This window comes from Marinimicrobium sp. LS-A18 (assembly GCF_000463525.1).
GTDB classification, from domain to species: Bacteria; Pseudomonadota; Gammaproteobacteria; order Pseudomonadales; family Cellvibrionaceae; genus Marinimicrobium; species Marinimicrobium koreense.
Genome location: NZ_AWEP01000002.1, coordinates 229,120 through 344,462 on the forward strand (window position 1 = coordinate 229,120; position 115,343 = coordinate 344,462).

Here is a 115,343-nt window from a genome sequence, read left to right on the forward strand (position 1 = left end):
AAGCCCGGCGGTGCCGGCCCGGTCAGGACGGGGGCGGCGCGCAATGAATCACAGATTGTCATAAAAATGTCATTTTTACGACATAAAATGTTCACGTAACGGACATTGAACCGACACCAAAGTGACATATTTGAGCCGATTTTCGGTAGAATAGCCCGGTTTTCAAATGACGTGGTAGTGACTCTGGTTGTCTTTGCAACCCATTTAAACACCCGACTGTGAGTTAGGAGTATTCATGAAAAAGATTGTGATGCCAATGGCTTTGGCATTGAGCCTTCCGGGCCTGGCGATGGCGGATTTCCGCGTTTATGGCAAGGCCAACGTCTCTCTGCAGCATGCGGATGAGTCAGGCGACAGTAAAATGGAGCTGGTCAGTAGCGCTTCACGCATTGGCGTTAAGGGCTCGGAAACGCTGACCGACGAGCTGGAAGCCATTTTCCAGTTCGAATACGAAACCCAGGTGGACGATGGCGACAAGGGCGGTCAGACCTTCAGTCAGCGGGATATCTATGTGGGCGTGCGCGGCAAGGCCGGCACCCTGATGGTGGGTAAGGTGAACACCCCACTGAAAAGTGCGCAAGACAAGGTCGATCTGTTCAACGACCTCGAAGGGGACATCAACTACCTGTTCGCCGGTGAAGTGCGCGCCAACAACGTGGTGCAGTACAAAAGTCCGGTGTTTGGCGAGTACTTTGCCGGGTCGGTAGCGTACATCGCCAGTGAAGAAGACGGCGTTGATCCGGGTGTTTCCGCGACGATCAGCTATCGCAATGCGGGTCTGTACCTGGCCGTGGCTCAGGATACCGACGTGCAGGTAGAAGGCGCGGACCTGACCCGCCTGGTGGCGCGTTATTCCATTGACAATATCCATGTGGGCGCCCTGTTCGAAACCTATGAAGACGCCACCACCGATGAAGATGGTGCCTTCGTCTCCGTTCTGTGGGAGGCCACCGATGTCTGGTCTTTCAAAGCGCAGGCCGGGAGCTCCGACATCAATGAAAGTGGCGGTGAGGCCATCAGCCTGGGTGCGGACTACAAACTGACCGACAACACCAAGCTGTACGGCTACTACACCAACGAGACCAGTGACTTGCTCGTGAATGGTGCCGACCGTGACGATCAGTATCTGGGCGTTGGCATGAGCCTGTCGTTCTGATCATTTTGTATGACCAGGCCCCGGCGCTACCGCGCGCTGGGGCTAACACTTTTTTACAGATCAATGTTAGCATCTACCGTTACACTGACGTCTTGGAGGCGTTGACCGCTGCCGTATAAGGAACATGCATCCGGCCCTCCCGCACGACACCACATCCCAGCCTTCGATGCGTTCGAAGCAGCCGACAGAGGTAGCTTGTAGTGATTGACCCCCGCCGTGTGGCCCTGAGATGGATCAAGGTTCCCGCCGTGCTTTTGTTGTTCAGCCTGTCCGGGCTGGCCCTGGCCGACGACGAGTTTGAGGACCCCTGGGAGGACTTCAACCGCCGTATTCACGCCTTCAATATGACCGCCGACCGCTTTGTGCTCAAGCCGGTCACCCGTGGCTATCGCTTCATTACCCCGAAATTTGTCCAGGCCGGGGTCCGCAATGTCTTCAATAATGTGCTGGAAGTGCCCAGTGCGCTCAACGGTGTGCTCCAGGGCAAGCCCGGGTCGGCATTTCACGACTCGGGCCGCTTTCTGATCAACAGCACCGTGGGTGTGGGCGGGCTGTTTGACGTGGCCAAGCACGTGGGGCTGGAAAATGGTGACCATGAGGACTTCGGGCAGACCCTGGCGGTCTGGGGCTTTGACCGGGGGCCTTACCTGGTGTTGCCGATTCTGGGGTCAAGCACCGTTCGCGATACCCTGGCCCTGCCGGTCGACTGGCTATCCGACCCGCTGTTTTATGTGGATCACACGCGCACCCGGAACAGCACAGTCGCACTGTATTACATCAATAAGCGCTCGGAGCTGATGGAGCTCGAGAAGCACCTCACCGGTGACCATTACATTTTCATTCGCGATGCCTATCTGCAGCGTCGTGACTTCCTGGTCAACGACGGCGAAGTCGAGGATGACTTTGGCTCGGATATGGATATGTCCGAATACGGTGATTTTGACGAAGAGGGCGGCGACCCCTTCTAAAGAAAGGTCGTCACCCGGTGTCGGCCGTCCGGGGTGGGTCAGTGGAGGATTTCCAGAATTTCCAATCCGACCCGGTGTACCTTGCCGTCGGTCTCCGTCCGGACCACATGGGTTTTGGCCTTCAGGGTAGGGGCCTGGCCGTGTTCGGAGGAAATGGTCACTTCCAGCTCGGTACCGGGCTCCAGATAGTGCTCGGTGGCCAGTTGCATGCCGCCACCGCTCAGTTCATGGCAGAGCCCTTCTGCCGCTACCCCCTCGCCACTGATCTGCGCCCTGAGTGGGGTATCGATTTTCATGCGGATGAAATCCCGCTTCTCCTGATGCGCTCTGTCGACGGTCATCTCTGGCCCTCCGGATGGGTTTGACGTCAGTGGGAGAACCGCTCGGCGGTCGGTTTCCCCGGTTAAACTTAGTCTATAAAACGCCGTTTGAACAGCTTGCGCCGACCCGGAGAAGGGAGTAGTGTATTGCGCCTTATGCAACCCATGACTTTTCCGGCACCCGGACCGACAACGAGATGACCGACGCGAGCAGAAAACTGCTGATCATCGACGACGACGCGCCGGTCCGCCAGAGTATCGTGGCCTATCTCGAAGACAGCGGGTTTGAGGTGCTGGAGGCGACCGATGGCCCGTCCGGGCTGGCGGTGTTTCGCGAGCACAAGCCGGAATTGGTCATTACCGACCTCAGAATGCCCGGCCTGGACGGTCTTCAGGTGCTCCAGGCACTGCACGAAGACGCGCCGGATCTGCCGGTAATCGTGGTCTCCGGGGCTGGAGTGATGGGCGATGTGGTCTCCGCCCTGCGGCTCGGTGCCAGCGACTATCTGATCAAACCCATTGTCGACATGGAAATGCTGGTGCACTCGGTGCGCCGGGCGTTGGAGCGGTGCGACCTGCTGGTCCAGAATCAACGCTACCGGGACAAGCTGGAGTTCGCCAACCGGGGCCTGCGGGAGAATCTTCGGGTGCTCGAACGCGACCAACAGGCGGGGCGCCAGGTTCAGCAGCGGTTGTTGCCGGTTCCCCTGGATACCCCGGAGGGCTATCACGTCGCCCACCACATAGCGCCATCGCTGTACCTCAGCGGGGACTTTGTGGACTATGCCTACCTAAAACATCGGTATCTGGCGTTTTATCTGGCCGATGTGTCCGGCCACGGCGCCTCCTCGGCATTTGTGACCATCTGGCTGAAACACCTGGTCAGCCGTATGGTGCGAGAAGAGGGGTTGTTCTGCGATGCCCAGTCGTTTGAGGATGGTGCGAACACCATGTTGCAGCAGATCAACCGCGAACTGAATGAAACCCGGCTGAACCACCATTTGACCTTTTTTGTCGGAGTCATTGATACTCAGACACGGGAAATGCGTTATGTTGTAGCGGGCCACCTGCCGATGCCCATTCTGATCACCCCGGAAGGGGCCGGGTTTCTGACCGGGAACGGCAAGCCGGTGGGTATCTTTGCCCATCCTGACTGGGAAATTTACCAGACACAGCTGCCGGAGCAGTTTTCTCTGGTGTGTTTTTCGGATGGAGTGCTGGAAGTATTGCCGCCGAAAGTGCTCAAAGACAAGGAGGACAGGTTGCTGGAGATCGTGCGAGATCACGGCGACAGCCTGGAATCTGTGTGTTCGGCGCTGGGTATTGAGGATGTCAGTGAAACGCCTGACGACATCGCGATTATGACGGTTATCAAGAGGTAATTACGCATGCGTCCCGGTCAGATTTTGGTTGCGGATCACGCGGGAGTCTACGTCATCAAAATGGTTGGTGATGTGAGGCTGACGCTGTGCATTTCGTTCGACCAGTTTATTGATACCATGTTCAGCCGGGACGATTTCTGTGATGTGATGTTCGATCTGTCCGAGGCGGAAGCCATCGACAGCACCACCTTGGGGCTGATGGCCAAGATTGCCCTGCAGGGGCGCGAGGAGAAAGGCATTACGCCGGTCATTTTCTCCAATAATGACAGTATCAACCGGCTGCTGCAGACCATGGGATTCCAGGAAATCTTCACCATCGTGAGTGACCTGGAAGCACCGGTGCAGCCTGAGCAGCCCCTGGCGATGGATGCCACCGAGGAGCAGCAGGTAAAGGAAAAGGTGATTGAAGCCCACAAGATATTGATGGGGCTGAACCAGGACAATCGCGAAACCTTCCGGAATCTGGTAAAAATGCTCGAAGAGCGCTGACTGCCGCGCGAGGTTATCGCCTCCCGGGCAGCAGAAAATCAACCGAGTCCGGTCCCGGCACCCTTGGCAACGCATGCAGATACCCGGCTATAAAATCATCGACACCCTGGGCGAAGGCGGTATGGCCCGGGTGTATCTGGCGATCCAGGAAAGTTTCGAGCGCGAAGTGGCGCTCAAGGTTCTGGACCCCCACCTCTCCCGCGACCCGACCTTCGGCGAACGATTCCTGCACGAAGCCCGTATAGTCAGCCGTCTGGTTCACCCGAATATTGTCACGGTCTACGATGTCGGTGTGCATCGGGGCAACCACTTTCTGTCCATGGAGTACGTTCCGGGCCGGGACCTGAAGCACCGCCGCTTTGAGCTGAGCCTCTATGAGTGCATCGGCGTGATCAAGGATGTCGCCCGGGCGCTGGATTATGCGGGTCGCAAGGGCTGTGTGCACCGGGACGTAAAACCCGACAACATCATGCTGCATGCCGAGGACGGGCGCGCGGTGTTGATGGATTTCGGTATCGCCCGCATCGTGGATCAGACCTCCGCCATGACCCAGACCGGAACCACGGTGGGCACGCCGCACTACATGAGCCCCGAGCACGCCCGGGGCGCGGCCGTGGACAGTCGTTCCGACCTGTACAGTCTCGGGGTGGTTCTCTTCCTCCTGTTGACCGGACACCTCCCCTACGACTCGGACTCCGCGGTCGCCATAGGCGTGATGCACATTTCTGACAGCATCCCGCGCTTGCCGGAGCATCTGGCGGCGCTTCAGCCCCTGATAGACCGGATTCTGGCCAAAGCGCCGGAGGATCGCTTCCAGACGGGGGATGAGCTGGTGGAGGCCCTGGAGGCTTTCGATCGGGACACGCTGGACGCCCTCGAACGGGCGGGAGAGCGGTCCCTGCTGCACGAAGCCGACGGTGAATCGCCCACGCTGGTTCAGCCTCAGGCGGTCATGGCCGAGTCCTCGAGTGGCGGTGAGGCGGGGGCTGATGCGGACCTCGGCGTTTCCGGTGATTACCTGGCAGTTCACGATGAGGACCGTATTGACCGGGAGAATAATGCGGGCGAACCCCGCCAGGGGGTGTGGGGCTGGGTCCTCCTGTTTGGGCTGCTGGTCGGTATCGGGGTTTATGTCTGGCAAGAGCCTTTGCGCGCCGAGTGGGAGCGCCGAGTGGCTCCACGGCTGTCAGAGGGAGAAACTCCCGGCCTAGTGGCTGAAGAACCGGAGCCGGTGTCCAGGGCGGCGGGTGACTCCAATGCTGGTCAGACGGTGGCACAGACCGATGATAGGTCGTCGCCCGAGCTTGACGTCGCTGAGGGGCAGCAGGAAACCGCCCCCAACGATCCGGAGACGGCGCTTGCCGAGGAAATGACCGCTGAGCGCTCAGTGGGTGACGCATCTGAAGAGCCTCAGGTCCCTGAAGAAGACGCGGCGTCCGGGACGGACAGAGACGAGCCCCCGTCGGATCCGGTCACGGTGAATCTGCCGCAATCCGATGAGCCTGTAGCGCAGCCGAGTCGGGATGAACGAATTGCGGCGGTGAGCGACGCGGCGGAGGCATTGGCCGGGCAGGGCGATTTGGCAGCCGCGCTGCTGGAAATCGATCGGGCCATGACCGAATTCCCGGACAGTGAGAAGCTGGCCCTGCAGCGTGAGCGACTGGAGGCACAACAGTCCCGCCTTCAGGAGGCGGAAGCCGAACGCCGGGCCCGGGCGGCTCGAGAGGCGCGGTTACAGGAGTGGATCAGCGCGATCGAAACCCGGCTGGCCAATGACGACCTGGAGGGCGCGGGTGAGCAGTTGCGCGAAGCGCGCAACGAATTTGCCAACAGCAGCGCCCTGCTCGCGTTGGAGGTCGAGTGGAGTGAGCGTCGGGACCTTGCCCAGCAGCCGACCATTGAGCAGGCACAAGTCAGCTCTGAGCCCATGGACAACCTGCAGGGAGAGCAGCAGGGAACGCTGGCGCCAGCCCGAGTGCTCTATGCGGGGTTCGCCTACCGGAATTTCGGTGAGACAAGCTCGGTCATACAGGCTATTCTGTATGACGGCTCCCGCCAACTGCAGATTGCACTGGTACCGGTGATCGTCCAGGGGGATGAGGGAGCCCGGTTTTTTCGACTTGAGCGCCCGGTGACCGGTTTTGTCGAGGGCGGCTATCATCTGGACCTGGTCTCGGATGGAGAGGCGCTGTCCAGCGTGTCATTTCAGATCGGCGGCTGATCAGGGAAAACCATCCCAACACGGCCGTAACGACCCAAAAGAGAGAACAGCATGAAATCAGCGGTGATCGCCAGACGAATCTCGCCTTTGATCGTGACCCTGAGCCTGACGGCCTGCCTCACTCAGCCCAATGTGAAGGCGCTGAGGGATGAAAATAACCAGTTGCAGAGGCAGTTGGATCAGGCCAGCGATGAAATCACCGACATGCGGGTACGCGAAGAGCAACTGCGTGCCGAGCTGGAGGAGCGCAACCGGGTGATCGATGTGTTGTCCACGGAAAAGAGCTCGCGCGCCCAGGAGTCGTCCCAGCTTCGTGGCCTGGTACGGGACTTTGTACAGTCCCAGATCGACAGTTACCGGGATTTTCTGTTGCAGTCCGACCTGCTCGACTACGTTGGCGGGGAGCTGGTCAGTCGCGCTCACCGGGGGGAGGAATCCCGCACGCTGGTTGATCTGGCCAACCCGATTCCCAGGTCAGGCACCCTGACGGGGGTGGCGGGCTACTTCGAGTCGCCGGGCCAACTGGTGGTGAAAGTACTGCGCCCGGTGGATGACAGTCTGGTTGTGGTCTGGGAGAGTCTGCCGGTCGAGGCGGAGCAGTCCGGGGTGGTCCGTCTGAGTTTCCCGGTGAGCGTCGGTGTGGATGAAGGCGATATCATCGCCTATCAGTTCGACGGCGTGGTGCCGGTGAGCTTTGATCGGGGGACTGGCGATACCCGCTTTCAGCGCGAAGGGCTCACGCTGGGCAGCCTCGTGGAGCCCGAAGAGCTGGCCGGCGCTGAAGAGCGCCGGGCCTACTCCATCGGTGTGCTGGGGTTGTTGAACTGACCAATCAGCCGTCGCTGTCCATTTTGGACTGCAGGTAATTCTGGATGCCCACCTTGTCGATCAGTGACAGTTGGGTTTCCAGCCAGTCCACATGCTCTTCTTCCGAGGTCAGGATGTTCTTCAGAAGGTCCCGGCTGCCGTAGTCCTGTACCGACTCGCAGTAGGCGATCCCGGCACGCAGGTCGGGAATGGCCTTCAGTTCGAGCTTCAGGTCGGATGCCAGCATTTCCTGGGTGTTCTCACCGATCAGCAGCTTGCCCAGATCCTGCAGGTTCGGGAGCCCCTCCAGAAACAGAATCCGCTCAATCAGCATGTCGGCGTGCTTCATCTCGTCGATGGACTCTTCGTATTCGTGATCGGCCAGCTCTTTCAGCCCCCAGTCCTTGTACATGCGAGCGTGAAGAAAGTACTGGTTGATGGCTACCAGTTCATTGCCGAGGCAGGTGTTGAGAATTTCGATGACTTTAGCGTCGCCTTTCATAGCCGTCTCCGTCGATAGGTGGGCGAATGGGATATTCAACCTTCGAGTCTGGGCTGAGACGGTGACGCTGTCAAGTAATGACTAACCCCTAAGTGCTTGATGTGCAAGGGAAAAGTGAATCTGAATAAGACTGATTTTCAGTGCGCTTGAAGGGCCCGGAGTTACGCCACCGCGTAGTGCAGCGGTTGGGCTTCGACGTATTCGGCCTGGGGCAGGGTTTCGTCGATCAGCTCACGGGTCAGGCAGGTGCACTTGCCGCACTGGGAGGCGACGCCCAACGCTTTGCGCAGCTTGCCCAAGGTGGTGGCACCTGCGTAGATTGCATCTTTGATCTGATGGTCGGTAATGCCTTTGCAGACGCAGACATACATAGCCAAATACCCCGGAGCACGATTGACGAACATTTGCATGTTAATGCTAATGAGAATTTGTGTCAATAATGCGTGAGAATAATTAACATTTGTGTTGCTATCTGTGAGGCTCGGGTGATAGTCAGATTTTATATAGTTCAGGCCTTTCACGGTCATTTATAAAATCAATAGAACACAAACCTTTCGGTCTGTATGATGTCGGCCTGCGATCTCATGCGAATCAGCGGTGACCACAACCCGAGCTGGTGGCCGCTAAATCATTGTTTTGTCGAGTATTTGTGATCTGGCATCTCACCTCGAGCCAATGCCGGAGCCACAGATACGGGCGTTTTTCACCCTTAATGTCAACTTAATCAGGAGATTAAATATGGGCGTATTAGTTGGTAAACCCGCACCGGATTTCACAGCCGCCGCCGTTCTGGGTAACGGAGAAATTGTTGACGAGTTCAACCTGGCTTCTGCCATCAAGGGCAAGAAAGCGGTCGTTTTCTTCTACCCGCTGGACTTCACCTTCGTGTGCCCGTCCGAGCTGATTGCCTTTGACCACCGCGTCGAGGAGTTCCAGAAGCGCAACGTGGAAGTGATCGGTGTCTCCATTGACTCCCAGTTCACCCACAACGCCTGGCGCAACACCCCGGTGGATCAGGGCGGCATCGGCCCGGTCAAGTACACCCTGGCCGCCGACGTGAAGCACGAAATCTGCAAGGCCTACGACGTTGAATCCGAAGGCGGCGTGGCTTTCCGCGGCTCCTTCCTGATCGACGAGGACGGCGTGGTTCGTCACCAGGTAGTGAACGATCTGCCCCTGGGCCGCAACGTTGACGAGATGCTGCGTATGGTTGACGCGCTGGCGTTCCACCAGGAGCACGGCGAAGTATGCCCGGCAGGCTGGAACCAGGGCGACAAGGGTATGGACGCCTCTCCGGAAGGTGTGGCCAAGTACCTGGGCGAGAACAGCGGCAAGCTGTAAGCATCGCTCGGCGATCCCGAAAAACCCGGCTCTGAGAGCCGGGTTTTTTTTGCCCGAAATTCACGTAAACCCTTGTGGTTCCTGACTTTGCGGGCGGTTGGGCGGAGCGGTGAACTTGCTTTGAGCTCTAAAGGTTTGTAAACTATGCAATTCTTTTCAGGCGGATTTGCTGCCCGGTGCAGTGGATCTCGTCCGCTGGCGAGGTCGTTTTTTGCCCGGATGAAGCCATTCACCCAGTGATGATAATGAGGATTATTCGATGAGAATTTTTGAAGAGATGGAGTCTGAGGTTCGTGGTTATGTACGTTCCTTCCCCGTCGTATTTGACAAGGCCGAAGGGTCGGAACTGTTCGACGAAAACGGCAATCGCTTCATCGACTTCTTCGCCGGCGCCGGTACCCTGAACTACGGGCACAACAACCCGAAAATCACCGAAGCGCTGATCGAGTATCTGCAGCACAAGGGCATCGTGCACGGTCTGGACAAGGCGACCATGGCCAAGCGCGAGTTCATGACCAAGTTCCGCGACACCATCCTGGCGCCCCGCGGTCTGCAGTACAAAATGCAGTTCACCGGCCCCACCGGCACCAATGCCGTGGAAACCGCGCTGAAACTGGCCCGTATGATCAAGCGTCGCTCCAACGTGATTGCCTTCACCAACGGCTACCATGGCCTGACCATGGGTGCGCTGGGCGTCACCGGTAACTATTTCTATAAAGACGAATCCTACGGTTCGCGCGCCAATACGGCCTTTATGCCGTTCGACGGTTTCCTGGGCGAGGGCGTGGATTCCATCGAATACATGCGCAAGTTCCTGTCCGACCCCAGCAGTGGTGTTGACCTGCCGGCGGCGGTGATTGTGGAAACCGTACAGGGCGAGGGTGGCATCAATGTCGCCAGCGTCGAATGGCTCAAGCGTCTGGAAGAGCTGTGTCGCGAATTCGATATCCTGCTGATCATCGATGATATTCAGGTGGGTAACGGTCGCACCGGTACCTTCTTCAGCTTTGAACGTGCCGGAATCCACCCGGACATGGTCACTCTGTCCAAGTCCATCGGTGGTGGTCTGCCCATGGCTCTGCTGCTGATGCGTCCGGAGCTGGACCAGTGGTCTCCCGGTGAGCACACCGGTACCTTCCGCGGTAACAACCTGGCCTTTGTGGCCTCTACCCAGGCGCTGAGCTACTGGGACAACGACGACATGGGCAAAGTGGTCGAGTACAAAGGCAATATCATCGAGGAAGAGCTGAAGAAGATGGCAGCGGACTTCCCCGAGCTCGAGCCGCAGGTTCGCGGTGTCGGTATGGTCTGGGGTTTGGAGCTGGCCGCCGGTATGGCCAATGAAGCCTCCCAGGAAGCTTTCACCCGTGGCCTGGTGATGGAAACCGCCGGCGCCGATGACCAGGTGCTGAAGTTCCTGCCGTCGCTGTTGATTGAAGAAGACATTCTGCGCGAAGGCCTGCAGATTGTGCGCGACTCCCTGACCGCTCTGGTCGAGAAGCAGCGCAAAATGATCACCGGCGAAGAGAGCTAAATTTCGTCCGAGATCACGGCCCGCGCGGGTTTTCCCGCGGGCCGACTCCCTTCCTGAACCCTTTCTGCAGAATCCCGCCCCAGGGTCTAAAATAGTGCTTGCCAAGTGGCGAAAACGTGTATTAAATCGCCGCCCGCGATCCCCGGCGCGCCTTGCCGGATGACGCTATTTTCGACGCCCAGGGGGTGCCATGACCGATTCGCACATTCAGCTGCAGGACTACTACAGCCCGGAAACCTTTGCTCGCCTGAAAAGTTTTGCGGATACCAAAGACACGCCGTTTGTCGTGATCGACACCGCGACCATTGATGCGGCCTATCAGGAACTGGAAGACAACTTTCCCTACGCCAATATCTACTATGCGGTGAAAGCCAATCCGGCACCGGCCATCCTCAAGCTGTTGACCGAGCGTGGCGCAAACTTCGACATCGCCTCCATCTACGAGCTGGACAAGGTCCTGAGCTTTGGTGTCGGACCGGAGCGGATCAGTTACGGCAACACCATCAAGAAAAGCCGCGATATTCGCTACTTCTACGAGAAAGGTGTACGCCTGTTTGCCACGGATTCCGAGGCGGACCTGCGCAATATTGCCCGGGCGGCCCCGGGTGCCCGTATTTACGTACGCATTCTGACCGAGGGTACCCTGACCGCCGACTGGCCCCTGTCGCGCAAGTTCGGCTGTGAAATCGACATGGCCATGGACCTGTTGATTCTCGCCCGTGATCTCGGGCTGGAGCCCTATGGTGTGTCCTTCCACGTGGGTTCCCAGCAGCGCGAGATCAGCAGTTGGGACGCTGCGCTGGGCAAGGTGAAAGTGATCTTCGAGCGCCTGAAGGAAGAGGATGGCATTGAGCTGAAGATGATCAACATGGGCGGCGGCTTCCCGGCCAACTACATGACCCGCACCAATGATCTGCAGACCTACGCTCAGGAAATCACCCGTTTTCTGGAGGAAGACTTTGGCAAGGACTTCCCGGAGATCATCATCGAGCCGGGCCGGTCACTGATTGCCAACGCCGGTATTCTGGTCAGTGAAGTGGTGCTGATTTCCCGCAAATCGCGCACGGCGCTGCACCGCTGGGTGTTCACGGATGTGGGCAAGTTCAATGGCCTGATCGAAACGCTGGATGAGGCGATCAAGTTTCCGATTTATGTGGAGAAGAAGGGCGAGCTGGAAGATGCGGTGATCGCCGGCCCGACCTGCGACAGCGCGGACATCATGTACGAGCACCACAAGTACCCGCTGCCGCTGAACCTGGCCATCGGCGACCGCCTCTACTGGCTCTCCACCGGCGCGTACACGACCTCCTACAGCGCCGTAGAATTCAACGGCTTCCCGCCCCTGAAAGAATACTGCATCTAGGCTATCTCACTCGCTACCGCCCCTATGCTCTGCGTAGGGCGCGGTAAGCGCAGCGCACCCGCCGTCTGTGCGCTTGATGCTGGGGCGGTTTTCTCGGTAGGGGATCAATGCTAAATTGATGCGCTGACAAAACAGCTTGGGAAACGTTATGGCGGACGCGCAAAAGAAAATCGATCTTGAACCCAGTTGGTTGAGCCACCTGGAACCCGAATTTCAGCAGCCCTACATGCAACAACTCAAGCAGTTTCTGCGCGGCGAAAAACAACAGGGCAAAGTCATCTATCCGCCCTCCAGACACATCTTCAACGCCTTCAATAGCACGCCCCTTGAGCAGGTCAAAGTCGTCATCCTCGGGCAGGACCCCTACCACGGCCCCAACCAGGCCCATGGCCTCTGCTTCTCCGTGCAACCCGGCATCGCGCCACCGCCGTCGCTCAAAAACATCTTCAAAGAACTCGAACGCGACCTCGGCTGCCCCGCACCCAACCACGGCTGCCTGCAACACTGGGCCGAGCAGGGCGTCCTGCTCCTCAACGCCACCCTGACCGTCGAGCAGGGCAGGGCGGGTTCGCACCAGCGCCAGGGCTGGGAAGCGTTCACCGACCGGGCGATTGATCTGGTCAATCGGGAGCGCGAGGGCGTGGTATTTCTATTGTGGGGCAGCTACGCCCAGAAAAAAGCGGCCTTTGTGGATCGCAATAAACACCTGGTTCTGAAGTCGGTCCACCCCTCACCCTTGTCCGCTCACCGAGGCTTTATTGGTTGCGGGCATTTTTCGCAGGCGAATCGGTATCTCGTTGAGCGAGGTGAGACGGAGATTGATTGGTGTTTGCCTCAGGTTTGATGCCTTTTGTCCCTTGGTCTTGAGCTATGAGGTCTCGAGGTTGAGTTGCATCGCGTGTATTTACGGCGGGTGCGCTGCGCTTACCGCGCCCTACGCGGACTTGGCAGGAAATTGTCGGATTACGGCTAAGGCCTAATCCGACCTACTGATTACCAGTTGTGGCACAGAGTCGGATGCGGGGAAGGCTGACTGCAGACTCTCGGAGGCAGGGAGCCGACGAGAAGCCCCCAGGGATGGGTTCACGGCGGGTCTGCAGTCAGCCTTCCCCGTAGCCGACGGGCGTTCTACAAGGTGCCCAAGTCAAGTACACTACATGGATGCTCTAGGCTTTTTTGAACCAGCGGCGTTTGGGTTGGGTGAAGTGTTCCAGATGCGCCTCGCGCTGTTCGTCCGAGACGTAAAAGTAGAAATCGTGCTTCGGCTTGCGGGTCAGCAGAGGGTGAACCGTCGCAATATGCTCCACCGACAGTTTCGGTAATCCCGCCTTACGGTCCGCATTAAAACTCTGATTCCACTGCACCAGAATATCGCGCTTGACCGTTGCAATCGCCAGCTTCTCCGAATCCGCTTTCAACAGACGGCAAGTGACAAAGCCCATCACCGGTTCCGGGCTGCCATAGTGGTCCACCAAAATGCCGCTGCCCGTCAGGACAATCTTGTAATGCATCATAATCTGAAAACGTCAATCCAATTCGGCGTCGCGCTTGCCGTTGTTCAAGCCCGGATACAGCGGGGCAGTGGCCGGTAATTGCTCAAAAAGCTTGCTGAAATGCTGCTGCACCCGTGCGATGTTCATCAGCGACAGACTGCTCGAAAAACCGAACCAGACATAAAGCCCATTCAGATCGCGGAACATCGGCGGCAAATGCCGGGGGGCGGAGATTACACCTTCCAGGTAGCGTTCGTACAGTAGCGGCAGATCATCCAGGGTCACTTTACCCACAAACAACATCGGAATGATCTCCGGAACCCCGGACTGAATGGCGCTGCGGATAAAGTTTACATTTTCCACAAAACCTTTCACATAAGAAATATCCTTGGTGAAAACCGCGCCCCGATCGCCACTGACCTGGCCGCCGCGAAACACCCGTTGGGTGACCCGATAGCTGTCGTGCTCACTGACCCCGCGCTCCAGAAAATAGCGATACACCTCGCAGAAATCCGCCCCCTGTTCTGCCAGGTCCACCGCCACCACCCGGTCGCTGACCCGTCGGGCCCGCTGCGGGAAAGAGCTGAAGGTCAGGGTTTCCATCAGGACCGCCATGCCCTCCTGGATGCCGGTTATCCGGGGCGAGCCCACGCTCAGCCAGGTGGCCCAGGGCTGCTCACGGCCGTTGAGAGTCGTGCCAATATGCACCCAGCCCTCATGGACTTCCAGCACCTGAATGTCCAGCTCGGAGAATGAAGCGCGTCGATTGACCTTGATGGTATCGCCCCCGGCGGCGGCATCGGAGACAATGTCATCGCTGATGCTGACCTTCACCTGGCCCGGGCCAAAGTAGCGGTCCATCCGTTGGCGCAGCATGGCGACGGCGGTTTCCGCGCCAATATCCCGGGGGTAGGGCCGGTTCAGGTGCTCCACGGCGGGCAGAGAGAAAATGTCGCACAGTCGTTCGCCCAGGGTGCGCAGGGTCTTCCGGTCACCCCGGATGCGGTCACTGGCGGAGCCGTAGAGCTGACGGCTGTAGTCCCCGAACTCGGCACGCCCGCGGTGGCGCAGCAGCTGTACCACCAACTGATACTGCTCCACCGTGGATTTGAGAATCTTGCCCAGGGCATCGCCCCGGCCCAACTGGCGCTTGATGTCCCGATCCAGGGCCAACAGTTCGCGGTCCAGGCGCTCGGGGTCAAACCCCAGGGCCTGGCGCTGGTAATACTCCGGGCCTACCTTGGGCAGGGCCTTGCCGCCACTGGCGTGGAAGGCCTGTTCGATCTCGGGCGTCCACTTGATGGCATCGAGGATACGGATCGGCTTCTGCAGTGCCACCAGCCGGTTGGACAGGGTTTTGAGCTGTTCCAGGTATTGCTGGGAGGGCATGGCGAGGCTCGCGTCGGTCGGGTGGTTCAACAGTTTGGCGTACGGGGTGTGCTAGTCTAGCGGAATTGATGGCTCTCGGGGGCAAAATCATGGCGTATCAGGCATTGGAAACTCTGCACCAGCTCTACGATGGCTACCGCCGGGTCTTTCGGCTCGCGGGGCAGGAGCTTCTGTTGTTGCAGGAGGAGGGGCGGACCTACCTGCTGGTCAACCGCTGCCCGCACATGGAGGCGCCGCTGCATAAGGCCAGCGTCCAGGGCGAGGTGTTGCGCTGCCCGGTCCATGGGATCGAATTTGACCTGCTCTCTGGACGGGCGCTCAACGGCCCCGAGGGGTGTGTGGGCCCCCTGGCTTTTGTCCCCATCGTCTACGAGGGCAATACCCTGGGCGTAGACCTTTAAAACCGCCGCGCCGTCCCTATTTATATCTGGCTTTGCACCGAGTCGCCGCGCGGCCCATTCCGGGCGGCCACGGCGCAGTGTAAAACAGCTTACCCGGTTCTCGCTGGCGCCCCATTGGGTTATAATCGCGCGTTTTTTGGCCCCTGTGGGCATTGCTGGCGATGGTTGCTCTTGCAGAGCATTTGATTGAGGAACACGACAATGCCCATCTACGAATACCAGTGTCAATCCTGTAACCACAATATGGAAGCACTGCAGAAGCTCAGCGACGAGCCTCTGGTAGACTGCCCGGCCTGTGGTCAGACGAGCCTGAAAAAGAAAATCTCAGCGGCGGGCTTTCGCCTGAAAGGCAGCGGCTGGTACGAGACGGACTTCAAAAAGTCCAACCAGAAAAACCTGGCGGGCGAGCGCGGCGGCAGCAAAAGCGCCGAGAACAGCTCCGGAGGTGACAAGGCCTCCAAACCCGCCAACTCCAGCGCAGCGTCGGCCTGACAGACAGACGGCGCCGCGACGACTTTGAACCGAGACGGCAAATAACGGGAAAGCACTATGCGCAGTGATTACTGTGGCACACTGACAGCCAAAGACATTGATCGGGAAGTGACCCTGTGTGGGTGGGTTGATCGCCGCCGTGACCACGGTGGTGTCATCTTTATCGACCTGCGCGATCGCGAGGGTATTGTACAGGTGGTGTTCGATCCGGATACCGGCGATCATTTCAATCTGGCTGACCGGGTCCGCGGCGAGTACGTGCTGCAGGTGACCGGTAAGGTGCGCGCTCGGGATGCCGCCACGGTCAATCCCAACATGGCCACCGGTGAGGTGGAAGTCTACGGCACCGGCCTGACCATCCTGAACGAGGCGGAAACCACCCCCTTCCCGCTGGACTCCCACGCGTCCGTGGGCGAGGACGTCCGCCTCAAGTTCCGCTACCTGGACCTGCGCCGGGCGGAAATGCAGAAAGGCCTGAAATTCCGCTCTAAGGTCACCAATCTGGTGCGTAACTACCTGGACGACCAGGGCTTCCTGGACATCGAAACCCCGATTCTGACCCGCGCGACCCCCGAGGGTGCCCGGGATTATCTGGTGCCGTCGCGCACCCACGAGAACAAGTTCTTTGCACTGCCCCAGTCGCCCCAGCTGTTCAAGCAGCTGCTGATGGTCTCCGGGTTCGATCGCTACTATCAGATCGCCAAGTGCTTCCGCGATGAAGACCTGCGCGCCGATCGCCAGCCGGAATTCACCCAGATCGATATTGAAACCTCCTTTATGGACGAAGAGGGCATCATGTCGGTCACCGAGGGCATGATCCGCACCATCTTCCAGACACTGAAAGAGGTGGACCTGGGCGACTTCCCGCGCATGACCTATGCCGATGCGATGCAGAAGTACGGCTCCGACAAGCCGGACCTGCGTATCCCGCTGGAGCTGGTGGATGTAAAGGATCTGATGGGCGAGGTGGACTTCAAGGTCTTCTCCGGCCCGGCCAAAGACCCCAAAGGCCGCGTCACCGCCCTGAAAGTGCCCGGCGGCAACGAGAAGCTGACCCGCAAGCAGATCGACGACTACACCAAGTTTGTTGGCATCTACGGTGCCAAGGGCTTGGCCTACATCAAGGTCAATGACAAAAATGATCTGGAAGAGGGCCTGCAGTCGCCGATCGTGAAGTTCCTGCCCACCGACGTGCGCAAAGCCATTCTGGAGCGGGTAGAAGCCGACAATGGCGACCTGATCTTCTTCGGTGCCGATAAGGCCACCGTGGTAAGCGAAGCCTTGGGCGCGCTGCGCTGCAAGCTGGGTGAGGATCTGGACCTGTACACCTGCGAGTGGGCTCCCCTGTGGGTGGTCGACTTCCCGATGTTCGAGGAAGAAGACGACGGTTCTCTGAACAGTCTGCACCACCCGTTCACCGCGCCTTCCTGTTCCCCGGAGGAGCTGGAGAAGAGCCCTGAGACGGCCCTGTCCCGCGCCTACGATATGGTGCTCAACGGCACCGAACTGGGTGGTGGCTCTATCCGTATTCACAACCAGACCATGCAGCAGGCGGTATTCCGCGCGCTGGGGATTGGTGAAGAGGAGCAGCGCGAGAAGTTCGGCTTCCTGCTGGATGCCCTCAAGTACGGTGCACCGCCCCACGGTGGCCTGGCCTTCGGTCTGGACCGTCTGATCATGCTGATGATCGGCGCCGGTTCGATCCGCGATGTGATCGCCTTCCCGAAAACCCAGAGCGCCGCCTGCGTCATGACCGACGCTCCGGGTGCGGTAGACGAACAGCAGCTCAAAGACCTGCACATCCGTCTGCGTAAAAAAGAGAAGCCCGCGAGCGAGTAGTTTTTAGAGCGTGAGGCAGTGAATTGACGCCTGGGTTCGGGGCAATACTTCCGGGACACGCCGTGAACCCGGTCCTACGCGCTCCCGGCGCTTACGGACACTTCCCACATCCATGTGGGTTGTCCACGGGGGCTCGGATCGCGGGTCCCCCGCTCTACGGTCCCGGAAGTATTGCCCCGAACCCAGGCTCGCTTGGTCACTCTGTAAGCAGTCTGAGTAGCGAGTAGGTCGGATTAGCGCGCAGCGCGTAATCCGACACACAAACACACAAGAAAATTCGGTGCCTCAATTGTCGGATTACGGCCAAGGCCTAATCCGACCTACGGGACGACTGAACTATGTAGCAGAATGGACAAGACGTGCTACGAAGTACAGAGGGCCGGTGTGGGGTCCCAGCGAAGCGGTATTACGCCGTGGAGCGGGGGACCCGCGATCCGAGCCCCCGTGGACAACCCACATGGATGTGGGAAGTGTCCGTAAGCGCCGGGAGCGCGTAGGACCGGGTTCACGGCGTGTCCGGGAACCCTTTGCCCCACATCGGACCGGACGTGACAAAAACGACATACTCCGATCAAAAAGCAACTAAACCCGACTTATAACAGACCAGTAAGTGGAGAATATTCATGGCTGGCCACAGTAAATGGGCTAACATCAAACACCGCAAAGCCGCCCAGGATGCCAAACGCGGTAAAGTATTCACCAAAATCATTCGCGAACTCACCGTCGCTGCCAAAGGCGGCGCCGCGCCTGAAGACAACCCCCGCCTGCGCACCGCCATGGACAAAGCCCTTGGCGCCAACATGAAAAAAGACACCATCGACAAGGCCATTGCCCGTGGTGCCGGGGCCGGTGAGGGCGACAACTATGAAGAAGTCACCTACGAGGGTTATGGCGCCAATGGTATCGCCGTGCTGGTCGAATGCATGACCGACAACAAAAACCGCACCGTGTCCGAAGTACGCCACGCCTTCAGCAAACGCGGCGGCAACCTTGGCACGGACGGCTCGGTAGCCTACCTGTTCACCCGCATGGGCCAGATCAGCTTCGAGGGCATCACCGAAGAAGACATCATGGAAGCCGCACTGGAAGCTGGGGCCGAGGACATCGTCACCAATAGTGACGGCACCATCGACGTACGCACGCCCTTCGAGGAGTACTTCGCCGTGAAAGAGGCGCTGGTGGCCGCTGGCTTCGAGCCGACCAACAGCGAGATCATCATGCTCCCGTCCACCACCATTGAGGTGGACAAAGAAGGCGCTGAAAAGCTGTTGGCGCTGATTGACATGCTCGAAGACCTGGACGATGTCCAGAACGTCTATACCAACGGCGACATCCCCGATGAGGTGATGGAGCAACTGAACGCATAAAGGGGCGTCAAGCCCCAGAGGTGGCCATGACCCGCATACTGGGTATCGACCCGGGTTCGCGCAAGACCGGCTTTGGTGTGATCGAGCGCATCGGCGGCAAAGTGGCCTATATCACCAGCGGCGTGATCCGGGTGCCCGAGGGCAGTCTGCCGGAGCGTCTCAAGGTGATTTTTGACGCCATCACCCAGATCGTCCAGCAACAGAGCCCGGATGTGGTGGCCATCGAGCAGATTTTCATGGCCAAAAACGCCAGCTCGGCCCTCAAGCTGGGCCAGGCCCGCGGCGCGGCGATCACCGCCGCGGTGGTGCAGGATCTTCCGGTCTACGAGTACGAAGCGCGCAAGGTCAAGCAGTCGGTGGTAGGCACCGGCGCGGCGGACAAGGCGCAGGTACAACACATGGTCAAGGCCTTGCTGCGCCTACCAGGCACCCCCCAGGAAGACGCCGCCGACGCCCTGGCGGTAGCCCTTTGCCACGCCAACACCCAAGACCAATTGATCGCTCTGGCAGGCAAACGCAGTTTCCGTCGGGGTAGGGTGGTGTAGTTGTTTCAGGAGACCTCTCAAATAGTGCAGAGGTTTCAGAAAGCCCGGCCTGGTTGGTGGTAGGGGGTTCCCAGACACGCCGTGAACCCATCCCTGGGGGCTCGCATCGCGGGTCCCCCGCTCCACGGTCTGGGAACCCCCTACCACCAACCAGGCCTCCGAGCGCTGTAGAGATTTTTGGTGATCTAGACCGCTTGATAGCAAGGCGTAGGTCGGATTAGCGAAGCGTAATCCGACATTGGGCACGGAATCCCAGAAAACGTCGGGTTACGCTTCGCTAACCCGACCTACGGCTGTAGGTATTTAGGTGTGGGGTGAAAGAACGTGAGGCTTGAATTTGGCACTGAGGACCGCTGCCGGGTAGAGCCTTCGGGGACTCTCGGAGACATGGATGTCGACGAGAAGCCTCCAGGGATGGATTCACGGCGGGTCCCCGAAGGCTCTACCCGGCAGCGGGCCGGGCTGAATGGAGCTTTCGGAAGTTAGTTCCACGGCCAGCTCACGAAGGGGTTACCCCGTAGCGGGCCGGACTAGACGCTGCCTCCACCGTTCGATGAGCGGAACGACCAAAAACGACGAATTTATTAGGAAAAATACAATGATCGGACGCTTACGCGGCACATTGCTCGAAAAACAACCGCCTCACCTGCTGATAGATGTGCAGGGCGTGGGGTACGAAGTTCAGGCACCCATGACCACCTTCTATCGGCTGCCCGAACTGGGAGCCGACGTCACGCTCCACACCCACCTGGCCATCAGCGAAAGCGCCCACCAACTGTTCGCCTTTGCCGACCAGCGGGACCGGAGTCTGTTTCGCACCCTGATCAAAGTCAACGGCGTCGGTCCCAAAATGGCCATCGCCATCCTCTCGGGCATGGAAGCCGACGACATTGCCCGCTGCGTGCGGGAAGACAAAGTCTCCGCCCTGACCAAAGTGCCGGGAGTCGGCAAAAAAACCGCCGAGCGGCTGGTCATCGAGCTGCGCGACCGCCTCAAAGGCTGGGAGCTGCCCCGGGAAGACCTGGCCGGCGACCTGCTGCCCGAACCGGAGACCTCCAGAGACGATCACCAGGAAGAGGCCGAGAGCGCGCTGATTGCCCTGGGTTACAAGCCTGCCGAAGCCGCCCGTATGATCAGCGCCGCTGCCAAACAGGACCCGACCGCCGGCAGCCAGGAACTGATCCGCCTGGCGTTAAGAGCCCTCAGCGTATAGATAAAGAGCCCTCAGCGTATAGAAAATAGCCCTCAGCATCTAGGACGAACACGTCACTGGCACTTGGCCACAAATTAAGCCTCAATAGAGCCCCTCCCGTCCGGTCTGATAGACTGTGCTCCGGATTGTGACCACTGAGTAGTTCCCATGATTGAAACCGATCGCCTGATTGATGCGGCACCTCGCGAGCGCGAAGACGTTATCGACCGCGCCGTGCGCCCCAAGGCGCTGGCCGACTACATTGGCCAGCCTGCCGTGCGCGAGCAGATGGAAATATTTATCGGCGCGGCCCAGAAACGGGGTGAAGCGCTGGATCACACCCTGGTGTTCGGCCCGCCGGGCCTGGGTAAGACCACCCTCGCCAATATCATCGCCACCGAGATGGGGGTCTCCCTGAAAAGCACCTCCGGCCCGGTGTTGGAAAAAGCCGGTGATCTGGCCGCGCTGATGACCAACCTGGAGCCCGGCGATGTGCTCTTTATCGACGAAATTCACCGCCTGAGCCCGGTAGTGGAGGAAATTCTCTATCCGGCCATGGAGGACTTTCAGCTCGATATCATGATCGGTGAAGGGCCTGCGGCCCGCTCCATCAAGCTGGATCTGCCGCCGTTTACCCTGGTGGGGGCAACCACCCGGGCCGGTCTGCTGACCTCGCCGCTGCGGGACCGATTTGGCATTGTCCAGCGCCTGGAGTTTTACTCGGTGGCGGACCTGACCCGCATTGTGCTGCGCGCGGCGGAGCTGATCGGGGTCAATATGGAGGAGTCCGGCGCGGTCGAGGTGGCCAAACGGGCGCGGGGCACCCCCCGGGTGGCTAACCGCCTGTTGCGTCGGGTGCGCGATTACGCGGAGATGCGCGGCGACGGCGTGGTGACCTCGGAAATGGCCGACCTGGCCCTGAACATGCTCAAAGTGGATGAGCGGGGCTTCGATCATATGGACCGGCGCCTGCTGCTGGCGCTGATGGACAACTTTGATGGTGGCCCGGTGGGTATTGAAAGCCTGGCTGCCGCCATCAGTGAGGAGCGGGGCACCATCGAGGATGTGATTGAGCCCTACCTGATCCAACAGGGGTTCATGGCACGCACGCCTCGCGGCCGTATTCTCACTGCCAATGCCTATCTACACTTCGGAGTGGATTTACCAAAGCGCCTCAGGGAGAGTGACTGAGATTATGAGTCTGATTTCGAGTCGGAGTGAGACGGAGGTCTCAGAGTCAGCAGTGGCGGGTGAATTTTCCTTGCCGGTCAGGGTCTACATCGAAGACACCGATGCCGGCGGGATTGTCTACTACGTGAACTATTTAAAGTTCATGGAGCGTTGTCGAACCGAATTTCTGCGCCAGTTAGGGTATGATAAACCGGCCATTCTGGATGACGGCCTGTTATTGGTCGTACACAAGGCCGAGGTGCAGTACCATCGTTCCGCCCGGCTCGATGACGCGTTGCGCGTGACCGCGCGGATCGAGAAACTGGCGCGCACCAATGTCGTTTTTCACCAGTCCGTCTGGCGAGGGAACGAACTGTTGTGCGACGGTCTAATCCGGATTGCCTGCGTGTGCGGTGAGAGTTTCCGCCCGCGCCCGATTCCAACGGAAATGCAGAAAAAAATCGCATCCACTACTGAGAGCTGATGATCTTATGCCTCAAGAAAATAACATGTCCATCTGGAGCCTGGTGGCTGAAGCCAGTCTGTTGGTTCAGTTTGTCATGCTGCTCCTGTTTCTTGCCTCTGTCATCTCCTGGGTCATGATCGTCCAGCGGGGGCTGTACCTGCGCAAGGCTCGCGGTCTGTTTCACGGGTTTGAACGGCAGTTCTGGTCCGGCATTGACCTCAATCAGTTGTACCGTCAGGGCAACGGCAAATCCGCTGAGGGGGCCGAGAATATTTTCCGGGCCGGCTTCAAGGAGTTCACTCGCCTGCGTCAGCAGAGCGGAGCCAGCTCCGAAGCGGTGATGGAAGGCAGCCAGCGGGCCATGCGCGTGGCGCTGTCGCGCGAGGAAGAGAAGCTGGAGCTGCACCTGCCGTTTCTGGCCAGCGTCGCTTCGGTCAGTCCCTATGTCGGGCTGTTCGGTACCGTGTGGGGCATCATGAATTCGTTCCGGGGCCTGGCCAACGTCCATCAGGCGACCCTCGCCACGGTCGCGCCGGGCATTGCCGAAGCACTGGTCGCCACCGCCATGGGCCTGTTTGCAGCGATTCCGGCGGTTCTGGCCTATAACCGCTATTCGGCGCGGGCCGAGGCCATGCTCAACTATTACCACACCTTCGCGGAAGAGTTTTCGGCCATCCTGCATCGGCAGGTCCACAGCAAACAGGTTTCATCCTGATCAAGCGAGGTTGCCGACATGTCTCCGTTTGGGCGTAAACCCAAAAAGAAGCCCCTGGCTGAAATCAACGTGGTGCCCTACATCGATGTGATGTTGGTGCTGCTCATTGTGTTTATGGTGACCGCGCCGCTGCTGATGCAGGGCGTCCAGGTCGAATTGCCTCAGGCGCCCTCCGAGCCGCTGGAAGACGACGACGTCGAGCCGTTGATCGTGTCCATCAAAAAGGACGGCACCTACTACATCAACTTGGGCGGGGATCAGGAGCAGGCGCGCCCGCTCGCGGAGATCAAGGAAACGGTCGGAAAGGTGCTGCGCCAGAAACCCGAAACTCCCGTGCTGGTATGGGGCGATCAGGAAGTGGGCTACGGCTTGGTCGTGCAACTGATGACCGAGCTGCAAAGTGCCGGAGCTCCCTCGGTGGGGCTTGTCACCGAACCGCCACAGTGATCACAGATTTATGACCCTGAAGGCCTATACACTGCCCCTGTTGATCAGCCTCTCGCTGCACGCTCTGGTGTTTGCCCTGGTATTTTCCACCTGGGACGCGCGCCCCGAGCCGCGGGAAGTGCAGAGGCCCCGTGTGGTGCAGGCCAAGGTGGTTGAGTATACGCCCAAGAGTCAGCGCCAGGCCGAGCAGCAGGCGGCGCAACAGAAAGTGATTGATATGCGCCAGCGCCAACAGGAGCGGGAGCGGCAGGAAGCGGAGCGGCGCCGCCAGCAGGAGGAAGCCCGACGGGCGCAGGCTCAGCGTGAGCGGGAGCAGAGGGCGAAGGCGGAGCGGGAACGCCAGGAGGCCGAGCAGCGCCGTCGTGAGCGGGAAGCCGCCGAGCAACGGCGCCGGGAGCAGGAGTTGCAGGCTGAACGCGAGCGGCTGGAACGGCAGCAGCAGCTCGATCGCGCGCTGGCGGAAGAGGCCGAATTTTTTGAAGAACAGCAGGCCCAGGAAGTGGCCCAAAGCTACGTCGATGTCATGGCACAGCGCATTGAGAACAACTGGAGCCGTCCGCCGTCCGCCCGCACGGGTATGCAGTGTGTTCTGGAGATTCAACTGGTGCCCACCGGGCAGGTGGTCAACGTCACCGTGGTGGAGAGCAGCGGCAACAGTGCGTTCGACCGCTCGGCGGAGCAGGCGGTCAAGCGTATCGATCGCTTTGAGGAAATTCAGGGGATGCCCTCCCACGTATTTGAAAGTCAATTTCGCCAGTTGCGGCTGGTGTTTAAACCAGAGGATTTGAGATTGTGAGACAGTGTCTGGCATTGGTTTTTTTGTGGGCGCTGTGTCTGGGAGCCCAGGCGCAGTTGACGATTGAAATCACCCGCGGGGTGGACAACCCGACCCGGATTGCGGTGGCGCCTCTGGAAATGGTCGGTGGTCCCGGCCTGCCGGAGGACATCAGCCGGATCATTGAAGATAACCTGCGCCGTAGCGGGCAGTTTTCCCCCATTGCCCGGGAAGACATGCTGTCCTTCCCGCACCGGGAGCAGGATGTGCACTTTCGCGACTGGCGGGTGCTGGACGCTGAATATCTGATTGTCGGGCGGGTTGAGAACGTCTCCGGCCTCTATCAGGTGCATTATGACCTCTACGATGTGCTCAACGAGCGCAAAATTCTCAGCAAGCAGATTGTCGAGGGCTCTGAACGACAGTTGCGGGATATTGCCCATGCGATCAGTGATCGTGTCTATGAGTCCCTGACCGGGATTCCCGGGGCCTTCTCCACCGAAATCATTTATGTCGAGGTTCTGCGCAATCGTACTCAGAGTGGAGAGATCAACGATACCTTCCGCCTGATGCGCGCCGATGCCGATGGTGCCCGTCCGACCATGTTGCTCGAGTCCGACCAGCCCATTCTGTCGCCGGTATGGTCCCCCGATGGACGCCGGGTGGCCTATGTGTCGTTTGAAACCACTCGTCCGGCCATCTTTGTGCAAAACCTCGCTACTGGGGAAAGAGAGCAACTGACGGACTTCCAGGGGCTCAACGGTGCGCCGGCCTGGTCGCCGGACGGCAAGAAACTGGCGCTGACCCTGTCGAAGGACGGTAACCCGGAAATCTACACTCTGGATATTGACTCGGGAAATTTCACTCGCATGACCCAGCATTTCGCCATCGATACCGAACCGAGCTGGACGGCTGATGGAAAAGGCATTATTTTTACCTCTAATCGGGGTGGAGAACCCCAGATTTACCAGGTAACGCTTGCCAATGGCCGTGTGGAACGCTTAACCTTTGAAGGTGATTACAACGCCAGAGGGCGTATCTCCCGGGATGGTCGCACCATGGTTATGGTGCACCAGCGCAATGATGTATTCCATATCGCTGCACAGGATCTGGAGACCGGAACGCTGCGTATCCTGACAGAGACGTATCTGGATGAATCGCCCAGCATTGCGCCAAATGGTGCTATGCTGATTTACGCGACGAACCGCAACGATAAAGGTGTCTTGGCGGTAGTGTCGCTGGACGCCGGAACACGCTATTTTCTGCCTTCTGAACAAGGGGATGTGCGGGAACCCGCCTGGTCGCCCTATTTCGACTAGGATGCAGGAGTCGTAAACTGGTTTGTAAACCGCCCATCGGGCGGACTTGAGAAGATCAACAACTGATGATGGAGTCACACATGATGACCAACGTAAAAAAGCAGGGTTTGAGTCTGGCATTTGTACTGGCGTTTCTGGCCGGTTGTTCGAGCACCGACACCACCGAGGACAGCGATGGCGCCATGGGCGCTGATGGCCAGACCGGCAGCGGTGTGACCACCGGTACCGCCGATCGCGACGGCGTCAGCTCACGTTCTGGTGCTGATGATGACGCTATGGAAGAACTGGATACAATCATTTACTTCGACTTCGACCAGGCCACCCTCAAGCCGGAAGCCCGCGCCTTGTTGCTGGCCCACGCTGAGCGTCTGAAAGAGTCTCCGGCAGACGTTCGTCTGGAAGGACATGCCGATGAGCGCGGTTCGCGCGAGTACAACATGGCCCTGGGCGAGCGTCGCGCCAACGCCGTGCGTGACTTCCTGGTGCTTCAAGGCGTGCGTCGTAGCGATCTGGAAGTGGTCAGCTACGGTGAAGAGCGTCCCCTGGCCATGGGCAGCAGTGCCAGCGCCTGGGAAAAGAACCGTCGCGTTGAGATCAAATACTGAGAGTCATGATGAAGACCTTGATAGCCGCCACGGCGTTCACCGTGATCGCCGTGGCGGCGCCGGTACTGCAAGCTCAGGTTCGGGTGGTTGAGTCTCAGCCGCTGGGCAACAATCAGTCTGCCAATTCCGGTGATGCCCAAGGTGCCTCCAACATGCAGGCGGAGCTGTTTTATCAGTTTCAGGCACTGCAGCAGGAAGTACTGGAGTTGCGCGGCCTGGTGGAAGAGCAGGCGCACGAAATTCAGCGTTTGAAGCAGCAGCGAATGGACGACTACCTCGACCTGGACCGCCGAATCGGCGAGCTGAGTCGCTCCGGTGGTGGCGACCCGGGTGCCAGCTTGGGCAGTGGCAGCTCCGGTGAGTCAGGTGAAACCGGTGATCGGGTGTCTGAAACCCAGATGTATCGCGACGCTTACCAGTTGTTGCGCGATCGGGAGATCGAGCAGGCCATTGAGGCGTTCAACGCTTATCTCGATGCCTATCCCCAGGGTAATTTCGCCGGTAACAGCCATTACTGGCTGGGTGAGATCTACCTGCTGAACGAGGATCTGGATGCCGCACAGGAGTGGTTTGAAAAACTGTTGCGCGAATTTCCGGACGATCGAAAACGTGCCGATGCCCAGTACAAATTGGGCCGCGTTTACCATCAGCAAGGTGATGAGCAACGAGCTCGGCAGCTGCTGCAGGATGTTGCCTCGGGTACCAGCGATGCGGCCCGTCTTGCTCGCCAGTACCTGCAGGATAACTTTCAGTAGGCAAAACAGCGACAGACAGCCGGGGTGATTGTCCTTCGGGGCATCATAAAAACGGGGGTCAGTGCATGCACTGACCCCCGTCCGGCTCGTCCTAAGCAAGCTCCCTTGACGCTCAACGAGCGCTCCTTGGCCGGCGCTCCGCGCCGATATTTCTGACGTCCTGTCCCGAGCCCTCCTGGCCCGGTGAAAATAGGCGCTTCCCTTGACCTTTCCTGGTCGACGTCACGTCACTGTGTACCTCCCTGTTGATGAGTATTCTCTCGAATCACCCGCTTTGGCGATAGTCGCCATCGTCGGTAATGTTTGTGAGACATTGACCATGGCTTACCGCGGCTCTTTCGGACACGCCCGGGCAATCGCCCGCGAAATCAGATGATCCGGTAACAGGGGCGATAGGTCCGTCCCGGCAGTTTCATACGGTTTTGCGCCACGAAGGAGGCCAGTAACTCGTCCACCGGGAGCATCACCTCCGGGTCGCCGTGAATTTCAAAATGCCCGTGCTCCTCAATCGCGCGGATGCCTTCATCCTTCACATTACCTGCCACAATGCCGGAAAAGACCCGTCGCAAATTTGCCGCCAGCTCGTGGGAGGCCTGATTTTTATGCAACTCCAGTGAGCGCATGTTCTCGTGGTTGGGCACGAAAGGACGCTGAAAGTCCGGGTCAATCTTCAGTTGCCAGTTGAAATAAAAGGCATCATTGGTGTGCCGGCGGAACTCGCGCACATGCTTGACGCCCTCAAGCATCTCCCGGGCGACTTTGGGCGGGTCATCCACAATAATCTGGTAGCGTTGCTGGGCCTCTTCTCCCAGGGTGGTGCCAATGAACTCATGGATGCGCTCGAAGTACGCGGCCGAGTCTTCCGGCCCTGTAAATATGACCGGAAAGGGAATGTCACGATTGTCTGGGTGCAACAAAATCCCCAGTAAATAGAGGATTTCTTCCGCCGTGCCGGCGCCGCCGGGAAACACCACGATGCCGTGGCCAGAGCGAACGAACGCCTCCAGACGCTTTTCGATATCGGGAAGAATGACCAGCTCATTGACCATGGGGTTGGGCGCTTCGGCCGCGATAATGCCCGGCTCGGTAATACCCAGGTAGCGACCGGCCTTGATACGCTGCTTGGCATGACCGATATTGGCGCCCTTCATGGGGCCCTTCATCGCGCCCGGTCCGCAGCCGGTGCAGATATCCAGCCCGCGCAGGCCCATCTGGTAGCCCACCTCTTTGGTGTAGTCATACTCCTCGCGACTGATGGAGTGGCCGCCCCAGCACACGATCAGCTTGGGTTCCACGCCGGATTGCAGCGCCATGGCGTTGCGCAACATATGGAATACGGCGTCGGTGGTGCCCTCCTGGGTGTCCAGGTCGAACTTTGGATTATTCTGAATCTCCGCGCTGGCGTAGAGTACATCGCGCAATACGGCAAACAGGTGCTCGGTAATCCCGCGAATCATCTTCCCGTCTACAAATGCGCTGGCCGGCGCCCCTTTGATATCAAGTTTGATGCCCCGCTCTTCCTGCAGCACACGGATGGAAAAATTCTTGTAGCGCTCCAGCAACTCCTTACCGTCATCCATGTAGTTGCCGCTGTTCAGTACCGCGAGGGCGCAGCTGCGAAACAGGGAATACAGGCCGCTCTGACTGGCGTCCAGGAGCTTGGCCATTTCCACTTTGGAGAGCACTTTCAGTGGCCCCACCGGGGACACGACGGCATCAATGGTCTGGTACTTTCTCTGCGAGTGGTCCAATACGGACCCCTGATACGGCTGCTGAGAATGAGTCATAAAATTGTGTATTCCTTGTTATCCATGGTTACCCTGAGTGTAGCGGGATTTGGCGGCGTGTGGGTAGGGCTTATTCTGTTTTTGCCAGACGCGTATACTGGTGTCTGAAACCCTGCGCCGTCAAAGAATCAGGAACTGTTTTATGAGCTACTTACCCTGTGTGGAAATTGAACCCAACGAGCCCGCCGACAGCGCGGTCATCTGGCTGCATGGATTGGGGGCCGACGGTAATGATTTTGCGCCGCTGGTACCGCAGTTGCGGTTGCCGGACACCTGTCATACCCGGTTTGTATTTCCCCACGCGCCGCAAATACCGGTGACCATCAACGGCGGCATGGTCATGCGAGCCTGGTACGATATTCGTGAAATGAGCATCGACCGGAAAGTGGATGTCGATACGCTGAGGGCGTCGGCGGGCGACGTTCATCGTCTGATCGAGCGGGAGTTGGAGCGTGGCATTGCGGCCGAGCGCATTGTGCTCGCCGGCTTTTCCCAGGGCGGTGCGGTGGCCTATGAAGCGGCGCTCAGCTATGAACAACGGCTGGGAGGGCTGTTGGTTCTATCGTCTTATCTGGCCACGGCGGACTCACTGGTGCGGGCGCCGGCCAACCAGACCCTTCCGGTACTGATTCAGCATGGTGTCCACGATCCGGTGGTGCCCGAGGTGTTGGGGCAGCGCGCGGAGGCGCAGCTTGAAACCTGGGGCTATCCGGTCCGCTACGAGCGCTACTCGGTGGAGCATGGTGTCTGTGCGGAGCAGATTCCGGTGATCAGCCGCTGGCTGGGCCAGCGGCTGTGTGGGGAGTGAGGGGTACACTGTCTCAGGCGCCCAGAATGCCCTCAATGGTGGTTAGCTCGTCATCGGAGAATTCCAGGTTATCCAGAGCCGCCACCGAGTTTTCAATCTGCTCGGGCCGACTGGCGCCAATGATGGCACTGGTCACGGCGTCGTTGTTCAGCACCCAAGCCAATGCCAACTGGGCCAGGGATTGGCCTCGGGCCTGCGCCACCTCGTTGAGTGCCTGGACCTTACTCAGGTTCTCGGCGCTTATGTCATCCTCACTGAAGTAGATCTGTTCGCTGCGCGAGGCCCGTGAGCCCTCGGGGATGCCGTTCAGGTATTTGTCGGTAAGCATTCCCTGAGACAGCGGTGAGAACACGATAGAGCCAACGCCCTCGTGTTTGAGCACATCGGTCAGGCCGTCTTCAATCCAGCGGTCGAGCATGTTGTAGCGCGGCTGGTGGATCAGCAGCGGGGTGCCCAGGGATTTCAGGATCGCCACCGCTTCCCGGGTCTTCTCCGGCGAGTAGTTGGAAATACCGGCGTAGAGAGCACGACCGGAGCGGACAATGGTGTCCAGGGCGCCCATGGTCTCCTCAAGTGGGGTGTCCGGGTCCATGCAGTGGGAGTAGAAAATATCAAAGTACTCCAGCCCGGTACGTTTCAGACTCTGATCGCAACTGGCGATCAGGTACTTGCGCGAGCCGCCGATGCCGTAGGGACCGGGCCACATGTCATAGCCGGCCTTACTGGAAATGATCAGTTCGTCGCGATAGGGCGCCAGGTCCTGCTTCATGATCTGGCCAAAGGTGGTTTCCGCAGAGCCGTAGGGCGGGCCGTAGTTGTTGGCCAGGTCGAAGTGGGTGATGCCCAGGTCGAAGGCCCGCTGAACCATGGCTCGGGCATTGCTCAGTGAGTCCACGCCGCCGAAATTCTGCCACAGGCCCAGAGATAGGGCCGATAACCGCACGCCACTGCGCCCGCAGCGGGGGTAGGGCATCTTCAGGTAGCGTTCGGAGTTGGGACGATAGGCCGGATTGGGTTCTGTTGTCAGCATAATATCGCTCTTTTTTGGTGTTGACCGAGCTGACTATGGTAACGCAAAACCAAATTCGTGGGGTAATGAGCGGGTGGGCGGGTTGTACTCGGTAAGCGAGTTGAAGTGGGGTGAGTTGAAGCAGGAGAGTACAGAGGGACGGCCGGAGCAAGCGGGCTCCGGCCTTGGGGGCACTCAGCCGCGAGCGGCCCACACATTGCACCAGCCGCTGGCCTTGACCTGCTTGCCCGGGAACAGGTTGCAACCCACCCATTCGGCTTCCAGATCGCCCTTGGCGTGGATGCAGTTATTACAACGCTGGCCCTCGGTTTCGCTGGTCTCCATGTAGTTCAGCGCCTTGGCCTGCGCATCATCCGGAGATAGCTTTTCGTCCTGAGCTGACACGGTGTGTACCGGGATCAGGGTGGCACCGGCTGTCGCTGCCGACAGCTTCAGAAAGTCTCTGCGCTTCATGGTTTTCTCCTGTTAGTACGGTTAATCACGGTTTTGTTTGATATTGTCTGGCGAACTTTAGCACAATTAATGTATTCAAGTTTTACGTGACGCGGATGTCTTTGGATTCGTTGCGTCCCTGAAAAGGCGGCTTACCGGGGCTCTTGCATAAATTTCCGTGCCAACTGCGCAAAGTGATCACTGGCGAGCCAGGCATCGCCGCCGGGCAGGGTGTAGTCCTGCTTGCCTCGGGCGCTGTAATCCACACCCACACCGGGCTCCCGGCCCATCTGGTAGTAGCCGTTTTTGACGATGGCCGGATTGGTAAAGACGCCCTCGTGCACACTGCGCTCCTCCTCCGCCACAAACTCCAGAATGTCCGGTACCCCGGCCAGGTTGTTGGGCCCGAACCAGGCCTGCTTGATCGCCTGGACGTTGCGCATCCCCTCGCACAGGCCAATGCCGCCGGTGTGAGGGCAAATGCGCACATCTCGCCCTTCCTCCCGGGCTTTCTGGGCCATCAGCAGAATCGCCAGGTTGTCGCCGATACCGCCCACCCGGGAGTAGTCCATCTGGACGACGTCGATGGCGTATTTGTCCCGGGTTTTACCGCTCAGATCCGGGGCGTGCAGCAGGTCTTTGAAAGTGGTGGGGGAGGCGCCCTGCTCGCCGGTGGAAATGGGTATACGCAGGGGTGGGGCGTAGTCCTCGAAGGCGCGGTCAAGCGCCTGCTGGAGCTCCACATGGGCCATGGGGCTGTGCTGATTGCAGGGCTCCTCAAACCACTCCACCCGGTATTCCGGGCTGGCCTGGTAGAGTTTCAGGCCAAGCTGATGCGCGAAAATGAAGGCCGAGCGGGTATCGAACACCTGATTGCTGTCGATGGCCACTTTCATTTTGTCGGGCCGGGGGTCTTCCCGCTCGATGGTCTGGTACACCAGAATCATCCGCTCGGCATCCTCGTTGGCCGCCTCCAGGGCCATACGATCGATATCCTCCCGGGTCAGCAGGGTGCGTGCTTCGTCGGCCTTCATGCGCGCGGCGGAGTAGCTGGCGCCCACCTTGATTTTGATCTGGGGCCAGCCCGCCTGCAGCATTTTGCGGGTCTGATCGACCAGTCCTTCCTTGCTGATGCCGCTCCAGCCGGCGGTGTTGTACGCCAGCAGGCCCTGTTGGTAAATCTGGTGCACTCGCTCCTGTTTGCCGTCCTGGGCCCGCTGGAGCAGGTCCAGGGCCTCGGCGGGGCTCAGTACATCGCCAATGGGTTCGAAATCGATGAATTCGAGCAGATCCCGTGGTTCCATATCCACAATCAGTTGCCAGGCCGGTACCTGCTGGATTTTTGCGCTCAGGTCCCAGAGGGCGTTGGCAACGGCGCCGATGGCCATGCGTGAGACGCCCACACCGCCCAGCCAACTGTAGTCGGAGTCCTGCAGCATCCGTTTGCAGAAGCGGCCCAGATTGCCGTTTTTATGCAGCTCGGTGGGCGCCGGTAGCCAGTCTTCCTGGAGCAGGAAGCGGTTGGCCACCATCCGGGTGACTTCGCACATTTCCTTGAGACCATGGCCGTTGGTGAAAATCACGCTGGTGCCGCGCAACTCCGGGTGGTCGGTGAGAATCTCCAGTACCGCATTGGCGTAGGTGGGGCCACCTTGGGCAATATTGCGGGCGTCACCGCCAAAACCGGTGGGTGGGGCGCCGATGGGCTGAACGTCGATGCCAGTGATAGCAACCATGCGATTCATCTCCTGGTTTGGTTGATGGAAGTATTGTCGTTGTCCGTTTGAGTATAGTCCGGGAGGTGGGTCTTGCGGGTTAGTGGCAGGGTGTTCGGACCCAGCAGGGGGTAAAGGGAGTGAATAAAAAAGGCACCGCCGGGGTGCCTTTTCGAGTGTTTTCACAGAGATGTGGGGTTACTGGTCCCACTGCGGGGCGAAATCCGGGTTGGCGATCCGCTCACCAGCGTCCAGGGCATTGATTTTTTCCATCTCGTCGTCACTCAAGCGGACATCCAATGCGGCCAGATTGGCTTTCTGGTGCGCGGGCTTGGTGGAGGAGGGGATGACCACGATGTCCTGTTGGGCGACCCATGCCAAAGCGACCTGGGCCGGTGTCACACCGTGGGCCTTGCCGATGTCTTCCAGCACCGGGTCTTTCATCACTTTACCCACCGCCAGCGGCATATAGCCGGTGACCTGCAGTCCTTTGTCCTGACAGTGCTTGACCAGCTTTTTGTTCTGCAGGTAGGGGTGAACCTCAATCTGGTTGGTGACGATGTGTGCTCCACCGGGCGCGGCCAGGGCCTCATTCACCTGGGCGATAGTGAAGTTGGAAACCCCGATATGCTTGGCCAGCCCCAGTTCCCGGGCTTCGTTCAGCTTGCCGATATAGTGCGCCATGGGGACCGCATTGTCGGGTGAGGGCCAGTGGATCAGCGCGAGATCGACATAGTCTGTGCCCAACTTCTGCAGGCTTTCCTTGAGACTCTCGACGGGTTTATCGCCGTCCAGGAAGTCGTGCCACACCTTGGTGGTGATGAACAGCTCGTGCCGGGGAATCCCGCTCTCGTGAATGGCCTCGCCGACGGCTTCTTCATTGTCGTAAAACTGGGCGGTATCGATGTGTCGGTAGCCCAGATCCAGCGCGGATTTTACGGCGTCTTTCACTTCCTGGTCTTTCAGACGGAAGGTGCCCAGACCAATGGCGGGTATCACGGGTGCCTGACTCATGCAGATCTCCTCTCGATTCGTTTTGGGGTGTACTTGTCTCATGTCGCTTAAATGGTTTGAGAGACCTTATCTTGTGCCGTGGCGTCGGGATTTCAACCGAGCTCTGTCAATCATCCCCATAGCCTCGCCTTATCACAGGCTCACGGGGGCGCCCCATGAGTGCGACAATTTGTCACTGTTGGAGCTGCCGGCCCTGTTTATATACTCACGGCTTTTGTGCATTCCCGTGAGAAACCACTATGCTCAACGCCCACCGTTTTGCCCCCTTACCACTGTGTCTGCTGTTTGCGCTGCCTGCCCTTGGTTTCGATCCGACCGTTGAGGAAATTGAAATTACCGGGCGGGTGCTGTCGGGCGAACCGTCGGCCCAGTCCACCGAGCGCCGGCTGACGAGTGAGGGCGTGGACTTTTCCGCCGCTGGCGGCGTGTCCGCGTTACCCGTGCTCAATGGCCTGGGGGCGGATCGGGTCAAGGTGCTGATCGACGGAGCGGAGTCGGGAGTGGCCTGCGCCAACCAGATGAATCCGCCGCTGTCGTATATTTCCGGCAGTCAGATCGAAACACTTGCTGTAATGGCCGGCATCTCCCCGGTGAGCGTGGCCGGTGACAACATTGCAGGTGTGATCAGTGTCAATGCTATCGAACCTCGCTATACGGATAGCGATCAGTTGACTTGGCAGTCCGGTTATTTGGCCGGAGCGTATCGAAGCAATGGCGACGCGCGCCAGATTTCTCTCGGGGCCCGTGCGGCGAGCGACAGCATCAGCCTGGCTTACAGTGGCGCTTTCGACGACTCAAAAAGTTATGAGGATGGTCGGGGCGAGCGGGTTCTGGATACCCTGTACCGTGCTCAAAACCACAGTCTGGTCGGTGCCTGGCGGGACGATAGCCAACAGCTGGCGATGAAGCTCTCGCACCAGTACATTCCCTATCAGGGCTATCCCAACCAGTATATGGACATGACGGAGAATCGCAGTACCGGGCTGATGGCGCACTATGAACGCAAGGCCGACGACGGGCGGGAATTTCACGGCCAATTGAATGTTCAGCAGGTTGAGCACGCCATGGGTTTTTTCACCGAGGAAAAACCGGGCAGCATGCCGATGAACACCGAAGCGGATGAGGTGAGCTACAAGCTGCGCTGGCATAAGCCGCTCAATGACCAGCATACGCTGTTGCTGGGCCATGAGTATCATTATTACCAGTTGAACGATTGGTGGCCGGCGGTGGAAGGGTCGATGATGATGGGGCCCAATGATTACCGGAACATCACCGATGGAGAGCGCGAACGGGTCGCGGGCTATGCCGAGCTGCGCAGCCGGCCCGGCGATGCGTGGACGCTGATCAGTGGTGTGCGGGTTGAAGGCGTTCGTACCGATGCTGGCAAGGTGCAGGCTTACAGCAGCATGCCCATGATGGGCATGCCCAACGTCGATCACCAGGCGGCCCAGGCGTTCAACGCGGCGGACCGTGAACGCCGGGATACCAATGTCGACCTGACGCTGCTGGCGCGTTTTCAATGGAGCGAGGCGCAATCACTGGAAGCGGGTATCGCGCGCAAGCAGCGCAGTCCGAACCTGTACGAGCGTTACTCCTGGGGGCGCGGTGTCATGGCCTCCACCATGGTGGGCTGGTTCGGTGACGGCAATGGCTATGTGGGACGTATCGACCTCGAGCCCGAAACCGCTTACACCCTCAGCGCCCGCTACCGCCTAGGCGCGGAAGACAGTCCCGTTCAACTGTCCATCAGTCCCTATTACACCGAAGTGGATGATTACGTCGACGTCGACCTGATCGGAACCTTCAATCGCGGTGACAGTTCAGCGTCTGAACGGCATCTGCTGCAGTTCAGCAATCAAGATGTGACGCTGTATGGTCTTGATGTTGATGCCCGCTATCGACTGACGTCCCTTGCCATCGGCCAGTTTTCGCTGGAAGGCGCTCTGGACTATCGTCGTGGCGAGCGCGACCGAGACGGCGAGCCCGTCTACCAGATTCCGCCGCTCAGTGTTCAATTCGCTCTGGCGCATACCCTGGATAACTGGGAAAACCGCCTGACGGTGGAGTGGGTGGATGAAAAAGACCGCGTGGACAGACTGCGCAAAGAAAACACCACCGGACAGTACACTCTGGTCAATCTCTCGACCCGCTATGAGTGGGAGCGGGTGACCCTGTCGTTGGGGGTGGATAACCTGCTTGATGAATATTACGAGCAACCTCTGGGGGGCGTCAGTATCGCCGCGTTCAGAACCGGAGCGAGCGAGGGGTTCGACCCAGTCCCTGGCGCTGGACGGTCGTTGAATGCGGGGGTCCGCTACCGGTTCTGATCCTCACCAAGGGGTTTGTCTGGCCCCTTTGTGTACTGCATACGTATTCATCCCTATGCATACGTATGCAGTGTGTTGTTCGTTCCGAGCCCCCCACCTACCATCACTTCGGATAATAGCGCATAACATAAAATCCTGGAGTGACAATAATGAAAACCCTATCAAGACAGTGGTACGCACTGGTGCTCAGCGCCCTGGTGTTATCCTTTTCCGCATTGGTTGGTTGTGGTGGTTCCTCCTCGGGAGATTCCGGTCCCGATGTGGTCAATCCCGATCCCGACGACGATAACGACAACGACGATGATGATACCGGTGACGATGACTCCGACGGCGATGATACCGACGGAGATGGCGACCACACCGCCGAGCCGCTCACCTGTGACAACCCCTCCTACGCCGAGGCCATGAACCTGCGCATTTATCAGGTGATGACCGAGTCCTTCATTGATGGCGATCCGGGCATCGGCCATGGGGTGGGTTATGGAACCAGCCACCACAGCGGAGATATTCGCGGCATCATCGACAGTCTGGAGTACATCAAGGGGCTGGGCTTCAATGCCATCTGGCTGACGCCGGTTTTTGACAGCGTTCCTCTGTCCGGCCAGGACCTGGCCGCCGACCGGCTGGATGCGACCGGGTACTACGCGAGCAACTATTTTGCGATTGATCCCAATTTCGGCTCCATGGACGATGCCCGGGAGCTGGTGGATACCGCCCATGAGCTGGGGTTGTATGTGTTCTTTGATGGTGTGTTCGGTCACTTCAAAAACAACGCTGAGGAATACCCGTCTGTTGAGGGGCGCACGGTTACGACCGGAGGTGCGAGCGTGGCCGGTACCGGCCGTATTGCCGAGTACCCGGATGACCTGGAATTCTTCAAAGAGGTTGCTACCTACTGGGTGGAGGAACTGAAAATCGACGGCTGGCGTCTGGACCAGGCCTATCAGGTGCCCCTGGGTGCCTGGGTCGAGATCCGCCGCGCCGTGGAAGACGCCTCGGCATCGGTCACCTATACCAACGCCGACGGTGAGGCAGTGAATCCGCTCGGCTACATGGTCGCGGAAATCTGGAAAGGTGAGGCGGACATTGCCGCCGAGGCTTACGGAGCGGATGACAACCCGGCACTGTGTTCGGCGTTTGACTTTCCGGTGCGCTATGCACTGGTTCAGGCTCTGGCCGTGGAGGAGAACGGGGCAAATAACCCAAGCGCCGCGCGGCTGAGAAGCGGCTTCAATTCCTATGACGCCTATCCCGATCACGCCATACCCAATGGCTTTATGGGCAATCACGATCTGGTGCGCTTCGGGGATCTGTTGCAGCGCGGCGACATTGCCGACCCGCAAGACGATCTTTATTGGGCGCGCCACAAGGCGGCCTACAGTTTCCTGGCGGCGTATACCGGACCCATCACTCTCTATTACGGGGAGGAGATAGGTGAGGAAGTGCCGGATTACGCCGATGAGGTTACCGCTAACTGTGCCGACCAGGGGCTGTGCGATGACCACGTTGCCCGCACCAGCGGAAAGGTCGAAGGTCTGCCCAGCGGGACTGAGCGAGAGGTGTTTGTCGCCAATGAGAAACAAGCGGAGCTGCGCGACTATCTGACGGAGTTGATGGAACTGCGTGCGGCGCAACCGGCACTGTATCGCGGTGAACGCACGGCGATTGTTGCGCCCATTGACGTGGCCGGTGCGCTCTATGCGGATTACAAAACCTATGCCGACGATGCGGTCCTCTACCTGTTGAATGTGAGTGATGAACCCATCGAAACGACGTTTGAAGCCTGCGCGCTGGGAAGCACCGGAGCCTTGACCAACCTGCTCACCGACGAAACCATCAACGCTGACCAGGAAGGGCGTTATCAGATCCAGATTCCGGCCAGCGCTGCATTGTTTCTGAACGTTGAGTCACCTGCTGAGGACGGCCCGGGTTGTACCACCAGCGATGGGCCCGTCGGGTCTGGCCCCCTGGCAGCGTGCGATACACCCGATGCGGACGGCACCGGCCCACTCGCATCCGATATGTACATTCGCGGTTCTTACGCGGGAGGTGATGGGTTCGGTGCCACCCCGAGCGATCGTCGCTTTGGCTATAAAGGCGATAACCTGTATCAGGTTGTGGTGAACGAACCCTCGGCAACCAGCTACGGCTTCAAGTTCGCGAACGCGGAGTGGACCTATGAATTCGCCGTTGCGGGCAGTGCCGATGTCGTTCTGGGGGCAGAGCAGGCCATGGCGGTTGCGTCCGGGCCCGGAACCGAATCGTCCATCGACATTCCCGAGTCGGGAGACTATGTGTTCAGTTTTCAGATCAACGACGCACTCGACGGCGGCACCATGATGGTCAGTCAGTGCGCTGAGTGACCGCCGTTCGAATCATGGCAAAAAGGGCGCTTCGGCGCCCTTTTTTGATTATTGACAGAGTCGAGCGAGTCATCGGGGTATCGGGGTAGACTTGCGAGTTGGATCGCGTAAAATTCAGATTCATACTACAAATAATTGCAAGGACCTTTCATGACTTTTCGACACGGTGGTATTACCCTCGGAATCTTGTTAGTCGTTTTACTGGCCGGCTGCGAATCAACCCCCACTTCTGATGATGCTTATGTCTTTTCCTCTTTTCGGGGCAACGGTGAGGGCGGTTTGCACCTGGCATACAGTCACGATGGGCTGACCTGGAAGGCGTTGAAAAACGATACGACGTTCCTCGAGCCCGAGGTCGGTCAGGGGCTGATGCGTGACCCCTGCATCATTCAAGGGCCCGAGGGGACCTTTCACATGGTGTGGACCACCGGTTGGTGGGATCAGGGGCTGGGGGTGGCGCACTCCGATGATCTGGTGAACTGGTCCGAACAACAGTTCGTCCCGGTAATGGCTCATGAACCAACGGCGAGAAATACCTGGGCGCCGGAAATCATCTGGGATGATCAGAATGATCAGTATGTGATTTATTGGGCCAGCACCATCCCGGGACAATTCCCTGAAACCGCCGATAGTGGCGACGACGGCCTGAACCACCGGATCTATTACACGACCACCAAAGATTTTCAGACCTACAGCGACACCAAACTGTTCTATGAGCCCGGGTTCAATGTGATTGACTCCACCATCATTCCCGATGGGGACGGTTATGTCATGATCCTGAAAGATGAGACTCGTCATCCCGCCGAGAAAAATCTGCGAGTGGCCCGCAGTGACAGTCTCTATGGGCCCTGGACGGAGCCGTCCGAGCCGTTTACGCCAGAAGGCGTGTGGGTGGAGGGGCCGACCCTGCTCGATCTGGGTGAAGAGGTTATCGTCTATTACGACGAGTACACCAACAAACGCTACGGCGCGATGCGCACCCGTGATTTTGATACCTGGACGGATATTTCAGACGAGATCAGCTTCCCGGAGGGAACCCGACACGGGACGGTACTGCGCGTATCAAACGCGACGTTGGAAGCGTTGTTGGAGGAAGTTGAGTAAGATTGGCGGCACCCTGTGGTGCCGCCGTCGCTCGTTGCGAGCGTTTTATTCCGCCTGGCTCACGTCAACCAGAATCACTTTGATGTTCTGATCTTCAAAAAAGCGCACGGTCTTTGGATCGGCTTCGCTGTCCGTGATCAGAATGTCCACATCCGCGAGCGGACACAGAATGAAGTTGCTGCGCTTGTTGAGCTTGGTGCTGTCCGCCAGGATGATCAACTGATCCGCCTGCTTTTTCAGTTTCTGCTCGGTCTGGATCAACAGCGGGTCTGATTCCATGACCCCAAACTCGCCAATCCCCGGCGTTCCCATGAACATTTTACTGGCGTGGTAATACTGGATGGTGTCGTTCTCAAAGGCGCTCAGGATGATGCCCTGTTTCCGGTAGAGCTCCCCGCCGGGCAGGGTAATCTGGTTGTCACTGACTTCCGACAGGTCCTGGGCCAGCACAAAGGAGTTGGTCAGCACGTTCAGGTGACGGTCGGCCAGAAACTCCTTCATCATGTAGGTCGAGCTACCGCCGTTGATGATGATGAATTCACCGTCCTCACACAACTTCACTGCTTCCTGTGCGATCAGCCGTTTGACGTCGGCCCGCTGTTCCTTGGCCGCGAGAAACGCCGAGCCTGAAATGTGCGGGCGACGGACTCTCCGGTCCTGGACTTTGAGCACCTCGGCCCCACCCCGGATTTTGCGCAGTTGGCCCTGATTGGACAGCTTGGTGATGTCCCTCCGGATGGTGGCTTCAGAGGCGTTCAGTTGCGTGGACAGGTCATTGACACTGACAAACTGTTGTTCGTCGAGAATGTCCAGCAGCAGTTTGTGGCGTTGTTTTTCCAGCATGGAAGTCGAGGCCCCGAGATGAAATGATCATGTAAAGGAAATTTGACGGAAAACTAGCATAAAATTGCCGAAAAAACAAACAAAATCAGTCATAACCTTTCACTAAAAGTCTTGATAGTGGACGTTTTTCGTGGATTTCGTTTCGGGCTTGGGCGGTCGGGTCTGAGCGGCCCAGCAGATGTCCAGAAAGTCGGCGGCTTTCAGGGAGGACCCGCCAATCAGACCGCCATCGACATTGGGCAATGAAAAGATTTCCTCACTATTGCCGGGTTTGAGACTGCCGCCATAAAGCAGGGTGACGTCATCGGCGTCCAGGCCGTTATCGGATAATTGCGCTCTGATCAGGGCGTGGGTGGACTGAATGTCCGCCAACTCGGCGGATACCCCGGTACCGATCGCCCACACCGGCTCATAGGCGATGACCGCGTTGCGCAATGCGTGCGCACCACAGCGATCAATCACCGTCTGAATCTGGTGGGAAATGACCGATCGGGTCTGACTCTGTGCCCGTTCCTGTTCCGTTTCACCAACACACAACACTGGAGTGAGCCCCGCAAGGGACACCAGTTTGAATTTCCCGGCAACGTCCATATTGCTTTCTCCCATGCGAGCCCGTCGTTCGGAATGTCCGACGATCACGTAGCGGCACTGGAGCTCCTTGAGCATGTTGACACTGACTTCACCCGTGAAAGCGCCAATACACTCCGAGCTGACATCCTGGGCGCCAAGCTGCACGACATCGGGCAATATCGAACGAATGGATTGCAGGTAAGGAAAGGGAGGGCAGACGGCGACCTCCACGTCCTGAAGCGTCTGGGATTTCAGTCCGTGGCGAAAGTGGGTCGCCCAGAGAACATTGTCGGCCAGGCTGCCGTTCATCTTCCAGTTGCCAATCACCAGGCGTTGTTTCACGGTCTACTCCAAAATAATTCAACGGATTCGATATCAATCAATAGGGTTTGGTCACTGGGGCAGGGACTCAACAATCAGGTAATCGGTCCGGCGCGGTCCATGGGCGCCAATCTGAATCTGTTGCTCGATATCGGCGGTCCGGGACGGGCCGGTGACCAGGTTGACTGTTCGCGGCAGAGGCTGACCGTCGTGCAGTCTCTCCCAGGCATCTTCCTGAAAGCGGACAATGTCCCGCTTGTCGATCAACACAATCAACCGCTCCACCAGAAACAACAACCTGCTCGGGCAGTCACGACTCAGGGACATGATGGTCCCGGTTTCAGCCATCGCCGAGTGGGCGCGCACCAGCCCCCAACTCTGAACCGGCTGTGGTGTGTCGTCGGAAAGGGTCAGTGATCCCCAATCGGATTGGCTCGCGGCGATTTGGGGGGACAGCGACAGGGTGGGGGGAACGCTCTGACTGTCCGCCTCACGCTCCAGCCAGTGCTGAACCTGCTCCAGACTTTCCAGCTCGGTCACCACGGCGCCGTTGCGTTGGGCTTCACTGATAAAGCGCGAGACGGTTTCCACATGGCTGAGTGCCGGTTGGGCCGGCGTGTCGGCCTGCGTCTCACACAGTGTTTTGAAGGCCGCTTCCAGGTCCTCGTCCGCGTGGTCGCTGCCGATGGACTGACGAATGCGCTCGATAATACGGGTGCGACTATCCATGACGACGGTTCTCCGGGTGTGATTGACGCTGCTGTTGCCGCCACTGAGTCTGGAAGCTGGACCCCTGCGGCGCAGAGAAATCCCGGTACCGGGTCCAGCCGGACATCATCGGCAGTGAGCGGAAGCGTCCCCGGCTGCCTGCCAGCCAGCGCAACACCTTCACCGCAGGACTGGTCAGCCGCCGGTAAAGTCCGGGGCGGCGGCTGAGTCGGCAAAACAGTTTAACGGCCATCGTTGATGCCTTGGAACGGGTCGCTTCACGCTGCTCTTTGTCCCGTAACTTGCGCATCAGGCCGGGCAGGGGAATGCGCACCGGGCACACCGATTCGCAGCGACCGCAGAAGGTACTGGCATTGGGCAGCTGATAGTCATCTTTGCCGTGGCGCAGCAGGGGGGTGAGCACGGCGCCCATGGGGCCGGGGTAGACGCTGTTATAGGTGTGCCCGCCCACAGATTGGTAGACCGGGCAGTGATTCATACAGGCACCGCAGCGAATGCAGTGCAGCATGTCCTGGAATTCCGTGCCCAGAATTTCCGTGCGCCGGTTGTCCATCAGGACAATATGAAAATTCTCCGGCCCGTCTTTATCCTGGGCGCCCTTGGGGCCGGTAAAAAAAGTGGTGTAGGTGGTAATGTCTTGCCCGGTGGCGCTGCGGGCCAGTACCCGGAGGATGGCGCTGGCGTCTTTCCAGGTGGGAATCACCTTGTCGATGGACGTGGTCACGATATGGGTTTTGGGCAGCGTCGCCGTCAGGTCGCCATTGCCTTCATTGGTCACAATCGCGGCGGTGCCGGTCTCGGCAATCAGCATATTGGCGCCGGTGATACCCACATCCGCCTGCAGGAACCGCTCGCGGATCACGTCCCGGGCTTCGTTGACGATCGACTCGACGGCGTCAAGATCCCGCTCGCCCAGCGGATGATTGTCCCGGAACAGGGCCTGAACCTGCGCCTTGGTTTTGTGCAGTGCCGGGGCGACGATGTGGCTGGGGCGTTCATGTGCCAACTGGATGACATATTCGCCCAGGTCGGTTTCCTGAGGTTCGATGCCCGCTTCTTCGAGCGCCTCATTCAGCTCGACCTCTTCGCCCACCATGGACTTGCCCTTGGTGACAGTTTTGGCCTCGTACTGACGACACAGTCCGACGACGGTCTCGCGCATCTGTTCGGGGGTTTCGACCCAATGGACCTGTCCGCCGGCGTCCTGCACTTTCTTTTCAAAGTGCAGCAGGTAAATATCCAGATTTTTCAGCGCACGCTGGCGTGCGCGCAGGGCGCGATCGCGCATGGCCTCGAAGTTGGGTACGCGCTCGATCGCCGCCTGGCGTTTGTGCACAAAGCCTGAGCCGGCCTTTTCCAGGGCCTGCTGCAGGTTGTCATCATCCAGGGCGCCCCGGGAGCGGGCGATGAAGTCCGGTTCCTGTATCTGGACGCCGCTCATGATGTTTCCCCGGAGTCGGCGGCGGCTTCGCCGATAGCGGGCGCGGCGAGATCACCCGCCAGCACTTCGGCAATATGACGCACCTGAACCACAGAATTGCCGGAGGCCGGGTCGGCATCCCGTTGCAGCTTGCCGGCGATATTCAGCAGGCAGGACAGGTCCCCGCCCAGCACCATGGAGGCGCCGGATTGTTGAATGTTTCGGGTTTTGTCGCCGACCATGCGGTTGGAGACATCCGAGTACTTGACGCAGAAGGTGCCGCCAAAGCCGCAGCAGACATCGGTGTCGGCCATCTCGGTCACCTCGACCCCTGAGCACTGCTTCAACAGACGGCGTGGCTGCTGCTTGATGCCCAGCTCGCGCAGGCCCGCGCAGCTATCGTGATAGGTCACTTTCTGTGAACTCAGGTCGATATTGGGTGTGTCCGGGGTGTAGTCCAGCACATCCGTGAGAAAACTGGTCAGCTCAAACACCTTGCGGCAGAAGGCAACGACCTCTGCGCTTCGGGGGTCCCCGTCGAACAGTTCGGGGTAGTGTTCCCTGATCATGCCACCGCAGGAGCCGGAGGGCGCAACGACGTAATCAAAGTTTTTGAAACTCTGCACAATGTTCCAGGCCAGTGCGCGGGTCTCGTCGGGAAGCCCGTTGTTGAATGCGACCTGCCCACAGCAACTCTGTTCCGGCACGCTGACGATGCAACCGGCCTGCTCCAACAGCTTTACGGTCGCAAAGCCGATGCTGGGCCGTATCAGGTCCACCGGGCAGGTAATAAACAGGCCGACATGAGGGCCTTGTGATGACTGGTTATTCGACATAATTATCCGTCTGATTCACAGCGACCGGGAAGGGTAAAAACGGTGCCGGCCGACACATTGAAGCCGGCACCCAATGCGCTACACAATACCGGAACGGCTGCCACCGGTATCCGGGCGAGCCACCGCCGCCTGCTCGCGGTACTGGGAGGCCCGGTAGGTGGCGAGCGGATTGATCGCGGCGTTTTTCCGGAAACGGGCCATGGCCAGGATCGGAGACACGTCGACGTTGAACGCTTCTTTCAGCGTGTTGCTTGCCATCAGGGCATCATTGTCCTGCTGATAACCTTCCAGTGCCGTGCGGTCAACCAGCAGAGCCTTGATGTAGGAGCGCTGCACCTCAATTGCTGAATTGATCAGACTTTCGATCGGGTCGGTGACATTGTGCGATTGATCGAGCATATAGGCCGGTGAAAAACCGGGCTGTTTGCGGTGCTCCGCATCCACCAGTTCGTTGAAAATCAGGAACTGCTGGTAGGGATGAATGGAGCCGCTGTCCAGATCATCATCGCCGTACTTGCTGTCATTGAAGTGGAAGCCGCCCAGCTTCTTGAACTGAATCAGGCGGGAGACGATCATTTCGATATTGACGTTGGGCGCGTGATGGCCCAGATCCACCAGAGACTTACAGCGTTCGCCGGTTTCCATGGCCGCCAGGATGTTGCTGCCCCAGTCCTGAATGACCGTGGAGTAGAACGCCGGCTCAAACATCTTGTGTTCCAGGTGCATTTCCCAGTCGCCGGGCAGGGCGGCGTAAATGGCTTTGGCGCTGTCCAGGTAGCGCTCAAACGCGCGCTGGAAGTGTTGTTGGCCCGGATGGTTTGAGCCATCGCCGACCCAGACCGTCAGCGTGTCGGAGCCCAGCTTTTTACCCCACTCGATCACCTGGATGTTGTGGGCGATGGCCTGCTCGCGTACCGCCGCACTGGTATGGGTGAGGCTGCCGTACTTGTAGGACTGTGCCTGGTCCGGCTGATCCTGAAAAGTATTGGAGTTCACCGAACTCCAGCTCAGGCCGTAGCTGTCGGAGTGGGCTTTCAGTTCACTGAAGTCATCCACCACGTCCCAGGGAAAGTGGGGCGAAATGGCGCTGGCACAGCCCGAGAGCTGATGGATGACCGCGCAGTCTTCCACTTTCTCGAAAATGTTTCGCGGTTCACCGACGCCGGGAAAGCGGGCAAAGCGGGTGCCGCCGGTGCCGGTGCCCCAGGAGGGCACGGCGATGTCGAAGGCCTGAGCTTTTTCGGTCAGGGCATTGATATCAACTCCCTTGCGGGAGAGCTGCTCGCCCAGAACCTCGAAATCCCGGTTGAGATCGGAGGCCAGTTTGTCGTTATGCGCCGAGACGACGTCAGGCTGAATGGCGTATTTCATGATTATTTTCCTGCTGGCTCGGGTTATCGGGTAAAGGACGGCGCGTGACCGGCATCGACGTTGATAATATTGCCGGTGGACTTGGCCGACAGATCCGCCGCGAAGAAGTAGGCGGCCTCGGCGATGTCTTCCGGCAACACCGAACGCTTGAGCATACTGCGCTGGCGGTAATGCTCTTCCAGTTCTTCGTTACTGATATCGTACGCTGCGGCACGCTCCTGGCGCCACTCGCCGTCCCAGATTTTGGAACCGCGCAGTACCGCGTCGGGGTTGACCACATTGCAGCGAATACCCAGAGGGGCTCCCTCCAGCGCGATGCAGCGGGCCAACTGGATTTCGGCGGCTTTGGCTGTGCAGTAGGCCGACGCACCGGGAGAGGCCACCAGGCCATTCTTGCTGACGATAAAGACCACGGAGCCGCCGGTGCTCTGCCGTTTCATCAGTTTGAAGCCTTCGCGACCGACCAGGAAGTAACCGGTGGCCAGGATGCTGATGTTCTTGTCCCACAGGTCCAGGCTGGTTTCATCCAGCGGGGCGGAGCTGGCAATGCCGGCGTTGGACACCAGAATGTCGATGCCGCCGAACTCCCGGGCAACCTCGGTCATGGCGCCGGCGACCGATTCGGGTTTGGTCACGTCGCAGTGCACCTGGCGAATGACATCTTTCCCGAACGCCTGAGTCAATTCGCTCTGTGCGCGGTCGAGACCGGCCTGGTCAATGTCGGCCAACATGATGCAGGCGCCTTGCTCGGCCATACGGATGGCCGTGGACTTGCCGATACCTCCGGCGCCACCAGTGATGAAGGCGATGCGGCCGGCCAGAGACTTGGGCTTGGGCATGCGCTGCAATTTCGCTTCTTCAAGCAGCCAGTATTCAATATCAAACGCTTCCTGCTCCGGCAGGCCCACATACTCGCTGACGCCGTTGGCTTCGCGCATCACATTGATGGCGTTGACGTAGAACTCACCGGCAATGCGCGCGGTGGCCTTGTCTTTGGCAAAGGTGATCATGCCGACCCCCGGCACCAGGTAAACCACCGCATTGGGGTCGCGCATGGCCGGGCTGTTGCCCCGCTTGCAACGATCGTAATACGCCGCGTAGTCCTCGCGATAGGCTTCAAGTTGCTGATCCAATCCCTTCACGCAGCGTGCCAGTTCAGCATCAAGGTCCTTGGCGGTGGGGTCGAAATCCAAAACCAGCGGGCGGATCTTGGTGCGCAGGAAGTGATCCGGGCAGGATGTGCCGAGAGCGGCCAGTGGCTCCAGGTCTTTGGAGTTCACGAACTGCAGCACGGTATCGGAATCGTTGAAGTGGCCGATTTTGCGTTGCTCGTTGGTGATTTTGCCGCGAATCAGGGGCATCAATTCGCTGATGACGGTTTGCCGACGGCTTTCATCCAGGGGGTTGTCATACTTGATGCCGCCGAAGGCGTCGGTTTTGTTGTTCGCTTCCAGCCAGTCCTGCGCGCGCTGAATGATGTTCAGCGTGGTCAGGTAACAGTCTTTGGATGTGGGACCCCAGGTAAAGATACCGTGACCTTCCAGCATGATGCCCTTCAGGTTGGGGTTGTCTTTGGCCACTTTTTCCAGCTTCAGCCCCAGGTCGTAGCCCGGGCGCTGCCAGGGCAGCCAGCCCATTTCGCCTTCGAAAATCGTTTCGGTCAATTCCTTGCTGTTCTTGGTGCAGGCAATGGCGATGGCGGCATCCGGGTGCATGTGGTCGACATGCTTGTGAGGGATGTAGGCATGCAGCGGCGTGTCGATGCTGGCCGCGCGGGGGTTCAGGTTGAAAGTACAGTGGGGCAGGTAGCCCACCATCTCGTCTTCGTGCTCCAGGCCCCGGTACAGGTCCTTCAGTTGGTGGAGCTTCTCCATATAAAGGGTGGAGAAACCATCGAGTTTGATCGAGCCCAGATCACCCCCGGAGCCTTTTACCCAGAGCACCTCGGCGTCCTGACCGTTCAGTGGGTCCTTCATGGTGAGTTTGGCCGAGGTGTTGCCTCCGCCGAAGTTGGTGATGCGCAGGTCGGAGCCGAGCAGGTTGGAGCGGTACTTCAACAGCTCGGGCTCGCTCATCTTGGCGGCTTCTTGATCATTCCAGAGGTTATCTAATTTCGAGGCCATGGTCGTCGCTCTTATTTCAGGTGAATAATGGATTCATAATCCGAATTTCTGATTGAGAGTGATTATAAATGAGCAAAAATGGAGGGTCAAGGTGAAGTTGATCGAATCTTTATGGGTTTTGAGGTTGTTTAAATGCTATTTTGACGTTATTGTTCATAACTGATCATTAATGTTCAGTTCGAGCCTGCCTGTCGCGGCCCGAACCCTCGAATACCGTCAACAATACAAATAAGTATAGTGAACATGCCGTCCCACGATGAGTTTGAGCAGGCGCCCTTGCGGCCCGATCAGTTGAAGCCCGCCCGCCATTTTGCCGCCAGTTATGCCGGTGAGCATGTGGCGGGCACGGAATTTGTCATTGGCGCCAGCTTTGTGGCCTGGGGCGTTGGCGTTGCCGATGTGCTCTGGGGGCTGCTGTGGGGCAATCTGGCCGCGGTGCTGACCTGGGGCCTGGTGTGTGCACCCATCGCGGTGGACACGCGTCTGACGCTCTACGCCTACCTGAAGAAAATTGGCGGCAAGGGACTGATCAACCTTTATAGCGTGGTGAATGGCCTCCTTTTCTGTGTGCTGGCGGGCGCCATGATCACGGTATCCGCCTCGGCGGCCCGAATTCTGTTCGGTATCGGCCCGCAGGTTGAGTGGTACCCGACCGATCCCGCCTTCGTGGCCGTGGCCCTGCTGGTGGGTGCTGTGGTGACCATTGTCTCTACCAAGGGGTTTCGCCGTCTGGCGGTGTTTGCGCAAGTCTGCGCACCCTGGATGATCATGATGTTTGTGGTGGGCGGCTTGACCATGCTTACCGTTCTGCGTGACGCGACTCCGCTCGCGCCCGAGTCCTCTTTTCTTCAGCGGCTGCTATTGATCGCCGATTCCCATATATGGCGCGGTGACGAAGACGGGCTCGGGCTCTGGCATGTGGCGGCTTTTGCCTGGGTGGCCAACCTGGCCATGCATGGCGGCCTGTCAGATATGACCATACTGCGCTATGCCAGAAAGTCGTCCTACGGGTTTCTGTCTGTGTTGGGGATGTTTATTGGCCACTATCTGGCCTGGGTGTGCGCCGGCGTGATGGGCGCCGGTGCGGCGCTCGTTCTCAATACCTCCATTGAGAAACTGGATGCGGGCTCGGTGGCCTATCAGGCCCTTGGCGCGACCGGGATTTTGGTCGTCATCATCGCCGGTTGGACAACGTCCAATCCGACCATTTACCGGGCCGGGTTGGCGTTTCAGTCATTGCATCCCCGGTGGCGTCGCACCACGGTCACCGCCATTACCGGTGCGGTGACTACCGTCATCGCCTGTTTCCCGTTTGTGTTTACCCAGTTGATGAGTTTTGTGGGCCTGATGGGGCTGATCCTGGCGCCGATTGGCGCGGTCATTGTGACCGAACACTGGATCTTTCCCCGGATCGGCCTGACCCGATACTGGAACCATTATCGACAGGCTTATCTCAATTGGTCCGCATGCTTGGCCTGGCTTCTGTCCCTCTGTGCGGCATGGGTGTTCCACTGGCTAGGCTTACACCTGTTTTTTCTGCTCATCCCCACCTGGATGACGGCAACCGCCGTGTACACCGCTTTGGCGGCCTGGAGTGGGGCGGCGGCCTCCTACGCGCTATCCTCCGTGCACGAGGCCGACGAGGTACGGCGAAAGCGGGCGGAGCAACAGTATCTGAATGCGCCACAGGCGCGAGTTCGCGGTGAGCAAGCCCATTTCGATTCGCCCGCCATGGCCGCATCCGCGGTGGTGGCGATCGGCTCGTTGTTGGTTTGCTTGGGGCTCGGGCTGTATAGCGTAGATTCGGGTAACATTGACCCGGTCGAACACTGGGTCTTTCTTCCAACGGTGACCTATATGCTATCGGCGACCCTCTGGTCCCACCTGAAAGAGAAGCACGCCCAACGTTAACCGGAACACTTGACTTGAACCGGGGTGAATCATGCAGACATCCCGGCGACAACACGACATGGTGAATTTGTCCCAATGAGTAACATTCTGATTCTGGATATTGGTAAAACCAACATTAAAGTGCATGTTCTCGATGAGCATCTCGAGAGTCGGTTCGAGAAAACCAGGCGCAATGCCGTGGTTGAGAATCCGCTATATCCCCACTTCGATGTGGATGCCATATGGGACTGGTTCTGCGAGGCGGTTCGCGAGGTGACGGACAGATTTTCCATTACCGCGATCAGTGTCACCACCCACGGCGCTACGGCGGCCCTCGTCGATCGGCACGGCTCCGGTAATGGGCTGGTGCTTCCGGTGTTGGATTATGAATACGACGGCCCCGATGCAATAACACAAGACTACACGGGTGTTCGACCGGACTTCTCCGAAACCCGCTCGCCCGATCTGTCGGCGGGCCTGAATCTGGGGCGGCAACTGTTCTGGTTGCAGCAACGGTTTCCCCAGGCGTTCGGGCAAGCCACTGATATTCTGTTGTACCCCCAATACTGGGTGTGGCGGATGACCGGTAAGCGCTGCGCCGAAGGAACCTCGCTCGGTTGTCATACCGACCTTTGGGCTCCGGAGCGAAACGATTACTCATCGCTGGTTGACCGGATGGGGTGGCGTGCACTGTTCCCCGAGCTGAAAGCCGCCGACAGTCTGGTGGGTCCGGTCTGCTCCGATTTCATCGCCCGAACCGGTTTGCCCGCTTCCTGTCAGGTTGCGGTGGGCATCCATGACAGCAACGCCAGTTACCTGCGGTATCTGCTTCAGAATGATGGCCAGCCGTTCTCTGTGATTTCTACCGGGACCTGGGCAATCACCATGACCAACAGCGGGGGTAACGCCGAACTCGACGAATCCCGGGACATGCTGATGAATGTCGATTACCGGGGGACTCCGGTGCCCTGTGCCCGCTTTATGGGCGGGCGGGAATACGAAGCCATCTGTTACCGCTTGGGATCCTATCCGGAGGAGCGCTTCAGTGTTGAGGATATCGAAACCGTCTTCGCGGATGCCGTCTACGCGCTGCCCCAGTTCTGTGATACCTCGGGCCCGTTTTCCGGAACGCCGGGGCGAATAGAGGGAAGTACCGATCGAATAAATGGGGCCGCTCTGGCGTCGGTGTACAGTGCATTGATGCTGGACCTTGAGCTCGATCTTCTCAAGGCTCGGGGCGCGGTGTTTGTTGAAGGGGCCTTCTTGAAGAACAGCCTGCTGTGCCGAATGCTTGCAACGCTGCGCGGTGATAATCCGGTGTATCTGTCCAATGACTCGACGGGAACCGTCAAGGGCGCGGCGTCCCTGGCGCTTTCCGACCCGCAAAGTCCCGAAGGCGGAACCCTTTGTGAGCCATTGTCGATCGACGGTCTGGATCACTACAGGGCGCAATGGCGGAACTATTGTCAGGCGTTGGCAGTGGAGTCTTCGGCTGCATCGCTCTGAGAAAAGTCGCATCGTTTCTATAGCCAATCAACCTTATCGACCAAATGCAGGTTCAATCATGAAAATAACGTTGCATAACACCAAGCGTTCATTCCGTCGGGCCCCGCTGGGACTGCTGTTGCTCGCCACACTGCCCGGTTGTGGTACCGCATTGAATGACAGCGATCCATCGGTGGCGAAGGGAGCGGATCAGAAGGTAATAAAACTGGCCGACGTAAAATCCGGAAGCCAGGACGGCCGGTTCCTGGAGCACCTGAATCGCGGATTGGTGGCGATACCTTCTGATAAGGGTGTGCTTGTTTCCTGGCGACAGTTGTATCAAGACCCTGACGGTCTCTCATTTTCAGTGTATCGGAACGGTGAATTGATTTCGGAGCAGCCCATTAACGGGCGTTCCAACTTTATGGACCCGGAAGGAAAAGCCGGTGACGAGTATCAACTGAAAGCCGATGGCCAGATCGTTGATGTGGCGACCACCTGGAGCGCCCCTTATCTTGAAATTCCGTTGGATGTGCCGAAAGACGGTGTGACGCCCGACGGTGATCGCTACCACTACACCGCCAATGACGCCAGCGTTGGCGACCTGGATGGCGATGGCCAGTATGAAATCATTCTCAAGTGGGATCCCTCAAACGCAAAAGATAACTCCCAGGGCGGCTATACGGGTAACGCCCTGATCGATGCCTATACGCTGGATGGTGAACGACTCTGGCGGATCGATCTGGGCCGGAATATCCGCTCCGGTGCCCATTACACCCAGTTCATGGTGTATGACTTTGATGGCGATGGCCGCGCGGAGATCGCCATGAAAACCGCCGACGGAACCGTGGATGGAGAAGGCAATGTGATCGGGTCGGCGGACGCCGATTGGGTCTCTCACAGCGGGAATCCTGAGGTGAGAGACCGCACGGGATCTAAGGTGACTGAAGACGGGCGCTATCTGGGTGAACTCAAAGGACGAATTCTCGAAGGCCCGGAGTACTTTTCCGTGTTCGATGGCGAAACCGGTCGGGTTATGGATACCAAGCCCTATATTCCCCAGCGGGCTCCGGGCAACGATAACCCGACGATGGCTGAGATGAAGTCCCTGTGGGGGGATGGTTATGGCAATCGGTCCGAGCGCTATCTTGCCGGTGTTGCTTTTCTTGACGGCGAGATGCCCAGTATCGTCATGGCCCGTGGCTACTATGAGCGCACCGTCATTGCCGCATACGATTTCCGGGATGGCGAAATTTCTACCCGGTGGACCTTTGATACCCTGTCAGAGGAGATACCTGACGAGTACGCCGGGCAAGGTAATCATCAGCTGTCCGTAGCGGATATCGATGGCGACCGAAAAGATGAAATCATTTATGGTGCCATGGCTGTCGATCACGACGGTTCCCCGAAATGGAGCACCGGGTTTGGACATGGCGACGCCTTGCACGTATCGGATCTGGACCCGGAAAACCCCGGCCTTGAAGTGTTTGGTGTTTATGAGGACATTCGCGGAAACGGCGGTATCGGGTCGGCTCTGATCGATGCCGAGAGCGGCCGGGTTCTCTGGACGAAAAGCGCCCGGAAAGACAATGGCCGAGGGCTGGCCGCCAATATTGATCCGCGTTTCCCCGGCGCTGAGGTCTGGGCACTGAACGCACCGGAGCTGTTCGATATCAACGGGAAATCCACTGGCGCCCAGCGTCCTGGGCCGGTCAATTTTGCCCTCTGGTGGGATGGTGACCTGCAGCGTGAGCTGCTCAATCACAATACCGTTCATAAATGGAATTGGGAGACCGAGCAGGTCGACACTCTGATGGAGGCCAGTGGTATGACTTCCAATAACGGAACCAAAGCCACTCCGGCGTTATCGGGTGATATTCTTGGTGATTGGCGCGAGGAGATTGTATTGCGCTCGGAGGATAATCAGTTTCTCCGGATCTACTCCACCCCTATCCCCAGCGAGCACGGATTCACCACGCTGATGCATGACCTGCAATACCGGCTCGCCATTGCCTGGCAGAACACGTCCTATAATCAGCCTCCCCATCCCAGTTTCTATATTGGAAGCGATAAAGAGTGATGGCCGTCCAGGGGAATCACGGGATAGTCGGTACCGCAATGCTGGTCGCGATTGCACTGGGTGCCTGCAGTTTGCATTCGCCCGAGGAGTACTGGCCGGGGTCGCAGGCCGCAGGGATCGATCAGATCCCACTTGGGCCTGAGGCCTTCTCTGGAAGTTCGGTCAATGTGGTGGCCGGAACCCGCCAGATGCTCTTTACTCACGGCGGGCACCAGTACGCCGGGTACTACGACCCCGAAGGCCGGGTGATCCTGGCCAAGCGTCCCCTGGGCTCGTCGCAATGGCACAGGACGCCGACGCCGTTTTTCGCCAATACGCGGGATGCGCACAACTCCATCAGTCTGATCGTGGACGGAAAAGGTTATCTGCACCTGGCGTGGGGGCATCACGATTCGCCGTTGAGCTACAGCGTTTCTGAAGCCCCTGGCAGCCTGGAGATGATGGATCCCGTGGAGATGGTCGGCTCTGAGGAGGATAAAGTCACCTATCCGCAATTCTTTCGGCTCAGCAACGGCGATCTGTTGTTTGTTTACCGGGATGGCGCGTCGGGCAGAGGCAAGGTGGTTCTGAATCACTACGATATACAGCGCCAACGCTGGACCCGCAGACAGGATAACCTCATCGACGGAGAAGGGGAGCGAAGCGCTTACTGGGATATGGTGGTTGGCCCCGACGATACACTGCATCTGGCGTGGGTGTGGCGGGAATCGCCCGACGTCGCCACCAATCACGATCTGCTGTATGCGGAATCAGTGGATGGTGGGGAGACCTGGCAGCGTCGCGACGGTACGCTGTACAGGCTCCCGATCACCCAGCGTACCGCAGAGGTCGCCCACGCCATCAAGCAGAACAGCAACCTGATGAACCCTCCCGCCCTTGCAGTCTCGGCAAGCGGCGTTCCTTTTGTGACCTCCTACTGGTCTGAAAACCCTGGCGACAATCCGGGGTTCAACATTGTGTACCCTTCGTCAGAGGGCTGGAATTTTATTGCCGGACCCAAGGCGGCGCAGCCGTTCACTCTGGCGGGAGGCGGTACCAAGAAACCGCCGATCTCCCGGGCGGCGTTGCTGGTGGAGGAGAACGCGGCGCGAATTCACCTTGTATACCGCAGTGACCATCACGGTGGACGCGTTTTAGGCGCTTCGTTAGCGAATCTCTCCGGGGCTGAATGGCGTTACCGGTACCTGACTGAGAGTTCGGTTGGCGCTTGGGAGCCCTCCATCGATCCGGCGCAATGGTCTGGCAATCAACAAGCTCATATTTTGTTACAGCGTGTGGCGCAGGTTGACGGTGATGACGCCGTTGGGAAACAGCAGGAAGCAACCGCCATTCATGTATTGGAGTGGCGCCCCCGCTGAGAATAGACGCGCGGAAGTATTTTCCGGTGACGTGAGTACAATCCGCGATCTTAAATGATTTATAAAGATCGTTATTGATTTAAAATGATTGACGGGTTGACTAAAAAAACCTACCATAGTGTGGAAGTTGGGATTCAGGTTGCTCCGTTGATAGTACACCCGGCGTCGCACAGAGAGCATTCTCTCACCCGGCCCTTCGAGTCCGCTCAACAGCTTTGCTCAAGTCCGGTGTTCTCCTGTCTTCTGGTTTACCAGCGCCGACTACCACCGAGCAATCACGACTTCTGATCTCCTCCTCGGCTTGCTGCTGATTCTCCAATCAGCAGCTTTTTTTTGCCTGACGTTTCCCCCTCAGTCGAGCACAAAAAAAGGCACCCAAAGGGTGCCTTAAAGGGGGTGTTGCTTTAGGAGAGCACTTACATCCGGTAGGTGAAACCAGCGGAGAACATGCGGCCAGACCACTGCAGGTCGTTGGTCCGTCCGACGCCGGAGGTTTCCAGTTTCACTTCTTTACCCAGGTTCCGCGCATCGACGTAGAACTTCAGGTTTTCATCATAGGTATAGGTGATTTTACCGTCGATGTAACCGCTGGCATCCACAAATACCGGCAGGCCGTCAAACACGCGCGAATAGAATTCATCGCGGTAGTTGTAGGCCAGCTTGAGGCTCCAGGTGTCGTCCTCGTAGAAGGCTTCGAGGTTGTAGGAGTTCTCTGACTGACCACGCAACGGCATCTGCTCGCCGGTCAGCGGGTTGAAATCATCCACGTTGTCGGCGGTGATATAGGTATAGTTGGCTTTCGCACCGGTATTGTTGAAAGGCTCGGGCAGGAAGTCAAAGAAAGTCGAGGCCTGGAATTCAAAGCCTTTGGTCGTGATACCCTCTTTGTTTACTTGCTGACGAACATCCCACAGGGTGCCGTCGTTGAAGAAGTCCACGTCCTGCTGGGTTTCTGCACCGAAGATGTAGCTGGTGATGTCCTTGACGAAGTAGGCGCCGGACAGAATGGAGCTTTCATTCGGATACCAGGTCAGAGCCACCTCACCCTGAGTCGCGCGGTAGGGATCCAGGTCCGGGTTACCGGCGGTACAGGTGTTCGGGATCATCTGATCACGTGCGAGCGGATAATCGCGCAGCGTACAATCGGCGTTGATGTTCAGGTCGTTGATCTGCGGGCGAGCCATCACTTTCGCCACGCCCAGATAGGCTTCCAGCCCTTCAATCATTTCCAGGGTCAGGTTCAGGCTGGGCAGGACATCCACGAAGTCTTCCTCGACGGTCTGGCGACCTTCGAAAGCGCGCGGATCATCCGGATCTTCGACACCGGCCAGGTCTTCGCCGTTGGGGCCGTAAATCGGGTTGCCATCTTCGTCGGTCTGCTCTACGAGCACCCGGATGCGAGTGAAGCCTTCCGATTCGGTCTGAGTGCGGGCGACCCGAACACCAAAGTTACCGCGCAGTACCATACTACCCACATCGGTCTCGAAATCGGCCTGTACGTAGGCGGACTGAGTCTGGACATTGATGTCGTAGCGGCTGTCGATGGGCTGTAGGTTACCACGCGCCGCCTCGGCAGAACTGAAACCGCTGCGTTCAAGTAGGGCGGCCAGGTAAGGCTCGGTATCAACGGCCATGTAACTTTCGATGATGTCCACGCCCGGGTTGTAATCCCGGAAGAACTTATCGGTTGCAAAACGGTTTCCAAGCAGTACCGCTTCGTGATCGTCCTGGGTCCAGATGCGGGTTTCACCGTCGACGGTATAGGGGTTGCCTACCGTCTGCATCAGGTTGTAGCCCCAGGCGTTGTTGGCAAAGTCCTGGTCGGTGGCAATGAAACCGGTGCGATAGGCGGTGAAGAAGCTCTGCTCGGGACTGTAGGTTACATCAAATTTGGCAATATTCTCAGATGCCTCGCTTTGGGAAGGCGCGTATTTGAAACGGTCCAGAGAAGTGTACTGAGTGCCGTCATTGTAGTTGAAGGTATTGAAGGTATCTTCAACATCGTCCTGGTTGATGATGTAGGCGTCGGTAAAGTCGATTTCCGGAAGGTCATTGACCTGGGTAACGACAATGCCCCCCACGTTGTTCTGTGCGGTCTGGGTATCCCGGGAATCAATATCCTCAAACGTGGTTGACCGTGCGATATAACCATCGATTGCCAGGTTATCGTTGACATAGTCAAAGCCGGCCCGCATTACTTTGCGTTCCTGGTTCCAGTCAAAGTTCAGGGTCCGGTTTCTGATGGTGGCACCAATAGGTGTGCCGGCCGCGTTCATACCATTGGTTACGAATTGGGTAACGTTCTTGTTGGCATCGACCACTGCGCTGTCGATATCAAAAGCCGAACCGACTTCTACCTGGAAGTTGCGGTCGGTCGCCAGTTTTTCACGCTCACCGTCGGTATAGGATAAGTCGAAAGACAGGTTGTCGGTTACCGCGTACTGCATTTCGACGTTGGCTGACAATCGGTTTTCCTCGCGACCCCAGATACTATAACGCGGGGTGCTTGGGCTGTATTCGTGCCACTGCTCCAGGCAAGCTGTTTCGCTGGCTGAATCGAGCCCCGCATCCATACACTCCTGTTGGGTGGAGTAGTCTGCATAAAGCTGGTCGACTGAGGTTTTGCTGGCGACCCCGTCAACATCGTGGTATTTCTGCCAGTTGGTGTTACGCAGGCCGTGCAGCATGGTGTGCACATCAGAGCCAGTAATATTCACCAGGAAGCCCAGACGATCGGATGCTTTGTAGACGCCGGTCAGGTTGTACTTGGGCATAACCTCATCAATCATGGAGTTATACTGGGCTTCGCCATTGATTGATAGGAAATTTTCTTCAAATTCGTTGGGTTTGCGCGTGTTGATCTGAATGGTACCGCCCACGCCACCTTCGGTGAGTCGTGCCTCAGAGCCCTTATAGACGTCAATTGACTTGACCAGCTCTGAGGCCATGTCCCGGAAGTCTACACTGCGGCTGCCGCCCATACCCATGGCGGTCACACCGTTCAGCTCAACTCGCACCAGGCCTGACTCAACGCCACGAACACTGACGGAGGTACCTTCACCCATATCGCGGTTGAGCTGAATGCCGGAAATTCGCTGCAGTGCTTCACCGATGTTCTTGTCGGGGAATTCACTGATGTCTTCGGCGACCAGGGAGTCCATCATGGTGCCGGCTTCGCGCTTCCGATCCAGAGCACTTGTGTAGCTCTGACGGATGCCGGTGACCAATACCTCTTCAAGCACGGTATCTTCGGACGACGCGTTGTCGTTCTGAGATTGGCTTTGCTGTTCGTTGTCCTGTTGCTCTTGCGCGTAGGCGTTGGTCACCATAAAGGTGCTGTATGCGGCCCCGGCCAGAACAATGGAAGCAATACGACTGGCTAGTGAATTCTTTTTAAAGAGTGGTGTTGTTTTGGTGCAATCAAGCTTTTCAGACTGATTGTAGTTATTCATTATTAAATCCCGCCTTAAATGTTAGTAAGTGGAAATTTTATGTAATGGTTACTTTGCTAACAGTCCCCATAGTATAACCAAAAAAAATCAAATTCAACAAAATGTAACCACAATAACCCTGCGTTGCAGTCACTAGCAGTCATTTCAATCTCAAATAGATTTTAAAACTGACTTTATTATTCCGTTTAAGAATAATGTTACGGTTTTAGGTGCATATATAGAAGTGCCTGGATGGCTGTGCCTGGTGGCGCTGGAGTAATTGGCCGTCAGTGCGATATCCGGCAGTGCGCTCAGTGGTTCCCCGGGGTGCCGCCCCATAGCGTGGGCCTGCATGACACCGTTCCCGGAAGGTATATGGTCAATAGAACCTTATGTGGCGTAGGCAGGATAGCCTCGTTTTCTTTGCAACCCTGCCTTGGCGGAGAGAGGGAGGTGTGGCTTTTAGAAGTTTGAAAACTATTGGAAAACAACGACGAAAAGCACTAGAATCGTGATTGAAGCTGATGTAATATGATCATTGATGGTTTTTTGTTAGCAGTTACATAATGATAAATGACTAATTCCGTTGGTCTTTTCACCCTAAATAAGAATTCAGTTTCATCGCCATGTAGTTTTAACCGCTAATTCTACATCTCTTTCGTAAGATCACTTTCGGAGATTGCATAATGAGAAAAGACGGAAGTTACTCCAAAGGCAAAATACGGGCACTGGCGGTACCGCTGGTACCTGTGTTGTTATCCACGATGCTGGCGGCCTGTGATGACGAGTACACACCGGCAGAGCCCTTCAACGCTCCACCACTGACCGACGCTGAGCGCGACACCAGCGGCAGCTCCAATGTCGAATACCTTGATCGCGGGTTGGTAGTAATGCCTGGCGAGGAAGAAGGCAATGTCCTCAGTTGGCGCTGGTCCGGCCTGGACGAGCAGCGAATCATCTTTGCCGTCTACAAGAACGACGAGTTCTTCCGGACGGTTCGCCCCGGAGAGCCCACTTTCCTGGAAGACCCCAACGGGATGCCGGGCGATACCTATCAGATCGAAGCTCTGGTTGACGATGAGCAGAAAGATGTCTCGGCGGTCGTTGCCGCACCAGAGACGCCTTATCTGAGTATCCCCCTGAACAAACCGGCCAATGGCTTTGTCGATGGAGAAGAGTACAGCTACTCAGCCAACGATGCCTCTGCCGCTGATTTGACCGGTGACGGCCAGTATGAACTGATCGTCAAGTGGAACCCCGACAACGCCAAAGACAATGCGCAGTCCGGCAAAACCGGTGATGTGCTCATTGATGCCTATACGATGGAAGGCGATTTCCTCTGGCGCATCAACCTGGGGCCGAATATTCGTGCCGGCGCTCACTATACCCAGTTTATTGCCTACGACTTTAATCAGGACGGCCGCGCCGAAGTGGCGATGAAGACCGCCGATGGCACTGTCGACGGTCGCGGTACCGTGATTGGCGACGCCGAAGCTGTTTATCGCAACGATGGCGGTTATATTCTGGATGGTCCCGAGTACCTGACCATGTTCGATGGCATTTCCGGTGAAGCCATCAGTACCGTTGATTATATTCCACCTCGCGGTGAGGATATCAACGCAATCTGGGGTGACGACTACGGCAACCGGGTTGACCGTTTCCTGGCGGGCGTTGCGTATCTGGATGGCCAGACGCCCAGTCTGGTAATGTCCCGAGGCTACTACACCCGTGCTGTAGTGGCGACGTTCAACTTCGATGGAAGCACCCTGACTCAAAACTGGGTCTATGACTCGGCTGAGGATGAGTCTGGTCCAAGTCTGGCGGGGCAGGGCGCGCACAGTCTGAGTGTGGCCGATGTCGACAGTGACGGTAAAGATGAGATCATCTTCGGGGCGGCGACCCTGGATGACAATGGTACTCCGCTATACAGCACCGGACTCGGACATGGCGACGCTGTGCACGTCACGGACATTATTCCGGACAACCCCGGTCTGGAAATCTTCATGGTTCACGAAAGTTCCAGCGCCTACATCACCGAAGACGGCAATTTTGGTGTGGAAGTTCACGATGCCGCAACGGGCGAGATTCTGATCTCTCAGCCCAGTAATGGCGAAGGTGATGACGTGGGTCGTGGTGTGACAGGCGATATTGATCCAAACTATCCCGGAATGGAGAGTTGGGGGTCCCGCGGTGGCCTGATGGCGTCCGATGGTTCCGTCATTTCCGAGAACAAGCCGGCCATGAACTTTATGGTCTGGTGGGACGGCGACCTCAACCGCGAAATGCTGGATGGTACCGAAATCACCAAGTGGAACCCTGAATCCATGCTGGTGGAAGAGCCCTTGCTGAATGCGGGTACTTTCGCCAATGGTCTGGCGGTGTCCAACAATGGTACCAAGGCGACCCCCGCTCTGTCCGCCGACCTGTTGGGCGACTGGCGTGAAGAGGTGGTGTTGGCGAATGAGGCCAGCACCCGGTTGATGGTTTACTCCAGCAATATTCCCACCGATGTCCGCTTGCCCACCCTGATGCATGATCGTCAGTATCGTACTGCCATTGCGTGGCAGAACGTTGGTTACAATCAGCCTCCGCACCCCAGCTTCTATATGGGTTCGGATATGAAGCTGTACGATCATATCGTGAAGGAACTTCCGCAGTTCAAAACCCAGGCGGTCCCGGCCGAGCCTGTCAGTGCCGCTGTAGTCCAGGGCAATAATGACAATGTTCTGGTCAAGGTGATTCCCGGTGACGCGGAGCTCGACTCCTTTGAAGTGTTCCGGAGTGAATCCGATGCGCGCGATTCCGCGACCAGTGTGGGTGTGGCCGAAGGTGGTGAGACATCGTTCGTTGACGATTCAGCAAGCCCGGATGTGACCTACTACTACTGGGTTGAAGCCACCGATCTGGATGGCAATGCAATCGCCGGCATTGATGGCCCCTATCAGACACGACTGACATCCACGCAGATTCCCCGTGTCGAGGCGGCCAGTTCCAACAACTACGTCGACCTCACTTGGGTGACCGACCTCGAGTTGAGCGATATTTATATTTATCGCGCTCAGACCGATGATGTCGAGAATGTGCCCGAAAAACCTTCTATGGCATACGCAGAGGTTAATCCGGACGCAAAAACCTGGACCGATGGCGATACAGAAGAGGGTGGTAAGTACTACTACTGGGTCGAGCTGACCACGGTAGAGGGTAATATCATTGACGCGGCTCCAGCCTTCGGGGAAAACCTGGTGGTAGAAGCCTCCAACCTGAGCGCTACCTATGCCGATGGTGTCATGACAGTATGTTGGGACCTTGAGAACGTTGCGCCCGGTGCGACTTATAATGAGCTGTACCGCAACGATCAGAACCAGGCCAGTGGCCGCTCGCGGATCTACCCGATCAGCGATCCAGCGGTGATCTACGAGGGCTGCTTTGAAGATGCTGGGCCTGAGGGTGGCTTTATCGAAGGCCAGGGGTACTGGTATATGTTCAAGCAGGTCGCCAGTGCGGAGATCGTTGGTCCCTTCGGTTTTGGTCTGGAGAGCAATGTCACCAACCTGTCAGCCGAGCTTGACCCGGCGCTGGGTACCATCAATCTGACCTGGAAGCTGTGGAACTTTGGCCAGAATATTGTCAATGTTGACCTGTACCGCAACACCAGTGCCTCGCTGACTGGAATGACTCTGGTGCGTGAAGACGTGAGAGCGCTTGACGGTCGCCTGCGCGATACCGGCGGTGAAAATGGGTTTACCCAGAATGAAACCTACTGGTATTCCTTCGAGGTAACTCTGCAGGATGGCACCGTCATCAATACCGATCCGGAAGGTGAAGTTTTGTTCGAGCTGCCCGAGCCGGAAACCAATATCCTCACGCGTCTGGAAGATGGTGGTATTCGCATCGACTGGAACCTCGAAAACTTCCAGGGCGAAATCAGCCAGATCGAAATCCTGCGCAATACCGAAGCGTCCGCGGAAGGTGCCACCGTGGTGGTGTCCGAAGGTCTGGAGCTGCGCGGTGTGTACGCCGAGTACGAGGGTCTGGTGGAACTGCAGTCCTACTGGTACTTCATGCGGGTCACCATGGCCAATGGCGATGTCATTGTCGGCGAGCCCTCCACGGAGCTGGTCTATGAGGAAAACCCGAGTACCACCAGCCTGACCATCAATGAGAACGAAGATGGTTACTGCGAGATGTCCAATGGGTTGATCGAGAGCAACTGGGCCGGCTTTGAGGGCGATGGTTTCTCCAATACCGATAATGCCGAAGGTGAGTACATCACCTACAAGGTCAACATTCGGGATGCGGGCACCTACCGTCTGCTGGTTCGTTACGCCAACGGTGCGGGGGATAACCGCTTCGCCCGTGTGGATATCAACAGCCAGATCGGCGTGGCCCAGATCGATATGGAGTCCACCTCGGCCTGGGATACCTGGATGGAGTCCAGTGTTGATCTCGAGCTTGAGTCAGGCGAGACCGATATTACCCTGTACGCCGGCTCTGGCGGCGGTCTGGGCAATGTCGACTACCTGTACATCAATGCGCTGACCACGGAAAACGCTCCGCAAGCGATTGCTTGTACACCGTAATCGCGGAGCTCTGGGGCGTTTTCGCCTCAGTTCGTTAACACAAAAAAGGGCCAGACGTCAGTCTGGCCCTTTTTTGTGTTGCATTAGTTTCGTGCTCAAGCGGATCAATGAGCCGTGTCGCTTCAGAGGCTGTCCAGCAGTTGGGCTTCCTGCGCGGATAGGCCTACATAAGTGTCGATCGCTTCGGCACAGCGCATGACTTCAATGGCATTTTGATAGGCTTCCGCCGTCAGGCGAGAGCCCTTTTTGCTTTGACCCAAGGCAATCAATCCAACACCGGGTATCAGGCAGACCGCGGGCACTTCGCCTTGGGTGCTGGAACCGGCGCGGCCGCGACGCGTGTCCCGGTAGCGCGCAACGCCCTGTTCGAGCTTCTGCTTAAGTGTCTCCAGGGTATCGCCTTCAGGGTTCCAGGGAATGTACAGCGGTTTCAGTTTGGTGTGTCTGAGGTGATGCAGGCAGGCGACGCCTTTGGCTGCCAGACGGGGAGCATCGACCGAGTTGACGAAACGCATCACGTCAGCCCCCGACTCGACGGTCCCGACCACCGGGTTTCCATCGGATACCAGATCGGTCATAAACGGCAGAATTCGCTTCAGGACATTCTGTCGCGTTGGTGCGCTCAGGTCGCTATGGCGCGGACCGCCGAAGGTTTTATCGCCCTTGTCCCGTGCGGCGATGTAGCGGGATGCCACCTCAATGATGTCCAGCGTCTGTCGGTAGCAGAGTCTGTTGTCATCGGACCAGGTGGCGATGCCGTTACCGGCCAGTAGGGCACCTTTCGCGTCGGGGTTGCGATTCCAGGCCGCTTGCAAAGGGATGCCCTGCTCGAAGCCCGGGCGTGCCCGGGGTACCCAGAGCATCGTGTGGCCCCAGATGCGTTGCGTCAGCGCCCTGGAGTTTTTACAGGCCCCCACGGCAATCGCCGCACAGGGATGAATGTGGTTGACGTGGGCGTAGGGCATCAATGCGTGTAGCGGCGTGTCCACGGAAGGGGCTGGCGCGGCCCGGTTGAATGTGGCGGCCTTGAAGGGCTCGCTGGCCGTGGGCCGAGTGTTTGCGCGGCGTAACCGTTGATAGTGGTGCCTCAAGGCCATCAGCCTCTCTTGGTACAGAGGAGAGAACTGACTTCTGCGGGAGGTTTTCAGGTCCGTCCCGGCGCTTTTGATCCATATGACCTCCACGGGCTGACCGCTGACCGGGTCTTTTTCAATAACCTTCAGCGAGGTGCTGCCGCCGCCGGTCGGGGTGATCCGGTGATCCTCGCCAAGCCGGTTTGAGCGATACACCAGTGCCTCCAGCGGCGAGAGCCGGTTGGCAAGCGCGTCGTCCCAGGTGTCATGAATGTGGGTGTAATGATTGTTGCGGTAGGACATGGTTAAACCCTGAATCTGGCATCATCATTGGGGGCAAAAGGGTAGCCCAGGAATCACAAAAAGTCATTATAAATCAAATATTGTCAATAATCGTCGGTTGTGATAACGTTTCGTGGATGAGAGGGTGGGGCCTGTGCGGCCTGACAACGATAAGACGAACGCAGATCAACGTTAGAGTGCTCCTGCAATGAATCGACGAGAGTTTCTTAAGAGAGGTGGTGTGGCCGCCTCTCTCCCCCTGACTTTGCAAGCCCTGTCCAGCGGTTGTGCCACCTCCGGATCCTCCCTGGTGCCGACGCGCCAGGCGGGTCATTTAAGTTGGCTTGAAGGAGACGAACCGGCGGCCAAGGCCGGTACCACCTGGGGTCAGCCCTGGGCCGAGGGTGAACTCTCCGTCAACGACTCACTCTGTCTGAACACAGAAGATGGACGCCGGGTGCCCCTGCAGAGTTGGCCTACCGCTTACTGGCCGGATGGCAGTATCAAGTGGACGGCCCACGCCGTGCCGGCGGGCGTCACGCTCGGAAAGCAGTTCCAGGTCACCAAAGGTCGTAACGCCGCGCCGGAACGGCCCGTTCGCGTGACATCCGGAGCGGGCACCATTGAGATCGACACCGGTCGGGTCAAGGTATCGGTACCCACCTCGGGGGATTACCTGATTCGCTCAATGACTCGCGATGATGCGATGGTTGCCCGGAACGCTCGTCTGGTGGGCCTCGTGCAGGATCAGGTAGACCCGAGTGAGCCGGTCTCCCGGGTGGAGACCTTCCAGTCCCGAACCGATCGGGTCACGATCGAGCAGGAAGGCCCGGTGCGTGCCGTTGTCAAAATCGAGGGCAAACATAAGGCGGAGTCCGGGAAAGAGTGGTTGCCCTTCACGGTCCGACTCTACTTTTACAGCGGCGCCGAGTCCCTTCGAATCAGTCATACCTTCATCTATGACCTGGATGACCAGAAAGATTTTATCCGCGGTCTGGGTTTACGCTTTGACGTGCTCCAGCGCGACGAACTGTATGATCGCCATGTGCGCTTTGTGGGTGAGAATGACGGCCTCTGGGCCGAGTCACCCAAAGGCATTACCGGGCTTCGTCAGGACCCGGGCAAAGTCGTCCGGGAAGCACAGCTTGCCGGTCGCAAGACGCCGCCCTTGAGCGAATGGAACCCGAGGGTAACCGGCCTGCTGCACTATGTGCCGGTCTGGAATGATTTCACGCTGTCGCAACTGAATGCCAACGGCTTCACCATCAAAAAGCGCACCCAGAGTGGCCACGCCTGGATCAATGCCGATCAGGGCCGGCGCGCCAGCGGTGTGGCCTATGTGGGTGGGGCCTCCGGCGGCGTACTGTTCGGGATGCGGGACTTCTGGCAACTGCACCCGGTTCAGGTGGATGTTCGCAACGCCGGGCGCGACGTATCGGAAGCCACGCTCTGGTTCTGGTCGCCCGAGGCGCCACCGATGGACGTGCGCTTCTATCACGATGGCATGGGGCAGGAGACCTACGAGCAGCAGTTGGATGCGCTGAAAATCACTTACGAAGATTATGAACCCGGCTTTGATACCGCCTACGGCGTAGCGCGGACCACGGACTTTGTTCTGTGTGTGCTCTCCGCGACGCCCTCGCGCACGGAGACGGTGAACTGGGCAAAGGAAATCAGCAAGGCCGCGCAGGTGGTTGCCGCCCCCGAGGACTATTTGAAATCCGGTGTCTTTGGTGCTCTCTGGAGCCTGCCGGATCGTTCCTCGACCCGCAAAAAACAGATCGAAGATCGGCTGGCCTGGCAGGTCGAGCATTACTGCCGACAGGTGGATCAGCACCACTGGTACGGTTTCTGGGATTACGGCGATGTGATGCACACCTACGATGTGGACCGCCATGTCTGGCGCTACGACATTGGCGGGTACGCCTGGGACAACTCCGAGCTCTCGCCGGACCTGTGGCTCTGGTACTCCTTCCTGCGTAGCGGCGATCCCGACACCTTTCGGTTGGCCGAAGCGATGACCCGGCATACCCGGGATGTCGACATCTATCACCTCGGACGATTCCGGGGGCTGGGCACTCGACACAACGTTCAACACTGGGGCTGTAGTGCCAAGCAACTGCGGATCAGTACCGCCGCCTATCGACGGTTCCACTATTTCCTTACCGGGGATGACCGGACGGCGGATGTGCTTGATGAAGTGATTGATGCCGGTGAAGCCTTGCGCCGTGTCGATCCCACCCGAAAGCTTCCAAACCGCGAGCCGGTCCCCGGCCCGGATCGATTGCAAGTGGGCACCGACTGGGGTTCGGTCGCGGCCAACTGGCTCACCGCCTGGGAACGGACCGGGGATGACCAGTATCGGGATCGACTGGTAAGCGCCATGCGCACCATCGGTCGTCATCCCGACGGCTTCTTTGCGGGTACCTATGGCTTTGATGCCGACACCAAAAAACTCCTGGCGCCCCCAGAGGGTGACATTGAGGTTTCGCATCTGAGCTCGGTGTTCGGGCTGGTGGAAATCAACGCTGAGCTGATTCAACTGCTCGATGTGCCCGAATACAAAGCGGCGTGGTTGCGCTACTGCCGCCTGTACAATGCCAGTGATGAACAGAAAGTGGCGGCGGTAGGGCGTGCCTTTGGCACGCATCTGGAGGCACCGCATTCGCGCTTGACCGCCTACGCGGCCGCTCAGGAAGGCGACGCCACGCTGGCGAAACGCGCCTGGCAGGAGTTTCAGCTACCCCAGGAATTTGCTCGCCAGTGGACCGGTGATTTTCAGGCGATTCTGGAGGTGAAACCTCCTCAGGTGCTCAATCCGGTGGTGGAAGCGCCCTGGTTATCGACCAATGACGCGTCGCAATGGGGATTGGCGGCCATCCAGAACCTGGCGCTGATCGCTGACGAGCTATAATACCGGAAACGTTTTTTATTGATTCATACGCTAGAGGTTTTAAGAAGTATGCCAACTGTTGCACATAACATCGAATACGCCCAGGTCCGGAACACCATCGATAAGTTGATCGATAATCTGGTCAACATCAAAGATGAAACCGGTGAGTTCCTGCTCAAGCTCGACGATGGTCGGGTGATTGATACCAAAGGCTGGGCCGGCTGGGAGTGGACTCACGGCATTGGACTCTATGGCTTGATGAAATACTGGGATATTACCGGCGACGAAAAGCCCAGGAAGATCATTGAAGACTGGTTCAGTGACCGGCTCAAGGAAGGTACGCCCACCAAGAACGTGAACACCATGTCCCCGTTCCTGACCCTGGCCTATATGCATGAGCGCACCGGAGAGCGCAGCCATCTTCCGTACCTGGATGTCTGGGCGGAGTGGGTCATGCGGGATATGCCCCGGACCACCGAAAATGGTCTTCAGCACATCGTCTACAACTCGGTGAACTATCAGCAGTTGTGGGACGACACGCTGATGATGAGCGTCATGCCGCTGGCCAAAATCGGATTATTGTTGGACCGTCCTCACTATGTGGAAGAGGCCAAGCGGCAATTCATGTTGCACATCAAATATCTGGCGGACCGTAAAACGGGTCTCTGGTTCCACGGCTGGACCTTTGACGGTAACCACAACTTTGCCGATGCCCTGTGGGCACGTGGCAACAGCTGGGTGACCATTTCGATTCCTGAGTTTATTGAACTGCTTGATTTGCCCAAGACCGACGGTCTGCGCATGTTCCTGGAGGAAACCCTGGAAGCCCAGGTCAAAGCGCTGGAGGAAACCCAGCACCAAGACGGCCTGTGGCACACCCTGTTGGATGACCCCGATTCTTACCTCGAGGCTTCGGCCGCCGCCGGGTTTGCTTACGGCATCCTGAAGGGCATTCGCAAAGGCTATCTCGACAAAAAGTACGAAGCGGTTGGCCTCAAAGCGGTTAAAGCCGTGCTGGATAATATCAGTGCGGACGGCGAGCTCCAGCAGGTGTCGTTCGGCACGCCGGTCTTTGACGACCTTCAGGGTTACCGGGATATCCCGCTCACCTCCATGCCCTACGGTCAGTCCATGGCGATTTTGCTGTTGGTCGAATACATGAACTATTACATCTGATCGTCCTTCTCTCGGGCTGCTTCCGTCGGAGGCAGCCCAGAGTGCCATTCTGGAGTCACTGGACAATGGAAAAAATAGCTTTCGTCATGCAGCTTAAACCGGGCTGCGAGCAGGAGTATGAGAAACGTCACGACGAAATCTGGCCCGAGCTGGTGGCCCAGCTAAAGGCCGCTGGTGTTTCGGACTACTCCATCTTTCTGCACCCGCAGACGCTACAGTTGTTTGGGGTACTCAAGCGCACGGATGATCATGGTATGGACGAGTTACCCCAGACCGAGATCATGCAGAAGTGGTGGGCTTACATGGCGGATATCATGGATGCCGAGGCCGACAACAGCCCGGTGTCTACGCCACTCAAGAACGTCTTCCACCTGGAATAGTGAGGCCTCTATGAGCAATAGATCATGGTCTTTATGGGTGAGCCTGCTGCTGGTGTGTCTGATGGCAGGCTGTTCCATGGTATCGCCGGAGCGCAAAGCGAGTTCTACGGCGGACTCTCTGCCCGAACCGGGTCAATTGCTCTACCAGGCCAGCTTCGACAATCCCGAATCGGTAGCCGGCTGGGTGATGGAGGGCCCGGGTGAAATCGCGTTCGAGGACGGATGGATGGCAATGCACTCCCCGGACGAGCAGGGCCATCACGTATTCTGGTGTCCCGAGGATTTCCCGGAAAACTTTATCGCCCGCTGGGATGCGCAGAATCTGGATGACGAAGCGGGGCTGGTGATCGTTTTTTTTGCCGCAATCGGGGTTGATGGCCAGGACATCTTTTCGCCCGATTTGCCGGAACGGGATGGCACCTTTACCCAGTACACCGAAGGCGAGATCAAAAGCTACCACATCTCCTACTATGCCAACGCCGCCCATAACCCGGGCCGGGGCCATGCCAACTTACGCAAGAACAATACCTTCAGTCTGTTGCAGAAAGGCGAGGTCGGAATTTCGACCGAATCCATGCAAGAGCATGAAATCACCCTGGTGAAACAGGGCGAGCGAATTCGACTGTATATCGACGATCGAAAGGTGATCGACTATACGGACAATGCCCCGATGGTTGACGGTGTCGATACGGGCGATGCCCTGGGAAGCGGAAAAATCGGCTTCCGGCAGATGAAGTGGAGCCAGTTCCGCTACAAAAACTTCCGCGTTTACGAATTGCCCCAGCAATAACGGGCAAAGCCCATCCCTCGATATAACCAGCGATAACGGACGAGGAAATCCAATGAAATACTGCTTACTGGCACTTCTGTGTCTGGCAGCCTTTGCTCAGGCGACTGACAGCCAAGCTACTGAGTTGCCTGAATCCTCAAAAGCTCGGGACGCGCTCGGCCCGGGCACGGTTCAATCGTCGCCCGTCAGGGAGGGCAACAGAGTGCTCATCTCCGCCGAGCATGCGGATGTTCAGATCGAGTTCTGTACCGCCTCCATGGTGCGTGTGCGCAGCAGCTGGGATCGGGAGTTTGACGAGAACGCGGCGCTCGGACTTATGGTCACAAAGCGGGATTGGCCGCCCGTCGTAATCAATACCGCGGAGGAAACTGATTTCTACGAACTGGAATCAAAGCAGTTGCTCGTCCGAGTGTATAAGTCGCCATTGCGATTGGAGTTCTATGCCTCTGATGGAACCCTGCTGTCCACCGAGCGGATTGAAGCAGGGGGTATGGCTCAGGAAGCGGCGGGTGTCTCGGTCCACAAAAAGCTGCAGGATAATGAGCAGGTGTTTGGCTTTGGCCAGCGTATGGACTTTATCAACCAGCGGGGCAAACAGCTGGAGCTGACCGTCGGGCGTGGCATGGGCCGCCCCCATATCATCGGGGCCTACAATATTCTGGAGGCCAACTACAGCCCGGTGCCGTTTTTCATGAGCACGCGCGGCTACGGTATTTTTCTCCATACACCCTATACCTCCCACTGGGATATGGGGCACTCCACACCGGGTGTGTACTCATTTGAGGCGGAAGGCGGGGAGCTGGATTACTACTTCATGGCGGGCGCTGATTTTCCTTCGCTTCTGGACCAATATACCGCTGTGACCGGCAAGTCACCACTCTTACCCAAACCGGCTCATGGTCTCCACGTCGGGACTTACAGTGGCGGCACCTGGGGCTACGAGAAGCATACCTCCACCGATTACGTGGTCAATCTGGGGCGGACATTCCGTGAAAAGGAAATCCCGGTGGATATCATTCATCTGGATTCCACCTGGCGGATGTTCGGTGAGCAGGGCGGCAGTGGTGCCACCACCTTTGAATGGCGTGAAACCTTTGATGACCCGGAGGCCATGTTCGATCAGCTCTACGACATGGGTTACAGCATGGTGGGCGTTCACGTCCGGCCACGCTATGACAATGGCAGACAGTACAAACTGTTGGATCAGGCACGGGATGCGGGGATGGTCTATCCCGAGCCCAATAATAGCGGCGAGTTCGTCAACTTTTTTGACCCGGACGCGGTGGACTGGTGGTGGGAGAACGGCGCCATGAAGGTGGCCTCCCAGGGCGCCATGTTCTTCAAGACCGATGAAGGTAGTGCCTTTGGACGCAAGGCGAATGAGAGTGACAAGACCGGACCGACCGGGCCGGAAGCCGAGCGCCTGCACAACCTATTTCCATTGGCCTACGCCAAGGCGCCGTTTGAGAAATTCAGTGAACACAATCAGATGCGCGGTTTCAACGTGACGCGGGAAGGCTACGCCGGTATTCAACGCTACCCTTATCTCTGGGCGGGCGACTGGCCGAGCGAATGGCAGTACTTCAAGCCGGTCATTCGCGCCGGGCTCAATATGGGCCTGTCGGGGGTGGGCTATTGGTCGCACAATATGGGCGGGTTCGAACACGACCCGGATCCCGAGCTCTATATCCGCTGGACCCAGTTTGGGCTCTTCAGCCCCATCGCGCACCTGTTCGGAATGGATCACCCCGGTTACAAGGAGCCATGGCGTTATGGAGAAGAGGCCGAGCGGATTTTCAAGCAGTACGATCGCATGCGTTACCGGTTTATTCCCTATATCTACAGCGAAGCCTACCAGATGCACCGGACCGGTATACCCATGATGCGGGCGTTGGTGCTGGAGTATCAGGAGGATGAGAATACCCACGACATTGATGATCAGTATCTTTTTGGCCGCAATCTGTTGATTGCCCCGGTGACTACCAAGGGCGCGCAAACGCGGGTGGTCTATCTACCCGAAGGTACCTGGTATGACTACTGGAGTGGTGAGCCCTATGAGGGCCAGCGCTATCACAACATTGTCACCCCGCTGGACCAGTTGCCCATCTTCGTCAAGGCCGGTGGCATTCTTCCTCAACAGAGAGTGATGAACCTGGGCCAGGAAACAGCGGAAAACCTCACCCTGGAAATATTTCCCGGAGGCGAGTCCTCGTACCCGATCTACGATGATGATGGTAAAACCAAGGCGTACCTGTCCGGTGACTACGCCATCACCGACGTCACCGTAAAGGCTGAGTCGAATCGAACCCTGATCCGTATTGAGGCTCCTCGTGGCGACTACGACTTGGCGGAACGTTCCTACACACTGAAAGTTCGCCGCGACGGCCCCCCGGAGTCTGTTGTGGAAGGGACCACTCCTCTTCGCGTCTTTGCCTCCTCCGTTGAGTACGAGGAAAGCCAGTCACAAGCCGGTTGGTACTTCGATGATAAAGCGGGCGCACTGTACGTGAGGTTGGCCGGAACGAGCCTGAGCGATATTTCCGTGGCAATCAATCAGTAGCGTTGTTTGCGAATGTACTAAAAAAATGTGAGAGAACACCAATAACAGGATCCCCGAGACCATGAAACACTCCAGACTAATTTCCCTATTTGCCGCCGCCTTATTGTCGTCAGCCTGTTCCGTTCAGGCCGAGCCGGAGGTGCAGGTACAGTGGTTGAACGACGGCACGGACCGGGAACCGGTAGGTGCGACCTGGGGTACGCCCTGGCCGCAGGGCGAGGTGGACGCCGCCAGCGAATTCACTCTTGAATCCGAATCCGGAACATCGTTGCCCGTACAGAGTTGGCCGCTGGCCTATTGGCCCGATGGCTCCGTGAAATGGACCGGACATGCGATTGCCCCGCTTGAGTTGAATGTCGGTGCGCTGACCTTGACGCCCGGCGACGCGGTGAGGTCCGAACAGTCCTTACGGATTGTAGAAAACAACGGTTCCATCCGTGTGGACACCGGCGTGATTCAGGCGGTGATTGCCAAATCCGGTGATCGTCTGATTCAGTCCATTACCCGCGATAACCGGCAGACATTGAACGATGGTCGTCTCGTTATTCTGTCTCAGAATCAGGCCGAACCTGAAGTAGGGCAGCCGTTAACGGTAGAGTCCTTCACCGGACAGCTCGACCAGGTGACCCTTGAGCAGAGTGGACCGGTGCGCGCGGTGGTCAAACTGGAAGGTAAGCATGTCGGAGAGAACGGCCGTGCCTGGATTCCCTTTGTGGTGCGCCTTTACTTCTACGCCGGCGATGACTCGGTGCGCATGGTGCACACCATGATTTACGACGGTGACCAGAAGACCGATTTTATAAGGGGTGTGGGCGTCCGATTTGATGCGCCGCTGGACGGCCCGCTGCATGATCGGCACGTGCGCTTTTCCGGTGAAGGCGATGGCCTTTTCGGTGAATCCGTCCGCGGTATCACCGGCTTGCGTCGCGACCCAGGCAAGGCGGTTCGCGAGGCACAGATTGAAGGGCGCGCTACTCCGCCGTTGAGTGAATGGGCGACCAGTGTGTCGGATCGTCTCGAGATGATTCCCGCCTTTGGTGATTACACCCTCTCTCAATTGAGCGCCGATGCGTTTGAAATCCGCAAACGTACCCAGCCCGGCCTGTCCTGGCTGGACTCCGCCGAAGGCACCCGATCCAGCGGGTTGGGTTATATTGGTAGCCCGAAGGGCGGCGTGGCGTTTGGTATCCGGGATTTCTGGCAGAGTCATTCGTCTCAGCTCGATATTCGCAACGCGCGTTCGGACGAGGCCGAAGTCACCCTATGGTTGTGGGCTCCAGAAGGTCGGGCCATGGATATGCGCTTCTATCACGATGGTATGGGGCTGGATACGCATGAGAAGCAGCTCGATGCTCTGAACGTGACCTATGAGGACTACGAACCGGGCTTTGACCATGCCACCGGCGTGGCCCGCACCAGCGAGCTGCGCCTTTGGGCCTTACCGGCCACACCGGACCGCGATACCACGGTTGAGTTGGCCCGAACCCTTGCCCAGCCACCGCAGATGGTTGCCCGTCCCCAGGACTATGAAGCGGCCGGCGTGTTCGGTGCCGCCCTCTGGGATCTGCCGGATCGCTCCACCCCCGCCAAAGCCGCGATTGAAGATCAGGTGGATTTTTATCTGGACCACTATCTGACTCAGGTGGAAGAGCACAACTGGTACGGCTTCTGGGATTACGGTGATGTGATGCATACCTATGATCATGACCGGCATACCTGGCGTTACGACGTGGGCGGTTTTGCCTGGGCCAACTCCGAACTCTCGCCCGACATCTGGCTATGGTATTCCTTTTTGCGCACGGGCCGTGCCGATGTTTTCCAGATGGCCGAGGCGATGACCCGCCACACCGGTGAGGTCGACGTGTACCACCTGGGACGGTTTGAGGGGCTAGGCTCCCGCCACAACGTCAAGCACTGGGGCGACAGCGCCAAACAACTGCGCATCAGCACGCCCGCCAACCGTCGCTTCTATTACTTCCTGACGGCGGATGAGCGCACCGGTGACCTGATGCGTTCTCTGCTCGGGGCTGAACGGCGTCTGCTGGACGTGCCTCCGCTGCGCAAACTGAATCGTCCGACGCCCGACTTTTCGGGAAAACCCTATTCCATGATGATGGGCTTGGGGACCGACTGGAGTTCGGTGGCCGCCGCCTGGCTGACCGAGTGGGAGCGCACCGGTGAGCCCACCTATCGGGACAAACTGGTCACCGCGATGCGCAGCGTTGGCAATTTCGATAAGGGATTGCTGGTCGGCAGTGCGGCACTGGATCCGGAGACCGGGCAGTTTTATCGGATCGGGGAGGGCGTGTCCGTCTCCCATTTGTCCATGGTATTTGGCGGTGTCGAAATCAACGCAGAACTGATTCAACTGCTCGATGTGCCCGAATATGAGCAGGCGTTTATTCAATATGGGCGCTTTTATAATGCCCCTCGGGACGAGAAGGCCGAGATCATCGGCCAGCCCTATGAGCGAAACCTGAACCTGGGGCAGGCGCATTCGCGAATGACCGCCTACTCGGCCTGGAAACTCAATGATGAGGCGCTGGCCGAACGTGCCTGGGAGGAATTCTTCAGCGGCCGGGCCGGTATCCCGGTGTTCGGATTACCCTATCCGACCAAAACGGTCATGCCCCCCGAGGTGCTATCCCCGGTGACCGAAGCGCGCGGGGTTTCCACCAACGCGGTGTCCCAGTTCGGTCTTGCCGCGATTCAGGTGATGGCATTGGTCGGAGAGGAGGCGCCGGAGCAGGTTCCGGAGCGGGATTAATATGGATGATCGAAAGATGACTACGCGTTCAACGGGCACGACCATAGGGCTGAGACTCATACTGCTGTCTCTACTGTTTCCTTTGATCGTGCAGGCGGCCGAGATTCGGCCGCTTCCTGCGGAGGGGGCTGAAACATTGCAATCTACCGCGTTTCCGCTGGTGGTGGATGATCATGCCGCGCCATTGGTGGTGGCCAGTGACGCGCCCGAAGTGATCCGGATTGCGGTTCAGGATTTCGCCGACGATGTTGAGCGTGTGACTGGGCATCGCCCGGCCATTCGCCACCGGCCGCCGGGTGGCGGAGCGCCCTATGTCCGGGTGGGTATTCAACCGGCGTTGGAGAATCGATGGGAAGCGTTCCAGCTGTCCTCCAGTGCCCAGGTGTTGGCCGTAGAGGGGGCGGACCCGCGCGGCGTGGCCTATGGCGTGTATGAACTGTCCCGTCGTATCGGCGTTTCGCCCTGGTACTGGTGGGCCGATGTGCCGGTTCAACCTCTGGACGAACTGTATCTGAGCGTCGCTCGCGAACCGATCGATGAGCCGGCGGTGCGCTATCGCGGAATATTCATCAATGATGAATGTTGGGGCCTCGGTGCCTGGGCCCGCAAGACCTTTGATCCGGATACCGGCACTCTCGGCCCGAAAATCTATGAGCGGGTGTTCGAGTTGCTGCTGCGCCTGCGGGCCAACGCTCTCTGGCCCGGCATGCACCCCTGCACCACGCCGTTCCATCAAGTGGAAGGGAACAGTGAACTGGCCGACGACTACGCGATTGTGGTCGGCTCGAGTCACGCCGAGCCCATGTTGCGCAACAACGTTGGTGAGTGGGATCACCCCAAAGATCATTACAACTTCCTGACGCACCGTGACACCGTCATGAATTACTGGGAAGAGCGGGTGAAGGAGCGCCGTTCGGGCGAAAGCCTCTGGACCCTGGGCATGCGCGGCATTCACGACAGCGGCATTATGGGCCCGGAATCCCAGGAAGAACGTTTGGACCTTTTGGAAACGCTGTTTGACGCGCAGCGCGGCCTTCTGGCCAAACATCTTGGCGATGGTGATCCCACCAAGGCGGCACAGATTTTTGTGCCCTATAAAGAAGTGCTCAAGGATTACAACGCAGGCCTGGACGTGCCGGACGATGTGATTATCGTCTGGCCGGACGACAACTTTGGTTATGTGCGTCGTTATGCCACCCCCGACGAACGGGCACGGCCCGGCGGTCTGGGCGTCTATTACCATCAGTCTTACCTGGGCTCACCCTTGTCCTGGCTCTGGTTCGATTCCCAATCGGTATCGTTGGTCTGGTCGGAGATGACCCGCGCTTACGAACAGGGGGCCGAGTCCTTCTGGGTGACCAACGTGGGCGACCTCAAAGCGCACGAACTGAGTGCGGAATTTTTTCTCGACCTCGCCTGGAACGTGGATCGGACCAGCCCCAAGGCACCCATGCAATTTCTGCAGGATATGGCCGCCCGGGACTTCGGGCCCGAATACGCTCATGCGATTGCCGGTATCTGGAAGCGCCACCAGCACCTGGCCTTTGCGCGCAAACCGGAACATCTGCAGTGGCATTTGTCCCTGGAGCCCTACCAACCCACCGAGCTGACCGACGCGGAGATTTATCATCGCCTGAAAGCCTATCAGGATCTGGTGGCGGAGACGGCGCGGGTCGCGAACGACCTGCCGGGCACCGCCCGGGATGCCTTTTACCAACTGGTGGAGTATCCGGTCCGGGCGGCAGCTGCGGCCAACGAGCGCTACTTTCTGGTGGAGTTGGCGCGTCGCCAGAATGCCCGGGGGGTTGAAGCAGCGGAAACGACTTTTGCCAGAGCCGAAGAGGCCGCACAGCGGGTCGAGGCGCTGACGCAGCGATACAATGACACGATGGCCAATGGCAAATGGCGGCATATTATCACCGCCGGCGGGGTGTCCCCGGACGATTGGCTTCGCTTCCAGCCCGAACCCATTCCACCCCTGGGTTCGCAAAAGGATGCAGTGAGGAAGTCGCTGTCGGAGTCGGACGACAGACAGTTTGAAGCCAACGACGCACCGCTGGATGCGCAAGCGGGCGATTTCTTTGAATCGGAAGGTGTGGTGTCCATCAACGCCGGACACTTTACCGGCCGCGACGATCAGGCCGACGGTGGCTGGCGTTCGGTGGAAGGACTGGGCCGTACCGGTTCAGCCGTCACCCTGTTGCCCTCCACTCTGAATATCGAACCTGGCAGCGCGCCCCGACTGAGCTACCGTTTCCACGTTGCAACCGGCGGCAAAGCGACGGTTCATGTGCGACTGCTGCCCACGCACCCGATTAGTCCCGGCAATGATCTGCGCCTGGCGCTGGCCGTTGATGATGGTGAACCCCTGCCGCTCGCGGTGACCGAGGGCTTCGATACCTATAGCGAAGAGTGGAAAAGGCGAGTCCTGTCCAACGCTACCGAAGCGACGCTTGAGCTGCCGGAGGCACTGGAGCCTGGCTGGCATACGCTGCACCTGGTGGCGGTGGACGCGGGTGTCGTAGTGGATAAAATCGTGATCGATTTCGGAGGGCTCCAACCTTCCTATGACGGTCCTCCCGAAACACGGGTAACGAAACCCGCCGCATCTTCTTACAAATTCGATTTTGGCTCCGGCGCTGTGGCTGAAGATTACGTCGGCATTGGCCCGGATACGCGCTACTCCCCCGAACGGGGCTACGGCTTTGCCAGCGCCAAGACGCCCGAGTGTACAGTGACAGAGCCAGCGGACGAGGCGCTGCGAGGCGATGCCTGTGTGTCTGACGAGGCATTTATGTTTGCGGTCGACGTGCCCGAAGGGAACTATGAGGTAACCCTCCTGCTAGGCTCGCCCGATTCCGCCGCGCAGACGACCGTAAAAGCCGAGGCACGCCGCTTGATGTTGCGTTCGGTTTCGACCAAAGCGGGAGAGCAGGCGAGGGCGACCTTCACCGTCAATCGAAGGAGCCCGACACTGGGAGATGATCGCCGTGTTGCATTGAACTCGCGCGAACAAGGCCCACCAATAATCGCGCACTGGGATGAGCATTTGACCATCGAATTTCTGGGTAGACCGGCGGCGGTGTCGGCAATGACGATTGAACCGGCGCCGGAGGCGACTACCGTCTTTGTGGCGGGGGACTCGACCGTAACGGATCAACGTAACGAGCCCTGGGCCGGCTGGGGGCAGATGTTGCCCGCTTTCTTCAAGCCGGGTATCGCCATTGCCAACCACGCGGAGTCGGGGCGGGCTCTGTTCAGCTTCGAAGCGGAAAACCGTCTCGAGAAAATCCTTCGCACCATGAAGCGCGGGGATTACCTGTTGATTCAGTTTGGCCACAATGATCAGAAAGACCAAAGCGAGAGCGCCGGCCCCTTTACCACCTACGCCGATGATTTACGCGAGTACATTCAGGCGGTACGCGCCAAGGGCGGTATTCCCGTGCTGGTCACACCCATGGAGCGTCGTCGCTGGCGTGAAGGAAAGCCCGCTGCAACTCTCACCGATTTCGCCATCGCGGTGCGTCAGGTCGGAGAAGAGCAGGGCGTACCGGTTATCGATCTGCACGAGATGAGCCTGGCGCTTTACGCCGCTCTGGGAGAGTCAGGTTCCAGAAAGGCCTTTGTGCATTATCCGGCCAATACCTTTCCCGGTCAGGAGCAGGCGCTGAAAGACGATACACACCACAATCCCTACGGCGCTTACCAGTTGGCTCGCGCTGTCGTAGAAGAGATTCGGAAAAAGTTGCCGGGACTGGCCGATCACTTGCGTGACGATGTGCTCTCGTTTGATCCCGCGGAGCCGGACTCCTCGAGTGCTGTCAGAATACCGGCCAGCCCGGTGTTTCAGCTCGAGAAGCCGGAAGGCAACTGAGCGCTCCGGTAGGAGCGCTACTCTTTGAGCTGCAAGGAGCTATCGTTGATTTCGAACTCATTGTTCTTAAGCAGCAGAATGACCTCGGCACCGGCCAGTAAAACGGGGCCGTAGCCGTGCGCGGCGTATAGATGAACCGGCCGGTAGTAGTAAAAGGCCGGGTCAAAGCCCATACCGGTGCCAACACAAGTGCCCTCGACCTGGCCGGCTTCATTGACCTGAGTTGCAACCGCGTTCCAGGCAAGAAGTACCGCCGGAGAGTAGGCTTTTCTGTCGATGTAGCCCCGGTTGATCGCTCGCGCCATGGAGTAAGCGAAGATCGCCGTGGCGGAAGTCTCAAGGTAAGTATCATTTCGATCGAGCAACTGGTGCCATAAGCCGGTCCCGTCCTGATACTTAACAAGCCCTCTGATATGCGCTTTCAGTTGATCCAGTACACCGGCGTAACCGGGGTGATCCTCCGGTAAAACCTCAAGTAACTCCACCATGGCCATGACGGCCCAACCGTTGGCTCTCCCCCAATAGAACTCCGGGTGATCTTCCATGCCCTGCACCCAGCCGTGCATATAGAGTCCCTTGTCTTCGTTGAACATCCTCTCTGAAAACTGCTCTATCTGCTTTACGGCATCATCAAAATATCGGCGTTCTCCGGAGTAGTGCCCCATTTGAGCCAGCGCTGGAACACTCATGAATAGATCATCCAACCAGAGCGTGTTGTCCTGAGGGCGATTCCGGGCCAGGGTCCCATCGTCAAGGCGAAATTGCTCCTCACTGATATACTCAAGAAAGTTGCTGATAAGCGGCTCTACCGGTGCATCCAGACCGTTCATTTTTGCCTTGATCATTGCCGCGGCCAAAGAGCCGGAGTCATCGAGCGAATCGGGGCTCAGTACGCTGCGAATCGGAGAGCGCCGTAGGTTGTCTGCGTCATGGTTTGCAGCAATATCGGCAATCAGTTTCAGGCGGGTGTTGGTGTAATCCGCATAATAGGGTTCTCCCGTCGCCTCGGACGCCAGCAGCATGCCCGCGTAGGTGACGCCCCACTCATAACCGGTGATGTGGAAATTACCGTCGCCGAGGGCAATGTTTCCTTTGATGGCTTCAGGATCGGCAATTACCTTTCCCGTATCGGCGTCCACAACGATGGAGGCCGAGTTTTCATCCAGAAAGGTATGGACCCGGTCCAGAACCGCCTTGACGCTCTCCACTTCTGGTGCGCCATACGGGCTTGGATATTCGGCGGGAAGAAGGTGAAGCGGAACTGTCGCGTCACCGGTGGCCTGAGCGCCTGACAGGCACAGAACGCTGAGTGCAAAACACCTGAAGGATTGGTTGGAGATGATTTTAGTGGTTATTTTTCTAATGGGTAGATGCATGGTAAAAACCTCTACAGGCTATTTTGCGGACCGACGCAAAAACTCCAGAATACCCTGAACATTCTCAGGGTTGGTGCTCTCGAGAATGGTATGAATGCCGGGCTTGAGTTTCTGAATCAATGACATCAGATAGCGGTGATCCATTTCGCCGGTGCCGGAGGGCAGGTCTCCCTCCTTCATTCCATCCTTGATCACGAAGTCTTTACTGTGTATCGCGACTATACGGTCTCCGAACAGCCTGAAGGCTTCGTTCATCAGTTCCTGTTGTCGATGGCACTGGTCCAGAGGGAAAAAGTTCACAGGGTCGTAAATGACCTGAACATTGGGTGAGTCCACAAGCTCCAGCATGCGTACCATCTTCTCGTAGCTGTGTACCGTATGGTGGTGTGCCACGCCTTCAATACCCACAATGGTGCCGTATTTCTCGGCGGTATCGGCCAGGCGTCGGACGGAATCGACCAGCTCCAGAAACGAGGTTTCCTTCTGGCTGTCGGGGTGGTAGCTACAATCGCCGTTCTTGGAGCCGGTCTCGGTACCGACAATAGCGCAGCCGAAGTCACCGGCGAAGCGCAGGTGCTCTTCAAAACGCTGCAGCGCCTGTTCTTTGGCGTCCGGGTCCGGGTGGATCGGATTGATATAGCAGCCCAGCACGGCGATGTTGATCCCCTGTGCGGCAAAGACATCGCGCACATGGTTGGCGAACCCCGGGGTCAGCTGTCCGGGTTGTTCTGCCAGGACCGGAAACGACTTGGCGGGTGCGAGCTGCACGCAGGATACATCGTATTGCCCGAGCTTCGCCGCAATCTCCGCCGGTGTGCCCTGGCCATAGTCGTGTGCTCTCAAGCCCAAATTCAGCATAAAATGTCTTCCTGTGGTTGATCCGTTCGGTGTTTTGGTGATGCCGTTACAGAATGCCTTCGAGCCCCTGGGCGACAATTTTGGCATTCAGCTCGGCCCCGTCGCGGGACGTGTGGGTGTGTTTGTCGGCAAAAAAGGCTTCGACCTTTTCCGGCCCCAGCTCGTCATAACGGTCGGCGACCAGTTCGTGCAGATCGATCAGAGCGACACCGCTTTCCGCCGCGACCTGTCGAGCCCACTGGGGATAACTGTCGTCCGGGCGGGCAATCTGCTCTCCGCTGTCGTCCCAGATTTTCCGGGGCACCGGGGTGGCGAGAATGGGCGTCACACCCCGGGCATAGGCTTCGCCAATCATTTTGCGTAAATACCAACCGTAGGTGTGAACCGTTTCCGGCTGGCCGGTCAGAAGGTTGTCGATGTCCTGCTCGGCGGCGCCGACCCCCTTGATGGTGCCCCGGGCACGCTCTTCATCATTGAGGGGAGCGGAGTCATTGTGACCAAACTGGATCACCACATAATCCCCGGGGCGTGCCATATTCAGAGCTCGCTCCCAATGGCCGCCGGTCACAAAGGTCCGGCTACTGAAACCGCCGATGGCGCGATTGACAAAGTTGTAGTCCTCGGCGCTCAGGTAATCGTCAATGAAATCACCCCAACCCCACTGACCACCGGCGCCATCGCCCCAGCCGTTGCGCACGGTGGAGTCGCCGACCATAAAAATGCTGGTCTTCTCGGGGTGGGCGATCACCGGCAGGCGCAGAAACGTCCAATCGTAGGCGGTCACTTCGCGGCCTTTAGCGGAGTACAGCTCTGCCGCCAGGGTGGGACGCAGCCCCTTCAGCGCCGATACGATGGTCTCGGCATGAAGCTCGGCGCCGGCATCGTTAAAGTGGGTATGGTCTTTCGGGTAAAGCTCGGCCACTTTCTCAGCACCCAGGCGGTCCAGCTTGTCCGCCACCGGGTTGGTCACATCGATAAACGGGGTGTCCAGTTCCCAGGCGAGCTGGTGCATCCAGTAACCGTAGCGGCCGTGGCGACGCTCAACACGGTCATGTTCCCACCGGTTACGGACCGTCATCGACAAAAGGATCGGCGTGGCGTCCTTGGCTTTCACGTCCGCCACCATCTGACGAATATAGTGTCCAAAGGTATACACCGTTTCGTCCTTACCGGTCACCTGGTTGGCGATGTCGGTCTGCTCATCACCCAGACCGGGCAGAGAGCCCCGCGCCCGGCTGTCGTCATTGATCGCCCCGGCATCGTTGTGCCCGAATTGGATCAACACCAGATCGCCGGCCTCGACGTCCTCGATCAGAGACTGCCACAACCCCTCGGTAATAAACGTCCGGCTGCTCCGACCGCCCCGCGCCCGGTTATCCACGACCACTTTGTCCTCATCCAGAAAGCTCTGCAGGGTGGCGCCCCAGCCCTGGTGGTCCTTGTTCTGGTAAGACGCCGCCGTGGAGTCCCCGGCAATAAAGAGGGTCTGGGGGCGCAGCTCTTCGGCGAAGCAGGAAAATGACAGGAGCAGCAGTGCAATCTGGGCGAATCGGAGGGGTATTCCCGGTTTGGTCATAGTGGTGTATCTCTTTATTGGCATGTCTGGCCTTGCTGGATTCAAGGCACTTTCTAGAATTGGGTGACCACTATAGACTCAAAATGATCAAATATGCAATATTGTTGTCGTTCTTGCTGAGTGTGGACTGTGTCTTGCCAATCGATATTAACCGTTCTGCTAGTGGGGCCTGCCAGCGGGGCTAACGGGGCTGACGGGGAAAGTGCCGAGCATTCCGGGCTGGGCTGAGTTCCAACTCCTGTCGTCTGGAATACGCCAGATAGATGGTTTCATTGACTATATGGCTTGGGCTGGTTAACGTAAGAACCTTGGTCTACAAGGTTGAAACTTATGACAATAAAACGCTTGTTCCCTTCGTTTGTGCTCCTCTTTCTTTTGAACGCTACCGCAGCCTGTGCTCAGGAGGTGACGCTCGTCTACGACGAGACGGTGCCGCAGGAGGCCTATGCCGCCCGGAAGCTGGGTGAGGCCCTGGAAGAGCAGGGCTATGAGCTCGGATCGGATCGGAGCGGTTACGATCATCTGATCAGTCTGTCGGTGCATGAAGAGAAGCTGGGTTCTGAAGCCTTTGCGATTGTGCCCGAGGACAGGGTCACGAGCGTCTATGGAGGCGACCACCGGGGGCTGATCTATGGCGCGCTCGCCCTGGCCGAAACGCTGCGCAATGGCACGCCGCTGACAGCGGTGGAAGCCTCCGAGCAGAGCCCGAATCTGGCGTTTCGCGGCATTAAATATAATCTGCCCTGGGAAACCTACCGGCCCAGTTCGGCGCTGGGCCAGCATTACGAGACCGCACGGGATCTCGATTATTGGGAGGCGTTTCTGGATATGATGGTGGCGAACCGTTTCAACGCCATCAGCCTGTGGAATCTGCATCCTTTCACGTTCATGATCCAGCCGAAAAACTTCCCCGAAGCGAGCCCATGGTCGGATAAAGAATTCGCCCAGTGGCAGCGTCTTTACCGCGAGATCTTCCGGATGGCGAAAGAGCGCGGGTTGGACACCTATCTGGTCCACTGGAGCATTTTTGTCAGCCGGGAATTTGCCGAGGCCCACTCCGTCGCGGAGCAGAACTTTTATCCGCACTACTATGTGGAAGGCGACACCTCGGAGATCGTGCGGCGTTATCTGCGCGAAAGCGTTACCCAGGTGCTCGAGGAGTATCCCAACCTGGATGGGTTTGGTATTTCCCACGGCGAAGGCATGGCTGGCATGACGCCCCTTGAGCGGCAGAAGTGGATGGATGATGTGTTGATCGCGGGGATGCTGGACGCTGATCGTCCCGTGAAACTCATTCACCGCGTTCCTTTTTCCTCGGGAACCGGTTCGGAGCCGGGCGTCAGCAAGAGTGTGGAAGTGGTTACCCGCGATGCGATGGAGAAGCTGGAGGATCGCTTTGAAGGTCCGATCTGGGTGGAAATGAAGTTCAATTGGTCCCACGCCCATTCCACACCGGAGCTGGTGAAGGTCCACGGCGGCAAGCTGGGCGACACTTATTTCAAACCGACGCCCAAAAACTACAAGGTCACTTGGCAGGCACGCAACGAAGACTTCTTTGCCCTGCGCTGGGGCGTGCCCGATTTCATTCGTCAGCATATCGCTCTGAATGGCGCGGCGGACTATGTGGGCGGCTACTTTGTCGGCTCGGAAACCTACATTCCGGCGCTCGATTACTTCACCGCAGTGGACGAGCCGGTCGACTGGAACTGGGCCTTCGAACGCCAGTGGTTGTTCTATCAGCTTTGGGGCCGTCTGCTTTACGATCCTGAAACACCCGACTCGGTGTTTCAGGCGGCATTCAACCGCCGGTACGGGGCCAAGGGTGATAACCTGTTGAACGCATACTCTCTTGCCTCATCCACCCAGCTGCGTCTGGCCTCGCTGTATGATTCGCGCTGGGATTTCACCCTCTACAGCGAGGGCTTTCTGGCGCTGCAGGGCGACTACACCCGTTATATTTCGGTTGACCACCTCATCGACCATCCCACCATGGACCCGGATTATGTCTCGGTGGCGGATTTCGTAGAGACAGTGCACGAAGGCGGCTCTTTCGGCGTTGACCGCATTACTCCGCCGATTCTGGCCGAGCAGCTTGAGCGCGATAATCGCGAGGCGCTTCGGCTGATAGAAGGTATTGATACCGAGGGCAATGCCTCGCTCATGTACGAAGTGGCCGACGTCAAAACCTGGGCCCATCTCGGTCTTCATCTTGCGGAGAAGCTGAAAGGCGCCGTGGCGCTACACCGTTACCGTCTGTACGGTGATGAGGAACAGCAGCAGTTGGCTATCCGGCATTTACAGCAGGCTCTGGCGCACTGGGATCAGGTGGTGGCGATCACCCGGCCGATTTACCGCGACATGCCGCTGACCCACTACAACCACAATTTCTTCGAGGCCAATGAGGATAATCTGTTTCATTGGGCGTTGGTTCGAGATGAGGTGGCGCAGGACGTGGAGATTGCCCGCAGCGCCGAATCTGAACGCTCGGACAGATGAGAGAATCCCGTTACTGATTTTCCTTTCGGCACCCATGGGGTGCCGAAATTTCCCCGCTTTTCCTACCGGTAATCCTCAACACTTGGACACGAACAAATGAGATTCCGGTCCCCAAACACATTATCAATTCGGTTCACCGTCGGCCACACCTTGTGCTCCTTCAGCCAGCTTGCCGGACGTGAGGCGGTGTCGCGGCTGTAGGGGCGCTCCCAACTCTCATCCATCATATCGTCTTGCGTGTGCGGTGCGTTGCGCAGCGGGCTCTGCTCCACGGTGTACTCGCCGCTTTCGATCTGGGCGATTTCCTTGCGGATGGTGATCATGGCTTCGATAAAGCGGTCCAGCTCTTCTTTGGACTCGGATTCGGTCGGCTCGATCATCAGAGTGCCGGCCACCGGGAAGGACATGGTGGGGGCGTGGAAGCCGAAGTCCATCAGGCGCTTGGCGATGTCTTCCTCGGTGACGCCGCTGGCTTCTTTCAGGGGGCGCAGGTCCAGCAGGCATTCGTGGGCGATAGTGCCGTTTTTGCCCTTGTACAGAATGGGGTAGTGGCCGCTTAGCTGTTTGGCGATGTAGTTGGCGTTCAGGATGGCGTATTCGCTGGCCTGGCGCATGCCGTTTTTGCCCATCATCTTGATGTACATCCAGCTGATCGGCAGGATGCTGGCCGAGCCCCAGGGGGCGGCGCTGATGGTGCCGTTGGCCGGGTCGGTCTCGGGCACGCCCTGCACCGGGTGGCCGGGCAGGAAGGGGGCCAGGTGTTCGGCCACGCCGATAGGGCCCATCCCGGGGCCACCGCCGCCGTGGGGAATGCAGAAGGTTTTGTGCAGGTTCAGGTGCGAGACGTCGCCGCCGAACTGACCGAATGCGGCCAGGCCCACCATGGCATTCATGTTGGCGCCGTCGATATACACCTGGGCACCGATGCTATGGATCAGCTCGCACAGCTCGGTCACGCTCTCCTCAAACACCCCGTGGGTGGAGGGGTAGGTGATCATGATGGCGGCGATGCGGGTGCCGAACTCGTCCACCTTGGCCTTCAGGTCCGCCATATCGACGTTGCCGTCTTTATCGCAGTTGACCACTTTCACCTGCATGCCCACCATCTGGGCAGAGGCCGGGTTGGTGCCGTGGGCCGAGGCGGGAATCAGGCAGATGGAGCGCTCGGTTTCACCCTTGCTCTCAAAGTATTTCTTGATCGCCACCAGACCGGCGTACTCGCCCTGGGAGCCGGCGTTGGGCTGCAGGCTGATGGCATCGTAACCGGTACAGGCTTCGAGCATCTGCTGCAGGTCTTCAAACAGTCGCTTATAGCCCTGGGCCTGCTCCATCGGCGCAAACGGGTGCAGTTGACCAAATTCCGGCCAGGTGACCGGGATCATTTCCGCGGTGGCATTGAGCTTCATGGTGCAGGAGCCAAGCGGAATCATCGACTGATTCAGGGCAATGTCCCGGCCTTCCAGGCGGCGCAGGTAGCGCAGCATCTCGGTTTCACTGTGGTAGCGGTTGAACACCGGGTGGGTCAGCACCGCGTCCTGACGCTCCAGCGCCTCGGGAATGGCCGGCGCGCGGTTGTGGCTGGCCAGTTCGTGGTCCAGTTTGGGCAGGTTCAGGGCGTGGTCGCCGGCGCAGAAGACGTTCAACAGCAGGTGCACGTCATCCAATGTGGTGGTTTCATCCAGGCTGATACCCAGACCGGTCGTGCCCACCTTGCGCAGATTGATTTCGCTGAGCAGGGCGGCGTTGTACAGGCCGTTTTGCTTTTTCTCGCTGTCCAGCTCCACCACTAGGGTGTCGAAGTAGTGATCCTGGCGCAGCTTGAAGCCTTTGTCCTTCAAACCTTCGCCGGTCAGCCGCGCCAGGCGGTGAATGCGCTCCGCAATGCGCCGCAGGCCTTCCGGGCCGTGATAGACGGCGTAGCTGCTGCTGAGCACCGCCAGCAGCACCTGGGAGGTACAGATATTCGAGTTGGCCTTTTCCCGGCGGATGTGTTGTTCGCGAGTCTGCATGGCCATGCGCAGGGCGGTTTTGCCCCGGCTGTCCACGGAGACGCCGATCAGTCGACCCGGGGCCGAGCGCTTGTAGGCGTCGCGGAAGGCAAAGAAGCCGGCATGCGGGCCGCCAAAGCCCATGGGAATGCCAAACCGTTGGTTAGTGCCCACCACCACGTCGGCGCCCATCTCGCCGGGGGATTTGAGCAGCATCAGCGCCATCAGGTCACTGGCAACGGTGATCAGGGTGTTTTTCTCGTGGGCCCGGGTGATCAGGTCGGTCAGATCGCGCACTCGGCCGGTGGAACCGGGGTAGGAGAGCAGGGCACCGAAACACTCAGTGTCGGCCAACTGCTCGGCGGGCGCGATCACCACCTCAAAGCCAAAATGCTCGGCGCGGGTGCGCAGCACGGCGATGGTCTGCGGGTGGGTGTCCTCGTCCACAAAGAATACATCGGACTTGTTCTTCTTGTTCTGACGCTTGCACATCGCCATGGCTTCGGCGGCCGCTGTGCCCTCATCAAGCATGGAGGCGTTGGCCAGCTCCATACCGGTCAGGTCCATCACCATCTGCTGGAAGTTCAGCAGCGCCTCCAGGCGGCCCTGGGAGATTTCCGGCTGATAGGGGGTGTAGGCGGTGTACCAGCCCGGGTTTTCCAGAATGTTGCGCTGAATGACCGGGGGCAGGTAGCTATTGTAGTAGCCCATGCCGATATAGCTTTTGTACAGACGGTTCTTGCCGGCAATGGCTTTCAGCTCCGCCAGGGCCTCGTGCTCGGTCACGGGCTCGCCCAGCGCCAGGGGTTCGCGCTGGCGAATGGCCTCGGGCACCGTCTTATCGAGCAGTTCATCCAGCGTCTCGGCGCCCAGGGTGTCCAGCATGGCGCGGGTCTCGGCGGCATCCGGGCCGATATGACGGTGGATGAATTCATCGGCGTAGGCCAGTTGCGCCAGGGGCGCGGAACGGAAATCAGCGGACATAGGATGACTCGTGTCGGGGTTGTGCGAACGTGATCGTCGGGCGTGTGGAGGGCAGGGTAAACCCGGGCCTCCAAAGGGCGCTAATGGTAGCAATTGCCGGCTCTGGCGGCAATTGCTGAATCCTCTGCTAAATCCTCTGAGTGGACCGCTTTGACCACCGCCTCCGGGCACCCGATTATAAGTAAAGATACGTCAGTACTCGGCCTCTGGATTGTCCGCGGCGCAATATTCAGTTTATACTGCCAAGCTTATAGTAATCTTAACTATATACGCTGGCTCCGGGAGTCGGGTACACTTCCGACTGACGCTGGTAGTGTGAGGGGGCGGAGAGCCACCCTTGAACGTTAACGACTCAACAATAAGACTCTGAGCGCTATGAATAATCAGTCACAAATACTCTCAGTCAAAGAGAAAGTAGGCTACAGCCTGGGCGACCTGGCGGCGAACCTGGTGTTCCAGACCATGGTGACCTTTATTGCCTACTACTATACGGATGTGTACAAACTCGAGGCCAGCACGGCTCAGTGGGTGATTGCCACCTGCGGCATCATCGGCGGGGTGCTGTTTGCGCCCATCATGGGGGCGATTGCGGATCGCACCCGTACCCGCTGGGGCCGCTACCGTCCCTGGATTCTGTGGACGTCCATTCCCTTCGGTGTGATGGTGCTGCTGACCTTCACCACGCCGGATGTCAGTTACGACATGAAGGTGGTTTACGCCTTTGCGACCTACCTCGCGCTGGTTACCCTCTACACCGCGAACAACCTGCCGTATTCATCGCTCAGCGGTGTTTTGACCGGCAATATGTCCCAGCGTAACAGTCTGTCCGCCTACCGTTTTGTGGCGGTGATGGTGGCCCAGTTCACCGTGCAGGTGCTGTTGCGCCCGATCGTGTTGATCCTGGGTGATGGTGATGAGGCGGTCGGTTTTGAGAAGATCATGATGATCTTCGCCGTGGTCGGGGTGATTTTCTTCTTCATCACCTTCTTTACCACCCGTGAGCGCGTCATCGAAAAGCCGGGCGAGACCAGCACCCTCCGCCAGGACCTGGGCGACCTGCTGCTGCGTAATATTCCCTGGGTGATTCTGCTGTGCGTCACGGTTCTGGTGTTTACCAACCTGGCGCTGAAAGGCGGTACCTATGTGTACTACTTCAAGTACTACGCGAGCCAGGCCGCGATTACCGCTTTCCTGAGCGACATTGGTTTTACCGGTCTGATCGCCAGTATCCAGAGCGTTTGGCCCAACTTCGCTTGGCCGGAAGATCCCGACGCCTCGGCCTTCGCTCTGTTCAACGGCGCCGGCATCATTCTGATGATCGTCGGTATCGGTTTTGCCCGGCCTCTGGCGGACCGCTTTGGCAAGCGCAATATTTTCGGTGGCTTCCTGTTCCTGTCTGCCTTGCCGTTGATCGCGTTTGCGGTGGTACCGCGGGAGTCCATCGGAACCATGTTCGTGTTGCAGATCCTGCACGGCTTTTTCTACGGCGTGACCATTCCGCTGCTGTGGGCCATGACCGCAGACGTGGCGGATTACTCCGAGTGGCGTAACCATCGCCGTGCGACCGGCATCATTTTTTCCGCCATGATTCTGGGCCTGAAGGGCGGCCTGACCCTCGGTGGTACCCTGGTCGTGACCTTCCTCGCCGCCTACGGCTATGAGGCTGGAGTGGCGGATCAGACGGCTGAATCGATCCTGGGTATCAAGCTGACGATGAGTGTCTACGCGGCGATTCCGTTCCTGATCGCCTGTGGTCTGCTGTTCTTCTACCGGATCAACAAGTCGCTGGAGACGGAGATTGAGCAAGAGTTGGGTTCACGTCGCACCCAGCCGACGCCGGAGCCGGATGAGCCGACCCTGTAAGGGGTTGGTTTGATCGGCCAACAAAAAAGGCGAGCCATTTGGCTCGCCTTTTTTGTTGGGGGGCGTGATTTTGAGCTGGGCGACGGCGGATGCGGCCTGCGGCCTTATCCGCCCTACGCGAACTGCCGTGCTATGCGTAGGGCGGATAAGCGAAGCGCATCCGCCATCACCGAACGTTACTGCTGCCCATCCCTCACCGAATTCCGCGCATGAATAAACATCGAATGCGACACATAAATTAAATCCGCCACTTTACGGATCAGTGCCTCCTCGTATTTATCCAGCTCACCGTCGGCATAGGCCACTTCCCACATCGCCTTGACCAGCTCGTACTTCTCGTTATCGCTACAGGTCTGATTGATCTGATAGGTGAACTGGTGCAGCGAGGTGGCGTCGTCCTGTTCGGAGCGGGCCATTTCGCTCAGTTCATCCAGCTGTGCGGGATCGAGGTTGTACTTGCGGTGCAGGATGTTGCGGAGGGTGGCCAGCTCGGTGTCATCGAGCAGGCGATCGGCGGTGCCAACTTCGATCAGAAGGGCGGCGACCGCCAATTGCTTCTGCTCGGAGGACAACGCGGGGGCGTTGTCCTCCGGCTGAAGGTGCTTTTCAATAAACTGCGAAATTTTATTAAGCACGTGACTTCAACAGATCTTCCAGCTTGACCTGGTCGGCGGCAAAGTTGCGAATGCCTTCGGCCAGTTTTTCGGTCGCCATGGGATCTTCGTTCAGGGCGAAACGGAAGCTGGACTCGTCGTTGCTGGGCTTGGCAATCTTCTCGCCGGTGTTTTCCGGAGACAGTTTGCGCTCCAGGGTACCGGTGTCGTTGCTCAGCTCTTCCAGCAGCTGCGGGCTGATGGTCAGACGGTCACAGCCGGCCAGGGCTTCGATTTCACCGATATTTCGGAAGCTCGCGCCCATCACAACGGTCTTGTAGCCGTGCTGCTTGTAGAAGTTGTAGATGTGACGCACGGACAGAACGCCGGGATCTTCTTCCGAAGCGTATTCGCTCTTGCCGGTGTCTTTCTTGTACCAGTCCAGAATGCGGCCCACGAAGGGGGAGATCAGGTAAACGCCGGCTTCGGCGCAGGCGGCGGCCTGGGCGAAGTTGAACAGCAGGGTCAGGTTACAGTTGATGCCTTCTTTCTGCAGAACTTCGGCGGCACGGATGCCTTCCCAGGTGGAGGCCAGTTTGATCAGAACGCGGGACTTGTCCACGCCGCTTTTCTCGTACAGGTCGATCAGGTGGTGTGCCTTCTCGATGCTGGCTTTGGTATCAAACGACAGGCGGGCGTCCACTTCGGTGGAGATCTTGCCCGGAATCAGCTTCAGTACTTCACAACCTACGGCGACCGCCAGGTGGTCGCAGGCGTAGCTGATCTGCTCAGCTTCGGTACCACCCTCTTTTTTGCCGGCAGCGATGGACGCATCCACCAGCTCGGCGTATTCGGGGATCTGGGCGGCCTTGAGCAGCAGCGAGGGGTTGGTGGTCGCATCTTGCGGCTGATATTTTTCGATGGCGGAGATGTCACCGGTATCCGCGACCACATCGGTCATTTTCTTCAGCTGTTCGAGTTTCGTAGTCACTGTTATCCCGTCCTATATTTAACGTGTTGAGTGAATGGTTGGCGGCCAGCGGCCGGCCATCTTGGGGGCCGGGCCTGTCTGTGGCCGATTGTGTTCGATCTGTGTCCTTATTGTATTACAAATTGCTTCCCGCTTGTAGTTTTGGCTTTTGCTCTCCAGCTTGACGCTCTTTTTACGGCGGATGCGCTTCGCTCCGAAGCGTCGGACCGATCCGCCCTACGCGACTAGCGTTGGGCCGTGTTACGGCGGATGCGCGCTTCGCGCTTATCCGCCCTACGCAAACTCCAAAGCAACGCGTAGGGCGGATAAGCGAAGCGCATCCGCCGTAACACAACTCACCGGTACGGCACGAAATGGCATCTACACCGCTATTATATCAGGCTCGACGCGGGCTCTGGCTGCATCGAGCACTTCCAACCCGGCGCCGGGCTTGAACGCCCGCTCGCTGATGATGCGGCGAAATTGCCTGCCGCCGGGCTGGCCCTGGTACAGGCCCAGAATATGTCGGGTCATATACTTCAGGGACACGCCCTGGGCCAGCTCAGTTCCCATATAGTCCCGGAAGGCGTCCAGCACCTCGGCCCGGCTCGGGACCGGTCGGGTGGCGCCAAACAGCTGTTGATCGACCCTCGCCAGGAGGTAGGGATTGGTGTAAATCTCCCGACCGATCATGACCCCATCGAGGTCTTCCAGCAGGGTTTCCGCCTGCTCAAGGGTATTGATGCCGCCGTTGATGATGATTTCAAGGTCCGGATACTCCCGCTTGAGCTGACGGACCCGGTCGTAATCGAGCGGCGGAACGGTGCGGTTCTCTTTGGGGCTCAGGCCTTTGAGCCAGGCCTTGCGGGCGTGCACGATGAAGGTGCGGCAGCCCGTCGCGGCAATGGTGCCCACAAACTGTGACAGCCCCTCATAGGCGTCCATATCGTCCACCCCGATACGGTGCTTGACGGTTACCGGGATGGATACGGCCTGTTGCATGGCATCGATGCATTCGGCTACCAATGCCGGCTCGGTCATCAGGCAGGCGCCGATTTTGTTGTTCTGTACCCGGTCGCTCGGGCAGCCGCAGTTGAGGTTCACCTCGTCATAGCCCCAGTCTTCCGCCATGCGGGCACACTCGGCCAGCTCGGCCGGGTTGCTGCCGCCCAGTTGCAGGGCGAGGGGGTGTTCCACGGCGTTGTAATCCAGGTGCCGGGCCCGGTCGCCGTGAATCAGGGCGCCGGTGGTGACCATTTCGGTGTAGAGGAGAGTTTCACGGCTGAGCAGCCGCCAGAACGTCCGGCAATGTCGGTCAGACCAATCCATCATCGGAGCGGCGCAGAAGCGCCGGCTGACCGGGGCTGGTGTCGCGTTAGGCCGGTGGTTCTGAGTCATGAGTTCCCGGGGAGTAAAAAAGTGAATTATATCACTCTTTTAGCTACGACGAAAAATCGACCCGGCGGGAAAACCCCGGGTGAGTGGTGTAAACTAGGCGTTTTTTCCGAACAGTAAAGGATGAGGTTTTATGAAGTTTCGACTCACAGCACTGGCGGCCGGTCTGGCGGCATTGAATGCGGCACCGACTCTGGCCCAGGATGAAGAAGCAGCGAAGGTGTGGAAGGCGACCGCCGAGCTGGGCATGATTGTGACTTCCGGTAATACCGAGACCACCACATTTCAGGGCAAAATGGATGCCACCCAGGATCTGGAAATGTGGAAAAACCAGTACGTGATCAGCGCGCTGTTCAAGGAAGATGAAATCACCCAGGCGGATGGGACCAAGGAAACCGAGAAAACCGCCGAGAAAATTTCCGGTTCGGTGAAGAGCGCCTACAAACTGGATAAAGACAACGCGAACCTGTTCATCTTCGGTTCTCACACCGACGACAAGTTCGGTGCCTACACCAAGTACAGCACGCTCGCGGTCGGTTATGGTGATCGCCTGTTTGAAACGGACACCATGCAACTCGACGTGGAAATCGGTCCGGGTTATTTCTGGGCCGAACAGGAACTGGATGACGGCACCACCGTCGACGAAGAAGGCGCCATTATCCGTGCGGCGGCTCAATACGACTGGCAGGTCACCGAGAGCGCCGACTTCCGTCAGACTCTGGCCGTTGAATCCGGTCAGGACAACACTCGTACCACCTCCGACACATCACTGAGTGCCCGTATCAACGGCTCCATGCAGATGAAGGTCGGTTTTACGGTTCAGTCGGACTCCGACGTGACCGAGGGTAAGGAAAAGACCGACACCACCACCTACGTCACCCTCGTGTACAAATTCTGATTTGCCTCAGCGATCCCGGTCCTCGGGGTCGCACACCCGGCGGGCAATGCCATAGCTGGGGCGCTCGGTGCAGCGTTCCAGCCAGCGGTGTACCGCCGGGAACTCTTTCAGTTTCAGATGTTTTCCCGCCTGATAGAAGGTGTCCAGGCAGTCCACCCAGGGCGCAATGGCCATATCGGCAATACTGAAACTCTCCCCCAGCAGGTAATTCCGGTTATCCAGGTGATGCTCCAGCACGCCCAGCAGGCGTCGTGTTTCATTGCTGTAGCACTGGACCGGGTAGGGGTGATCGCATTTGTCCCGGGCATAGACGAAAAAGTGTCCAAACTGGCCAAACATGGGGCCAATGTGGCCCATCTGGAAAAACAGCCATTGCAGGCAGGCGCTTTTACCATCCGGGTCCAGGGGCATAAAGGTGCCGGTTTTCTCGGCCAGATACACCAGTATGGCGGCGGACTCCATCAGGCTGATCGGGCGCCCATCCGGGCCGTCCGGGTCGTACAGCGCGGGAATCTTGCCGTTTGGGTTGATCCACAGGAACTCCGGCGTGTGCTGATCCCCCTCCAGAATGTTCACGGTGTGGGGCTCGTAGGGCAGGTGCATCTCCTCCAGCGCCTGTGCCACCTTGATGCCGTTGGGCGTGTTCATGGAGTAGAGCTGGATCAACTCCGGCTCCCGCGGTGGCCAGCGACGGAAAATGGGTGGCTGGGACATGTCGGAATCTCCTGTATCACGCGCTCTGGGCTGCCTGGTGGGTGTAAACCTGTGCAAAGAGGGCTTGGATTAACAGCATAAGGCCCCATATGAATTTAAGAAAGCACATTTGCCCCACTCGTGCGAACGGAAACCCCGGTGCCCGCTGGCGCCCCGGGCCGCGATGGCCTAATCTCTAAAGCAGTGATGGATTCATTTTTCAGTAAACCGTGAGGCAGTTATGGCAGATTCCTATCGGTCCGTCGACACCCTGAAGGTGGGCGGCAAAGACTATCGTTATTATCCCTTCACGGAAGTCGAAAAACGCTTCCCGGTCGACAAGCTTCCCTATTCCCTCAAGATCCTGCTCGAAAACCTGTTGCGCCATTCCGACTCGGGGCTGGTCAGCGAGGCGGATATCGAAGCGCTTGCCCAGTGGGATCCTAAAGCCCAGCCCTCGCAGGAGATCGCCTTCGTACCGGCCCGGGTGGTGCTGCAGGACTTTACCGGGGTGCCGGCCATTGTGGACCTGGCCGCCATGCGCGATGCGGTCAAGAGCCTGGGTGGCAAGCCCGAGCAGATCAATCCCCTGTCGCCGGTCGAGCTGGTGATCGACCACTCGGTGATGGTGGATTTCTTCGGCGGTGAGGATTCGTTCAAGAAAAACACCGCGCTGGAGGTGGAGCGCAACCGCGAGCGCTATCAGTTCCTGCGCTGGGGCCAGAAGGCCTTCGACAACTTCAAAGTGGTGCCGCCGGGCACCGGTATTGTCCACCAGGTCAACCTGGAGTATCTGGCCCGCGGTGTGTTCACCCGCGAGCGCGATGGTCAGCTGGAAGCCTACCCGGACTCCCTCGTGGGCACCGACTCCCACACCACCATGATCAACGGCCTGGGTGTACTTGGCTGGGGTGTGGGCGGCATTGAGGCCGAAGCGGCCATGCTCGGTCAGCCCATTTCCATGCTGATTCCCCAGGTGGTGGGCTTCAAACTCACCGGTGAGCTGCCCGAGGGCGCCACGGCCACCGACCTGGTGCTGACGGTCACCCAGATGCTGCGTGAGCTGGGTGTGGTCGGCAAGTTCGTTGAGTTCTTCGGCCCCGGTCTCAAACACCTGACCCTGGCCGACCGCGCCACCATCGGCAACATGGCGCCGGAGTATGGCGCCACCTGCGGCATCTTCCCGGTGGACCAGCAGACCCTGGATTACCTGACCTTTACCGGCCGCTCCAAAGAGCAGGTGGAGCTGGTGGAGGCCTATATGAAGGCCATGGGCCTTTGGCACGACGACAAGACACCGGATGCCGAGTACAGCGATGTACTGGAGCTGGATCTGAGCACCGTGGTGCCGTCCATTGCCGGCCCCAAGCGCCCCCAGGACAAGATTGCGTTGACTGACGCCAAACCGGCCTTTCACGATGTACTGAATGAAATGGACCGGCACCGGCGCAACACCATTGCCTCCACCGAACAGGACTTTTCCTCCGAAGGTGGCGCCGCGGCGGTGGGTGGCGTGCCCCTGTCCGATCAGGGCGCCGTCCGGGTTGACTACGACGGTGAGAACTTCCTGCTGAAAAATGGCGCGGTAGTCATTGCCGCCATCACCAGCTGTACCAACACCTCCAACCCGGCGGTTTTGATGGCGGCTGGCCTGGTAGCCAAAAATGCCCGGGCCAAAGGTCTGAAGTCCCGGCCCTGGGTCAAGACCAGCCTGGCACCCGGTTCCAAGGTGGTGACCGACTACCTGGAAAAAGCCGGCCTGATGGATGAGCTGGAAGGTCTGGGTTTCTACCTGGTGGGCTATGGCTGCACCACCTGTATCGGCAACTCCGGACCGCTACCCAAAGAAATTCACGAGGCCATCCACGAGGGCGATCTCACGGTGACCTCGGTGCTCTCGGGCAACCGCAACTTTGAAGGTCGGATTCACCCCGACGTGCGGGCCAACTACCTGGCTTCACCGCCTCTGGTGGTGGCCTACGCGCTGGCCGGTACCATGGATATCGACCTGCAGAAAGAGCCTCTGGGCTATGACAAAGACAATAAACCGGTCTATCTAAAGGACATCTGGCCTACTACGGCGGATATCCAGAAAACCATTGCCGACAACCTGGATCCGGCCATGTTCTCCGAAAAGTACGCGGACGTGTTCAGTGGCGACGAGAGCTGGCAGGCACTGCCGGTGGAAGAGAGCCAGCTCTACGCCTGGCCGGACTCCAGCTACGTGCGCAAGCCGCCGTTCTTTGATGGCATGGGCAAAACCCCGGGGGATATCACCGATATCAAGGATGCCCGCTGTCTGGTGAAGGTCGGTGACAGCATTACCACGGACCATATCTCTCCGGCCGGTGCCATCATGCCGGACAGCCCTGCCGGCCTGTATCTGCAGGAGCAGGGCGTGGACCCGAAGGACTTCAACTCCTACGGCTCCCGGCGCGGCAACCACGAGGTGATGATGCGCGGCACCTTCGCCAATGTGCGGCTGAAAAACCAGATGGCGCCGGGCACTGAGGGCAGCTGGACCACCTACCTGCCCAAGAACGAAGTCATCAGTATTTTCGATGCCGCCGAGCGTTATCGCGAAGACGGCACACCGCTGGTGGTGCTCGCGGGTAAAGAATACGGCTCCGGCTCCTCCCGGGACTGGGCGGCGAAAGGTCCGTCACTGCTCGGTGTGCGTGCGGCCATTGCCGAAAGCTACGAGCGCATTCACCGCTCCAATCTGGTGGGCATGGGCATTCTGCCGCTCCAGTTTGCGGAGGGCGAGTCCGTTGAGTCCCTGGGGCTGACCGGTGAGGAAGCGTTCGATATTCCCGCTGTGCAGGCAGACACCAAAGAGGTGGAAGTGACGGCCAAAGGGGCCGATGGCAAAGCCAAGACCTTCAAGGCCAAAGTGCGCATCGATACCCCCAACGAGTTCGCCTACTTCCAGAACGGCGGCATTCTGCATTACGTGTTGCGTAACCTCGCCAGCCAATAAGCGGACGCAGTACCCCAAAGCGCCTACCCACTCACGGGAGGCGCTTTTTTTCGGGTATGATGAAGGACGATTTGAACCGCAACAGGATTCCCATGAGTTTGACTCACACTGACGATCAAGGGCGCGCCAGCATGGTGGATGTGTCGGACAAGCCCGCTACCGTGCGCGAGGCACGGGCCAGCGCGTTCGTCCGGATGCAACCCGCCACCCTGGCGCTGATTCGTGAAAATGGCCTGAAAAAAGGCGACGTGCTGGCGGTCTCCCGCATTGCCGGCATTCAGGCGGCCAAGCAGTGTTCCAACCTGGTACCCCTCTGTCACCCACTGGCACTGAGCAAAGTGGGGGTCGAATTTGCGTTTCAGGAGGAACCGGCGGGCGTGGCGATCGAAACCTACTGCAAGCTGTCCGGCCAGACCGGCGTGGAAATGGAAGCGCTGACCGCTGCCAGCGTGGCCGCCCTGACCATCTACGATATGTGTAAAGCCGTCGATTTGAGTATGGTCATTGAAAATATCGCGCTGCTGGAAAAATCCGGTGGCCGTCGCGGTCATTATGTACGCGCTGAAGATGAGACCAAACAATCATGATTCAGATACTGTTTTTTGCCCGCTTGCGCGATCAGCTCGGCTGCGATTCGCTGACGCTGGAAACCGTTGAGGGCGACAGTGTCACCAAGGTGCGCGAGCGGCTGGTGGCCGAGCATCCCGACTGGCGGGAGCCCCTGAGTGCCTCCGGCGTGCTCTTTGCGGTGAACCAGTCGCTGGTGAAATCCGGCCATCCGGTTCATGATGGCGATGAGGTGGCCTTTATGCCACCGGTCACCGGAGGCTGACATGATATCCGTCCAGACCGCGCCCTTTGATGTGGCCCATGAATACGCCCAACTCACCGCCGATGATGTGGATGCCGGCGCGGCCGTGTTTTTTGTCGGTCGGGTGCGTTCACACAATGACGGTCGCGCCGTTACCGGTATGACCCTGGAGCACTACCCGGGCATGACCGAAAAGGCCCTGGAGCAGATCCTGGCCGATGCCCGCCAGCGCTGGTCGCTGGGGCGGGTGAGGGTGATCCATAGGGTTGGTTCGTTGGTATTAGGGGAGGCGATTGTGTTCGTCGGCGTCACCAGCGCCCACCGGGATGCCTCCTTTGAGGCGGCAGAATTCATCATGGATTACCTGAAAAACCGGGCGCCTTTCTGGAAGCGCGAAGACACCGAAGACGGCTCAGTCTGGGTCGACGCCCGGGACAAAGACCTGCGCGCCCTCGCGCGTTGGAGTTGAATACCTTAATCGATAATAAACGGAGCCAAACCATGAAAATCCTGAAACTGGTCGCCTGCCTGGCGGCTGCCACCGCGCTGACCGCTTGCGAGCAGGCGGAAGAAACCCAGACATCAACCCCTGAGCCGGAAGCCGAAGCGACCGTCGCGGAAGGCGCTCCTTTGGCAGCGCCGGGCGCCAGCATCCTGGAAATCATGGCCAGCGCTCACCGCAGCGACGACAATCGGGCCCGGGACCGCTATCGCAACCCCGAAGAAACCCTGTTTTTCTTTGGTGTGGAGCGGGATGACACCGTGATTGAAATCAATCCCGGTGGCGGCTGGTACATGGAAATCATCGCCCCCTTCGTCAATGAGGACGGGCAATACATCGCCGCCACCCCGAACCCCGAGCTGGAGGGCATGCCGTCTTACGTGGTCCGGCAGGCCGCGCAAATTCAGGCCCGCATTGAAGATCAGCCCGAGTTCTACGGCAACGCCGAAGTGCAGCTCTATGACCCCTCGGCGCCCGTGCTCGGCGAGCCGGGCAGCGCAGACTTCGTGCTGACCTTCCGCAATGTCCACGGCTGGATCAACGGTGGACAGGCCGAAGGCATGTTCCAGGCCTTTGCCGAGGTCCTCAAACCTGGCGGCGTGCTGGGTGTGGTGCAACATCGCGCCGTCGACGAGGCGGACCCGTCGGAAAGCGCCACCACCGGTTATGTGTCCGAAGCGGCGGTCATCGCCTTGGCGGAAGCGGCGGGACTGACCCTGGACGACCGCAGCAACATCAACGCCAACCCGAAAGATACCCGGGATCACCCGGAAGGCGTCTGGACCCTGCCGCCTTCACTGCGTCTGGGTGATGAAAATCGCGCTTCCTATGAAGCCATTGGCGAGAGCGACCGGATGACTCTGCGGTTCGTCAAACCCGAGTCGGAAGAGTAAGCCGGTCGATAGACGGGCACGGAGAAAGGGGCTTCGGCCCCTTTTTTGTGGGCGGGTGGTTTTCTGAAAGGGCGGTCAGCGGATCAGGGTGGAAGCCAGTGTCACCAGCGCCAGAACCACCAGGCCAACGGCGAACACCTGCTGCAAGCGGGCGTTGGCAATGTGATGGCTGATCTGTTGACCCACCACCATGCCGCCCACGCCGCCGAGTGCCAGCCAGCCGAGCAGAGACCAGTCCATGGGGGTGCCGGCCTGTTCGCTGAACAGCCAGTGGCTGATAAAGCCCGAGCTGCTGATCAGGGTGATGATCAGCAGGGAAATCGAAACCGCCTGCACCATGGAAATGCGGCTTAAAAACAGCAGTAGCGGAATGATCAGAAAGCCGCCGCCCACACCGAACACCCCGGAGAGCAAACCCACCAGTGCGCCTCCAATCGCCAACCCGGAAATGCAGCGCGGCTTAAGCTCAAACTGTCCGGTGGGGCTCAACATGCACAGCATCTCGGGTCGCCGGTGTTCGGCCCTGCTGGCGCGGACCACATTAGCATGCTCCGGGTTGCGCTGGGCGTCGCGCCACATGCGCACCGCAATGATCAAAGTCAGCACATTGAAGCTGACCAACAGCAGGGTGTCGGGCAACTGATTGCCCAGCCACTTGCCCAGAGGCGCGACCAGGGCACCGGTCACCGCCAGAATGATGGTGGGTGGCCAGAGCACCAGATCGCTGTGCCAGCTGCGAAAGCTGCCATACAGCGCGCTGATCGCCACCGCCCCCAGCGACAGTCCGACCGCACCGTTGACGCTCATCCCGCCGAGCAGAATCAGCAGCGGCACCGCAAACACCGAACCGCCCGCGCCGGTCAGGCCCAGTACCAGTCCAATGAGTACGCCGATCAGCAGGAACATGGGAGCTTACCGGTTCCAGGGCATGTGCAGCAGGACTTTGGCCATGGCGCAGGTATCGGTGATGCCTGAAAAGGTCAGGCCCGCACCGACCGCGCCCGAGAGCCAGAAAAAGCCCGGATTGACTGTAAAGCCCAGCACCACGCCGGTGAGAATCAGCAGTCCGGCGGTAATCCGCACCTGACGCTCGATCGAGACCGCGCGGCGCGGCGTCTCAGAGCGCTCAAGCTCCACCGGGGCGTGGCGCATGGCGTTGACACCACCGTCGATAATGCACAGTGAGCAATCGACCTTGCCCGCCAGCTTGTCGACCGCCATATCCGCCCGGCGACCGCTCTGGCACAGCAGGTAAACCGTACTCTTGTCTCCACCGCGCTGGCTCAGCTCGGCCTGCAGGCGCTCGGCGCTGAGCTCCTGTACGGGAATATGCAGGGCACCGGGAACCCGCTCGTTTTCCACCTCGGCGGTGGTGCGCAGGTCCAGAATGCACAGCTCCTCCGGTCGGGTGTTGGCAAACAGTTGTTGGGGCGTTACGCGGGTTGCACTCATCGTGTGGGTATCTCTTGATTGAAAAGGGGATACCTCATGGTAAGCAATCCGAGTAAATTAGTAAACTCTAATCAAGTGGCGGCGAGACTCAAAGGTTCATCGCAGATCCGCCCCCGCTCACGTATAATGCCGGCCCATATCGCATTCACGTTCACCAACTTGCGGAAGTTTTCTATGACCGTTCGCACCCGTATTGCGCCTTCACCGACGGGCGATCCCCACGTCGGTACCGCCTACATTGCCCTGTTCAACCTGTGCTTTGCCCGCCAGCACGGCGGCCAGTTCCTGCTGCGCATTGAAGACACCGACCAGACCCGCAGCACCCCGGAATCCGAACAGGCCATTCTGGACAGCCTTCGCTGGCTGGGCATCGAGTGGGACGAGGGCCCGGACGTGGGCGGCGAACACGGTCCCTACCGCCAGAGCGAGCGCATGGACATCTACCGGGGCTACGTCGAACAGTTGATCGAAAAGGGCCACGCCTTTTACTGCTTCGCCACCGCCGAAGAACTGGACCAGATGCGTGCCGAGCAACAGGCCCGCGGGGAAACCCCCAAATACGACGGTCGCGGCCTGAAGCTGAGCGAGGCGGAAGTCAAACAGCGCCTGGACGCCGGCGAGCCCTACGTCATCCGCATGAAAGTGCCGGAAGAGGGCACCTGCAAAGTGCAGGACATGCTACGCGGCGAGATCGACATCGACTGGTCCCAGGTGGACATGCAGGTACTGCTCAAAGCCGACGGCATGCCCACCTACCACCTGGCCAACGTGGTGGACGACCACCTGATGGGGATCACCCACGTGATTCGCGGAGAAGAGTGGATCAACTCCGCCCCCAAACACCTCAAGCTGTACGAATACTTCGGCTGGGAAACCCCCGTGCTGTGCCACCTGCCGCTGCTGCGCAACCCGGACAAATCCAAGCTCAGCAAACGCAAAAACCCCACCAGCATCCTCTACTACCAGCGTGCCGGATTCCTGCCCGAAGCCCTGCTCAACTACCTGGGCCGCATGGGCTGGTCCATGCCCGATGAGCGTGAGAAATTCACCCTGGAGGAAATGCAGGCCCACTTCGACATCAACCGCGTCTCTCTGGGCGGCCCCATTTTCGACGTGGAAAAGCTTTCCTGGCTCAATGGCCTGTGGATTCGGGAAGACCTCTCCACCGAGCAGCTGGCCGACCGTCTGCAGGCCTGGGCGCTCAACCGGGACAACCTGCTCAAAGTACTTCCCCATGCCCAGCCCCGCATGGAAACCCTGGGCGACTTCGCTCCCCTGGTCAGCTTCCTCGCCTCCGGCAACCTGGGCCTGACCGAGAGCCATTTCACCGGCAACAAGCTGGAGCTGGACGAACAGAAGCGGGTCCTCCAGTTCGCCGTCTGGCGCATGGAAACCCTGCGCACCTGGGAGCGTGACGCGATCTTCGCCGAGCTCAAATCCCTGGCCGACGCCACCGGGATCAAGGTCAAAGACTTCCTGGCCCCGCTGTTCGTCGCCATCGCCGGCACCACTGCCTCCTTCTCGGTCATGGACGCCATGGTCCTGCTCGGCCCGGACATGAGCCGCGCCAGACTGCGTCAGGCCATTGAAGTACTCGGCGGCGTGGGCAAAAAGCAGCTCAAAAAGCTGGAAAAGGCCTACCAGACGCTGGGTACGGAAGCAGAGGCGTCAGCAGAGAATTCGTAAAAACTGCCTAATAATCAAAGAATTAGGTTTTTTTGCCGATTTATTGTTGACAGCTCCGAGCGGGGTGCTACAATGCGCCCCGCTTCCAACGAAGCACAAGCAGTTTTGGGGCCTTAGCTCAGCTGGGAGAGCGCAACACTGGCAGTGTTGAGGTCAGCGGTTCGATCCCGCTAGGCTCCACCAAACACAAAACCCTCGCACCGAAAGGTGCGGGGGTTTTTTGTTTGGCGGACCCTCGCCGGGTGAGAATCGCTGATGCGGTTCACGAGCAGCGCCAGGAGCGCTGCCGAACGCCCGCATGGGCGGCCCGCAGGGTGGAGCACAAGGAAGTGCTCCATACCAATCGGCAGGATAGCCGATTGGCACAGCGAAGCTGCCCGAAGGGGCAGTCCGCAGGACGACAAACTGCGCCATGCATCCCGCCGTTCCGCAGTCTCCGAACTCTGCAACACCCACCGAAAGGTGTGGTTTTTTGTTTGACGGCCCCCGGACGAGTTCATCCCGCCCCTCGGCTGGTGCCCAAGTGGCTACCCCACTTACCTCTCAGACGACAAAATGTGCAGGCTCAATAAACATCTGTAAGCCTAGCTCTTGATGCTTATACGTCAATGACGTATATTTGGTTTATGTACACCGTTATAGAAACCCCCACCTTTACGGAAGACGCCAAAGAACTGTGGTCTGAGGAAGACCGGGGCGCATTTTGTGCTTGGTTGGCAGCAAACCCCGAGGCTGGGGATGTCATTCCGGCCAGCGGTGGCTGTCGGAAGGTACGTTGGCGTAGGCAAGGCACTGGGAAAAGTGGCGGTGTACGGGTTATTTACTTCACTCGTCTGGAAAGCGGTGAATTGTGGTTACTGGTGATTTACGCAAAGAGTGTTCGCGGTAATATCCCGGCGCACTTGCTGAAATCCATCCGAGAGGTAATTGAAAATGGCTAAGCAACCTACCATGACCGGGGAGGAGCTAGGCAAAAAGCTTCTACAGTCCGTGAATGAAATGAAGGCGGGTAAAGCAGCACGAACAACGCAGGTTTCACCAAATGAAGTGGCGGCGGCTCGTTATAAAACCGGGCTTTCCCAGTCACAGTTTGCAGAAGCTCTGCATATATCTCCTCGCACTCTTCAGGAATGGGAGCAAGGGCGTCGAAAACCTTCAGGTGCCGCCCAAGCTCTCATTCAAATTGCCTTTAGGCACCCTGAAGTCATTACAGAGTCCTTAATAAAAGAGGCAGGCTAGCAGGCAGATTATATATACGCGCGTTTCAAGAGCCGGACACCTCCCAGCGCCGGGTGCCGTATATGTGGACGTTAGCCTGACTCAGCATTCCTTGAAGTCTATACGTCAAGGTTTGTAGTTCCCCCGGTTTCATTATAAAAAATATGTGCTCAAAGAATTACAACAGGAGTCGTAAGCTATGCCATTGTTCAATCCCTCAATCAAAACCCAATGTACAGTCACAAAGCTTTTTTCATATGCCGCTGCGGCTGCTGCGTTCTGTGTGCTTGCGGCCTGCAGCGCTCAAACCACTAGCCCACAAAACACCGACATTGCCTCCGTGCAATGGCAGCAGCACAAGGTAAGCACGCCACCCAGTGCACGCCACGAAAACGGCTTTGTGGCTCTGGGTGAACGTTTGTATCTGATCGGCGGCCGAGGTGAACGGCCTTTGGATATTTTTGATCCGGCCACGGGAAGCTGGAGCCAGGGCGCCAAACCGCCGTTTGAAATTCACCATATGCAGGCCATCGAATACGACGAAAAGCTCTACGTGCTGGGCGCCATGACCGGTGGTTTTCCAGAAGAGCCCCCGCTGGCCAATATTCTGATTTACGACCCCGCCACTGACGCTTGGTCGGAGGGGCCAGAAATCCCCGCCGATCGTCGGCGCGGTGGCAGCGGCGTTGTATTGCATGAAGGTCTGATTTACCTGGTGGGTGGAAACACGCGCGGCCATATGAGCGGCTATGTCCCCTGGGTGGATGTGTTTGATCCAGAAGCTGGGCGCTGGACGGAGCTGCCTGACGCCCCGCATTCCCGAGATCACTTTCATGCCGCGGTGATTGATGGACATATTTACGCAGCCGGAGGGCGAACCTCATCCCACGACACGGGCGAAAGCATGTCGCTCACCGTTGCGCCCGTCGATGTGTACGACATTGAAAACCAACGCTGGCACACGTTGGAAGCGCCTTTGCCCACCGAGCGTGCTGGTACGGCAACGGTGGCCTTTAATGGATTGTTGGTGGTCTTGGGCGGTGAGAGTATCAGTCAAGTTGAAGCCCACCGCGAAGTGGAGGCGTACAACCCGGAAACTGAGGAATGGCTCAGCCTGCCGCCTTTACCCGTTGGGCGCCACGGGACCCAGGCCACGCTGTTTAATGGGGAACTGCATATTGTCGCGGGCAGCGAAAATCGTGGTGGCGGTCCTGAGTTGAATGATCATTGGGTTATGGAGATGGGTGAGTAGGTATCCGTACACACTCAGTCATTAGCCAATTACGTGGGCGGTTTGTGCCCCGGGGAAACAGCGAGAGCGATGCTAAATGGAAACGCAGCCTAAACTTCATACCAAACGATTGACGCTACGGCCATTTTCATTGACAGACGCTCCCCGAGTCCAGGACTTGGCTGGCGACCGTCGGGTATCAGAAATGACGGCCAACATACCGTATCCCTATAAAGACGGTATGGCGGAGAGCTGGATAGCGTCCCGGGCCGTCGCGTTCTCGCGTGGCGAAGCAATCGTGTACGCGGTCACTCTTTCGGAAACGTCAGAACTGGTCGGGACAGTGAGTCTAACCGAACTCACAGCTACCGACGGTAATCTCGGTTACTGGATTGGGTTTCCATACTGGGGTAACGGGTATTGTACCGAGGCCGCAGGCGCTCTAGTGGAGTTCGGACTGAAAGAGTTCGGGTTGCCACTGATTTATGCCAGACACCTGAAAGAAAATCACCCTTCAGGGCGTGTCATCCTCAATATCGGCTTCCAGCATATGGGTACGGTGTCTATGGATGTTAATGGCGAAAGGCGCGTGCTTGAACATTACGAAAGAAGGAAGTGATTGTCCCCTGACGTTGCGTCGACACGGGGCATTAGGTATCGCTTATTATTTAAGTCTGGAGAGACGTTAGTGAAAATAATAGTTGCCGCAGTCCTTCTGATGGCATCGAGCAATGGGTTTACTGCCGAGTGGACGGATAGCGCGGACATTGAAAAGTTGTTTTCTGATGCTGAGGTGGCAGGGACCTTTGTGCTATACGATGTGGCGGAGGATAAGCTCGTGGGTTTTGATCGGGCCCGTGCTGAAACGCGATTTATACCTGCTTCAACTTTCAAGGTGCCACACACGCTCATCGGGCTCGCCGAGGGAGTGGTTGCTGACGTAGACGAGGTTTTGCCATACGGAGGGGAGCCCCAGCCCTATTCCTCATGGGAACAGGATATGTCACTGCGTGATGCGTTGCCCATTTCAAATGTGCCCGTTTACAAAGGGCTTGCTCGCCGAATCACGCGGGAGCGGATGACTGAGAATATTTCATTGATGGGGTACGGTAACCGAGAGATCGGGGCCGAGGTCGACAATTTTTGGCTGGTCGGCCCGCTCACGATTTCGGCTGTCGAGCAAGTCCTTTTTCTGGCTGACCTGGCTCAAAACAAGCTCCCATACCCGGTTGATCTTCAAGGGCAGGTCCGCGATATAACGCTGGTAGAGCAGGGCAAAGACTGGGCACTGCATGCCAAGACTGGTTGGACCGATGCCCCGGATCCCGAGATCGGGTGGTGGATCGGGTGGGTCGTGAAGCAGGGTAAGGTTTACAGCTTCGCCGTGAATATCGATATCATTGATGATTCCGATGCCGAAAAGCGGATTCAACTGGGTAGGGAGAGCCTTATAGCGCTAGGGGTGCTGCCCTAGATCCGGGCTTTGAACTATTTATGAATAAATATTACAACGAAAATGGCTATCTCGTTCTCAGAGGCATCTTTGAAGATAGTGAGCTGCAGGTGCTACGGAAAGTGATCGTTCAGTTTCATCAGTCATGGAGACAGGAAAATTCCAAGATTTACGCTGAAAAGGCGATAAACTCTGCGTATTTGACAGCCAAAAAGCACTTGAAGGAGGCTGAAAGAGAGTCACTATTCAAGTTCATCGGTTCAGCTAAACTGATGGATGTGGTGACGTCAATAATGGGCAGTTGCTCCACGTTCATGAATACCCAGCTGTTTTTTGATCCGGTGAATGAAACCCAGAGAAATTATTGGCATAGGGATCCTCAATACCATATGTCCGTTGAAGAGCAGAGGGAAGCGCTTCTGGGGCCAAATGTCATTCATTTTCGAGTCCCGTTATTCGATGAACCAGGTGTCGAGTTGATACCTGGAACCCATAGACGCTGGGATAGAAATGAAGAGCTCGATGTGCGCTTGGAGCAGAATGGTCGTAAAAACTATGAAAACCTCGCTGCTGGAGTAAGAGTTAGCTTAGATGCAGGGGATATTCTGGTATTTAATGCCAATATGATTCATCGAGGGATATATGGTATGGATCGTCTATCACTTGATATTTTGTTCTGCGATCCGGTTCCCGAGTTAGTGAAATTTGTGGATGTAGATTGTTTGCCCGATCCTGAAACACTGGGAAAACTAGAAAACGCTAGTGCATTTGAGCGTGCGATAAATGCCGTGGGGTAGCAAAGGTATGTCGATTGTCGACCCATTTGGTAATCGGCTCACTTTTACCGCTGCAATCAGTACTTGACGAGGCAACGCACACGAGCGTGGCAAAGCGGTGGAGCACCCTCGTCCGAATAGCACCTATACTGTGTAGTAACTTCTCAATACTGATTTAAAGGCAAAGGTTCCCCGCACCATGGATTTGACTCTTCAGGACAAGCTTCCCGCTCCCGTAAAACACTGGCTCGGCATCTTCCTTGCCGCGATCCAGTATTGGCTGGGGAGCCAGGCCTTCATCTATGCCGCCGCACTGGCGTTTTTCACCGTTTTTTCCATTGCGCCGGTCCTGGTGGTGGTCGTCATGATCGTCGGGCTGGTGATCGGGGAGAGGGCGGTTCAGGGGCAGCTCTTTGAACAACTGGAGGGGACGATTGGTCCGGAAGCGGCCGGGGTGGTTCAGACGGCCGTGGTCAATTCCCAGATTGACCAGAGTGGTATCTGGCCGGCGCTGATCGGGATCGTCGCCACCATACTGGGGGCCACCACGGTTTTCGCCCAGATGCAGCAGTCCCTGAATGGGATCTGGAGCGTCGCACCTAGGCCTTCGAGGAGTAGCGTGTGGATCTTTATCAAAAGCCGCCTGCTGTCGCTGACTATCATTCTGGCCATCGGCTTTGTTCTGCTGGTCTCACTGCTGTTGTCCGTGGCCTTGCGTACCATCATGGCGTTCGCGGAGGAGTGGTTGCCGGTGCCCGGCTGGGCCATGGTCGGGTTGGAGTTGTTTCTGTCGCTGTTTGTGGTAACGGCGCTGTTCTCTGCGATGTTCAAGATTCTGCCGGATGTCGTGCTGTCCTGGCGGGATGTGGTGCTCGGTGCGTTTATTACCGCCGTGTTGTTCACGGTCGGACGATCGTTGATTGCGATCTATCTGGCGTATACCGCGACCGCGTCCGCCTATGGTGCCGCCGGGTCGCTGGCGCTGCTGCTGTTGTGGGTGAACTATTCCTCGATGATTCTGCTCTTTGGGGCGGCGTTTACCCGCGCTCATCTTGAAGGCAGAGGGCTGACGGTTCGGCCCAGAAACACGGCGGTTTGTGTGCACCGCGAGTTGATCGATGATGTGAAAAGCGCCTGAGATTTGGCGTCAAAAACGGCTGTTTTGCCAGCGGCAGCTGCTGGCGTACCATTGAGTGATGCTGACTTAAAAAACCTTTCTCAGCCCGGTCTTTGTCGCCCTGGCAGCGCTCTGTTGGGGGCTGGCCGGCGGTATTGGCGGTGTGCTTACCCGCGAGGGCTGGGCGCCGCTGGTGGTGTCGTTTTACCGCGGCGCGATCGGGCTGCTGCTGATTCTGGTGACGGTCACCGCGCTGAGCGTCTACTCGAACGTTCGCCCCGGTTACCGGCATCGCGCTGCATGATGCTCAGGGTGCGCTGCGCTTCCTTCCGATAATTTAGCCTTCACTATATTTCAATCACGCACTTTCTGGGTTACAATTGCCTAAATTTGATCGAAAATGATTTATAATGAAATCAAGTTGGCGCCCGTTTCGTCTGTAAAGGCTCGTATTCTGCCGATGTATTCTTGATGGTAGGAGAATAATAATGACAGCTCGCCCCCCGTTGTCCCGGGCGCTGAAAGCGCTCTGCGTGGGCATTATCGCGTCCCTGGCGGTTGCCGTGATTGCGGCCTCCGGCATTTTCTCCGGCGCAACCCGTGGTACCACCCTGTTTATCGCCTATGCCCAGAACAGCCAGCCGGTGATTGATGCCCTGCACCTGCTCGGTCGGCGGATTGAGGAAAAAACCGGAGGCGAGGTGAAGGTCCGCTTTTTCCCGGACAGCCAGCTCGGCGGTGAGCGCGAGCTGGTGGAATTGCTGCAGGTGGGCGCGGTGGATATCACCAAGGTGTCCGCCGGCCTGATGGAGAGTTTTTCACCCATCTACGGTGTGTTTTCCATGCCTTTCCTGTTCGAGGATACCGGGCATTTTTACCGGGTTATGGACAATCCCGACATCATGCAGCCCATCTATGCCTCCACCCGGCAGAACGGGTTTGTCGGTATGGGTTATTACGACTCCGGCTCACGCAATTTTTACGTGAAAGATGACCCGATTCGCTCCGTGGAGGACCTTCAGGGACGGAAGATTCGGGTCATGCAGAGCGAGGCGGCCATCGAGATGATGCGCCTGTTGGGGGCGGTTCCGGTGGCCATGGGCCAGGCCGAGGTGTACACCGCCATGCAACAGGGCATCCTCGACGGGGCGGAGAACAACGAGTTTGCCCTGACCATTGCCCGACACGCCGAAATCGCCAAGCACTACACCTACACCATGCATACACGGATTCCCGATGTGGTGGTCATCAGCAATATGACGCTGAACAAGCTCAACGATGAGCAGACGGCGGCGGTGTATGAGGCCATGGCGGAATCGATTGCGTTTCAGAAGCAGGCCTGGAACGAGGCCGTGGCGGAAACCCGGCAGTTGGCGATTGATGAGTTCGGGGTGAACTTTATTGACGTCAAGCTCGCGCCGTTCCGCGAGGCGGTTGAGCCCATGTATGAGGCCCTGAAACAGTATCCCGAGCAGTATTCGCTTTACCGCGAAATCAGGTCCACAGCAGATGAGACGGAGTAGGGTATGCGCTTGATCAACGGGATTCGAACCGTGATGGACCGTGTGGTTGAGGTGGTGTGCAGTGTCTGGTTGTTGGTGATGGTCGCAATGACCTGCTGGCAGATTATCAGTCGCTATCTGTTGGGGGCTCCCAGCACCTATTCGGAGGAGTTTCTGCGTTTTTCACTGGTCTGGGTGTCCATGCTCTCAATGGCCTATGTGGCCGGTCTGCGCAAGCATGTTGCTTTTACCCTGTTTTCGGACAAGGTATCCATTCACTGGCAACACTACTGGCAGATACTGATCGAGCTGGCCTTTCTGGCGTTCGCCATTTTTATTCTCGTCCAGGGCGGATACAACGCCACCAGCATCACCATGAACCAGGTGTCGCCATCGCTGGGGCTGGCCATGGGGTATGTTTACTCGGCCTTACCGCTGGCCGGGGGAATTCTGGCGGTGTACAGCGTGTTGAATTGCATCGATCTGTTGGAAAAAGAGTTGCGCTCGGACGAGGAGGCACCACAGGATGTTTGATGCGGCGCTGTTATTGATCGGGTCTTTTGCGTTTTTATTGGTCCTGGGTATTCCCATTGGCATCTGTATCGCGGTGTCCTCCGTGATCACCATCGCCTCGGTGTTGCCCATGGATGTTGCGCTGTTCACCACAGCGCAGAAAATATTTTCCAGCCTGGACAGCTTCTCTCTGCTGGCGGTGCCCTTTTTCATTCTCTCCGGGGTGATCATGAATTCCGGGGGCATCGCAATGCGGCTGGTGAATTTTGCCAAGCTGTTCAGCGGGCGTATTCCCGGCTCTCTGTCCCACACCAATATAGCCGGCAATATGATGTTCGGGGCCATTTCCGGGTCCGCCATTGCGGCGTCCACCTCGATTGGTGGCGTTATGGTGCCCATGAGCAAGAAAGAGGGTTACAGCAACCCGTTTGCCGCGGCGGTCAATATCGCCTCGGCGCCCACGGGGATGCTCATTCCCCCGACGACCGCGTTCATTCTGTATGCCCTGGCCAGCGGCGGTACGTCGATTGCGGCGCTGTTTGCGGGCGGCCTGGTGGCCGGAGTGCTCTGGGGTGCAGGGTGCATGCTGGTGACCTATGTGATTGCCCGTCGCCGGGGCTATCGCTCCGTGGTACTGGTGGAGAAGGGCGTGGCGTGGCGTGTCACGATGGAGGCGCTGCCCAGCCTGTTGCTGATCATCGTGGTGGTGGTCGGTATCGTCGGCGGTGTGTTTACCGCGATTGAAGCCTCGGCGGTTGCGGTAGCCTACACGGCCTTTCTGACCATGGTGGTTTATCGCACGGTGTCCTTTGGGGACCTGCGCAATATTCTGGTGCAGTCACTGGTGATGACCGGCATCATCATGTTCCTGTTGGGAACCTCATCGGCAATGTCCTTTGCCATGGCGATTACCGGGCTTCCGGATCTGATCAGCAGTGTAATTCTCGGGCTCTCGGAAAACCCGGTGATGGTGTTGTTGATCATTACGCTGTTTCTGTTGATCATTGGCACCTTTATGGATATTGGCCCGGCGATCCTGATTTTTACCCCCATACTGTTGCCCATCGCCCTGAAGATTGGCGTGGACCCGGTACATTTCGGTATCCTCATGGTCTATAACCTTAGTATCGGCACCATCACGCCTCCGGTGGGGAGCGGTCTGTATGTGGGCGCCAGTGTCGCCAATGAGAGGGTTGAGAAGATACTTCCGTCGCTAATGCCCTTCTATGGAATCATTGTTCTGGTGTTGATCCTGATTGCACTGGTTCCGGAGGTCACCCTGTTTTTGCCAAGGCTGATGGACTTATAGGGGCCGCGTGCACTTGAGGTGCTGCGCCTGTCATCGATTTTATTTACACGGGACAATACATGATCCGACATATTCTGCTGGTCAAATTCAAACCGGAGGCAACCGCTTCGGAAATCGAGAAGGTCCGTGCTCTGTTTGAGGCCATGACCACCCGGGTGGAGGGGGTCGAAGCGGTGGAGTGGGGGCTCAATGACAGCCCCGAAGGGTTGAATCAGGGTTTCACCCACGCTGTTTTGATGACCTTTGCCGATGAGCAGGCACGGCAGCGCTACCTGCCTCATCCGGAGCATGACGCGCTTAAGGCGGAGTTTGTGCCGCTGGTGGCAGACATTGTTGTGTTTGACTATTCGGTCGCGTAATTGCCACGTAACTAAAGGAGCGTGCCATGGAGTTTTTAAATAACCGCATCAACCTGATTCGGGTAACGGGCCGAGCCGCCGGTGCCTTGCTTTTTGTCGGGCTGACGGCCTGCAGTGCCACTGAGCAGAACCGGGACTCCGGAGAGTGGCAGTCGCTGTTCAACGGAAAGGACCTGGATGGTTGGGTGGTCAAAATCCATCACCATGAGGTCGGGGATAATTACGCCGATACCTTCCGGGTGGCGGATGGCGTGATTCAGGTCAATTATGATGGTTACCAGGACGGTTTTGGCGAGCGCTTTGGCCACCTGTTTTACGAGCAGCCGTTCTCGTCCTATCACCTGAAATTCGAGTACCGGTTTACGGATCAGTGGCTCGAGGATGCACCGGGCTATGCCTACCGCAACAGCGGCATCATGTTCCATGCTCAGGACCCGAACACCATTCTGAAAGAGCAGGATTGGCCCATTTCCGTGGAGTACCAGATGCTGGCAGATCGGGACGATGGCAACCCGCGCCCTACCGGCAATATGTGCTCCCCGGGTACGGACGTGGTGTATGAAGGCAAGATTGATGAGCGCCACTGCATCAACTCCACCTCGGCGACCTATCCGCCCGGTGAGTGGGTTGAGGGTGAGCTGGTTGTTTACGGCGACTCGCGGGTGGTTCACCGGGTCAATGGCGAGAACGTACTTGAGTACACCCAGCCGCAGATCGGTGGCGGTGTGGTCAGTGGTTATGACCCGGAACTGAAAGTCGACGGGCAGCCATTGACCCGGGGTTACATTGCCCTGCAATCCGAAGGGCAGGGCGTTGAGTTCAGAAACATAACGATCAAACCCCTGTAATAAAGCTCAGCCTCTGCCTCGCACTCAGCGAGGGATTCACTTCTCACGTCACCCGGCCAAGTACAGTGGCCGGGTGACGTCTGGCGCTCTTCCTGGGAGCGCCTCTCTCCTTCGTTTCTCACGTCCCACGCCGTTTTGGCGGCTCCAAATACAAAAAAGTGTAAAGCGGTTGCACTCGGGTTTTATTAGTAATATGCTCACTTTCGCCTGTAATCGGTTACAAAAATGGTATTCAGGTAGCTTGATAGGGGTCCGAAACACGGCCTATTTCGCCCAAAAATGGTCAGAAAGCCATCGATTTAAGCCTATAAGATGAATTTAGTGCCACATTTTGGTGCGACTCTGATGAGTATCGATGATCATTTTAGCGTCACCCCCGGGGTTCAGCCCCGACGCTGGCCGGGTATTCGGACCGATATAAAAACCCAAAGCAAGTGATAGGAGAGTTCCATGTCATCCAGAACAACGTCTTTTCAGAAGCGATTCCTGCCGGCGGTTATGGCCGCCTGCGCGGCGGGCAGTCTGGCTGCGCCGACGCTGGCGCAGGACAATATGCAAATGCTGGAGGAGGTGATCGTCACCGGTGTCCGCAGCGCCCAGGAAACGGCGGTCAACGTCAAGCGCGATTCCGACTCCATTGTCGATGCCATTTCAGCGGAAGATATTGGCAAGCTGCCGGATGTAACCATCACCGACTCCCTGCAGCGCATCAGCGGTGTTCAGGTTCGCCGCAACGCCGGGGAAGGGGGATCGTTGAACATTCGAGGCCTGGGTCAGGTCTCCACCACCTTGAACGGCGAGTCCTATCTGGGGGCCAATTCCATCACCACGGTCCAGCCGGATTATTCGGACATTCCCTCACAGTTGTTTTCCGGCACCCAGGTGATCAAATCCCAGACGGCCGCCAACCATCCGGGTGGCATCAGCGGCGTGGTCAATCTGGAAACCTATCGCCCGCTCGATAGCGGGTTTGACGATGGCTGGGCCCTCTCCGGGGCAGCGCAAGTCGGGCGGGGCAAGGAAACCGGTGAAACCGATCCTTCCGTGAACTTCCTGGCGAACTGGCGCACCGACACGGTGGGCTTTCTGGTGTCGTTCGCTCATCAGACCTCCAACCTGGCCAATACCTACTCGGGCATGAATGGCGATGCCGGCTGGACCGGTTTTGCGTCGGAGCGCGATGGAGCGGAATACAGTTGGGTCAGCGCCGATACGCAGCTTGGCGGCATGGGTGATCGGGTGACCGCTGATGGTGTGGATGTGAACGATAACGGCGTGGTTGGCGATACGTTCTGGGCCTATCAGGGCCACTCGGCGTTCAACCGAGCCTCCGAGCGTGAGCGCGACGGGTTGAATGCGGCGTTCCAGGCGGATCTGGGGAATGGTTTTGAGCTGGTCGCCGAAGCCTTCTACACCAAAATGGAAGACTACGATCGCCAGATGGGCGTCGCCTTTTCCGATAAGTGGAACCGGTGGGGCTGGGCCTACCCGAGCATCAGTACACCCAAAGGGGTTGAGATGAGCGGCGGGGAGCTGCACACCGTTCAGGAGTTTACCGGCAACGGCATGCGTCTGAAGTCCTACTCGGATGTGGGCGTGACCGAAGCGGAATCCCAGAACTTCAATCTGGAGCTGAATTACGACAACGGTGGCGCCTTTACCGGCAGCGCGCGGTTGGTCAGTGGCAGTGCCGAACAGGAGCAACTGAACAGCTACATGGATATCGACCTGGCCAATGGCAGCCAGTGGGGTGTGGACTGCCAGCTTTACCCGGCGGGTACCGCCGGGGAGCAGGGCGACTGCGCGGACGGGCGCCTGCAGACCAATCCGGATGGCTATCAGGGCTGGCCGGTGCTCACCGTGAACTACCAGGGGGACAACCCGCACTGGAGCGGTTGGGACAACAACGCCAACCTGAATCGCGATGGTCAACCTCAGGCCGGTATCGCCAGCCGCAGTCTGCAGAGCTATGTAGACGATGTGAACAGCTATTCGCTGGGTGCTTTCGCCTCAGAGAACAATTTCCTGCGCGAAGGGGATGTGGATGTGGTCCGCTTTGACGGAAGCTACGAAATTGCTCGCGGTATGCTCGATAGCGTGGACTTTGGGGTGCGTTACAGCCAGCGCAGCGTGGACAACTTCGAGTTTGATCTACTCTCGCCGGTGGGTGGTTGCGATGTGAAGTGGAAGGCCACCGACGTGGTTTTGAATGGCGGCGGTATCGAAGGTGCCTGCACCTACGGTGAGGACGGCGAGTATTACACCGCCGGTGTGCCCACTCCCATCTCCGGCCTCGATCCCATTCAGGTCAGCGACTTTGGCAGTGCCACGGGCATACCGCCGGTCTGGACCGTCAATCCGGAGTACATGGATGACGTGGAAGGTGTACACAACCAGTTGTATCCGGGCACCCGCCGGGCGATCAATCCGGGGCGTTCCTATGGGGTCGACCTGGATGAGATGAGCACTTACGTCAAAGCCAATTTCTCCCGCGGCATCATGAGCGGTAATGTTGGCGTGCGGGTGGTGGAAACCGAC

Annotated in this window: 91 protein-coding genes and 1 tRNA gene (1 of these 92 running past the window's edge); 63 read left to right on the forward strand and 29 right to left on the reverse strand. The window is 58.2% G+C overall.

Annotation, left to right across the window (positions count from 1 at the left end; all coding sequences use genetic code 11):
* Nucleotides 1-235 precede the first annotated feature (235 nt).
* Complete coding sequence (locus N645_RS0101080; RefSeq protein WP_024459663.1) at nucleotides 236-1,156, forward strand: porin; 921 nt, start codon at nucleotides 236-238, stop codon at nucleotides 1,154-1,156.
* Nucleotides 1,157-1,356: 200 nt separating this feature from the next.
* Nucleotides 1,357-2,124, forward strand: coding sequence for a VacJ family lipoprotein (locus tag N645_RS0101085; RefSeq protein WP_024459664.1), 768 nt, complete (start codon nucleotides 1,357-1,359; stop codon nucleotides 2,122-2,124).
* A 38-nt stretch (nucleotides 2,125-2,162) separates the two neighbouring features.
* On the opposite strand, the gene N645_RS0101090 is transcribed toward N645_RS0101085, so the two are convergent.
* Nucleotides 2,163-2,465, reverse strand: a complete 303-nt coding sequence (locus N645_RS0101090) for a PilZ domain-containing protein (RefSeq protein WP_024459665.1) — start codon at nucleotides 2,463-2,465, stop codon at nucleotides 2,163-2,165.
* A 176-nt stretch (nucleotides 2,466-2,641) separates the two neighbouring features.
* On the opposite strand from N645_RS0101090, the gene N645_RS0101095 reads away from it, so the two are divergent.
* From N645_RS0101095 to N645_RS0101110, 4 genes are all read left to right on the forward strand, one after another.
* On the forward strand, nucleotides 2,642-3,826 hold the full coding sequence (locus N645_RS0101095) for a SpoIIE family protein phosphatase (protein ID WP_024459666.1): 1,185 nt from the start codon (nucleotides 2,642-2,644) through the stop codon (nucleotides 3,824-3,826).
* 6 nt (nucleotides 3,827-3,832) lie between these two features.
* On the forward strand, nucleotides 3,833-4,315 hold the full coding sequence (locus tag N645_RS0101100) for an STAS domain-containing protein (RefSeq protein ID WP_024459667.1): 483 nt from the start codon (nucleotides 3,833-3,835) through the stop codon (nucleotides 4,313-4,315).
* Between the two features lie 73 nt (nucleotides 4,316-4,388).
* Entirely contained in the window at nucleotides 4,389-6,536 is a 2,148-nt protein-coding gene (locus N645_RS17320) for a serine/threonine-protein kinase (RefSeq protein ID WP_051174209.1), read from the forward strand.
* A gap of 51 nt (nucleotides 6,537-6,587) precedes the next feature.
* Nucleotides 6,588-7,364 (forward strand): hypothetical protein, encoded by a 777-nt coding sequence (locus N645_RS0101110; RefSeq protein ID WP_024459669.1) that lies wholly within the window; start codon nucleotides 6,588-6,590, stop codon nucleotides 7,362-7,364.
* 4 nt (nucleotides 7,365-7,368) lie between these two features.
* Here N645_RS0101110 and bfr read toward each other — a convergent pair whose 3' ends face one another.
* On the reverse strand, nucleotides 7,369-7,845 hold the full coding sequence (gene bfr / locus N645_RS0101115) for a bacterioferritin (protein ID WP_024459670.1): 477 nt from the start codon (nucleotides 7,843-7,845) through the stop codon (nucleotides 7,369-7,371).
* Nucleotides 7,846-8,006: 161 nt separating this feature from the next.
* Nucleotides 8,007-8,216, reverse strand: coding sequence for a bacterioferritin-associated ferredoxin (locus N645_RS0101120; RefSeq protein ID WP_024459671.1), 210 nt, complete (start codon nucleotides 8,214-8,216; stop codon nucleotides 8,007-8,009).
* Nucleotides 8,217-8,583: 367 nt separating this feature from the next.
* Here N645_RS0101120 and N645_RS0101125 point away from each other — a divergent pair, with 367 nt between their 5' ends.
* From N645_RS0101125 to ung, 4 genes are all read left to right on the forward strand, one after another.
* Nucleotides 8,584-9,186 (forward strand): peroxiredoxin, encoded by a 603-nt coding sequence (locus N645_RS0101125; RefSeq protein WP_024459672.1) that lies wholly within the window; start codon nucleotides 8,584-8,586, stop codon nucleotides 9,184-9,186.
* Nucleotides 9,187-9,445: 259 nt separating this feature from the next.
* Nucleotides 9,446-10,720 carry a diaminobutyrate--2-oxoglutarate transaminase gene (gene ectB / locus N645_RS0101130; protein ID WP_024459673.1) on the forward strand — a complete coding sequence of 425 codons (1,275 nt, stop codon included), beginning with the start codon at nucleotides 9,446-9,448 and terminating at the stop codon, nucleotides 10,718-10,720.
* 190 nt (nucleotides 10,721-10,910) lie between these two features.
* Complete coding sequence (locus N645_RS0101135; protein ID WP_036159734.1) at nucleotides 10,911-12,083, forward strand: type III PLP-dependent enzyme; 1,173 nt, start codon at nucleotides 10,911-10,913, stop codon at nucleotides 12,081-12,083.
* Nucleotides 12,084-12,231: 148 nt separating this feature from the next.
* Nucleotides 12,232-12,927, forward strand: coding sequence for a uracil-DNA glycosylase (ung, locus tag N645_RS0101140; protein WP_024459675.1), 696 nt, complete (start codon nucleotides 12,232-12,234; stop codon nucleotides 12,925-12,927).
* A 322-nt stretch (nucleotides 12,928-13,249) separates the two neighbouring features.
* Here the strand turns inward: ung and N645_RS0101145 are convergent, their stop codons facing one another.
* Together N645_RS0101145 and N645_RS0101150 are read right to left on the reverse strand one after the other, a co-directional pair.
* Entirely contained in the window at nucleotides 13,250-13,597 is a 348-nt protein-coding gene (locus tag N645_RS0101145; RefSeq protein WP_024459676.1) for a hypothetical protein, read from the reverse strand.
* A gap of 12 nt (nucleotides 13,598-13,609) precedes the next feature.
* A complete protein-coding gene (locus N645_RS0101150; protein ID WP_024459677.1) occupies nucleotides 13,610-14,965 on the reverse strand; it encodes a flavohemoglobin expression-modulating QEGLA motif protein in 1,356 nt (451 codons plus the stop codon).
* 89 nt (nucleotides 14,966-15,054) lie between these two features.
* On the opposite strand from N645_RS0101150, the gene N645_RS0101155 reads away from it, so the two are divergent.
* The 14 genes from N645_RS0101155 (at nucleotide 15,055) to N645_RS0101220 (ending at nucleotide 27,053) form a co-directional block, all read left to right on the forward strand.
* The gene (locus N645_RS0101155) at nucleotides 15,055-15,366 is read left to right on the forward strand and encodes a Rieske (2Fe-2S) protein (protein WP_024459678.1); all 312 of its coding nucleotides are present in this window, start codon (nucleotides 15,055-15,057) and stop codon (nucleotides 15,364-15,366) included.
* A 201-nt stretch (nucleotides 15,367-15,567) separates the two neighbouring features.
* Complete coding sequence (locus N645_RS0101160; RefSeq protein WP_024459679.1) at nucleotides 15,568-15,858, forward strand: FmdB family zinc ribbon protein; 291 nt, start codon at nucleotides 15,568-15,570, stop codon at nucleotides 15,856-15,858.
* A gap of 57 nt (nucleotides 15,859-15,915) precedes the next feature.
* The gene (aspS, locus tag N645_RS0101165; RefSeq protein WP_024459680.1) at nucleotides 15,916-17,697 is read left to right on the forward strand and encodes an aspartate--tRNA ligase; all 1,782 of its coding nucleotides are present in this window, start codon (nucleotides 15,916-15,918) and stop codon (nucleotides 17,695-17,697) included.
* 623 nt (nucleotides 17,698-18,320) lie between these two features.
* Nucleotides 18,321-19,064: a YebC/PmpR family DNA-binding transcriptional regulator gene (locus N645_RS0101170; protein ID WP_024459681.1), complete on the forward strand. Its 744-nt coding sequence runs from the start codon at nucleotides 18,321-18,323 to the stop codon at nucleotides 19,062-19,064.
* Nucleotides 19,065-19,090: 26 nt separating this feature from the next.
* Entirely contained in the window at nucleotides 19,091-19,609 is a 519-nt protein-coding gene (gene ruvC, locus N645_RS0101175) for a crossover junction endodeoxyribonuclease RuvC (protein WP_024459682.1), read from the forward strand.
* Between the two features lie 598 nt (nucleotides 19,610-20,207).
* The gene (ruvA, locus tag N645_RS0101180) at nucleotides 20,208-20,822 is read left to right on the forward strand and encodes a Holliday junction branch migration protein RuvA (protein ID WP_024459683.1); all 615 of its coding nucleotides are present in this window, start codon (nucleotides 20,208-20,210) and stop codon (nucleotides 20,820-20,822) included.
* Nucleotides 20,823-20,969: 147 nt separating this feature from the next.
* Nucleotides 20,970-21,992 (forward strand): Holliday junction branch migration DNA helicase RuvB, encoded by a 1,023-nt coding sequence (gene ruvB, locus N645_RS0101185; protein WP_024459684.1) that lies wholly within the window; start codon nucleotides 20,970-20,972, stop codon nucleotides 21,990-21,992.
* Nucleotides 21,993-21,996: 4 nt separating this feature from the next.
* Nucleotides 21,997-22,455 carry a tol-pal system-associated acyl-CoA thioesterase gene (gene ybgC, locus N645_RS0101190; protein ID WP_036159737.1) on the forward strand — a complete coding sequence of 153 codons (459 nt, stop codon included), beginning with the start codon at nucleotides 21,997-21,999 and terminating at the stop codon, nucleotides 22,453-22,455.
* Nucleotides 22,456-22,480: 25 nt separating this feature from the next.
* Nucleotides 22,481-23,152, forward strand: a complete 672-nt coding sequence (tolQ, locus tag N645_RS0101195) for a protein TolQ (RefSeq protein WP_369754835.1) — start codon at nucleotides 22,481-22,483, stop codon at nucleotides 23,150-23,152.
* An 18-nt stretch (nucleotides 23,153-23,170) separates the two neighbouring features.
* A complete protein-coding gene (gene tolR, locus N645_RS0101200; protein ID WP_024459687.1) occupies nucleotides 23,171-23,599 on the forward strand; it encodes a protein TolR in 429 nt (142 codons plus the stop codon).
* A 10-nt stretch (nucleotides 23,600-23,609) separates the two neighbouring features.
* Nucleotides 23,610-24,395 (forward strand): cell envelope integrity protein TolA, encoded by a 786-nt coding sequence (tolA, locus tag N645_RS0101205; RefSeq protein ID WP_024459688.1) that lies wholly within the window; start codon nucleotides 23,610-23,612, stop codon nucleotides 24,393-24,395.
* Entirely contained in the window at nucleotides 24,389-25,693 is a 1,305-nt protein-coding gene (tolB, locus tag N645_RS0101210; protein ID WP_024459689.1) for a Tol-Pal system beta propeller repeat protein TolB, read from the forward strand. The genes tolA and tolB overlap by 7 nt, the downstream gene beginning before the upstream one ends.
* An 83-nt stretch (nucleotides 25,694-25,776) precedes the next feature.
* Nucleotides 25,777-26,298, forward strand: coding sequence for a peptidoglycan-associated lipoprotein Pal (pal, locus tag N645_RS0101215; RefSeq protein WP_024459690.1), 522 nt, complete (start codon nucleotides 25,777-25,779; stop codon nucleotides 26,296-26,298).
* A 5-nt stretch (nucleotides 26,299-26,303) separates the two neighbouring features.
* Nucleotides 26,304-27,053: a tetratricopeptide repeat protein gene (locus N645_RS0101220; protein WP_024459691.1), complete on the forward strand. Its 750-nt coding sequence runs from the start codon at nucleotides 26,304-26,306 to the stop codon at nucleotides 27,051-27,053.
* Between the two features lie 368 nt (nucleotides 27,054-27,421).
* Here the strand turns inward: N645_RS0101220 and ppnN are convergent, their stop codons facing one another.
* Complete coding sequence (gene ppnN, locus N645_RS0101225) at nucleotides 27,422-28,840, reverse strand: nucleotide 5'-monophosphate nucleosidase PpnN (RefSeq protein WP_024459692.1); 1,419 nt, start codon at nucleotides 28,838-28,840, stop codon at nucleotides 27,422-27,424.
* A 142-nt stretch (nucleotides 28,841-28,982) separates the two neighbouring features.
* On the opposite strand from ppnN, the gene N645_RS0101230 reads away from it, so the two are divergent.
* A complete protein-coding gene (locus tag N645_RS0101230) occupies nucleotides 28,983-29,648 on the forward strand; it encodes an alpha/beta hydrolase (protein ID WP_024459693.1) in 666 nt (221 codons plus the stop codon).
* A gap of 13 nt (nucleotides 29,649-29,661) precedes the next feature.
* Here the strand turns inward: N645_RS0101230 and mgrA are convergent, their stop codons facing one another.
* From mgrA to dkgB, 4 genes are all read right to left on the reverse strand, one after another.
* Nucleotides 29,662-30,678, reverse strand: coding sequence for an L-glyceraldehyde 3-phosphate reductase (gene mgrA, locus N645_RS0101235; protein WP_024459694.1), 1,017 nt, complete (start codon nucleotides 30,676-30,678; stop codon nucleotides 29,662-29,664).
* A gap of 174 nt (nucleotides 30,679-30,852) precedes the next feature.
* Nucleotides 30,853-31,131 carry a high-potential iron-sulfur protein gene (locus N645_RS0101240; protein ID WP_024459695.1) on the reverse strand — a complete coding sequence of 93 codons (279 nt, stop codon included), beginning with the start codon at nucleotides 31,129-31,131 and terminating at the stop codon, nucleotides 30,853-30,855.
* Nucleotides 31,132-31,262: 131 nt separating this feature from the next.
* The gene (locus N645_RS0101245) at nucleotides 31,263-32,846 is read right to left on the reverse strand and encodes an enolase C-terminal domain-like protein (RefSeq protein WP_024459696.1); all 1,584 of its coding nucleotides are present in this window, start codon (nucleotides 32,844-32,846) and stop codon (nucleotides 31,263-31,265) included.
* A gap of 177 nt (nucleotides 32,847-33,023) precedes the next feature.
* Nucleotides 33,024-33,839: a 2,5-didehydrogluconate reductase DkgB gene (dkgB, locus tag N645_RS0101250; protein ID WP_024459697.1), complete on the reverse strand. Its 816-nt coding sequence runs from the start codon at nucleotides 33,837-33,839 to the stop codon at nucleotides 33,024-33,026.
* 239 nt (nucleotides 33,840-34,078) lie between these two features.
* Here dkgB and N645_RS16445 point away from each other — a divergent pair, with 239 nt between their 5' ends.
* The 3 genes from N645_RS16445 (at nucleotide 34,079) to N645_RS0101265 (ending at nucleotide 39,633) form a co-directional block, all read left to right on the forward strand.
* Nucleotides 34,079-36,166 carry a TonB-dependent receptor gene (locus tag N645_RS16445; RefSeq protein WP_036159740.1) on the forward strand — a complete coding sequence of 696 codons (2,088 nt, stop codon included), beginning with the start codon at nucleotides 34,079-34,081 and terminating at the stop codon, nucleotides 36,164-36,166.
* Nucleotides 36,167-36,315: 149 nt separating this feature from the next.
* Complete coding sequence (locus N645_RS0101260; RefSeq protein WP_024459698.1) at nucleotides 36,316-38,529, forward strand: alpha-amylase family glycosyl hydrolase; 2,214 nt, start codon at nucleotides 36,316-36,318, stop codon at nucleotides 38,527-38,529.
* A gap of 150 nt (nucleotides 38,530-38,679) precedes the next feature.
* Complete coding sequence (locus N645_RS0101265; protein WP_024459699.1) at nucleotides 38,680-39,633, forward strand: glycoside hydrolase family 43 protein; 954 nt, start codon at nucleotides 38,680-38,682, stop codon at nucleotides 39,631-39,633.
* A 45-nt stretch (nucleotides 39,634-39,678) separates the two neighbouring features.
* Here the strand turns inward: N645_RS0101265 and N645_RS0101270 are convergent, their stop codons facing one another.
* From N645_RS0101270 to N645_RS0101300, 7 genes are all read right to left on the reverse strand, one after another.
* Entirely contained in the window at nucleotides 39,679-40,476 is a 798-nt protein-coding gene (locus tag N645_RS0101270) for a DeoR/GlpR family DNA-binding transcription regulator (protein WP_024459700.1), read from the reverse strand.
* A gap of 102 nt (nucleotides 40,477-40,578) precedes the next feature.
* A complete protein-coding gene (gene tpiA / locus N645_RS0101275) occupies nucleotides 40,579-41,388 on the reverse strand; it encodes a triose-phosphate isomerase (RefSeq protein WP_024459701.1) in 810 nt (269 codons plus the stop codon).
* Nucleotides 41,389-41,439: 51 nt separating this feature from the next.
* Complete coding sequence (locus tag N645_RS17325; RefSeq protein WP_024459702.1) at nucleotides 41,440-42,096, reverse strand: LUD domain-containing protein; 657 nt, start codon at nucleotides 42,094-42,096, stop codon at nucleotides 41,440-41,442.
* Nucleotides 42,089-43,537: a LutB/LldF family L-lactate oxidation iron-sulfur protein gene (locus N645_RS0101285; RefSeq protein WP_024459703.1), complete on the reverse strand. Its 1,449-nt coding sequence runs from the start codon at nucleotides 43,535-43,537 to the stop codon at nucleotides 42,089-42,091. Before N645_RS0101285 ends, N645_RS17325 begins: the two co-directional genes overlap by 8 nt.
* Complete coding sequence (locus tag N645_RS0101290; protein ID WP_024459704.1) at nucleotides 43,534-44,352, reverse strand: (Fe-S)-binding protein; 819 nt, start codon at nucleotides 44,350-44,352, stop codon at nucleotides 43,534-43,536. Before N645_RS0101290 ends, N645_RS0101285 begins: the two co-directional genes overlap by 4 nt.
* A gap of 78 nt (nucleotides 44,353-44,430) precedes the next feature.
* Nucleotides 44,431-45,723, reverse strand: a complete 1,293-nt coding sequence (gene rhaI, locus N645_RS0101295) for an L-rhamnose catabolism isomerase (protein WP_024459705.1) — start codon at nucleotides 45,721-45,723, stop codon at nucleotides 44,431-44,433.
* 23 nt (nucleotides 45,724-45,746) lie between these two features.
* Nucleotides 45,747-47,846: a bifunctional rhamnulose-1-phosphate aldolase/short-chain dehydrogenase gene (locus N645_RS0101300; RefSeq protein WP_024459706.1), complete on the reverse strand. Its 2,100-nt coding sequence runs from the start codon at nucleotides 47,844-47,846 to the stop codon at nucleotides 45,747-45,749.
* A 243-nt stretch (nucleotides 47,847-48,089) separates the two neighbouring features.
* Between N645_RS0101300 and N645_RS0101305 the strand changes: the two genes are divergently transcribed.
* The 4 genes from N645_RS0101305 to N645_RS0101320 all read left to right on the forward strand — a co-directional run bounded on the left by N645_RS0101305 (nucleotide 48,090) and on the right by N645_RS0101320 (nucleotide 54,659).
* Nucleotides 48,090-49,757, forward strand: coding sequence for a cytosine permease (locus tag N645_RS0101305; RefSeq protein ID WP_024459707.1), 1,668 nt, complete (start codon nucleotides 48,090-48,092; stop codon nucleotides 49,755-49,757).
* Nucleotides 49,758-49,832: 75 nt separating this feature from the next.
* Entirely contained in the window at nucleotides 49,833-51,242 is a 1,410-nt protein-coding gene (locus tag N645_RS0101310) for an FGGY-family carbohydrate kinase (RefSeq protein ID WP_024459708.1), read from the forward strand.
* A gap of 58 nt (nucleotides 51,243-51,300) precedes the next feature.
* On the forward strand, nucleotides 51,301-53,301 hold the full coding sequence (locus N645_RS0101315) for a rhamnogalacturonan lyase (RefSeq protein WP_193744937.1): 2,001 nt from the start codon (nucleotides 51,301-51,303) through the stop codon (nucleotides 53,299-53,301).
* Between the two features lie 38 nt (nucleotides 53,302-53,339).
* Nucleotides 53,340-54,659 (forward strand): BNR repeat-containing protein, encoded by a 1,320-nt coding sequence (locus N645_RS0101320; protein WP_024459710.1) that lies wholly within the window; start codon nucleotides 53,340-53,342, stop codon nucleotides 54,657-54,659.
* 416 nt (nucleotides 54,660-55,075) lie between these two features.
* Here N645_RS0101320 and N645_RS0101325 read toward each other — a convergent pair whose 3' ends face one another.
* Nucleotides 55,076-58,111 carry a TonB-dependent receptor gene (locus tag N645_RS0101325; RefSeq protein WP_024459711.1) on the reverse strand — a complete coding sequence of 1,012 codons (3,036 nt, stop codon included), beginning with the start codon at nucleotides 58,109-58,111 and terminating at the stop codon, nucleotides 55,076-55,078.
* Between the two features lie 665 nt (nucleotides 58,112-58,776).
* Here N645_RS0101325 and N645_RS17330 point away from each other — a divergent pair.
* Nucleotides 58,777-62,670, forward strand: coding sequence for a carbohydrate-binding protein (locus N645_RS17330; protein ID WP_024459712.1), 3,894 nt, complete (start codon nucleotides 58,777-58,779; stop codon nucleotides 62,668-62,670).
* A gap of 122 nt (nucleotides 62,671-62,792) precedes the next feature.
* Here the strand turns inward: N645_RS17330 and N645_RS0101335 are convergent, their stop codons facing one another.
* Nucleotides 62,793-64,046, reverse strand: coding sequence for a class II aldolase/adducin family protein (locus tag N645_RS0101335; RefSeq protein ID WP_024459713.1), 1,254 nt, complete (start codon nucleotides 64,044-64,046; stop codon nucleotides 62,793-62,795).
* A gap of 220 nt (nucleotides 64,047-64,266) precedes the next feature.
* Here N645_RS0101335 and N645_RS0101340 point away from each other — a divergent pair, with 220 nt between their 5' ends.
* The 7 genes from N645_RS0101340 (at nucleotide 64,267) to N645_RS17335 (ending at nucleotide 78,465) form a co-directional block, all read left to right on the forward strand.
* The gene (locus tag N645_RS0101340; protein WP_024459714.1) at nucleotides 64,267-66,939 is read left to right on the forward strand and encodes a hypothetical protein; all 2,673 of its coding nucleotides are present in this window, start codon (nucleotides 64,267-64,269) and stop codon (nucleotides 66,937-66,939) included.
* Between the two features lie 48 nt (nucleotides 66,940-66,987).
* Nucleotides 66,988-68,094 (forward strand): glycoside hydrolase family 105 protein, encoded by a 1,107-nt coding sequence (locus tag N645_RS0101345; protein WP_024459715.1) that lies wholly within the window; start codon nucleotides 66,988-66,990, stop codon nucleotides 68,092-68,094.
* Between the two features lie 65 nt (nucleotides 68,095-68,159).
* Nucleotides 68,160-68,474, forward strand: a complete 315-nt coding sequence (gene rhaM, locus N645_RS0101350; protein ID WP_024459716.1) for an L-rhamnose mutarotase — start codon at nucleotides 68,160-68,162, stop codon at nucleotides 68,472-68,474.
* A 10-nt stretch (nucleotides 68,475-68,484) separates the two neighbouring features.
* Nucleotides 68,485-69,264 (forward strand): DUF1961 family protein, encoded by a 780-nt coding sequence (locus N645_RS0101355; protein ID WP_036159748.1) that lies wholly within the window; start codon nucleotides 68,485-68,487, stop codon nucleotides 69,262-69,264.
* 202 nt (nucleotides 69,265-69,466) lie between these two features.
* The gene (locus N645_RS0101360) at nucleotides 69,467-71,824 is read left to right on the forward strand and encodes a glycoside hydrolase family 31 protein (RefSeq protein ID WP_024459718.1); all 2,358 of its coding nucleotides are present in this window, start codon (nucleotides 69,467-69,469) and stop codon (nucleotides 71,822-71,824) included.
* Between the two features lie 61 nt (nucleotides 71,825-71,885).
* Nucleotides 71,886-74,591 (forward strand): hypothetical protein, encoded by a 2,706-nt coding sequence (locus N645_RS0101365; protein ID WP_024459719.1) that lies wholly within the window; start codon nucleotides 71,886-71,888, stop codon nucleotides 74,589-74,591.
* A gap of 16 nt (nucleotides 74,592-74,607) precedes the next feature.
* A complete protein-coding gene (locus N645_RS17335; RefSeq protein WP_238559176.1) occupies nucleotides 74,608-78,465 on the forward strand; it encodes a glycosyl hydrolase 115 family protein in 3,858 nt (1,285 codons plus the stop codon).
* Nucleotides 78,466-78,482: 17 nt separating this feature from the next.
* On the opposite strand, the gene N645_RS0101375 is transcribed toward N645_RS17335, so the two are convergent.
* From N645_RS0101375 to N645_RS0101385, 3 genes are all read right to left on the reverse strand, one after another.
* Nucleotides 78,483-79,673: a glycoside hydrolase family 105 protein gene (locus N645_RS0101375; protein WP_202960758.1), complete on the reverse strand. Its 1,191-nt coding sequence runs from the start codon at nucleotides 79,671-79,673 to the stop codon at nucleotides 78,483-78,485.
* 186 nt (nucleotides 79,674-79,859) lie between these two features.
* Nucleotides 79,860-80,699 (reverse strand): sugar phosphate isomerase/epimerase, encoded by an 840-nt coding sequence (locus N645_RS0101380; protein WP_036159751.1) that lies wholly within the window; start codon nucleotides 80,697-80,699, stop codon nucleotides 79,860-79,862.
* Between the two features lie 46 nt (nucleotides 80,700-80,745).
* Complete coding sequence (locus N645_RS0101385; RefSeq protein ID WP_024459723.1) at nucleotides 80,746-82,275, reverse strand: rhamnogalacturonan acetylesterase; 1,530 nt, start codon at nucleotides 82,273-82,275, stop codon at nucleotides 80,746-80,748.
* A gap of 330 nt (nucleotides 82,276-82,605) precedes the next feature.
* Here N645_RS0101385 and N645_RS0101390 point away from each other — a divergent pair, with 330 nt between their 5' ends.
* Nucleotides 82,606-84,771: a glycoside hydrolase family 20 zincin-like fold domain-containing protein gene (locus N645_RS0101390; protein WP_024459724.1), complete on the forward strand. Its 2,166-nt coding sequence runs from the start codon at nucleotides 82,606-82,608 to the stop codon at nucleotides 84,769-84,771.
* Nucleotides 84,772-84,833: 62 nt separating this feature from the next.
* Here the strand turns inward: N645_RS0101390 and gcvP are convergent, their stop codons facing one another.
* Nucleotides 84,834-87,743, reverse strand: a complete 2,910-nt coding sequence (gcvP, locus tag N645_RS0101395) for an aminomethyl-transferring glycine dehydrogenase (protein ID WP_024459725.1) — start codon at nucleotides 87,741-87,743, stop codon at nucleotides 84,834-84,836.
* A gap of 375 nt (nucleotides 87,744-88,118) precedes the next feature.
* Here gcvP and N645_RS0101400 point away from each other — a divergent pair, with 375 nt between their 5' ends.
* Nucleotides 88,119-89,606 carry an MFS transporter gene (locus tag N645_RS0101400; protein ID WP_024459726.1) on the forward strand — a complete coding sequence of 496 codons (1,488 nt, stop codon included), beginning with the start codon at nucleotides 88,119-88,121 and terminating at the stop codon, nucleotides 89,604-89,606.
* Between the two features lie 176 nt (nucleotides 89,607-89,782).
* Here the strand turns inward: N645_RS0101400 and N645_RS0101405 are convergent, their stop codons facing one another.
* The 3 genes from N645_RS0101405 to dusA form a co-directional block, all read right to left on the reverse strand.
* Nucleotides 89,783-90,241, reverse strand: a complete 459-nt coding sequence (locus N645_RS0101405; RefSeq protein WP_024459727.1) for a TerB family tellurite resistance protein — start codon at nucleotides 90,239-90,241, stop codon at nucleotides 89,783-89,785.
* The gene (gene tal, locus N645_RS0101410; RefSeq protein WP_024459728.1) at nucleotides 90,234-91,190 is read right to left on the reverse strand and encodes a transaldolase; all 957 of its coding nucleotides are present in this window, start codon (nucleotides 91,188-91,190) and stop codon (nucleotides 90,234-90,236) included. Before tal ends, N645_RS0101405 begins: the two co-directional genes overlap by 8 nt.
* A 360-nt stretch (nucleotides 91,191-91,550) precedes the next feature.
* Nucleotides 91,551-92,567: a tRNA dihydrouridine(20/20a) synthase DusA gene (dusA, locus tag N645_RS0101415; RefSeq protein ID WP_081665784.1), complete on the reverse strand. Its 1,017-nt coding sequence runs from the start codon at nucleotides 92,565-92,567 to the stop codon at nucleotides 91,551-91,553.
* Between the two features lie 130 nt (nucleotides 92,568-92,697).
* Here dusA and N645_RS0101420 point away from each other — a divergent pair, with 130 nt between their 5' ends.
* Nucleotides 92,698-93,462, forward strand: coding sequence for a YdiY family protein (locus tag N645_RS0101420; RefSeq protein WP_024459730.1), 765 nt, complete (start codon nucleotides 92,698-92,700; stop codon nucleotides 93,460-93,462).
* A gap of 6 nt (nucleotides 93,463-93,468) precedes the next feature.
* Here N645_RS0101420 and N645_RS0101425 read toward each other — a convergent pair whose 3' ends face one another.
* Nucleotides 93,469-94,176, reverse strand: a complete 708-nt coding sequence (locus tag N645_RS0101425; RefSeq protein ID WP_024459731.1) for a glutathione binding-like protein — start codon at nucleotides 94,174-94,176, stop codon at nucleotides 93,469-93,471.
* A gap of 220 nt (nucleotides 94,177-94,396) precedes the next feature.
* Here N645_RS0101425 and acnA point away from each other — a divergent pair, with 220 nt between their 5' ends.
* The 5 genes from acnA to N645_RS0101455 all read left to right on the forward strand — a co-directional run bounded on the left by acnA (nucleotide 94,397) and on the right by N645_RS0101455 (nucleotide 99,341).
* Nucleotides 94,397-97,135 carry an aconitate hydratase AcnA gene (gene acnA, locus N645_RS0101435; RefSeq protein WP_024459732.1) on the forward strand — a complete coding sequence of 913 codons (2,739 nt, stop codon included), beginning with the start codon at nucleotides 94,397-94,399 and terminating at the stop codon, nucleotides 97,133-97,135.
* A 92-nt stretch (nucleotides 97,136-97,227) separates the two neighbouring features.
* Nucleotides 97,228-97,722 carry a cyclic pyranopterin monophosphate synthase MoaC gene (gene moaC, locus N645_RS0101440; protein WP_024459733.1) on the forward strand — a complete coding sequence of 165 codons (495 nt, stop codon included), beginning with the start codon at nucleotides 97,228-97,230 and terminating at the stop codon, nucleotides 97,720-97,722.
* Entirely contained in the window at nucleotides 97,719-97,967 is a 249-nt protein-coding gene (moaD, locus tag N645_RS0101445) for a molybdopterin converting factor subunit 1 (protein WP_024459734.1), read from the forward strand. The genes moaC and moaD overlap by 4 nt, the downstream gene beginning before the upstream one ends.
* Nucleotide 97,968: 1 nt before the next feature.
* Nucleotides 97,969-98,415, forward strand: a complete 447-nt coding sequence (gene moaE / locus N645_RS0101450) for a molybdopterin synthase catalytic subunit MoaE (RefSeq protein WP_024459735.1) — start codon at nucleotides 97,969-97,971, stop codon at nucleotides 98,413-98,415.
* A gap of 32 nt (nucleotides 98,416-98,447) precedes the next feature.
* A complete protein-coding gene (locus N645_RS0101455; RefSeq protein WP_024459736.1) occupies nucleotides 98,448-99,341 on the forward strand; it encodes a class I SAM-dependent methyltransferase in 894 nt (297 codons plus the stop codon).
* A 75-nt stretch (nucleotides 99,342-99,416) separates the two neighbouring features.
* On the opposite strand, the gene N645_RS0101460 is transcribed toward N645_RS0101455, so the two are convergent.
* On the reverse strand, nucleotides 99,417-100,247 hold the full coding sequence (locus tag N645_RS0101460) for a sulfite exporter TauE/SafE family protein (protein ID WP_024459737.1): 831 nt from the start codon (nucleotides 100,245-100,247) through the stop codon (nucleotides 99,417-99,419).
* Nucleotides 100,248-100,253: 6 nt separating this feature from the next.
* On the reverse strand, nucleotides 100,254-100,793 hold the full coding sequence (locus N645_RS0101465) for a rhodanese-like domain-containing protein (RefSeq protein ID WP_024459738.1): 540 nt from the start codon (nucleotides 100,791-100,793) through the stop codon (nucleotides 100,254-100,256).
* A gap of 174 nt (nucleotides 100,794-100,967) precedes the next feature.
* On the opposite strand from N645_RS0101465, the gene gltX reads away from it, so the two are divergent.
* From gltX to N645_RS0101545, 15 genes are all read left to right on the forward strand, one after another.
* On the forward strand, nucleotides 100,968-102,479 hold the full coding sequence (gene gltX / locus N645_RS0101470) for a glutamate--tRNA ligase (RefSeq protein ID WP_024459739.1): 1,512 nt from the start codon (nucleotides 100,968-100,970) through the stop codon (nucleotides 102,477-102,479).
* A gap of 107 nt (nucleotides 102,480-102,586) precedes the next feature.
* Nucleotides 102,587-102,662: transfer RNA gene (locus N645_RS0101475), tRNA-Ala, on the forward strand.
* Between the two features lie 750 nt (nucleotides 102,663-103,412).
* Nucleotides 103,413-103,718 (forward strand): DNA-binding transcriptional regulator, encoded by a 306-nt coding sequence (locus N645_RS0101485; RefSeq protein WP_024459741.1) that lies wholly within the window; start codon nucleotides 103,413-103,415, stop codon nucleotides 103,716-103,718.
* Nucleotides 103,719-103,896: 178 nt separating this feature from the next.
* Nucleotides 103,897-104,949, forward strand: a complete 1,053-nt coding sequence (locus tag N645_RS0101490) for a kelch repeat-containing protein (RefSeq protein ID WP_081665786.1) — start codon at nucleotides 103,897-103,899, stop codon at nucleotides 104,947-104,949.
* A 76-nt stretch (nucleotides 104,950-105,025) separates the two neighbouring features.
* Nucleotides 105,026-105,547, forward strand: coding sequence for a GNAT family N-acetyltransferase (locus tag N645_RS0101495; RefSeq protein ID WP_024459743.1), 522 nt, complete (start codon nucleotides 105,026-105,028; stop codon nucleotides 105,545-105,547).
* 69 nt (nucleotides 105,548-105,616) lie between these two features.
* Nucleotides 105,617-106,402, forward strand: a complete 786-nt coding sequence (gene blaOXA / locus N645_RS0101500) for a class D beta-lactamase (protein WP_024459744.1) — start codon at nucleotides 105,617-105,619, stop codon at nucleotides 106,400-106,402.
* A gap of 20 nt (nucleotides 106,403-106,422) precedes the next feature.
* Complete coding sequence (locus N645_RS0101505) at nucleotides 106,423-107,178, forward strand: phytanoyl-CoA dioxygenase family protein (RefSeq protein WP_024459745.1); 756 nt, start codon at nucleotides 106,423-106,425, stop codon at nucleotides 107,176-107,178.
* 178 nt (nucleotides 107,179-107,356) lie between these two features.
* A complete protein-coding gene (locus N645_RS0101510; RefSeq protein WP_024459746.1) occupies nucleotides 107,357-108,295 on the forward strand; it encodes a YihY/virulence factor BrkB family protein in 939 nt (312 codons plus the stop codon).
* A 142-nt stretch (nucleotides 108,296-108,437) separates the two neighbouring features.
* Nucleotides 108,438-108,578: a hypothetical protein gene (locus tag N645_RS18235; protein WP_202960759.1), complete on the forward strand. Its 141-nt coding sequence runs from the start codon at nucleotides 108,438-108,440 to the stop codon at nucleotides 108,576-108,578.
* A gap of 184 nt (nucleotides 108,579-108,762) precedes the next feature.
* Entirely contained in the window at nucleotides 108,763-109,797 is a 1,035-nt protein-coding gene (locus N645_RS0101520; RefSeq protein WP_081665787.1) for a TRAP transporter substrate-binding protein, read from the forward strand.
* A 3-nt stretch (nucleotides 109,798-109,800) separates the two neighbouring features.
* The gene (locus N645_RS0101525; protein WP_051174219.1) at nucleotides 109,801-110,310 is read left to right on the forward strand and encodes a TRAP transporter small permease; all 510 of its coding nucleotides are present in this window, start codon (nucleotides 109,801-109,803) and stop codon (nucleotides 110,308-110,310) included.
* Complete coding sequence (locus N645_RS0101530) at nucleotides 110,303-111,598, forward strand: TRAP transporter large permease (protein ID WP_024459749.1); 1,296 nt, start codon at nucleotides 110,303-110,305, stop codon at nucleotides 111,596-111,598. The genes N645_RS0101525 and N645_RS0101530 overlap by 8 nt, the downstream gene beginning before the upstream one ends.
* A gap of 59 nt (nucleotides 111,599-111,657) precedes the next feature.
* Nucleotides 111,658-111,957, forward strand: coding sequence for a Dabb family protein (locus tag N645_RS0101535; RefSeq protein ID WP_024459750.1), 300 nt, complete (start codon nucleotides 111,658-111,660; stop codon nucleotides 111,955-111,957).
* 26 nt (nucleotides 111,958-111,983) lie between these two features.
* A complete protein-coding gene (locus tag N645_RS0101540; RefSeq protein WP_024459751.1) occupies nucleotides 111,984-112,805 on the forward strand; it encodes a DUF1080 domain-containing protein in 822 nt (273 codons plus the stop codon).
* Between the two features lie 450 nt (nucleotides 112,806-113,255).
* Nucleotides 113,256-115,343: the 5' portion of a TonB-dependent receptor gene (locus N645_RS0101545; RefSeq protein ID WP_036159756.1), read on the forward strand. 969 nt of this gene lie beyond the right edge of the window; the window shows 2,088 of its 3,057 coding nt (coding positions 1-2,088); its start codon is at nucleotides 113,256-113,258; the stop codon falls past the right edge of the window.

Bases quoted from the DNA above. Each gene is read 5' to 3' on its own strand.
- N645_RS0101345 (WP_024459715.1), top strand. From the start codon at position 66,988: ATGCCAACTGTTGCACATAACATCGAATACGCCCAGGTCCGGAACACC.
- mgrA (WP_024459694.1), bottom strand. From the start codon at position 30,678: ATGCTGACAACAGAACCCAATCCGGCCTATCGTCCCAACTCCGAACGC.
- N645_RS17335 (WP_238559176.1), top strand. From the start codon at position 74,608: ATGACTACGCGTTCAACGGGCACGACCATAGGGCTGAGACTCATACTG.
- acnA (WP_024459732.1), top strand. From the start codon at position 94,397: ATGGCAGATTCCTATCGGTCCGTCGACACCCTGAAGGTGGGCGGCAAA.
- ppnN (WP_024459692.1), bottom strand. From the start codon at position 28,840: ATGACTCATTCTCAGCAGCCGTATCAGGGGTCCGTATTGGACCACTCG.
- N645_RS0101325 (WP_024459711.1), bottom strand. From the start codon at position 58,111: ATGAATAACTACAATCAGTCTGAAAAGCTTGATTGCACCAAAACAACA.
- N645_RS0101460 (WP_024459737.1), bottom strand. From the start codon at position 100,247: ATGTTCCTGCTGATCGGCGTACTCATTGGACTGGTACTGGGCCTGACC.
- N645_RS0101425 (WP_024459731.1), bottom strand. From the start codon at position 94,176: ATGTCCCAGCCACCCATTTTCCGTCGCTGGCCACCGCGGGAGCCGGAG.
- pal (WP_024459690.1), top strand. From the start codon at position 25,777: ATGACCAACGTAAAAAAGCAGGGTTTGAGTCTGGCATTTGTACTGGCG.
- N645_RS0101525 (WP_051174219.1), top strand. From the start codon at position 109,801: ATGCGCTTGATCAACGGGATTCGAACCGTGATGGACCGTGTGGTTGAG.
- N645_RS0101365 (WP_024459719.1), top strand. From the start codon at position 71,886: ATGAAACACTCCAGACTAATTTCCCTATTTGCCGCCGCCTTATTGTCG.
- N645_RS0101420 (WP_024459730.1), top strand. From the start codon at position 92,698: ATGAAGTTTCGACTCACAGCACTGGCGGCCGGTCTGGCGGCATTGAAT.
- N645_RS0101305 (WP_024459707.1), top strand. From the start codon at position 48,090: ATGCCGTCCCACGATGAGTTTGAGCAGGCGCCCTTGCGGCCCGATCAG.
- N645_RS0101170 (WP_024459681.1), top strand. From the start codon at position 18,321: ATGGCTGGCCACAGTAAATGGGCTAACATCAAACACCGCAAAGCCGCC.
- N645_RS0101160 (WP_024459679.1), top strand. From the start codon at position 15,568: ATGCCCATCTACGAATACCAGTGTCAATCCTGTAACCACAATATGGAA.
- N645_RS17320 (WP_051174209.1), top strand. From the start codon at position 4,389: ATGCAGATACCCGGCTATAAAATCATCGACACCCTGGGCGAAGGCGGT.
- ybgC (WP_036159737.1), top strand. From the start codon at position 21,997: ATGAGTCTGATTTCGAGTCGGAGTGAGACGGAGGTCTCAGAGTCAGCA.
- gcvP (WP_024459725.1), bottom strand. From the start codon at position 87,743: ATGTCCGCTGATTTCCGTTCCGCGCCCCTGGCGCAACTGGCCTACGCC.
- tolQ (WP_369754835.1), top strand. From the start codon at position 22,481: ATGTCCATCTGGAGCCTGGTGGCTGAAGCCAGTCTGTTGGTTCAGTTT.
- N645_RS0101495 (WP_024459743.1), top strand. From the start codon at position 105,026: ATGGAAACGCAGCCTAAACTTCATACCAAACGATTGACGCTACGGCCA.
- N645_RS0101145 (WP_024459676.1), bottom strand. From the start codon at position 13,597: ATGATGCATTACAAGATTGTCCTGACGGGCAGCGGCATTTTGGTGGAC.
- N645_RS0101270 (WP_024459700.1), bottom strand. From the start codon at position 40,476: ATGCTGGAAAAACAACGCCACAAACTGCTGCTGGACATTCTCGACGAA.
- N645_RS16445 (WP_036159740.1), top strand. From the start codon at position 34,079: ATGCTCAACGCCCACCGTTTTGCCCCCTTACCACTGTGTCTGCTGTTT.
- ruvC (WP_024459682.1), top strand. From the start codon at position 19,091: ATGACCCGCATACTGGGTATCGACCCGGGTTCGCGCAAGACCGGCTTT.
- N645_RS0101490 (WP_081665786.1), top strand. From the start codon at position 103,897: ATGCCATTGTTCAATCCCTCAATCAAAACCCAATGTACAGTCACAAAG.
- gltX (WP_024459739.1), top strand. From the start codon at position 100,968: ATGACCGTTCGCACCCGTATTGCGCCTTCACCGACGGGCGATCCCCAC.
- N645_RS0101245 (WP_024459696.1), bottom strand. From the start codon at position 32,846: ATGGTTGCTATCACTGGCATCGACGTTCAGCCCATCGGCGCCCCACCC.
- moaC (WP_024459733.1), top strand. From the start codon at position 97,228: ATGAGTTTGACTCACACTGACGATCAAGGGCGCGCCAGCATGGTGGAT.
- N645_RS0101230 (WP_024459693.1), top strand. From the start codon at position 28,983: ATGAGCTACTTACCCTGTGTGGAAATTGAACCCAACGAGCCCGCCGAC.
- N645_RS0101455 (WP_024459736.1), top strand. From the start codon at position 98,448: ATGAAAATCCTGAAACTGGTCGCCTGCCTGGCGGCTGCCACCGCGCTG.
- N645_RS0101400 (WP_024459726.1), top strand. From the start codon at position 88,119: ATGAATAATCAGTCACAAATACTCTCAGTCAAAGAGAAAGTAGGCTAC.
- tolA (WP_024459688.1), top strand. From the start codon at position 23,610: ATGACCCTGAAGGCCTATACACTGCCCCTGTTGATCAGCCTCTCGCTG.
- N645_RS0101240 (WP_024459695.1), bottom strand. From the start codon at position 31,131: ATGAAGCGCAGAGACTTTCTGAAGCTGTCGGCAGCGACAGCCGGTGCC.
- tolR (WP_024459687.1), top strand. From the start codon at position 23,171: ATGTCTCCGTTTGGGCGTAAACCCAAAAAGAAGCCCCTGGCTGAAATC.
- N645_RS0101505 (WP_024459745.1), top strand. From the start codon at position 106,423: ATGAATAAATATTACAACGAAAATGGCTATCTCGTTCTCAGAGGCATC.
- N645_RS0101530 (WP_024459749.1), top strand. From the start codon at position 110,303: ATGTTTGATGCGGCGCTGTTATTGATCGGGTCTTTTGCGTTTTTATTG.
- dkgB (WP_024459697.1), bottom strand. From the start codon at position 33,839: ATGAGTCAGGCACCCGTGATACCCGCCATTGGTCTGGGCACCTTCCGT.
- N645_RS0101520 (WP_081665787.1), top strand. From the start codon at position 108,763: ATGACAGCTCGCCCCCCGTTGTCCCGGGCGCTGAAAGCGCTCTGCGTG.
- N645_RS0101265 (WP_024459699.1), top strand. From the start codon at position 38,680: ATGACTTTTCGACACGGTGGTATTACCCTCGGAATCTTGTTAGTCGTT.
- N645_RS0101220 (WP_024459691.1), top strand. From the start codon at position 26,304: ATGATGAAGACCTTGATAGCCGCCACGGCGTTCACCGTGATCGCCGTG.
- rhaM (WP_024459716.1), top strand. From the start codon at position 68,160: ATGGAAAAAATAGCTTTCGTCATGCAGCTTAAACCGGGCTGCGAGCAG.
- N645_RS0101080 (WP_024459663.1), top strand. From the start codon at position 236: ATGAAAAAGATTGTGATGCCAATGGCTTTGGCATTGAGCCTTCCGGGC.
- N645_RS0101125 (WP_024459672.1), top strand. From the start codon at position 8,584: ATGGGCGTATTAGTTGGTAAACCCGCACCGGATTTCACAGCCGCCGCC.
- N645_RS17330 (WP_024459712.1), top strand. From the start codon at position 58,777: ATGAGAAAAGACGGAAGTTACTCCAAAGGCAAAATACGGGCACTGGCG.
- N645_RS0101150 (WP_024459677.1), bottom strand. From the start codon at position 14,965: ATGCCCTCCCAGCAATACCTGGAACAGCTCAAAACCCTGTCCAACCGG.
- N645_RS0101095 (WP_024459666.1), top strand. From the start codon at position 2,642: ATGACCGACGCGAGCAGAAAACTGCTGATCATCGACGACGACGCGCCG.
- N645_RS0101300 (WP_024459706.1), bottom strand. From the start codon at position 47,846: ATGGCCTCGAAATTAGATAACCTCTGGAATGATCAAGAAGCCGCCAAG.
- N645_RS0101510 (WP_024459746.1), top strand. From the start codon at position 107,357: ATGGATTTGACTCTTCAGGACAAGCTTCCCGCTCCCGTAAAACACTGG.
- N645_RS0101485 (WP_024459741.1), top strand. From the start codon at position 103,413: ATGGCTAAGCAACCTACCATGACCGGGGAGGAGCTAGGCAAAAAGCTT.
- ectB (WP_024459673.1), top strand. From the start codon at position 9,446: ATGAGAATTTTTGAAGAGATGGAGTCTGAGGTTCGTGGTTATGTACGT.
- aspS (WP_024459680.1), top strand. From the start codon at position 15,916: ATGCGCAGTGATTACTGTGGCACACTGACAGCCAAAGACATTGATCGG.
- N645_RS0101355 (WP_036159748.1), top strand. From the start codon at position 68,485: ATGAGCAATAGATCATGGTCTTTATGGGTGAGCCTGCTGCTGGTGTGT.
- rhaI (WP_024459705.1), bottom strand. From the start codon at position 45,723: ATGAAATACGCCATTCAGCCTGACGTCGTCTCGGCGCATAACGACAAA.
- N645_RS17325 (WP_024459702.1), bottom strand. From the start codon at position 42,096: ATGGATAGTCGCACCCGTATTATCGAGCGCATTCGTCAGTCCATCGGC.
- N645_RS0101380 (WP_036159751.1), bottom strand. From the start codon at position 80,699: ATGCTGAATTTGGGCTTGAGAGCACACGACTATGGCCAGGGCACACCG.
- N645_RS0101335 (WP_024459713.1), bottom strand. From the start codon at position 64,046: ATGTCCTACCGCAACAATCATTACACCCACATTCATGACACCTGGGAC.
- N645_RS0101260 (WP_024459698.1), top strand. From the start codon at position 36,316: ATGAAAACCCTATCAAGACAGTGGTACGCACTGGTGCTCAGCGCCCTG.
- N645_RS0101310 (WP_024459708.1), top strand. From the start codon at position 49,833: ATGAGTAACATTCTGATTCTGGATATTGGTAAAACCAACATTAAAGTG.
- moaD (WP_024459734.1), top strand. From the start codon at position 97,719: ATGATTCAGATACTGTTTTTTGCCCGCTTGCGCGATCAGCTCGGCTGC.
- N645_RS0101110 (WP_024459669.1), top strand. From the start codon at position 6,588: ATGAAATCAGCGGTGATCGCCAGACGAATCTCGCCTTTGATCGTGACC.
- ruvB (WP_024459684.1), top strand. From the start codon at position 20,970: ATGATTGAAACCGATCGCCTGATTGATGCGGCACCTCGCGAGCGCGAA.
- N645_RS0101090 (WP_024459665.1), bottom strand. From the start codon at position 2,465: ATGACCGTCGACAGAGCGCATCAGGAGAAGCGGGATTTCATCCGCATG.
- N645_RS0101540 (WP_024459751.1), top strand. From the start codon at position 111,984: ATGGAGTTTTTAAATAACCGCATCAACCTGATTCGGGTAACGGGCCGA.
- N645_RS0101465 (WP_024459738.1), bottom strand. From the start codon at position 100,793: ATGAGTGCAACCCGCGTAACGCCCCAACAACTGTTTGCCAACACCCGA.
- N645_RS0101385 (WP_024459723.1), bottom strand. From the start codon at position 82,275: ATGACCAAACCGGGAATACCCCTCCGATTCGCCCAGATTGCACTGCTG.
- N645_RS0101290 (WP_024459704.1), bottom strand. From the start codon at position 44,352: ATGTCGAATAACCAGTCATCACAAGGCCCTCATGTCGGCCTGTTTATT.
- ung (WP_024459675.1), top strand. From the start codon at position 12,232: ATGGCGGACGCGCAAAAGAAAATCGATCTTGAACCCAGTTGGTTGAGC.
- N645_RS0101120 (WP_024459671.1), bottom strand. From the start codon at position 8,216: ATGTATGTCTGCGTCTGCAAAGGCATTACCGACCATCAGATCAAAGAT.
- bfr (WP_024459670.1), bottom strand. From the start codon at position 7,845: ATGAAAGGCGACGCTAAAGTCATCGAAATTCTCAACACCTGCCTCGGC.
- N645_RS0101135 (WP_036159734.1), top strand. From the start codon at position 10,911: ATGACCGATTCGCACATTCAGCTGCAGGACTACTACAGCCCGGAAACC.
- N645_RS0101320 (WP_024459710.1), top strand. From the start codon at position 53,340: ATGCTGGTCGCGATTGCACTGGGTGCCTGCAGTTTGCATTCGCCCGAG.
- N645_RS0101535 (WP_024459750.1), top strand. From the start codon at position 111,658: ATGATCCGACATATTCTGCTGGTCAAATTCAAACCGGAGGCAACCGCT.
- N645_RS0101390 (WP_024459724.1), top strand. From the start codon at position 82,606: ATGACAATAAAACGCTTGTTCCCTTCGTTTGTGCTCCTCTTTCTTTTG.
- N645_RS0101285 (WP_024459703.1), bottom strand. From the start codon at position 43,537: ATGAGCGGCGTCCAGATACAGGAACCGGACTTCATCGCCCGCTCCCGG.
- dusA (WP_081665784.1), bottom strand. From the start codon at position 92,567: ATGACTCAGAACCACCGGCCTAACGCGACACCAGCCCCGGTCAGCCGG.
- N645_RS0101155 (WP_024459678.1), top strand. From the start codon at position 15,055: ATGGCGTATCAGGCATTGGAAACTCTGCACCAGCTCTACGATGGCTAC.
- N645_RS0101315 (WP_193744937.1), top strand. From the start codon at position 51,301: ATGAAAATAACGTTGCATAACACCAAGCGTTCATTCCGTCGGGCCCCG.
- N645_RS0101100 (WP_024459667.1), top strand. From the start codon at position 3,833: ATGCGTCCCGGTCAGATTTTGGTTGCGGATCACGCGGGAGTCTACGTC.
- moaE (WP_024459735.1), top strand. From the start codon at position 97,969: ATGATATCCGTCCAGACCGCGCCCTTTGATGTGGCCCATGAATACGCC.
- ruvA (WP_024459683.1), top strand. From the start codon at position 20,208: ATGATCGGACGCTTACGCGGCACATTGCTCGAAAAACAACCGCCTCAC.